This window comes from Achromobacter ruhlandii, from assembly GCF_002082135.1.
In the GTDB taxonomy this organism is placed as follows: Bacteria; Pseudomonadota; Gammaproteobacteria; order Burkholderiales; family Burkholderiaceae_B; genus Achromobacter; species Achromobacter ruhlandii.
Genome location: NZ_CP017433.1, coordinates 5,957,614 through 6,059,745, shown reverse-complemented (window position 1 = coordinate 6,059,745; position 102,132 = coordinate 5,957,614). Strand labels below are relative to the sequence as shown.

Sequence of the window (102,132 nt, the reverse complement as noted above, 5' to 3'; positions counted from 1 at the left end):
AAGGCGCCGGCCGCGGCCGCGCCCAGATGGAACGGCGCGCCGTGCAGCATCACCGCCAGCGTCGACCAGAAGGCGCTGAAACCCAGCGACAGCAGGCCCTGCGCGGTGGCGGCGCGGCGCAGTTCGCCGTGCTGGCGCCACAGCCGCGGCAGCGAGCGCAGCAGTTCGGCATAGGGCAGCGTGGTGGTGGGCGTGAACGCCGGCAGGCCGCGCCACAGCGCCGCGCCCAGCGCCAGGATCGATACCGCCGCCACCAGGAACATCGCGCGCCAGCCGAACTGTTCGGCCACCACGCCGCTGATGACGCGCGATAGCAGGATGCCCAGCAGCAATCCGGTCATCACGGTGCCGACGATGCGGCCGCGGTGCGCGGGGGGCGCCAGGGTGGCGGCGGCCGGGACGATGTCCTGCGCCAGGGTGGCTGCCAGCCCAATGGCGAAACTGGCTGCCAGCAGCACGCCGATGGCGGGCGCCATGGCCGCCAGCAGCAGCGCCGCGCTGAGGGCGCCGGCCTTGATCAGGACAATGCGCTTGCGATCGTAGCGGTCGCCCAGCGGAGCGAGCGTCAATATGCCGAACGCATAACCGAGTTGGGTCAGCGTGGGAATCCAGCCGAGCGCGCCGGGGGTGGCGCCCAGGTCCGCGCCCAGGATGCCGAGCATGGGCTGGTTGTAGTAGAGCGACGCGACCGCCAGGCCGGCGCCGATGGCCAGCAGCAGTACCAGTCCGGCGGACAGGTCGGTGGATGGTGGCGCGGGGTGCGCCCGGGTATCAGGGGACATGATGGGAATCCGTTCAGGGGAAGGCACCATGAGGTGCGTACGGCGCAGATTCTGAGCGTGTGGCGGGGCCTTGGGTAGCCGTCCGCCGGGTAGATCCGTTATACGATAGGCGTATGACCATTCCCGCCCTGGCTGCCGCGACCGGCACCGACCGCATGCTGTTGATCGAGACCTTCGTGCGCATCGTGGAGGCCGGCAGCCTGTCGGCCGCCGCGGCGCAGCTGGGCGGCACGCAGCCTACCGTCAGCCGCCGCCTGCAGTTGCTGGAACGGACGCTGGGCGTGCGGCTGCTGCAGCGCTCGACCCATGCCATCCGGCTGACCGAGGACGGCCGGCGTTGTTACGAGCGCGCCAAGGAACTGCTGGCCAGCTGGCAATCGCTTGAGAACGACGTGCGCGGCGCCGGCGAGGAACTGGCGGGCACGTTGCGCGTGGTCGCGCCCCACGCTTTCGGCCAGAACCAGTTCATGGACGCGTTGGCGCAATACCTGCGCCAGTATCCGCGCATGCGGGTCGAATGGCTGCTGCACGACCGCGTGCCGGATTTCATCGCCGAGAACATCGATTGCGCCATCAAGGTCGGGCCGGTGCAGGATCCTTCGGTGGTGGCGGTCAAGCTGGGCGAAGTGCCGCGCAGCGTGATGGCGGCGCCGTCGCTGCTGGCCGGCGGACCGGTTCCCGAGCACCCGTCGGAACTGGCGCGCCTGCCCTGGCTGGCGCTGCGCACGTTCTACCGCGACGAGGTCAGCCTGACGCACGTGGACAGCGGCGAAGTGGCGTGTTTCGAGATCCAGCCGCGCCTGTCCACCGATGGCCTGTATGCCCTGCGCAAGGCCGCCCTGCTGGGCCTGGGGGCGGGCATTGCGTCGGCCTGGGCGCTGCGCGACGAACTGGCCAGCGGCCAACTGGTGCAACTGGCGCCGGCATGGCGCGCCGCGCCCCTGCCCGTGTACCTGGTCTATGCGCCGTCGCGCTTACAGCCGGCGCGCCTGCGGCGTTTCATCGAGATCATGCGCGAGCACCTGCCGGTCGAATTGCGCGCCAGGCAGGACGCGGCCTGACGGCCGGTGCGGGCCATGCGCCGTCTTTCGCGGCCGGTTTGCGACAAGTGGCAAGGGCCGTTGCCAGAATGGCAGGTTCCTTGCATTTTGTGTGGAAAGTGGGCGCTAGGCATTGACCTGGGCATCGGACAGAATTTCTGTACCGAATCATCAGGGGAAAACAATGACGACGCTGCTCACCACCACAGACGTTGCGAAGATCGTGGCCGCACAGGGCCCGCGCAAGGTATTCGAGGACTTGCTGGATTATCTGCTGGCCGATTTCCTGCGCTGGCCGGAGTTCGACAAGAGCGCGCGCGTCGCCAATCATTCGGCGACCGGCGTGATCGAGCTGATGCCCACCGCCGACCATGATCTCTACAGCTTCAAGTACGTCAACGGCCACCCCGGCAATCCGGCGGCCGGCCTGAGCACCGTGATGGCCTTTGGCGCGCTGGCGCAGGTCAACACCGGCGAACCGCTGTTGATCAGCGAACTGACCCTGACCACCGCGCTGCGCACCGCCGCCACCTCGGCGCTGGCCGCGCGCGCCCTGGCCCGTCCGGGTTCGCGCAGCATGGGCTTGATCGGCAACGGCGCGCAGAGCGAATTCCAGGCGCTGGCGTTTCACCACATCCTGGGCATCGACACGCTGCACCTTTACGACGTCGATCCCGCCGCCAGCGACAAGCTGGCGCGCAATCTGGCCGACGTGCCGGGCCTGCGCCTGCGCCGCTTCGGCAGCGTCGCCGCCGCCGTCAAGGGCGTGGATATCGTGACCACGGTGACGGCCGACAAGGCCTACGCCACCATCCTCACCGCCGACATGGTCGAGCCGGGCATGCACATCAATGCCGTGGGCGGCGATTGTCCCGGCAAGACCGAACTGCATGCGGACGTGCTGCGGGCTGGCGCCGTGTTCGTGGAATACGAACCGCAGACGCGCATCGAGGGCGACCTGCAGCAGATGCCGGCCGACTTCGCGGTGACCGAGCTGTGGCGCGTGCTGACGGGCCAGAGCGCCGGCCGCCAGGACGGACGCGACATCACCGTGTTCGACTCGGTCGGCTTCGCGCTGGAGGATTTCTCGGCGCTGCGCTGGCTGCGCGACTGCGCCGTCAGGCACGGCATCGGCACGCGCGTCGAAGTGGCGCCGCGGCTGGCCGATCCGAAGAACCTGTTCGACCTGGTGCGGGGCCGCCAGGCCGCCGCGCAGGCCGCGGCCCGCGCCAGCCAGGCGTTGCTCAGGGATTGAGGCGCCCCGCCGCTATTCGGAGCCTGGCGGTTCGTGCGACACCGGCCGGCCCAGCAGGAAACCCTGGAAATGCGAGCAGCCTTCCTGGGTCAGCCGTTCAAGCTGGGCCGCGGTTTCGACGCCTTCGGCGGTGGTGGGGATGTCCAGGCTGCGGCCGATGCCGTTGATGGCGCGGATGATGGCCAGCGCTTCCCTGCTCGACTCCACGTCCTGGGTGAACGACTTGTCGATCTTGATCTTGTCGAACTCGAAGCTGCGCAGGTAGCCCAGCGATGAATAGCCGGTGCCGAAGTCGTCCAGCGCCACTTTCACGCCGAGCTGCTTGAGCCGGTTCAAGATATTCAGGTTGCTCTCGGAGTTGGCCAGCAACACCGATTCGGTGATCTCCAGTTCCAGCCGGCTGGCCGCCAGGCCGGAGGTGGCCAGCGCCGACTCGACCAGCGAGACCAGTGCGTTGTTGGTGAACTGCGTGGCCGACAGGTTCACCGCCACGGTTTCGTGCGCGTCCCAGGTCATGGCCTCGCGGCACGCTTCGTGCAGGGTGAAGGCGCCCAGTTCGTGGATCAGCCCGGTTTCCTCGGCGATCGGGATGAAGTCGTTGGGCATGATCAGCCCCTTGACCGGATGCCGCCAGCGCATCAGGGCCTCGCGGCCCACGGTGCGCACGTGGCTGGTGTCCTTGATGGGCTGGTAGTACAGCTGCAGCTGCTGCGACAGGATCGCCTGGCGCAGATCCATTTCCATTTCGTGGCGCTTGAGCGCGGCGGCTTCCATCTCGGGCTTGAAGAACGCCAGGCAGTTGCGGCCGTTGCGTTTGGCTTCGTACAGCGCCATGTCGGCGTAGCGCAGCAGATGGTCGGCGCCATCCTCCTGGGCGGTGGCGACGGCGATACCGATGCTGACGCTGACCGGCACGGTGTGGCCATCCACCTGGAACGGTTCGCGCATCGCGTCGATCAGGCGCTGCGCCATCTGGCGCAGGTCGTCGGTTTTCTCGATGCCGGGCAGCACCACCGCGAATTCGTCGCCGCCCAGGCGCGCCAGCGTGTCCTGTTCGCGCAGATTCCTGGCCAGGCGCCGCGACAGCTGGCGCAGCAGTTCATCGCCGCGCTGGTGGCCGAGCGTGTCGTTGACGCTCTTGAAGTTGTCCAGGTCCAGGCTCAGCACGGCGGCGCTACGTTCGCGGCCGTCGGGCGCCAGCGCCTTGAGCAGCCGTTCGCGGAACAGGCGGCGGTTGGGGATGCCGGTCAGGGTGTCGTGGTGCGCCATATAGCGCACCTGGGCCTGGGCCGCGTTCTCGTCGGTGATGTCGTCGGCGATCAGCAGCACGTAGCGCGAGCGCGGGTCGCTGCTATGGAACACCAGCGTGCGGCTGCGCAGCGTGCGCGGGCCGCGCTCGGTGACCACTTCCTCCTGCCCGGCCTCGCGCAGCGCGCCGTCCGAGCGCAGCGCGTCGTTGGTCAGGCGCTCGAAGAACTCGTGCACGCCGGGCGGCAGGCATTGCTGGATGGTCTGCCCCTGCATCCGCTCGCGGCGCGCGCCGAAGGCGGCTTCGGTCTGCCGGTTGGCCAGCAGGATGCGGCGCGACACGGCGTCCAGCACCAGGACGCACGAGGGAATGTGCGAAACCACCGCCTCCAGGAAGCTCGACAACGAGGTCAGTTCGCTGTTGTAGCGTTCGGCCAGTTCCTTGGCGTGCAGCAGCTGCAGTTCGCGTTCGCGGCGTTCGGTGCAGTCGCGCGTGATTTTGGCGTAGCCGATGAGCGCGCCGGCGTCGTCCTGGATGGCGTCGATCACCACATGCGCCCAGAACGGCGTGCCGTCCTTGCGGATGCGCCAGCCTTCGGCCTCGAAGCGGCCCTGCTCGCGGGCGGCCGCCAGACCGCGCGCGGGCAGGCCGGCGGCCTGGTCGGCGGGGCTGTAGAAGCAGGAAAAATGCCGCCCCACGACCTCTTCGCGGGTATAGCCCTTGGCGCGTTCGGCGCCGGCATTCCAGTTGGCGACGGTGCCGTCGGGGTTCAGCATGTAGATTGCGTAGTCAACCACACCTTGCACAAGGTGACGGTACATCACGTCGGAATTGTCGATGATCATGGGGGATTGGGGGGGCGTTGCGGGATGCGCGGCTTTACGTTTACGTCGTGCCGCCGCGATTATTTACCGCCGCCGCGCGAAAAGGCCGATCCTGGCGGATTAAGTCCAATCTTTGCGCGTTGTTGCGCGCTCAGGGCTTCAGGCGTTGCTTCAGGGCCTGTGTGATCATCGGGATGTCGAGGTCCTGGCCCGGATGTTTCTGGCAGAAGTCGTACAACACCGCGATGTAGGCGTTGCCGAGCAGTTTGGTGATGGCGCCCGCCGTGGTGGCGGCGATGGTGCCGCCCACGGCGCTGCCGGCGCCGGGAATGAACTTGAGCAGGCTCGATACCACCGAGCGCCCCACCAGCGTGGCGGCGGACGCGCCCAATGACGAGGTGACCAGCGTGCTGATGGCGGCGGTGTTCAGTTCCATGCCGAAGGTAATGCCGATCTTGGCGATCATGCCGACCTGGATCGGCACCAGGGCCACGGCGTCCGAGAACGGGATCGGCGCGGCGGCGGCCGACGCGGCCAGGCCGGCGGCCACGTTGACCTCTATTTCAGCCCGCTTTTTTTTACTTCCAGGGCCTTCAGGTTGCGGGTTGAGAGTGCGTTGGCATAGGCGCGCTGCTGGGATTCGGGTATGTACCGCGCGGTGGCTTCGATCAGGGCGTCCAGGCCCATCGGCGGCAGGTCCGCGCCCAGTTCCTCGATGTGCTCGGGCAGGGCGCGCACCGCCACCATCTGCCGCGCGCGCGGCAGCAGCGCGCGGGCCTGTTCCAGGAACGGGCTGTTCTTGCGAGCCTTGGTGAGCACGCCGATGACCGGGATGCCGGCGTCGGCCAGCAATGCGCTCAGTTCGACTTCGGCGTCCTCGACGCGGTGGCTGCTGTCCTGGATGCAGAGCCAGGCGACGTGCAGGTGCCGGTCCTGGTCTTCGGCGGCCGCGCGTTCGCGGATCAGGTCGGCCAGCTGCTGGCGCGAGCGCGCGTAGTCGCCCACTTCCAGGCCACGCGTGTCGATGATGGTGAGCGGGTGGCCGGGGCGCGAGAATTCCTGCGTGGTCTGCGTGACCGGCTTGCCGGCGCCGGTCCGGGCCAGGTCGCCGCGGAACACCGCGTTGATCAGCGTGCTCTTGCCCACGCCGGTCTTGCCGGCCACCAGGATGTTGACGCGGCCCGCGCCGCGCGTGGCGGTGCTGATCGCATCGGCGATCGCGTCCTGCAACTGGGGCGTGTCCTGGCGGGGCGGCGTCATGGCTGGCGGGAAGCGTGGAAATCGGGCATGGCTTGATTCTAGCGAGAAATCCCCGACGTGAAATGCCCGGTCTCAGCCATACAGGTGCGCCGCTTCGGGGAAGCGGCGCGCGCGCACGTCCGCCGCGTAGTCGCGGGCGGCGGCCTGGATGCGGTCGGACAGGGCGTCATAGCGTTTGACGAAGCGCGCGGTGCGATCGAACATGCCCAGCATGTCGTCCACCACCAGCACCTGCCCGTCGCAGCCGGCCGAGGCGCCGATGCCGATGGTGGGGCAACCGATGGCCTCTGTGATGGCCAGCGCCAGCGGTTCGACCACGCCCTCGATCACCACGGCGAAGGCGCCGGCTTCAGCCACCGCCGTGGCATCGGCGGCGATGCGGGCGTACTCGGCCTCGCCCCTGCCGCGCGCGCCGTAGCCGCCAAGGATGTTGACGGCCTGCGGCGTCAGGCCGATGTGCGCCATGACGGGAATGCCGCGCGCCGAAAGATAGGCGATGGCGGGCGCCATGGCCTGGCCGCCCTCCAGCTTGACGGCGCTGGCGCCGGTTTCCTTGAGGACGCGGGCGGCCGAGCGGAAAGCCTGTTCCGGGCTTTCCTCATAGCTGCCGAAGGGCATGTCGACCACCACCAGCGCCTGGCGCGCGCCGCGCGCGACGGCGGCGCCGTGCGCGATCATCATGTCCAGCGTGACGGGCACGGTGGACGGCAGCCCATAGATGGTCTGCGCCAGGCTGTCGCCCACCAGCAGCGCGTCGCAGTGGGGATCGAGCAATTCGGCCATGCGCGCGGTGTAGGCGGTGAGCATGACCAGCGGCTCGGCGCGCTTGCGGGCGCGAAAGGCCGGGACGGTCATGCGGCGCGGCGCGGCGGCCGCGGAATTCAGGGTGGCGGTGGTGGACATGCGGGGCTCCTGGGATGCGGTGCGTCGGGCCCGTGGGCGGGCGCGGCGCGCGGCACAGGTATATCACGGCGTGGCCTCGGGCGTAGTCAGCAGGGCCGCGCGCATGTCTTCGAGAAAGGCCGCGGCGATGTCGTCGAGCTGGCCGCGGCGCTTGGCCACCATGCTGATCTCGACGTCGTAGTGGTAGGTGTCGGCATCCAGCGCGTGCAACAGGCCGGCCGCCACGTAGGGCGCTGCATAGTGTTCGGGCAGGTATCCCAGGTGCGCGCCCGACAGGATCAGGATCAGCGCGGCCTCCATGTTGTCGGCCTCGGAGGTGATGTGGCGCGGCCGGCCGGCGAACGAGGACTCCGGCAAGGGATAGGTGCGCCAGGTCCAGTCGGCGTCGGCCAGGTCCTGCTCGGTGACGCGGCCGGCGCGCGCCGCCAGCGGATGGGTGGCGCCACAGTAAGCGATCTGGCGTTCCTGGAACAGCGTGGTGTAGTCCAGCATCGGCACCCGGTGCAGGAAGTAGCCGATGGCGACTTGCATCTCGTCCTTGAGGATCAGCTCTTCCAGCTCGCGCGGACTGCGGATCAGCACCGACAGGCGCACGGCCTCGTCGCGCCGGCGGAATTTCTGAATGGCCTGGCCGATGCGCGCGTTCTGCGCCATGGTGGCGTTGCCGATCAGGCCCAGCGTCAGGTTGCCGACCAGCTGCCGGTGCATGTTGCGCGCCTGCGCGCTGAAGTCGTCCAGCGAGGCCAGCGCGCGCCGCGCCAGCTTGTCGAAGCGCTGCCCCTTGGCGGTCAGGCGAAAGCCGCCGCGGCCGCGTTCGCACAGCGTGAAGCCCAGGCGGGTCTCGAGCGTGGCGAGCTGGCTGCTGATGGTGGACTGGCCCACGCCCAGCAGGGCCTGCGCGGCCGACACGCCGCCCGCGTCGACGATGGTGAGGAAGACGCGGATCAGGCGCAGGTCGAGGTCGGAAACGGTCGAGAGCATAGGGTAATCACGGACGAAACATTGATGGATATCGATGTGAATTTTCCGAACTAGGCATGGATGGAAAAAGTCCGGATTCCTATTATTCCACCGGTGTTGCCGATTCATCCCGGCGCCGGTGCCGCCGGCGGCCAAGGAGCGATCGGGGGTCCGGAAAACCGATTTTTCCAGATTCACTTCTACGTAGATAGTTGTTTGGCCGGCGGCGGTGATTCAGCGCGCGGATCGCGCGCGACGAGACAAGGGGAAGGACATGTTTGTCGACATCGGCGTGGTCGTGGCCTATCTGGCCGCGATGCTGCTACTGGGCTGGTACGGCATGCGGCGGGCCAGGACGCACGAGGATTTCCTGGTGGCGGGCCGCAATCTCGGACCGGCCTTCTACATGGGCACCATGGCGGCCACGGTGCTCGGCGGCGCCAGCACCGTCGGCACGGTGCGGCTGGGGTATGTGCATGGCATCTCCGGCTTCTGGCTGTGCGCCATGCTGGGCCTGGGCATCATCGTGCTGAACGTGTTCCTGGCCCGGCCGCTGCTGAAGCTGCGCATCTTCACCGTGACGCAGATCCTGGAGTTCCGCTACAGCGCGCGCACCCGGCATGTCAGCGCGCTGGTGATGATGGCCTACGCGCTGATGCTGGCCGCGACCTCGGTGATCGCGACCGGCACGGTGATGCAGGTGCTGTTCGACATGCCCTTCTGGCTGGCGATCCTGGTGGGCGGCGGCGTGGTGGTGGTCTATTCGGCGGTGGGCGGCATGTGGTCGCTGACCCTGACCGACATCGTGCAGTTCCTGATCAAGACCGTCGGCCTGATGGCCGTGCTGCTGCCGATCTGCCTGTCGCGGGTCGGCGGCTGGGACCAACTGGTGGCGAAACTGCCGGCGGCCAGCTTCGCGCCGACCGCGATCGGCTGGCCCACCATCGTGACGTATTTCCTGATCTATTTCTTCGGCATCCTGATCGGCCAGGACATCTGGCAACGCGTCTTTACCGCCCGCAGCGAGCGGGTGGCGAGGCTGGCGGGGGCGGCGGCGGGGCTGTATTGCATCGTCTATGGCCTGGTGGGCGCGCTGATCGGCATGACGGCGAGGGTCTTGCTGCCCGACCTGGATAACGTCAACAACGCTTTCGCCGCCATCGTGCAGGCCGAGTTGCCCGCCGGCATCCGCGGCCTGGTGATCGCGGCGGCGCTGGCGGCCATGATGTCCACGGCCAGCGCGGCGATGCTGGCGTCTTCCACCGTGTTGGCCGAGGACCTGCTGCCGGCCTTGCGCGGCGGCCGCGGCTTCACCCATGTGCGCAGCCATCGCCTGATGACGCTGCTGGTCGGCCTGGCCACGCTCGGCATCGCGCTGGTGGTCGATGACGTGCTGGACGCGCTTACCTGCGCCTACAACCTGCTGGTCGGCGGCATGCTGGTGCCGATCCTGGGCGCCATCTGGTGGCGCCGTGGAACGACCACGGGCGCTATCGCCAGCATGCTGCTGGGCTGCGCCACGGCGATCGGCTTCATGATCCGCGACGGCCTGGCCGCCAACACGCCGATCTACGCCAGCCTGGCCGTCAGCGCCGTCAGTTTCATCATCGTCAGCCTGATGGGACAGGCGGCGGCGCCGGTTCACGGCGATTCATCTTCCAGGAGCACCCCATGAGTTTCACCCCCGAGAAGCTGGCCGCGTTGCGCGCCCGGTTCGGCGGCGCCAACGAAGCCGTCATCCACGATCCGCACTTTCGCGCGGTGGCGGCCAACGTCATCGACGACAGCGGCACGCGCAGCGCGCCCTATGCCGGGATGCCGACACTGCTGGACGCGCCGGCCCGGCAGGTCGACTGGAGCCGGCCGGATTTCGGCGACCTGCAGGTGGCGCTGCTGGGCGTGCCGATGGATCTGGGGGCCAGCAATCGCAGCGGCTGTCGCTTCGGGCCGCGCGCGCTGCGCGCCATCGAGCGGGTCGGGCCGTACAACCACGCGCTCAAATGCACGCCGGTGCGCGAGCTGCGCGTGGCCGACATCGGCGACGTGCCGATGCGCAGCCGCTACAGCCTGGAACAGTCGCACGAGGACATCCACGCGGCCTACGAGAAGATCGTGGCGGCCGGCGTCACGCCGCTGTCGGTCGGCGGCGACCATTCCGTGACGCTGCCGATCCTGCGCGCGCTGGGGGCGCGGCAGCCGGTGGCGCTGGTGCATTTCGACGCGCATTGCGACACCGGCGGTCCGTTCGACGGCAGCCGCTTCCATCATGGCGGGCCGTTCCGGCAGGCGGTGCTGGAAGGCGTGCTCGACCCGACCCGCACGATCCAGATCGGCATCCGCGGCTCGGCCGAGTACCTGTGGGAGTTCTCGTACGAATCCGGCATGACCGTGATCCATGCCGAGGACATTCCGCGCCTGGGGGTGGACGCCATCATTGCCCAGGCGCGGGCCGTGGTCGGCGACGCGCCCGTGTATGTGTCGTTCGACATCGATTGCCTGGATCCGGCTTTCGCGCCCGGCACCGGCACCCCCGAGGTCGGCGGCGTGACGGTGCGCGAGGCCCAGGCCATGCTGCGCGGATTGGCGGGCCTGGACATCGTCGGCGGCGACCTGGTGGAGGTGGCGCCGTCCTACGATGCCACCGCCAACACGGCGCACGCGGGCGCGCAGATCCTGTTCGAGATCCTGAGCCTGATGCGCCTGCGCGGCGCGCGCTGATGCGCCGGCGTCAGGGCGCCGTGGCGCCCTCGCCCGCCACTTGCAGCAAGGTGTAGCGCCGGCTCGAGTACAGCGGCGTGACCTGTCCGCGCCAGGTCGCCAGCAAGGTGGTCGCCTCGCGCCTGCGCACGGCGAGGAATACCCGCTGGCCCGGGGCGGGCAGCACCGCGGTCAGGGCTTGCGGACCGTCCACCAGGTCGGCCGTGTCGCGCGAATAGTACCGGGCGGAGAACGGGCGGCTGCCGACGAAATAAAGCCGATCGCCGCTTTGCATGGCGGCTTCGGCGCGCTGCACCAGTTGCTTTTCCGTCTTGTAGTGCGTCGGCAGCAGCCAGGCCAGCAGGGCCAGGACCAGCGCGGCGGCGGGCGCCAGCGTCATGCCCGCCAGCATCAGGCGTCCCTGGCGCGCGTCACGCCATTGCGCCACCCGCATGCCGAGCGCCAGCGCAACGGGCGGCAGCGCCGGCAGCACATAGGTCCACAGGATGTTGCCCGACAGCGTGAAGAACGCCGGCGTGGCCAGTGCCCACGTCAGCAGATAGGTCTGGTCGGGGTCGCGCGCCGCCGCGGCCACGCGGCGTCCCAGCGGCGCGTCGCGCCGGGGCCACAGCAACAGGCCGAGCCAGGCGGCGCCCCACGGCATGGTCGCGAGCAGCCAGTCCAGCCAGATGCTGCCGTAGGGGCGCTCGTGGGCCGAGCCGTAGCGGTCGCCCTCCCATCCTGGATCGACGAAGCGCAGGATGTGTTCGCCGAGGATGAAGTAGCGCAGGAATCCCGGCGTCTTCAGCTCGGCCGCGATGTACCAGGGCAAGGTCAACGCCAGCGTCAGGACGATGCCAGCCGTCCACGGCAATGCGCTCAACTGCGCGCGCGCGTTGCGGTGCCACAGCATCCAGGGCACGATCGCGCCGCTGGTCAGCACCAGCGCCAGCGGCCCTTTGGCGAGCAGGCCGATGGCCAGCCCGGCGAAGAAGCCGTAGCGCCAGAGTGGCCGCGGATCGCGCGGCGCCAGCAGGAACGACACCATCGACAGCGTGATGCCCAGGGCCAGGAAGGCGTCGGTCAGCACCGCGCCGGCGCTGGCGTACGGCAGCAGCATGGTGGCGAACAGCAGCGTGGCCCAGCGCGCGGCCTGTTCGCCGCGCAACTGCCGCGCGCAGCGGTGGACCAGCGCCAGCACCCCCAGCATCGCCAGCCAGGACGGCAGGCGCACCGCCAGTTCGGACAGGCCGAACAGGCGGATGGACAGCGCCTGGGCCCAGAAGGCCAGCGGCGGCTTGCCCCAGAACGGTTCGCCGGGTTCGAACCAGGGCGTGATCCAGTCGCCGGTCGTCGCCATCAGGCGGGCGATCTCGGCGTAGCGCGGCTCGGACGTGTCCGCGAACGGCATTGCCGCCATGGCCAGCAGCCGCAGCGCCAGGATGCCGATCAGGCCCAGCAGCAGGCCCTTAGTAGTTAACCGCATGCGGACCCTTTGCGGCTTCGGCTAGCGGCATGGCCATCGTGGCGCTGCCTTGTACGTCGCGCACCAGGTAGACCGGGCGCTGCTTGGTTTCCATATAAGTCTTGCCCATGTACTCGCCCAACAACCCGATGGTGATCAGCTGGATGCCGCTCAGGAACGTGATCATGGCCATCAGCGAGGGATAACCCTGGACGTCGTGGCCGTAGATCAGTGTCTTGAAGATGATGATGATACCGAACAAGGCGCCCAGCAGCGCGGCCGTCATGCCCGCGATCGTGGCCCAGCGCAGCGGGGCCGTGGAGAACGACGTGATGCCCTCCAGCGCGAGCCGCAGCAGCGCAAAGACGTTCCACTTGGTGGCGCCGGCGGCGCGCGGCGCGCGGTCGTAGTCGATGACGCGCGTGGGCATGCCGATCCAGGCATACAAGCCCTTCATGTAGCGGCAGCGTTCAGGCAGCCGCAGCAGCGCGTCGACCGCGCGCCGGCTCATCAGGCGGAAATCGCCGGTGTCCGCCGGGATCGCGGCCCGGCTCAGGCGGCTGAGCAGGCGGTAGTAGGCATAGGCAGAGGCGCGCTTGAACCAGTTTTCGCCGGCGCGGCTGCGGCGCCGCATGCAGACCACGTCGGCGCCTTCGCGCCAGGCCCGCACCATGTCCGGGATCAACTCCGGCGGATCCTGCAGGTCGGCATCCAGCAGGATCACGGCGGCGCCCGAGGCATGCTTCAGGCCGGCCGTCATGGCGGCTTCCTTGCCGAAGTTGCGGCTCAGCCGCACCAGTTTCAATCCGGCTTCGCGCGCCATCAGGCCCGCCAGGTATTCGGCGCTGCCGTCCTGGCTGCCGTCGTCGACGAACACGATCTCCCACGGCTCGCCAAGCGCGTCCAGGACCTGCCGCAGCCGCGCGTGACACAACGGCAGCACTTCGCGTTCGTTCAGGAAAGGGATGATGATGGAGATTTGCACCGGGCGCGGCTGGGCGCGCGGCGGGGTCGGGATATCGAGATAGGGACGCATGGTCTGGGTACTTTTCAGTCGATCGGGCGGGCCGCGCCGGCCGTGCGGCGCCGACGTGCCACCACTCTATTGAGCCGCCCTCGACAGCGCGCTGACGGTCACATTACATTTGCGCAAGCTCGGGCCCGCCACGGCGATCATCCGGCCGCCGGCCGCTCCTGGCGCCGCGCCTCGCTCTCGGCCAGCTCCACCTCTTCGGCATCCTTGCGGTGCATCAGCCGGTACAGCGCCGGCAGCACCAACAGCGTCAGGATGGTCGAGGAAATGATGCCGCCGATGACCACCGTGGCCAGCGGCCGCTGCACCTCGGCGCCGGTGCCGGTGGCGATTGCCATGGGCACGAAGCCGAGCGAGGCCACCAGCGCGGTCATCAGTACCGGCCGCAGCCGCGTCAGGGCGCCCTCGCGCACCGCCTGGTCGAGCGGCTTGCCGGATTCGCGCAGCGAGCTGATGAACGACAGCAGCACCAGGCCGTTCAGCACCGCCACGCCGCACAGCGCGATGAAGCCCACCGCCGCGGTAATCGACAGCGGAATCCCGCGCAGCCACAGCGAGATGACGCCGCCGGTCAGCGCGAAGGGAATGCCGGTGAATACGATCAGGCCGTCCTTGATGTTGCCGAACATCGCGAACAGCAGCCCGAACACCAGCAGCAGCGCCGCAGGCACGACGATCCGCAGGCGCTGCGCCGCCGATTGCAGCTGCTCGAAGGTGCCGCCCCAGGCGGTCCAGTAGCCGGCGGGCACCTTGATCTTCTCGGCCAGCGCCGCCTCGGCGTCGGCCACGAACGAGCCCAGGTCGCGGCCGCGCACGTTGGCGCTGACCACGATGCGGCGCTTGCCGTCTTCGCGCGAGATCTGGTTGGGGCCGGGCGCCAGGTCGAAGGTGGCTACTTCCGACAGCGGGATGTAGGCGGTCTGGGTCTGTCCTTCGCTCCGGGGCAGCGCGATGGGCAGCTTGCGCAGCGCCGGGATGCTCTCGCGCACGGTCTCTGGCAGGCGCACCACGATGTCGAAGCGGCGGTCGCCCTGGAAGAAGGTGCCGGCCTCGCGGCCGCCGATGGCGATGCCCAGCGTGTCCTGCACGTCGGCCAGATTCAGGCCGTAGCGGGCGGCGCGGGCGCGGTCGATGTTGACCGTCAGCACCGGCAGGCCGGTGGTCTGCTCGATCTTGACTTCGGAGGCGCCGGGAATCGCCTGCAACACCTGGGCGACCTCGGCCGCGGAGCGGTTCAGCACCTCGTTATCGTCGCCGAATATCTTCACCGCCACGTCGCTGCGCACGCCGGAGATAAGCTCGTTGAAGCGCAGCTGGATCGGTTGCGAGAACTCGTAGTTGTTGCCCGGAATCCGCGCGGCCTCTTCCTGGATCGCCTGCAACAGCTCGGCCTGGGTCTTGCGCGGGGCGGGCCACTGATCGCGGGGCTTGAGCATGATGTAGCCGTCGGAGATGTTGGGCGGCATCGGGTCGGAGGCGATCTCGGCGGTGCCGGTGCGGGCGAACACGCGTTCGATCTCGGGGAATTTCTGCTTCAGCCGGGTCTCCAGCTGCTTCTGCATTTCCAGCGACTGGCTCAGGCTGGTGCCGGGAATGCGCAGCGCCTGAATGGCGATGTCGCCCTCGTTCAGATTGGGGATGAACTCGCTGCCCATGCGCGCGGCGATCACGCCGCACACCGCCACGAACAGGGTGGCCGCGGCCAGCACCAGCGGCGTGCGGCGCAGGGCCAGGTCCAGCAGCGGCGCGTAGCGGCGCCTGGCCCACAGCATCAGGCGGTTTTCCTTTTCCGAGACCTTCTTGCCGATGAACAGCGCCACCGCCGCCGGCACGAAGGTGACCGACAGGATCATCGCGCCCAGCAGCGCCAGCACCACGGTCAGGGCCATGGGATGGAACATGCGCCCCTCGACCCCGCTGAGCGCGAAGATCGGCAGGTACACCACCATGATGATCAGCTGGCCGAACAGCAATGGCCGGCGCGCCTCGCGCGCGGCGGCGAAGACCTCGTGGAAACGCTCGCTGCGTGTCAGGGGCCGGCCCTGCTGTTCCTGCGCGTGGCTCAGGCGCCGCACGCAGTTCTCCACGATCACGACGGCGCCGTCGACGATGATGCCGAAGTCCAGCGCGCCCAGGCTCATCAGGTTGGCGCTGACCTTGTAGGTGACCATGCCGGTGAAGGTGAACAGCATCGACAGCGGGATCACCATGGCGGTGATCAGCGCGGCGCGGATGTTGCCCAGGAACAGGAACAGGATCACGATCACCAGGGTCGCGCCTTCCAGCAGGTTCTTCTTGACCGTGGCGATGGCCTTGTCGATCAGGTTGCTGCGGTCGTACACGGTGACGGCCTGGATCCCGGCCGGCAGGGTCTTGTTGATGGCGTCGATGCGCGCCGACACCGCCCGCGACACCGCGCGGCTGTTCTCGCCGATCAGCATGAAGACGGTGCCCAGCACCACTTCCTGGCCGTTGTCGGTGGCCGCGCCGGTGCGCAGCTCGCGGCCGATGCCGACCTCGGCCACGTCGCGGATGCGGATGGCCTGGCCGTCCACGGCGGTCAGCACCACGTCGCGGATGTCGTCGATCGAGCGCACCTGGCCCGGCGCGCGGATCAGGTACTGCTCGCCCTTGCGCTCGATGTAGCCGGCGCCGACGTTGGCGTTGTTGCGGTCCAGCGCCGTCATGATGTCGGTCAGCGACAGGCCGTAGGAGGCCAGCCGCTCGGTGTCGGGCGCCACCTGATATTCCTTGGCGAAGCCGCCGATTGAGTTGATCTCGGTGACGCCGGTGATGTTGCGCAGCTGCGGCTTGATGACCCAATCCTGGATCTCGCGCAGGTCGGTCGGCGTGTAGGGCGTGCCGTCTTCCTTCTTGGCGCCCGGCTCGGCCTCCACCGTCCACAGGTAGATCTCGCCCAGGCCGGTGGAGATCGGCCCCATGGTCGGCGTGATGCCTTCCGGCAGGCTCTCCTTGGCTTCCTGCAGCCGCTGGTTGACCAGCTGGCGGGCGAAATAGATGTCGGTGCCGTCCTGGAAGATCACCGTCACTTGCGACAGGCCGTAGCGTGACAGCGAGCGGGTCTGCTGCAACCCGGGCAGGCCGGCCATGACGGTTTCGATCGGATAGGTGATGCGCTGCTCGGTCTCCAGCGGCGAATAGCCCGGCGCGCCGACGTTGATCTGCACCTGCACGTTGGTGATGTCCGGCACGGCGTCGATGGCCAGCCGGGTGTAGTTGTAGACCCCGATGGCGGCGACGCCCAGGGTGACGAAGATGACGAGCCAGCGCTGCTCGATGGCGAAGCGGATGAGGCGTTCGAACATGTCTGCGTGCTCCGGCTCAGTGCGCGTGGCTGGCGCTGGCCTTGCCCTGCTCGGCCTTGAGCACGAAGGCGTTGCGGGCGACGTAGCGGGTGCCGGCGGCCAGGCCCGACAGCACTTCGACCTGCTCGCCCGAGGCGCGGCCCAGCTTGACCGGCCGCGCCAGGAAGCCGTCCGGCACTTCCACGTACACCACCGATTCGTTCTCGACGGTCTGGACCGCGTCGGCCGCCACCGCCACCGCGGCGTCGGCGCTGCTGGTGACGACGTTTACCGAGACGAACAGGCCCGGGCGCCAGGCCATGTCGGGGTTGTCGAGGGTGACGCGGGCCGTGGCGGTGCGGGTCTGCTGGCCCAGCAGCGAGCCGATGTACGACACCTCGCCCCTGGCGCGGCCCGAGAACGCCGCGGAGTCGACGCTGGCGGCCTCGCCCACGCGCACGTCCTGCAGGTCCTTGGGCGCGATCACGAACTCCGCCCAGACGGTGCGCAGGTCCGATAGCGTGAAGATGCTGGCGGTGTCGGCCAGCGCCTCGCCCAGGGCGATGTGTTTCTCGACCACCACGCCATCGAACGGCGCGCGGATCTCCAGCCGGCTCAGGTCATTGGACTGCGGCGGCGCGCCAATGGCCGCCAGCTTCTGCGCGGCGTTCTGCACCGCGATCTGGGCTTCCTGCAGCGCGGTGCGCGCCTGCTGGTAGTCCTGCTCGGCCGAGACTTTCTCGCGCCACAGCTTGAGTTCGCGCTGGTGGGTGGCGGCGGCCAGGTCGCGGCGCTTGCTGGCGGCCAGCCATTCGCTGCGCAGCTCCGACAGCGCGGTGCTGGACAGCGCCGCGAGCAGGTCGCCCTTTTTCACTTGCTGGCCCAGGTCCGCCGATACCTCCTGCACCACGCCGGCCAGTCGCGGCACCACGTGCGCGGTGCGGTCGGCGTTGAACTTGATCTCGCCCGGGAAACGCGACGCGGTTTCCAGTTTGGCGGGGCCGGCCGTTTCGATCCCGAGGCCGGCGGCCTGGATCTGCTCGGCGCTCAGCGTGATCTTGTCTTCATTGTGATCGGCGGCCGCTTCGGCGTCGCCGGCCTTGGCCTGCGGCGCGGCGTCGGCGGCCGGGTGACGGTGTCCGTCGCCGGCGGCGTCGGCCTGGGCCGGGCGTGGCAGGGCCAGCGCCAGCAGGCAGGCGGCGGACAGGGCGGCGGCCAGCGCCGGTCGGGAAAAGGCGGAAAGCGCGGTGTGCATGGTCATGGGAGGAATAAGGTCAACGTCCGAGAATGCGATCGATGTCCGCCGCCGCCTGATAGGCGCTGGCCAGGACGTTCAGGTAAGCGATGTTTCCTTGGGACAGCGTGCGCTGCGCGTCCAACACTTCCAGGAAACTGACCTTGCCGGCCTCGAAGCCCTTGCGGGCGCTCTCGTAGGCCTCGTTGGCGCCGGGCAGCACGGTGCTGCGGTACTCGCGCACCGAATTGGCGGCCAGGTCGAATCGCGACACGGATTGCAGCAGGTCGGCGGTCAGGCGCGACTCCAGCTCGCGGTACAGGTCCTGCGCCTTGTATGACTGCATCGTGGCCGAATAGACGTTGCCCTGGTTGCGGTCGAACAGCGGCAGGGGGATCGATACGCCGAACTGCGCCTTGTTGCGGCCCTGTTCGTTGTCGCGCGCGACGCCGGCGCTGAGCGTGATGTCGGGATAGCGCTTGCTTTTCTCGACCTCCAGCTGGGCCCGTCCCAGTTCGACCGAGAGGCGGCCCGCCTCCATGCGCGGCGAGGCGGCCAGCGCGGCGCGCAGGTCGTCGATGGCGTCGCGCCGTGGCAGGGCCTGAAGGTCCGCGCTGACCCGCGCGAAATCCGCTTCCGGCGCGCCCCACAACTGCCCCAGCTTGCGCCGCGCCGCGTCCAGCGCGGAGTCGGCGGCGCGGGCTTCGATGCGCGAGTTGGCCAGTTCGACGCGGGCCTTGCTGCTTTCCAGCGGCGGCGCCTTGCCGGCCGCCACGCGCCGTTCAGCCAGGCGCAGGGCGTTCTGGGCAATCTCGACCGTGCCCTGCGCCACCCGTACCGTTTCCTGCGCCACCGCTACGTCGAAGAAGGCGGCGATGACGGCGGCGCGCAGGTCGGCGCGCGCGCTGGACAGATCGCGCCGGGCGATGTCGCGCGCCAGGCCGGCGGCCGTGATGCGCGCGCCGCGCTTGCCGCCCAGCTCGACCGGCATGCTCAGGGCGGTGGTGGTGGTGCGGGTGCTGCGGCGGTTGTCGTCGATGCCGACTTCGAGGCTGGGGTTGGGGATGACGCCGGCCTGCGTGACCTGGCCTTCGCTGGCCGCGGCCTCGTTGCGCGCGGCCGCCAATAGCGGGCTGCGTTCATAAGCGGCGGCCAGCGCCTGCTCCAGTGTCAGGGCGGGCGCGACTTGGGAGGCCGGCGCGGCCGCCCCGGGGCCCGCCTGGCTCCAGGCGGGCGAGAGGAAGACGGCGGCCGCCACGAGGAGCGGTATCGGGGATAAACGCATGAGGTCAACCAAGGGAGGGCGCCACGGACTCGGGCTGAGACAGGCATTGGTGGGCACTCTATCCAACGGGCCTCGTCAGATCCTCGACAGAAAAATGACATTTCCGTAAGGTTCGCGCGCCTTACGAATTCGTAATCGGCGTGTTGGCGAATTGACGTGGTCGTGTCCGTAGAGTGTCTTCACCGCTTAACAAAAAGCGTGCAGGCGCGGCGTCCTGGCCGCCCCGGCAAGTCACCGAAACTGGGAGATATCCTCATGAAGCAACGCATCGTCGCCACCCTTGCCCTGTGCGGCGCCCTGGCCGTGCCGGCCCTGGCCAGCGCCAACAGCACCTGGCACCCGACCAACACCGAGATCGGCTACAGCATCGCGCCGGACCATGCGGCCATGGGCAAGACCGGCGAGCAGGTCGCCAGCGAACTGGCCGCCGCCAAGGCCGACAGGCGCCAGTGGTTTTTCACCTACTACAACCTGGGCAAGCCGGGCTGGGCCAAGCAGGGCACGTCGCGCACCCGCGCCGACGCGCTGGCGGAAGTCGAGGCGATGACGCCGGCCGAACGCGCCCGGCTGGACGCGATCTATACCCCGGGTTGAACGCGCCCCGTCGTTTCCGCGCCGTTCGCGGCCAGCGCGCCGCGGGCGGCAACCGGTGCGGCCCGGCCGCCGTCGCCGTCCCGCGCCCTGGCGCGTGGACGGCGGCTGTCGTATTCCGACGCCGCGAACGTAGAATAGGGTGGCACTGCGTCGCGGTTCGTCCCTTTCTCCATCCGGGGCCTCATGAAAATACTGGTCATTGAAGACGAAAAGAAACTCGCCGAATACCTGCGCCGCGCGCTCACCGAGCACAGCTACGTGGTCGATGTGGCGATGGACGGCGTCAGCGGCCTGCACCTGGCGCGCGAAAGCCAGTACGACCTGATTCTGCTGGATGTGATGCTGCCGGGCATGGACGGTTTTTCGGTGCTGCACGAACTGCGCAAGACCGACCGCGTGCCGGTGCTGATGCTGACCGCGCGCGACAAGCTGGAAGACCGCGTCAAGGGGCTGCGCGATGGCGCCGACGATTACCTGGCCAAGCCTTTCGCCTTGTCCGAACTGCTGGCGCGGGTGCTGGCGCTGGGTCGTCGCAGTGGCCACAACGTGGCCGAGGCCGGCGGCCAGAATGTGCTGCGCATCGGCGACCTGGAACTCGACCTGCTGCGCCGGCGCGCCTATCGCGCCGGCACCCGGCTGGACCTGACCGCCAAGGAATTCACCCTGCTGGCGCTGCTGATGCGCAAGCAGGGCGAGGTGCTGTCGCGCCTGGAGCTGGCCGAGCAGGTCTGGGACATCAACTTCAACAGCAATACCAATGTGGTCGAGGTGGCGGTGCGGCGCCTGCGCGGCAAGGTCGACGACCCGTTCGAAAAGAAGCTGCTGCACACCGTGCGCGGCATGGGCTACGTGCTGGAAACGCGGGACGATTGATGCCGGCGCCGCGTCCCCGGTCATTGCGCCGCTGGCTCACGCGCTGGCTGGCGATCCTGACGTTCGCCGGCCTGGGCCTGGTGTGCGTGGCGGTCTATTGGGCCACCAATCGCAATCTGTCGATCCGGCAGGAAGCGCTGCTGGCGCAGAAGATGGAAGTGATCAAGCACCTGGTCGAGGAGAACGCGGCCAAGGGCGATTCGGCCTCGCTGCGGCATAAGCTCGATGACTTCTTCTACGGCCGGCCCGATTTTTCGCTGGCGCTGGAGATCGATGGCAGAAGGGTGGTTTATGGCCTGCCCGATGACAACGACGCCGGTCACGACAGACGCATCAATTTCACGCTGCCGGTGCCGGGCTCGCCCGGGGGCTCCATGAATGCGGAACTGGTGCTGGATATCACTTCCGACCTGCACCTGCGGGCCGCGCTGGCCTGGACCCTGTTCGCCTGCGCGCTGGCCGGCGCCATCGTGGTGTCGGCGCTCGGCACGCGGCTGGTGCGGCGCGCCATGGCGCCCGTCGACGAACTGGGCCGTCAGGCCGCGCGGCTGTCGCCCGACCGCATCGGCGAGCGGCTCGACGAAAGCCACCAGGCCGAGGAGATCCGGCCGCTGGTGCACCAGTTCAATGCGGTGCTGCAGCGGGTGGAGCGCGCCTATGTGCAAATGGAAGGTTTCAACGCCGACGTGGCGCACGAGCTGCGCACGCCGCTGGCGACGCTGATCGGCGAGACCGAACTGGCGTTGAGCGGCCGGCGTTCGGAGCAGGAGCTGCGCGAAATCCTGGGATCGAACCTGGAGGAACTGCAGCGGATGTCCGGCATCGTCAACGACATGTTGTTCCTGTCGCAGGCAGACCGCGGCGCGCAAGCGCGCGGCGCCTGGATCCCGAGCCTGGCGCAGGTGTTGTCGGAGGTGGCGGACTACCATGAAGCGGAAGCCATGGACGCGGGCCTGTCGTTCGCGGTCTCGGGCGAGGCGGCGGCGCAGGCCGATCGCCCGTTGCTGCAGCGGGCGGTCTCCAACCTGGTGTCCAATGCCGTGCGCTACGCGCACCGGGGCAGTCGCGTCGATCTGCTGGTCGACCGGGGCGAGGCGGGCATCCGCGTCGCCGTGCGCAACCAGGGCGATCCCATCGGCCAGGAGCATCTGCCGCGGCTGTTCTACCGCTTCTACCGCATGGACGCGGCGCGGCCCTTCGATGCCAATCACCATGGGCTGGGACTGGCCATCGTCGCCGCCATCGCCCGCATGCACGGCGGCAGGCCGTTCGCGTGCTCGGAGGGCGGCGTCGTCACCATCGGCTTCTGGATTGCCGACCGCCACATTACAGAAAACTAATCTTCCTGTGCGGCTTCTGTTGGCATGCCTTGCCTAGACTGCTTCTGTACGCCGGCCGCGCCCCTGTGAGGGTGCGCGGGTCCGAGCGCGATGGAGCTTTTATGCAGCGATGGAAGCGGGCGGCATGTGCCGCCATGGTGACGGCGGGCCTGGCCGCGGCCTGGCCCGCATCGGCGGCCCGGCCGGCGCCTGGCCTGGACGGCGCCGCGGCGTTGGACTGGCAATGCGACGTGCCGGCCGAGGCGCGGCGCGAGTTCGCCGCGCGGCGCGCGCAGGGCGCAACGACGCGCGAGGAAGTGCGCGCCGACGTCGAGGTCTGGCGCGCATCCGGCATGGCGCAGCTGTCGCGCGCGCGTCCCTTGCCCGACGTCTTCAGCGAGCGCTATCGGCAACACTACGCGACGTATCTGCGGATGCGCGGCGGACCGGAATTCGAGGCCGCGCTTTGCAGGGAGTTGCAGGATGCGCGCTGAACCGGCGCCGCCGGCGGCGCGGCCATGCCGCACAGCATGGCCTGCCTGGGGTAGCGTGGTTACTCGCTATACGTCTTGGTGCTGTAGAGGCTGATCGGCAGCAGGTTCAGCACCGGCAGGCCGGACACCGGATCCTTGGCCTGCTTGTCGATGTAGGCCTGCAGCACGTCGGCATCCAGCACGCCGATGTCCTGGCGCCGCGCCGCCGGCACGTTGGCAAGGGTCTTGTAGCCATCGCCGCCGGTGGCGTTGAAGCTCAGCACGAACAGCTTGTAGGTGCGGTTCAGGTCCAGAGGCAGCCAGTTGCCGCTGGCGCTGTCCAGCACTTCGATGTTCGACACCCGGCTGCCCTGGGCCAGGGCGGCATTCACGTCCCAGCGCAGTCCGCCCGCGTACGGGTAAGGGCCGGTGGAGCCGCCCGGGCCGTAGACCGCCTGCATGCCGTCTTCCAGCATGCCCTTGACTTCGGCGCCGGTGATATCCAGGCGCCAGAGCATGTTGCCGAACGGCACGACCTCGATCACGTTGGCCGCCGTCACATTACCCAGCAGCGGCACGCGCACGCCGCCACCGCTTTGCAGGGAAATGTCGGCGCCGCCGTAGTTGGCATTGGCCACTTCCAGGTAGGCCTGGGCCACCAGCTGCTGGATGTCGCCGCCGTGCAGGCTGACGTTGCCCAGCGTGTTGCAGGCGACACTGGAACGGCCGTAGTCGCGCGAACCGGGGCCGCCGGGCACGCGCCGCGAGCACAGCTCCTGCGGCACCGTGGCCACCAGGCTGGCGCTGAACGCGTCAACCTTGGCCTTGAAAGGCTGCAGCACGGCGGTGGCTTGCGGGTCCGGCGCCTGCACCCGCAGGAAGCCGCTGGCGGCCACGTCCGCCAGGATGGCGGCCTGGTCGGCCGCGGCGGGCGTCGCGCCGCCGATCTTGAAGGCATCGCCCACCAGCACGTGCGGCGTGCCGGCGCAGGCCGTGACATCGCCGTTGGCGTCGAAGCTGACCTTCAGTTCGCCGACCACCTGCGAGTATTCCCAGGCCTGCACCAGACAGACGCGTTTGCCGTCCTTGTTGCGCAGTTCGGTGGGGTATGGGCCGGCGGGCGAGCCGACGCCATAGGTCGACAGGGCGGCCGGTCCCAGCAGGGTGTGCGAATCTCCACCCACCACCACGTCCACGCCGCTCAGGTTGGGGATGATCTGCTTGTCGTACTCGTAGCCGATGTGGCTCATCACCACGATCTTGTTCACGCCCTGCGCGCGCAGGGCATCGATCTGTTGCTGCGCGGCGGCGGTTTCGTCGGAGAACAGCGTGCCGGGGTCGGGGCTGGACGACTGCTGCGTCTTGTTGGCGATGGTCAGGCCGACCACGCCGATCGGCTGGTCGTCGCGCCGCAGCACGATGGAAGGCTTGACCATGCCGGGCGCGCGCGCCGGGTTCAGCGCCGAGTTGGCGCCGAACGTCACGTTGGCGCTGAGCACGGGCGTCTGGCAGGTGCCGGCATGCAATAGTTCGATGAAGCGTTTCAGGCCGCTGTCGCCCTTGTCGAATTCATGGTTGCCCAGCGTCATGGCGTCGAAGCAGACCGTGTTCATCAGGGCCGCGTCGGCCTCGCCCGGCTCGCCGGCGCGATTGAAGTACAGCGTGCCGGTGGTGGCGTCGCCAGCGTGCAGCTTGAGCACGTTGGGCGCCTGCGCCGCCAGCGCCTGGAACGCGGCGGTCACGCGCGGGAAGCCGCCGATGTCGTCATTGACCGCGACGCGCGAACCCGCGGCGTTCAGCAGCTTCAGGTCTTTCTTCTTGCTGTCCAGGTTGGAATGATGATCGTTGATGTGCAGGATCGTCAGTTCCATCGGCCGGCTGGCGACCGGCGCCGGCTCGGGCGGCGGACTGGCCGGCGTCTCGTCGTCGTCGCCGCCGCCGCAACCGGCCAGCAGGGCCACCAGGCTCAATGCGGCCGCGCCGGCCGTCCTCTTCCACGTGATCATTCGCGCGCATCCCTCTGTCTTCGGAGGGCGCATGGTCGCGGGCCGAGATTACGCGAAGATGAATGACGGGCCTGTCATATTTGGCGCGGCGGCTGTCGCCGACTTGTCATGAAAGAAAGCGGGCCCGGCGCATGCGCGCCGGGCCCGCGGAAACCTCAGCCGGGCGTCAGTAATGGATCACGGTGCGGATCGACTTGCCTTCATGCATCAGGTCGAAGGCTTCGTTGATGCGTTCCAGCGGCAGCGTGTGGGTGACGAACGGATCCAGGTCGATCTTGCCGCTCATGGCATCCTCGACCATGCCCGGCAGCTGGGTGCGGCCCTTGACGCCGCCGAAGGCCGAGCCGCGCCAGACGCGGCCGGTGACCAGCTGGAACGGGCGCGTGCTGATTTCCTGGCCGGCGCCGGCCACGCCGATGATGATGCTCTCGCCCCAGCCCTTATGGCAGCATTCGAGCGCGGCGCGCATCACGTGCACGTTGCCGATGCACTCGAACGAGAAGTCCACGCCGCCGTCGGTGAGCTCGACGATCACTTCCTGGATCGGCTTGTCGTGGTCCTTGGGGTTGATGCAGTCGGTGGCGCCCATGGCGCTGGCCAGCACGAACTTGTTCGGGTTGGTGTCGACCGCGATGATGCGGCCGGCCTTGGCCTGCACCGCGCCCTGGATCACCGCCAGGCCGATGCCGCCCAGGCCGAACACGGCCACGGTGTCGCCTTCCTTGACCTTGGCGGTGTTGTGCACCGCGCCCAGCCCGGTGGTGACGCCGCAGCCCAGCAGGCAGACCTTTTCGTGCGGCGCGGCCGGGTTGATCTTGGCCAGCGAGATCTCGTTGACCACGGTGTACTCGCTGAAGGTGGAGCAGCCCATGTAGTGGTAGAGCGGCTTGCCTTCATAGCTGAAGCGCGAGGTGCCGTCGGGCATCACGCCCTTGCCCTGGGTGGCGCGCACCTTCTGGCACAGGTTGGTCTTGCCCGACAGGCAGAACTTGCACTCGCGGCACTCGGCCGTATACAGGGGAATGACGTGGTCGCCCGGCTTGAGCGAGGTCACGCCTTCGCCGACCTCGACCACCACGCCGGCGCCTTCGTGGCCCAGCACGGCGGGGAACAGGCCTTCGGGGTCGTCGCCGCTCAGGGTGAAGGCGTCGGTATGACAGACGCCGGTGTGGGTGATCTGCACCAGCACTTCGCCGCGTTGCGGCGGGGCGACGTCGATTTCAACGATTTCCAGCGGCTTGCCAGGGCCGAATGCGACGGCTGCGCGTGATTTCATGAGGGGCTCCAGAAGGTCGGATGGGTTATTTGAGATAAGAGCGGACGATGCGCATGACCTGGTCGATCTCCGCTTCGGGTTCGAGCGCCGCGCCGGGTCGTGCGCCCTGGGCGGATTGCAGGAAGGTCTCGCGCAGGTGGCTTTCGAGCACTTCGGCCATCAGCCCCGTGGCCGCGCCGCGCAGGGCCGCCAGCTGCTGCAGCAGCGCGCCGCATTCCGTGCCTTCGTTGACGGCGCGCTCGAGCGCCAGGGCCTGGCCCTGGATGCGGCGCAGGCGCGTGGTGACGCGCTTTTTTTCTGCGGGGGAATGGGGCACGGCGGCCTCCGGATGGATACAGGGGGGGAGTATAAGCCGGCTGACCGGGTGCGTCCAGCGCGGGCGGCCTGTCTGTACATGTCCAGCCGACCCTTATAATCGGCATTCGTCCCACGGCACGACACAGGATACCCCTTGGCTTCTCCCCCGCCCCGTTTGCCGGCCCAGCCCTCGGCCCTGCCGGCGCCGCTGTACGCACAGCTCAAGCAGATGATCGCCCAGCAGATCCGCAGCGGCGCCTGGCCGGCGCACTACCGCGTGCCTTCGGAAAGCGAGCTGGTGCAGGAGCTGGGCTACTCGCGCATGACGGTCAATCGCGCGCTGCGCGAACTGACGGCCGAAGGCCTGCTGGTGCGCATGCAGGGCGTGGGCACGTTCGTGGCCCAGCCCAAGACCCGCTCGGCGCTGTTCGCGGTCAACAACATCGCCGACGAGATCAGCGCGCGCGGGCATCGCCACCACGCGCGCGTGGTGCGGCTGGCCGAGGAACCCGCCGGCGGCGAGCAGGCCGCCGCGCTCGACATCCGCGAGGGCCAGCCGGTGTTTCATTCGCTCATCGTGCACTACGAGGACGACGTGCCGATCCAGCTCGAAGACCGCTACGTCAATGTGCGCCTGGCGCCAGACTATCTGAAGCAGGACTTCACCCAGCACACGCCCTATGAGTACCTGACGCGCGTGGCGCCGCTGACCGAGGGCGAGCACGTAGTCGAGGCCATCGTCGCCAAGCCGCGCGAGTGCCAACTGTTGCAGATCGAGCGCAGCGAACCCTGCCTGCTGATCCGCCGGCGCACCTGGTCGGGCGAACGCGCCGTCACCCTGGCGCGCCTGATCCATCCCGGTTCGCGCCATCGTCTTGAAGGAAAATTCTCCACATGATCCCGTTCGATGTGCGCCTGTACCGGGCACAGGATTACCCGCGCATGCCCTGGCGCAATGGCGGCGGCACCACCCAGGAAGTGGCCTGCAACGATGGCGGCGACAGCGCCGCGTTCGAATGGCGCCTGTCCATCGCCGACGTGGCCCAGGATGGCGGGTTCTCGTCGTTCAATGGCCTGCAGCGCATCATCACGGTGCTCGAAGGCGCCGGCATCGCCTTGACCGTCGACGGCCAGGCGCAGGCGCCGCTGCGGCCGCGCCAGGCCTACGCGTTTTCCGGCGATGCGCGGGTCGACTGCCGCCTGCTGGACGGCGCCATCCGCGACTTCAATCTGATCTACTCGCCGCGTCACTACCGCGCCCGGCTGCAGTGGATCGGCGGCGTGCGCGAGTGGGCGTTCCATAGCGCCGCCAGCACGGTGTTGCTGCTGAACGCGGGGCAGGCGCTGACCGTCCGGCGCGACGGCCGCGCCTTGCCCGAACCGGCGCGCTACGATTGCCTGCATATCGAACAGCAGGCCGCGGCGCGCGAGGACGGCCGCGATGATCTGGCGGAGTACCGGCTGGCGTCGGCGTCGATGCTGGACGCCTGCCTGATCGAACTGCAGCGGCGCCACGGTTGAACGGCCTCAGCCACTGATCGGTCTTTTTTGTACGGGAAATCCCTGACCGCAAAACGACTCCGTCGGACTTGTATATACAAGCATAGGCATCCTATGATTCGGCATCCGCCGCGTTTCACCGCGCGCCGCCCTCGAACACGGAGACTGCCTTGGAAAAATCGAACCGATACCGCGACGTCGAGATCCGCGCCCCGCGCGGCAACCAGCTGACGGCCAAGAGCTGGCTGACCGAAGCGCCGCTGCGGATGCTGATGAACAACCTCGACCCGGACGTGGCCGAGAATCCCAGGGAGCTGGTGGTGTACGGCGGCATTGGCCGCGCCGCGCGCGACTGGGACTGCTACGACCGGATCGTCGAGACGCTCAAGCGCCTGGAGGACGACGAAACCCTGCTGGTACAGTCGGGCAAGCCGGTGGGCGTATTCAAGACCCACGCCAACGCGCCGCGCGTGCTGATCGCCAATTCCAACCTGGTGCCGCACTGGGCCACCTGGGAACACTTCAACGAGCTGGACGCCAAGGGCCTGGCGATGTATGGCCAGATGACCGCCGGCAGCTGGATCTACATCGGCAGTCAGGGCATCGTGCAAGGCACCTACGAGACCTTCGTGGAGGCCGGCCGCCAGCACTACGGCGGCGACCTGGCCGGCCGCTGGGTGCTGACCGCCGGCCTGGGCGGCATGGGCGGCGCGCAGCCGCTGGCCGCGACGCTGGCCGGCGCCTGCTCGCTGAACATCGAGTGCCAGCAGGCCAGCATCGACTTTCGCCTGCGCACCCGCTACGTCGACGAGCAGGCCCGCGACCTGGACGACGCGCTGGCGCGCATCGCTCGCTACACGGCGGAAGGCCGCGCGGTATCGATCGCGCTGTGCGGCAACGCCGCCGAGGTGCTGCCCGAGCTGGTGCGCCGTGGCGTGCGTCCGGACATGGTGACCGACCAGACCAGCGCCCACGATCCGCTCAACGGCTATCTGCCCGCCGGTTGGACCTGGTCCGAGTACCGCGAGCGCGCCCAGCGCGAGCCCGCGGCGGTGGTCAAGGCGGCCAAGCAGTCGATGGCCGTGCACGTCAAGGCCATGCTCGACTTCCAGAAGCAGGGCGTCCCGACCTTCGACTATGGCAACAACATCCGGCAGATGGCCAAGGACGAAGGCGTGGCGAACGCCTTCGATTTCCCGGGCTTCGTGCCCGCCTACATCCGGCCGCTGTTCTGCCGCGGCGTCGGTCCGTTCCGCTGGGCCGCGCTGTCGGGCGACCCGCAGGACATCTACAAGACCGACGCCAAGGTCAAGGAACTGATTCCCGACAATGCCCACCTGCATCGCTGGCTCGACATGGCGCGCGAACGCATCCGCTTCCAGGGCCTGCCGGCGCGCATCTGCTGGGTCGGCCTGGGCCAGCGCGCCAGGCTGGGCCTGGCGTTCAACGAGATGGTGCGCAGCGGCGAACTGTCGGCGCCCGTGGTGATCGGCCGCGACCACCTGGACTCCGGTTCGGTGGCCAGCCCCAACCGCGAGACCGAGGCCATGCGCGATGGCACCGACGCGGTGTCCGATTGGCCGCTGCTCAACGCCCTGCTGAACACCGCGGGCGGCGCCACCTGGGTCTCGCTGCATCACGGCGGCGGCGTGGGCATGGGCTTCTCGCAGCACGCCGGCATGGTGATCGTGTGCGATGGCACCGACGCGGCGGCCGAGCGCATCGCCCGCGTGCTGACCAACGATCCGGGCACCGGCGTGATGCGCCATGCCGATGCCGGCTACGACATCGCCATCGACTGCGCCCGCGAACAGGGCCTGGACCTGCCCATGATCAACGCCACCCGCTGAGCCGGCGGCACGCTGTGGAACAACCAGGGCGCCGCCGGACGGTGTCCACGAGGAGACCTCGCATGCAGCAGGACCGCGCGGCGCAAAAAGTGGCGTTGATCGAACGACGCTCCATCGACTACATCCCGGAGAGCGAGCGCCACGGCCGGCTCTACAGCCAGTTCACGCTCTGGCTCGGCGCCAACCTGCAGATCACCGCCATTGTCACGGGCGCGCTGGCGGTGGTGCTGGGCGGCGATGTGTTCTGGTCGCTGATCGGCCTGTTCATCGGCCAAGTGTTCGGCGGCGCCGTGATGGCCCTGCACGCGGCGCAGGGGCCCAGGCTGGGCCTGCCGCAGATGATCTCCAGCCGGGTGCAGTTCGGCGTCTACGGCGCGGCGATTCCCATCGTACTGGTGTGCCTGATGTACCTGGGCTTCACCGCCACGGGCACGGTGCTGTCGGGCCAGGCCATCGGCCAGCTGCTCGGGGTCAGCGACAGCGCGGGCATCCTGCTGTTCGCCGCCGTCATCGTGCTGGTGACCGTGTTCGGCTACCGCATGATCCACATCATCGGCCGCGTGGCCAGCGTGCTGGGGCTGGTCGCCTTCGTTTACCTGTTCAGCCGCGTGGTCGCGCTGGGCGACCTCAGCCAGTTGCTGCGGATCCGCCATTTCAGCTGGACCGCGTTCCTGCTGGCGGTATCGCTGGCGGCCTCCTGGCAGATCGCCTACGGCCCCTACGTGGCCGACTATTCGCGCTACCTGCCCAGCCGCACGTCGCCGCTCAGGACCTTCCTGGCGGTCGGCGCGGGCTCGGTGCTGGGCGCGCAGATCGCCATGACCCTGGGCGTGCTGGCTGCGGCCATGGCGGCCGGACAGTTCGCCGGCCGCGAGGTGGCCTACATCGTCGGCCTGGGCGGCGCGGGCGCCACGGCGGCGCTGCTGTACTTCAGCATCGCGTTCGGCAAGGTCACCATCTCGACGCTGAATTCGTATGGCAGCTTCATGTGCATCGCCACCATCATCAGCGGCTTTCGCGGCCATGTGGACATCTCGCGGCGCCAGCGGCTGGTGTTCGTGCTGCTGATCGTGGGCGCGGCCACCTGTGTGGCGCTGGCGGGGCAGCATTCGTTCCTGAACGCCTTCAAGTCGTTCATCCTGTTCCTGCTGGCCTTCTTCACGCCCTGGAGCGCCGTCAACCTGGTCGACTACTACTTCATCAACCGCGAACGCTACGACGCGGCCGCGCTGTCGGACCCCGATGGCCGCTACGGCCGCTGGAACTGGCCCGGCATCCTGGTCTACGTGACGGGCGTGCTGGTGCAGATGCCCTTCATCTCGACCAAGCTCTACACCGGTCCGATGGTCGCGCACCTGGGCGGCGTGGATATTTCCTGGATCATCGGGCTGGTGGTGCCCGGCATCCTCTACTTCATCCTCGCCCGCCGCGCCGGGCAACCCGCGCTCCTGCCGGCGCGGCGCGGCCACGATATCGCATGACACCGAAGCCTCATCCTGGAGAACAAGAAATGGATCTGCACCTCAAGCCCGGCCACCTGACGCTGGCGCAATTGCGCCAGGTGTACCAGCAGCCCGGCCGCCTGACGCTGGACCCTGCCGCCCATGGCCCGATCGACGCCAGCGTCGCCTGCGTGGACCGCATCATCGCCGAAGGCCGCACGGCCTACGGCATCAATACCGGCTTCGGCCTGCTGGCCTCCACCAAGATCGCCCGCGAAGACCTGCAGGCGCTGCAAAGCTCGCTGGTGCTGTCGCACGCGGCCGGCGTGGGCGAAGCGCTGGACGACGCCATGGTGCGCCTGATCATGGTGCTCAAGATCAACAGCCTGGCGCGCGGCCGCTCGGGTATCCGCCGCAAGGTCATCGACAGCCTGATCGCGCTGGTCAACGCCGGCGTCTATCCGCATATCCCGCTGAAGGGGTCGGTGGGCGCTTCCGGCGACCTGGCGCCGCTGGCGCACATGTCGCTGCTGTTGCTGGGCGAAAGCCGCGCCCGCTGCGACGGCGAGTGGCTGCCGGCCAAGGCGGCGCTGGCCCGCGCCGGACTGGAGCCGCTGACGCTGGCGGCCAAGGAAGGCCTGGCGCTGCTGAACGGCACCCAGGTGTCCACCGCCTACGCCTTGCGCGGACTGTTCGAGGCCGAGGACCTGCTGGCCGCCGGCCTGGTTTGTGGCAGCCTCAGTGTGGAAGCCATGCTCGGCTCGCGCGTGCCGTTCGACGCCCGCATCCACGAGGCCCGCGGCCAGCCGGGGCAGATCGACGTGGCCGCCGTGTACCGCGACCTGCTGACCGAAGACAGCGAGGTCGGCCACTCGCATGCCGACTGCGACAAGGTGCAGGACCCCTACTCGCTGCGCTGCCAGCCGCAGGTGATGGGCGCCTGCCTGACGCAGATCCGCCACGTGGCGCAGGTGCTGCAGATCGAGGCCAACGCTGTCTCCGACAATCCGCTGGTGTTCGCGGAACAGGGCGACGTGCTGTCGGGCGGCAACTTCCATGCCGAGCCGGTGGCGCTGGTGGCCGACAACCTGGCCCTGGCGCTGGCCGAGATCGGCGCGCTGTCCGAACGCCGCATTTCGCTGATGATGGACAAGCACATGTCGCAGTTGCCGCCGTTCCTGGTGAGCAATGGCGGCGTGAACTCCGGCTTCATGATCGCGCAGGTGACCGCGGCCGCTCTGGCCAGCGACAACAAGGCGCTGGCCCACCCGGCCAGCGTCGACAGCCTGCCGACCTCGGCCAACCAGGAGGACCACGTGTCGATGGCGCCCAACGCCGGCAAGCGTCTCTGGCCCATGGCCGATAACGTGCGCGACATCCTGGCGATCGAGTGGCTGGGCGCTTGCCAGGGCCTGGACTTCCGCGCGGGCCTGAAAACCTCGCCGAAGCTGGAGCGCGCGCGCGGCCTGCTGCGCGAGAAGGTCGCGCACTACGAGAAGGACCGCTTCTTCGCGCCCGACATCGAGGCCGCCAGCCAGCTTATCGCCGGCCGGCAACTGAACGCACTGATGCCGGCGGGCCTGCTGCCCAGCCTGTGACGCTTCCGGGCGGCCGGCGCGCGCCGAGCGGGGCGTCGGCTCCCTGACGCTGGCCGTCCACGGGCGGCCGGCCGCCGCTCGGCCAGAAAACGATACGGAGACAAGGATGGAAACTCAGGAGCGGGATCTCAGGCGAGGCCTGTCGGCGCGGCACATCCGCTTCATGGCCCTGGGGTCGGCCATAGGCACCGGCCTGTTCTATGGCTCGGCCAAGGCCATCCAGGAGGCGGGACCGTCGGTGCTGCTGGCCTATCTGATCGCCGGCGCGGCGGTCTACATGGTGATGCGCGCGCTGGGCGAAATGGCGGTGCGCACGCCTGTGTCCGGCTCCTTCGGCCAGTACGCAACCAGCTATCTGGGACCGGTTGCCGGTTTCGTCACCGGCTGGACCTACACTTTCGAGATGATCATCGTCTGCCTGGCCGACATCACCGCGTTCGGGCTGTACATGGGCTTCTGGTTTCCCGACGTGCCGCAGTGGATCTGGGTGCTGGCCATCGTGTTCTTCATCGGCGGGCTCAACCTGTGCGCCGTGAAGGTGTTCGGCGAAATGGAGTTCTGGCTGTCGCTGGTCAAGGTCGCGGCGATCATCGCGATGATCGCCGGCGGCCTGGGCATCATGCTGTTCGGCATCGGCCTGGGCGCGGACGGCGCGGCCACCGGCGTGCACAACCTGTGGCAGCACGGCGGCTTCATGCCCAATGGCCTGGGCGGCCTGGTGGCATCGCTGGCGGTGGTGGTGTTCGCGTTCGGCGGCATCGAGATCATCGGTATCACCGCGGGCGAGGCCAGGGACCCGGCGCGCGTGATTCCGCGCGCCATCAACGCGGTGCCCTTGCGCATCCTGCTGTTCTACGTCCTGACGCTGCTGGTGCTGATGTCGATCTTTCCGTGGAACCAGATCGGCAGCCAGGGCAGCCCGTTCGTGCAGATCTTCGATAGCCTGGGCATCGGCTCGGCGGCCCACATCCTGAACCTGGTGGTGATTTCGGCGGCGGTGTCGGCGATCAACAGCGACATTTTCGGCGCCGGCCGCATGCTCTACGGCATGGCGCGTCAAGGCCAGGCGCCGCAGGGCTTTGCGCGCGTGTCGCGCGGCGGCGTGCCCTGGATGACGGTGGTGGTGATGACGCTGTCGCTGCTGATGGGCGTGCTGCTGAACTACCTGATTCCCAAGGACGTGTTCGTGCTGATCGCCTCGATTGCCACGTTCGCCACGGTTTGGGTATGGTTGATGATCCTGCTGTCGCAGGTGGCCATGCGCCGCGCCATGCGGCGCGAGGAAGTGGCGGCGTTGAAGTTCCCGGTGCCGTGGTGGCCGGTGGCGCCGATCGCGGCCATCGTGTTCATGCTGTTCGTGCTGGGCGTGCTGGGCTATTTCCCCAAGACGCAGGCCGCCCTGGTCGTGGGCGCGGTGTGGCTCGCGCTGCTGTGCGTGGCTTATCGCCTGTGGGTGTGGCCGAAGGGCCCCGGCGGCGGCATCGGCTTGCCGGCCGCCGAGGGCGCGGATTGAGCCGCCGGCATGGCGGAGGACAGGAGTCTTGCGATGAAACAGGTATGGCGCAATTGCCAGGCGGCGACGATGGCCGGCGGGCGGTATGCGGTGATCGAGCGGGCCGCGCTGGTGACGCGCGGCGAGCGTATCGAATGGATCGGTCCGGAACAGGCGCTGCCCGGTGGCATCGATGCGCCCGAGCATGACCTGGGCGGCGCCTGGGTGACGCCGGGGCTGATCGACTGCCATACCCATCTGGTGTTCGGCGGCAATCGCAGCCAGGAGTTCGAGCAGCGCCTGCAGGGGGTGGACTACGCGGCGATCGCGGCCCAGGGCGGCGGCATCGCCAGCACGGTGCGCGCCACCCGCGAGGCCACCGAGCAGGCGCTGTATGCCAGCGCCCGATTGCGCGCGCTGCAGCTGCTGCGCGACGGTGTCACCACGCTGGAGATCAAGTCCGGCTATGGCCTGGACCTGCCCAACGAGCGCAAGATGCTGCGGGTGGCGCGCCAGCTGGGACAGACGCTGCCGCTGACCGTGCGCGCCACTTGCCTGGCGGCGCACGCGCTGCCGCCGGAATTCGCCGGCCGCGCCGATGACTACATCGACGAGGTCGCGCGCCGCATGCTGCCGGTGCTGGCGGCCGAGGGCCTGGTGGATGCGGTGGACGCGTTCTGCGAGCACCTGGCGTTCTCGCCCGCGCAGGTGGAACGGGTGTTCCAGGCCGCGGCCCAGCTGGGCCTGCCGGTCAAGCTGCACGCCGAGCAGCTGTCGTCGCTGCACGGCGCCAGCCTGGCCGCGCGTCATGGCGCGCTGTCCGCCGATCACCTGGAATACCTGACCGAAGCGGATGTGCGCGCCATGGCCGCGGCCGGCACGGTGGCGGTGCTGCTGCCGGGCGCGTTCTATGCCCTGCGCGAAACGCAAGTGCCGCCCGTCGACCTGCTGCGCCGCCATGGGGTGCCCATCGCGATCTCCAGCGACCTGAATCCGGGCACGTCGCCGGCCCTGTCGCTGCGGCTGATGCTGAGCATGGCGTGCACGCTGTTCCGGCTCACGCCCGAGGAGGCGCTGGCCGGCGCCACCGTTCATGCGGCGCGCGCGCTCGGCCTGCAGGCCAGCCATGGCGTGCTGGCTGCCGGCATGGTCGCGGATTTCGTGGCGTGGGAGATCTCGCACCCGGCCGAGCTGGCGTACTGGATCGGCGGCGAGCTGCCCAAGCGGGTCATCCGCCATGGCCAGCAGGTCTGCGCGACCACGCTGGCCTGAAGCGGGCGCACGGCCGCGCCGGCGACGCCGGCACGGCCGCAACGGCGTTTCAGGCCGACAGCGCCAGCCGCTCGCGCACCGGCAGGGTCCGCTGTTCGTGGTCGAGCACGCTGGCCGGCAGCCGGAAGATGCTGACCGAATGCTGCAGCCGCTGGGCCTGTGCTTCCAGCGACGCCGCGGCGGCTGCGGCCTGTTCGACCAGCGCCGCGTTCTGCTGCGTGACCTGGTCCATCTGGGTCACCGCGGTGTTGACCTGGTCGATGCCCGTGACCTGTTCGTGCGAGGCGGTGGCGATGTCTCCGACCAGCATGGTGAGCCGTTCGATGGCTGCCTGGATTTCCGCCATGGTGCGGCCGGCCGTCTCCACCTGCGCCGCGCCGGCCTGCACCGTCGCGCCCGAGGCGCCCAGCAGTTGCTTGATCTCCTTGGCGGCGCTGGCGCTGCGCTGCGCCAGCGAGCGCACTTCGCCCGCCACCACCGCGAAGCCCTTGCCTTGCTCACCGGCGCGCGCGGCTTCCACGGCGGCGTTCAGGGCCAGGATGTTGGTCTGGAAAGCGATGCCGTCGATCACGCCGACGATGTCCTCGATGCGCCCGGAGTCCTGCGCGATCTCGCGCATCGTGGCCACCGCGCTCTGCACCGCCGCGCCGCCGCGACGGGCGACGTCCGACGCTTCGGCGGCCATGGCATTGGCCTGGCGCGCGTTGTCGGCATTGCTGGTGACGGTGGACAACAGTTGCTCCATGCTCGCCGCGGTTTCCTCGAGCGACGCAGCCTGCTGTTCGGTGCGGCTGGACAGGTCCTGGTTGCCGGCCGCGATTTCGCTGGAACCGGTGTTGATTTCGGCCACGCCGTCGCGCACCGCGTGCACGGTGCGCACCAGGCTGGACTGCATCTCCTGCAGATAGGGAATGAGCTGGCCGACGCAGTTGCCGCCGAAGGGGGCGATGGGCGCGGTCAGGTCGCCGGCGGCGATGTGCTGGAAGTGCTGCTTGATATCGTTGAGCGGCTGCCGCACGAAGCGCACCACGTAGCGGTCGCCCAGGAACAGCAGCAGCAGGGTGATCCCCAGCAGGATGCCGATGCCGAGGTAGGCGCGCTGGCGCGCGGCGACCGCGCTGATGATCAACGTGTCCTCGCGCTCGCGGGCATAGGCTTCATACTTTTCCATGCTCTCGCCAAAGGCCCGGCTGGCCGCAATGATCGGACCGGCGGCGTGGGCGCGCGCCTTCTCGATGTCATCCGCCGCAAGGAATTTGCGTTGCATGGCTATGCCTTCGACAAGGCTGTCGAATCCACGCTGCAGCGGCTCCAGGATGTCGGCGGGGGTGTCGTCACGCGCCGTTGCCAGGAATGTGGCCTGGTGCTTGCGCGCCAGGTCCAGTGCCGCGTCGATGCCGCGGTTTTCCTCGGCGGCGGGGCCGGGCAGGCCGTCGCGCGCGTATTCCAGCTGGCGGGCCAGGCGCAGCCGCGCCCGCATGACCTGGTCGTTCACGCGGGAAAGTGATGAAACTTCGTTCAGGAGTTCATAGCTGTCGGCGAGCGCCTCGCCCGCGCCGCGCAGCCCATTTACGCTGATGGCCGACTGGCCTGCCAGCAGGACGCTGATGATGAGCAGGGTGCTCAGGATCATGCGGCGGATGGTGATGTCTTTCAGGAACTGTGTCATACGCGTCGTTCTGGGGTGTAGGAGACTGCTACACCCCGGACAACGGCCCCGCCCGATCGATATTTAGCCGGTGTTGCACATCTTACGTATATGTCTGGCGGTCCATGATTTATAACGCCACAAAGCGCAATAAATGCCGAAAATTCAGCGGGCGGCGGGCAATTCGGCTGGCTCGACCGCGCCGAAGCGCAGCCGCGCGAAACTGGCCAGGCTGGCCAGCGCGGCGCACAGCCCGCCCAGCCACAGCGCCATCACGGCGCCGTGGCTGCTGGACACGTTGAAGCAGGCCGCCACCAGGGCCGCGCCGCTGGCCTGGCCCAGCAGCCGCACGGTGCCGATCATGCCGCTGGCGCCGCCCGCGCGCGAAGGCGGCGCCGAGGTCATGATGGCGCGCAGGTTGGGCGACTGGAAAAAGCCGAAGCCGGCGCCGCACAGCGCCATGCGCCACGAGATATCCCAGGCCGATGGCGCCGCCGGCAGCAGGGCCAGCGAGGCCATGCCCAGGGCCAGCAGCGCCAGCCCCACGCCGCCCAGCATGCCCGCCGGATAGTGGTCCGACAGGCGCCCGGCGATGGGCGCCATGAACGCCACCACCACCGGCCAGGGCGTGATGAGAAAACCGGTATGCACCTGGGTGTAGCCAAGCCCCGTCTGGAACAGGAACGGCAGCGACACGAATGCCAGCGCCTGCGCCGCGAAGGCGCAGACCGCGGTGGCGGCGGACAGGGCGAACAGCGGGCGGCGCAGCAGGTCGACCGCCAGGATCGGCGCCGGGTGGCCGGCCTGGCGCCGCATCAGCAGCCACAGGCTGGCGGCCGCCAGGCCCCATTCCAGCGTGACGCGCTGCCACGGCGCGCTGTGCGCCAGTTCGTTCGAGCCCAGTACGAACAGCCCCAGTGTCAGCGCGCACAGCGCCGCCGCCAGGCCGTCGAAGCCGTGCGGCGCGCGCGTGGTCTGCGGCAGCCCGCGCAGGCCCAGCCCCACGGCCAGCAGGCCGATCGGCACGTTGATCAGGAACAGCCAGTGCCATGACCCCAGCAGCAGGATGGCGGATGCCGCGGTCGGCCCGGCGGCGAACGACAGGCCCACCACCATCGCGTTCAGGCCCATGCCGCGCCCCAGCACCGGCGCGGGATAGATGAAGCGCAGCAAGGCCGCGTTCACGCTCATGACGCCGGCCGCGCCCAGCCCCTGCAGGATGCGGGCCGCGACCAGCACCGGCAGCGACGGCGCCAGCCCACAGGCCAGCGAGGACAGCGTGAACACCACGATGCCGACCATGTAGACGCGGCGATGCCCGAGGATTTCGCCCAGCGCCGCGGCCGGCAGCAGGCCCGCGACCATCGCCAGCTGGTAGCCGCTGATGACCCAGATGGAGCCGGCGTCGCTAGCCCGCAGGTCGCGCGCGATGGTGGGCAGCGCGGTGTTGGCGATGGCGGTGTCCAGGCTGGCCATGCAGACGGCCAGCATCACGGCCAGCAACGCGCCCAGGCGTTCGGACGCAGGCAGGCCCTGGCCCGCGGGGTGGATGGTGTTGCGTGAGAAGGAGAACATGGGATGCCGCGGCAAGGCGCCGGGGCGCGGGAGGCCGCCGGCTGGGGGGGTGAGCGTTGATTCTAGTGCGACATGCCGATTCAACGCTTCGTCAGGCGCGGCCGTGCAGCCGGCGCGTGTCGGCGGCCGCGGCGCCTGATTATCAGATCGTCCGCGGATAATGCGACCGGGCGGTCACTTTCCCCTGCGTCGGGATAATCATCGAAGCATAATATCCTTGCCGGAAAGCTCTCGAGCATTTGAATGTCTGTTACTAATTGAAATTCTCTAGTGTGCTGAATTACAACAAATTATCCAACCTCGCCTTAATCGTGTTTTCATAGGGGAAATTCAGTTTATTGCCCTTGTTTTTTAATCCGATTGGTGAGAAGTGGTAAGTGCCAGGGGGTTTGGTTTAAACAGATTGTGCCGCGCCGGTTTATTGGCCTTACCATGATTCTTCACGCAGGTCTGACAGTGCAGCAGTATTTCGTGGGAGTGATTCATGAAACGCTTGTCCTTGTGCGCGACGACTCTGACTTTGACACTGGCGCTGGCCGGGGCGTGGCCGGGGGCCGCGCAGGCCCAGACCACGGCCAACATGACCGTGACGCTGACCATTACCGCGAACTGCACCATCGGCGCGAATAATCTGAATTTCGGCAGTCATGGGGTTCTCAGCACGGCGCTGACCAATACCACCACGGTCAATGTCACCTGCACCAACACCACGCCGTATACCGTGGGCCTGAGCGCCGGCACCGGCACCGGCTCCACCTTCGCCACTCGCTATATGCAGGGCACCACCACGGGTAACACGACGTCCGTCGTGTCTTATCAGCTGTACCAGCCCGCGCCCAACCAGACCGTGGTCTGGGGCGACACGGGCACCGCGGATCGGGTCGGCGGCACCGGCAACGGTTCGGCGCAGGCGTTGACGGTGAATGGCACCGTGCCCTCGCAGGCCACGCCCGCGCCCGATACCTATTCGTCCACCGTCACCGCCACGGTGTACTTCTAGTGGCCCGCGCGCTCCGCAGGCTGGCCGGCGCGATATTGACGGTGGCGATCAGCCTGGCGGCCCAGTCCGTCCAGGCCGCCACCCTGCAGATTTCCCCCGTGCTGGTGGACCTGGCGCCGCAACAGGGCGCCACCGGCATCCTGTTGCGCAACCCGGGCACGACGCCGATCTACGGCCAGGTGCGCGTCTATGCCTGGGATCAGGCGCAGGGCGACGATGTCCTGACGCCCACTCAGGAGATCCAGGCCAGTCCGCCGATCATCCAGGTGCCGCCCAATGGCGAACAGCTGGTGCGGCTGGTGCGGCTCGGCAAGGACCTGGCGCCGGTCGAGCAAAGCTACCGGCTGGTGATCGACGAGATCCCCGATCCCTCCACGCCGCTGGTCAATGGCGTGGTGCTGCGCATGCGCTATTCCGTGCCGGTGTTCGTGGCCGGCGCCACGCCGGAGCCCGCGCCGGCCTTGGCCTGGCACCTGTCGCGGCAGGGCAGGGAATGGGTCCTGCGGCTGGACAACAGCGGGACCCGCTATGCGCAGGTGGCGTCGATGCAATTGCTGTCCGGCGCCGACGCGCCGCTGGCGAAAGTGGACGGCCTGCTGGGATACGCCCTGGCCCGCCGCGAGCGGCAGTGGCGCTTTCCCGCCAAACACGACGCGGCCGGCCAGATCAGGATCCGGGCCCTGGTGAACGGCAGTCCCGTCACCATCACGCCGCGAGTCGACTGACTGATTGCGTCCCGCGCCGCCTGCGCGCGCGGGGTAAGAGAAGGCAGCCCATGGCAGTACGCGCGATCCGTGCTTGCGGGCGCTGCGCCTGCCGCCTCGCGCTCACACTGTCCGGCGCGACGGCGGCGGCGGCGGATTTGCCCATCCAACTGGTGTCGTTCGGCAATATCGCCGAGCGCGATGTCTATTTGGAGGTGAGTATCAACGGCGTCAACACCACGCAACTGCTGCGCTTTCGCGACGCGCAGGGCCGGCTGTCCGCCAGTCCCGGCGCGCTGGGTTCGGTCGGCGTGGATGTGGGCAAGCTGGGCGCGCCGCGCGACAGCCAGGTCCCGCTCGATGACATCGCCGGCCTGCGCTATACCTACAACGCCGCCATGCAGACGGTGAACCTGGTGGTGCCGGACGCGCTGCGCCGGCCGTTCGAGGTGGACACCCGCGGCTTGCCGCGGACACCGCGCGCGACCTCGGGCCGCGGGCTGATCCTGAACTACGAGGCCTATGCGCAGACCGATGCCTACAGCAAGGTGTCGATGTACACGGAGCAGCGCTATTTCGATCCGCATGGCACCTTGAACAACACCGGCACCGCCTACCTGGGGGGGCGCGCCGACCGCTACATCCGCTATGACACCTACTGGACCCATTCCGACCAGGACAGCCTGCGCACCCTGCGGATCGGCGACACCATCACCTCGTCGCTGAACTGGTCGCGCTCGGTGCGCGTGGCCGGCATCCAGTGGGGGCGCAACTTCGCGCTGCGCCCCGACCTGGTGACGTTTCCCGTGTCGTCGCTGAGCGCCTCGTCGGTGGTGCCCTCCTCCGTGTCGCTGTACGTCAACGGCGTGCAGCAGTATTCGGGCAACGTGCCCGCCGGCCCGTTCGTGGTCAACCAGATTCCGGGCATCACCGGCTCGGGCCAGGCCACGCTCGTCACGCGCGATGCGTTGGGGCGCAGCGTCAGCACCTCGGTGCCGCTCTACATTGATACACGCATGCTGGCGGCCGGCCTGTCCAGTTACTCCATCGAAGCGGGCGTGGCGCGGCGCCAGTTCAGCGTGCGCTCGTTCGACTACGACAAGCGCCCGGCCCTCACCGCGTCGGGGCGCTACGGCCTGGACGACGCGCTGACGCTGGAAGGGCATACGGAGATGAGCGCCGGCGTCTACAACGTCGGCGCCGGCGCGGTCGTCAGGCTGGGGCAGGCCGGCGTGATCAACGGCGCGCTGTCCGGCAGCGCTGGCCACGACAACGGCGGCCAGGTCAGTCTGGGCTACCAATACGTGGAGCCGGCCTTCAGCGTGGAATTGCAGACGGTGCGCGCCCTGGGGGACTACGGCGACCTGGGTTCGCGCGAGGATGTGCCGGTGCCGCGGCAGACGGACCGGGTCACCTTCTCGCTGCCGCTGACCCCGTCGCAGAGCGTCGCGCTGAGCTACATCGGCTTTCGCATGCCGCAGGTGCCGGCCGCCCGTATCGGGTCGGCCTCGTACACCGCCAACCTGCACAGCCGCGTGTCCATGAACGTCAGCGCGTACAACGATTTCGCGCAGACCAATTCGCACGGTGTCTATCTGGGCTTTTCCATTCTGCTGGGCGACAACACCCAGGTCAATGCCTCGGTCGGCCGGCAGGGTGAGCAGGGCATCTACAGCGTCGGCGCGCAGCGCAATGTGGACTACGGCGGCGGCTGGGGCTGGGGCGTCGAGAACGGGCGCAGCGGCGCCATGCAGTACAACCAGGGCAAGGTGCAGTTCCTGGGCCGCTATGGCCAGCTGACCGCGCTCGGCCAGGACTACGGCGGACGCAGCCAGGCCGCGGTGCAGGCGGTCGGCGCGCTGGTGTTGATGGACGGCGCCTTGACGCCATCGCGCCGCATCAACGACGGCTTCGCGCTGGTCAGCACCGACGGCACGCCGGATGTGGCGGTGCTGCACGAGAACCGCAAGCTGGGCCGGACCAACAGCGCCGGCCATCTGTTGGTGCCGGACCTGAATTCCTACCAGGCCAACCGCCTGTCGATCGATCCGGATGAGCTGCCGGTGGACATGAAGCTGGAGACGACCAAGGCCGTGGTGGTGCCGCAGGCGGGCTCCGGCGTGCTGGTCAAGTTCGAGCTGCAGCGCTATGCGGCGGCGTCGGTCATCCTGCACCTGCCGGACGGCGCCGTCCTGCCCGTGGGCGCGCGCGTGGCGCACGTCGAAAGCGGCAAGCAGTCGGTGGTGGGCTACGACGGCATCGCTTTCGTGGAGGACCTGCAGGCCGACAACCACCTGCGCGTCCAGGGCGGCGGGGTGTCGTGCGCGGTGGATTTCCCGTACCGGCACGACCCGGCGCGGCCGCTGCCCACGCTCGGGCCATTCATCTGCCAGCCGTTCAAGGAACCGGGCCAATGAAGTCGATCCTGTTGATCCTGTCGCTGCTGCTGGGCGCGGGCGCAGCCGCGGATGCCCGGGCCACCTCGTGTTCGCTGGGCGCCGCGACCACCGGCACGGTCAACTTCGGCGCCGTCAATCCGCTGCTCTCCGCCGATACCTTCGCCGACAGCAACAGCGTGGCGGTGACCTGCAATTTCACGGCGCTGGCGTTCGGCGCGCGGCTGTGCTTTTCGGCCGGCGTGGGCACCACCAGTCCCTCGACGGCCGCGCGCGCGCTGGGCGCGGGCAGCTATCGCATGAATTACAACCTGTACACCGACAGCGGCCATAGCCAGGTCTGGAGCAACGCGACCACCTCCGCCCCGACCTCCGTCCTGCTGGCCGGTCCGGTATTGACGACCGGTCCGGCGTCGACCTCGTTCTCCTACTACGCGAAGCTGCCGGGCGGGCAGACCACCGTTTCGACCATCGGCAATGCCAACACCCTGTACAGCGAGACCTACAGCACCACTGTCCGTGTCGACATCGCCTGGGGGTTGCTGTCGACCCTGCTGGTGAACTGCCCCATCGCGGCGCCCAGTCAGACCTTGTTCGTGCCGCTGACCGTGCAGGCCACGGTGCAGAAGAACTGCAGCGTCAATACCGCCAGCAATCTGACGTTTCCACCGCAGGGTCTGCTGAACCAGGCGGTGACCGGTAGCGGACAGATCACCGTGCGTTGCACCAACAACAATGCCTTCGCGGTGGCGATCAACGGCGGCACGGTGGCCAACAACGTGATGGCGCGCAAGATGAAGCACGCGACCGCCGCCGACACGGTCGGCTACCAGCTGTACCAGGATGCCAACTACGCGACCGTCTGGGGCGACGGGGTGACCGGCGGCACGACGTTCAATGGCACGGGCACTGGCGCCAACCAGGCGTTCACGGTCTATGGCCGGGTGCCCGCGCAGGCCACGCCTCGCCCCGGCAACTACAGCGACACCGTCCTGGTCACGATCACGTTTTGAGGTCCGCGCGCGGCTTGACCGGCCAGAACAGCGTGGCCGGCCGCTGCCAGATGCGGCGGCGCACGCCCAGCGCCAGCGCCTTGCGGTCGCCGCGGCGCAGGTTGCGCGATCGCAGCGCCACGTTGAAGGCCAGCGCGAAGCTCACGCCCACGTTGAGGATGCCGGTCAGCGCGGTGCCCGCCACGGCCATCCAGAACGCATGCGTATGCACCACCTCCCAGCCCAGCGCGCCGATGGCCGAGCCGATCTGGCCGGCGCTCAGGGTGACGTGGCGGACCTCGACGGGCGGGCCGAAGAAACTGACGATGGCCGGTCCCAGGCCCAGCATCAGGCCCAGCGAGACGTTGCCGGCGATGCCGGAGATATTGCGCTGCCAGAAGCCGGCCCAGCGCGCCGCGCCGCGCGCGCCCACCAGGTGGCGCAGGCGCCGGTCGTAGGCCATGACGTCGTGCACGCGGTGCAACGCGAACCAGTTGTCGGCCCAGCCCGCGATCAGGCTCGACAGCCACAGCAGCACGCCGGTGGCGGCGGCGTAGATCGGCGTCGGCCCCCAGGCGGAAAACGAATCCAGCGTCGCCTGCGCCTTCTGCGCGTCGATCAGGGGCCGCTGCAGCCAGTGCTGCGCCACCCATTGCACCACCCAGGCCAGGGGGAACACCACCGCCAGGTTGCCCAGGATAGCCGCCGCGTTCGAGCGGATCATGGACAGCGTGTCGTCCAGGAAGGCTTCGCGGCCCTCAGGGGTATTAGCCTCGTCCAGCCGGTGCGCCAGGGCCGGGCCGGTCATCGCCGGCTGCTTGGTGGCCAGGGTGAAGTGGGCGAAGTGGATCGCCAGGAAACCGCCGGCGTAGTTCAGCGAGGCCAGCAGCCCTTCGATGAACTTGTCCAGATGCAGCGAGACGATGAAGAATTTCAGGTAGACGGTCAGCACCATCACCAGTCCGCCGCCGGCCGAGGCCTTGAGCATCGAGAGATACTCGGCCGGATCGCGCGCGATGTAGTGTTCGCCGGTCTCGGCGGTGCGTTCCATCACGCGCCGCGCCAGCTGCGCGAACGACGAAGCCGCCAGGTGACGGATGCTGCTGCGCGCCTGGGTCGAGCGGATCAGCTCGGCAATCAGGTGCACGTACTTGTGGCGCTGGGTCGGGTCCACCCACACGCCCAGCAGCAGTTCGATGCGCGCCAGCCGCAGCTTCATGCGCTCGATCTGGAACACCACTTCGACCGACACGCCGTTCTGTTCCAGTTCGGCGTAGACGTGCTGCGAGGCGGCGCGGCAACTGTCGAGCAGCGCGCGGAACACGTTCAGGCGGCGCGCGAAGATCTCGCGCGGCGTGTCGGGCGGGCTGTCGCAGAGCTCGGCGGCGGCCGCCGCCAGGGCGAAGAACGGGCTTTCGCGCACCCGGCCCGGCAGGCGCGAGCGGATGTCCTGGCTCAGGCCGGTGGCGCGCACCTGGCTGGCCAACACCTGGATGCTGCTGGTGAGCGCCTCCACCAGATGCCGCGGCGGCGGTTCCGGGGCGTCCGGGTCGGCGCGCTCAATGCTGTCGCCGTGGCGCAGCAGGCGCCGCATGCGGGCGCGGGTGTCGTCGTCCAGGGCCTCGATCCAGCTGGCGTCGTGGTCGTTGCGGAAAATCAGCGAAAACAGCCCGAACATGTCGCTGCGGTTCGGCGGCGGCGGCAGCAGCCGCGCCTGGGCCCGCTCCCAGAACTCGCCCCAGAAGCCGGGGTGCGATGCCACGCCCGTATCGCATAGCAGCGACGTGGGATCGTTGTCGCGGACCAGCGAGCGCAGGGTGGCGGCCACCGGCGCCGCCAGCGCCGGATTGTTTTCCAGCACCTGCAGCACGTAGCGCAGCCGCGCATGTTGCGGATGGCGGCCGTCTTCGGCGGGGTCGCGCCCGGGGCGGTCGATCCAGCGGCACAGGTCGACCATCCACAGGTTGCGCTGCGCCAGCGGCGCCTGCGGATCGGCGCCGGCCAGGATCGTATCGAGCTGCGGCCCGCCATGCCGCGACGCGCGCCATTTACGCCAGAGGGAAGTCAGCATGATCGCACCTCGCGGGTCAGAGCGATTCGGGTTCGCGGCGCAGCGAGAAACCCTGCGCCTCGTTCATGGCCAGGTAGCTGACATTGCGCGACACCACCGGCGGCTTGTCGCCGTCATGCAGCGCCAGCAGCCCGTCCAGCACCATTTTGTCGGCCAGGGTCATGCGGTCGATCATGCGCAGGTACTGCATCCAGCTTTCCACCAGAAACACCTCGCGCCAAACGCCCTCGCGTTCCAGGTCGCGGAACAGCTGCCATTGCTGCGCGCCATTGCGCAGCCGCAGCAGGCGCAGCGGCCGCGCCGCGTCGATCAGGGCGGACAGTTTTTCCCTGGGGATCAGGTATTCCACCGCCACCAGCACCGCGCCGTGCTGGGTGTTGAAGCCGGCCGCCGACAACGCCGGTTCGGTGGTGTCGGCGCGCGCCAGCGATTGCGTGTTGACCTGTTCTGGCAGGCGCGAGCGGTACAGCAGCGCGACGGTGATGGCCAGCATCACGCCGGCGGCCGACAACGCCCCGGATACGCCCATGGTGCCCGCGAAGTGGCCCCACATGAACGAGCCGGCCGCCAGGCCGCCGAAGATCGCCGTCTGGTACAGCGCCAGCGAACGCGCCTTGACCCAGTCGGGCACCAGCATCTGCACCGTGGTGTTGTAGGTGGCCAGCACGCCGATCCAGCAGGCGCCGGACAACAGCAGGGCCGGAAACGCCAGCCACAGCGTGCTGGTCAGCCCCAGACCCAGCAGGCAGGCAGCCAGCAGCCCCGCCGCCACGCTCACCAGGCCGCTGGCGCCCCAGGCCGCCTGCAGCCGCCGCACCACCGCACTGCCCAGGATGGCGCCCACGCCCAGCGCGCCCAGCATGTAGCCATACAGCAGCGCGTCGCCCTGTTCATGGGCGTAGGCCAGCAGCGGCAGCAGCGCCCATAGCGCGCTGGCCGACAGGCCGAAGGCGAAGGCGCGCAGCATCACCACCCGCGTCACCGTGGAATGCTGGGTATAGCGCAGGGCCGCCACCACGCCTTCGAACAGCCGTTCCGGCGGCAGCCGCCGCGCCGGCACGTCGCGGCGCCAGCGCCAGATGGCCCAGATCAGGCTGCCGTAGCAGACGCAGTTCAGCAGGAACACGGTGGGCGCGCCGGCGGCGCCCAGCAGCAGGCCGCCGATGGCCGGCCCGACCGCGCGCGCCACGTTGTAGTTGACGCTGTTGAGCAGCACCGCGCTGCCGATATGCTCGCGCGGCACCTGTTCGCCCACCGCGGCCTGCCAGGCGGGCGTGACGATGGCGCTGCCGATGGCGATGCAGAACACCGAAATGATCAGCGTGATGGGATGCAGCAGGCCGATATAGGCCAGGATCGTGATGAAGATGCCGCCGGCCAGCTCCAGCAGCATGCCGACCAGCATGACCTTGCGGCGGTCGTAGTTGTCCGCCAGCACGCCGGTCAGGATCGACAGCGCCACCAGCGGAAAGGCCGCGGCCACCTGGATCATGGCGACCATCAGCGGGCTGCTCTGCTCGGTGGTGATGACCCAGGCCGCCGCCACCGACTGCGCCCAGGTGCCGAGATTGGCGAACAGGTTGGCGATCCAGATGATGCGGAACGCGGGGAAGGCGAAGGGCGATAGCGTGCTGACCCGCAGCACGGGCTGGGGCGGCGCGGCGGGGGTGCCCGGCGAGGTGGGGGGAAGATCGTTGTTGGCCGAGACGGGCTGGAGCATGGAGGCCTCTGTGATCACCCGGACAGGACGGGCGGGGGCCGTCCAATGGTACGCCTATTGCGCGGCGTCCGGATGAAGGCGAGGCGATGCGGCGACGCCGCGCGCCCGATGGGGCGCGCGGCTGGGATCAGGGCTTGGCGCGCGGCGCGGGCGGCGGATAGGCCTGGTTCAGGTACTCGACGATCAGCGGCACCTGCTCGGCCGGGATCGGCGCGCCGTAGGTGCCGATCATCTTCTTGACCTCGGCGTCCCAGAAGCCCGGCGGCATGGGCGGCTGCGACGAAATGTAGTCGACCGAGTGGCACATCAGGCACAGCGTGGCGCCCTGGGCGCCTGGACCGGCGCCGGGGCGCAGGGTGGCGGTTTCCGGTGGCAACTGGATGTCCAGGGCCAGCGCGGGGACGCAGGCGCCAGCGGCGGCCAGGGCCAGGGCGAGGCGGGCGAGTCGGATCATGGCGGTCTCCTCAGGCGGCGTCGACGCGCACGGTTTCGACCACGTTGCGCATGTAGCCAGCCGGGTTCCACAGCGGTTCCAGGGGCTGGGTATCGCCGGCCATGTTGGTGGCGCGCGCCTGCAGCTGATACGCGCCGGCCTGCGCCGGGGTGAATTCGGCGTGCCATTCACGGAACGAATAGCGGCCCAGGTCGCGGCCCAGCGTGGCGGCGCGCCAGGTCTTGCCGCCGTCGGCCGAGAACTGCACGTCGCGGATGCCGCGGCCGCCGTCGAAGGCGATGCCGCGCACCCGCACCCGCGCGCCCTTGGCGACGCGGGCGCCGTCGGCCAGGCTGGTGATGAAGCTGCGCACGTTGTAGCGGCCGATAGGACGCGTCTTTTCCGGCGCCTTGCCCGCCGGCGTACAGGCGCAGTCGTTGTCGGGGATGCGGTAGGCCTTCTGCATCCAGAAGCCATCGAATTCCTTGTCCAGCACCTTGATGTCGGCCAGGTGCTTGACCCAATAGGTGCCGTAATAGCCCGGCACCACCAGGCGCACCGGGTAGCCGTTGAGCATGGGCAGGTCGGCGCCGTTCATGGCGTACGCCAGCATGACCTCGCCGTCGAGCGCGTGGGCCGCGTCCAGCGCCTTGACGAATTCGGGCGTGCCTTGCAGCACCGGCCGGTCCAGGCCCTCGAACGTCACCTGGCGCGCGCCGGCCTGGATGCCGGCCTTTTCCAGCACGCGCTTGAGCGGAATGCCGAGCCAGCGGGCGTTGCCCATGGCGCCGTTGCCCAGCTGGCCGCCGCCCACGCGCGGTTCGAAGAAGCCGCGGCTGTTGCCGGAACACTGGGTCACCGCCACCAGTTCGACCGGCGCGCCGAATTGCTGTTTCAGGTCGGTCAGCGACAATTCCAGCGGCTTGCCCACCCGTCCGCCCACGCGCAACCGGTAGGCGGCGGGGTCGATGGCGGTGGGGATGTTGCCCAGGTGATAACGCACGAAGAAGGCGTCGTTGGGCGTGATCAGGTCTTCGTTGAAGACCGCGAACGGGGTTTCCAGTTGCGGCGGCCGCGAGGTCTGGCGGATCAGGGGACGTTTCTGCGGATAGGCGACCAGGTCGCGCTCGCCATTGGCGAAAGGCAGGGTGACGGTGGCCGGGGCGGCCAGGCTGGTCAGGGCATGGCCGGCCAGCGTGCCGGTCGCGCCCAGCGTACAGGCCTGGCGCAGGAAGCGTCGGCGCCCATCCGGATCGAATGCGCTCATGCTTGTCTCCTCTTGTTTTCTAGTACCCTCGCCTGCGGCGCGGTCGAATCAGGCTACGCCCGCCGGCCTGACAAATGCGTTAACAGTTGCATCGGCCGTTCCAATAACCGTGTTTTCCGCGCCTGGTGCGCACGACCCCTTCATGAAACTGACTTTCAACCGATCGGCCTTCGCCGCGCTGCTGGCCGTGACCGCCGTGGAAGCGCTGATCGCCACCCTGGGCAAGCCCTATCCGCTGCTGCGCGGCTTCGTGGGCGACGTGGTGGCGGTGGGCTGGGCCTATCTGGTGTATCGCAGCTTCATCCGCGCCGGCGTGCTGCCGCTGGCGCTGGCGGCGTTGTTGACCGGCTACGCGGTCGAGCTGGGCCAGTACCTGGCGCGCCACTACGGCTGGCGCCTGGAGCAGCCGGTGCTGCGCGTGATCCTGGGCAGCGTGCCAGACTGGTGGGACATGCTGGCCTACACGCTGGGGTTCCTGCTGGTGCTGCTGCTGGCCGGCGCGCGCCGGATGCGCGGTCCGGACCGCGCGCGCGGCAGCGGCGCTCGGGCCGCCGGGGGCGCGGCCAAGCCTTGAGCGAGGAATATGGCCGGGGGCGTGCCGGGTCGGGGGCGGGGCCGGATTGTGTGGCGCCTGGCTTGCGGCAACCTTCAACAAGCGGGCAGGCCGCGGCCACGCCGCCAGGCACGGGCCAGGGCAGGGACGTCTGACATCGCGCGGCCTCCGGGCAACCACTGCGAGCGGTCCCGAGGCCGGCGGCGCGCCCAGGCGGGCGTGGCAGGGGGAGCGCCCGGATGCGACGCCGGGCGGGCTTAGCCGGCCTGGCCGACCGCTGCGCTCTCGCCGCGCTGCGGGGCGGCTTTCGTCTGCGGGCGCAACCGTGCGTTGCGGAAGGGGGCCAGGCATTCGGCCCAGGACGACGGGAACAGGGGCGTGGCATGGCGAACGGCATCGCGGGCGGCGTAATGCGCCAGCAGCTGCTGGCCGATCGGGGCGTCTCCCAGGGGGTGGCGGGTCTTCATGGTATTTCCGGATTGCATTGAAAGTGTATTCATTGTACCAGGGTAAACCCTGAGGTCCAACCCGGGCAGGTTGCGCCAAGTCATTGAAATGATGGGGACCGTCCCCCTTGGTGTGCGCGGCAACGGGAATACCCTAGTCGAACAAAATAGTAGACGGTATACAATGTTCTGCATCGGTCGAGGTTTTCGGCCGGCCCCTCCCCCATAGACCTGGAGCGCGTCATGGCAGAACTGATGAACCGAGATGAATTCCGCACCGCGTTGGAAAACGCGATCAAGGGCAAGAGCGCCAACGCCTCGCCCTTTTCCATTGCCTGGGCCGAAGGCAAGCTCAGCCGTGAGCACCTGTCGCGCTGGGCCGAGAACCACTACCACTACGTCGGCCCGTTCGCCGACTACCTGGGCTATCTGTACGCCCGCACGCCCGACACCTATACCGAGGCCAAGGACTTCCTGCTGGCCAACATGTACGAAGAGGAAATCGGCGGCGACCGCCATACCGACCTGCTGATCCGTTTTGCCGAGGCCTGCGGCACCACCCGCGAGCGGGTCACCAACCCCGACAACATGTCGCCCACCACCCGGGCGCTGCAAAGCTGGTGCTACGCCGTGGCCATGCGCGAAGACCCCATCGTGGCCGTGGCCGGCCTGGTGGTGGGCCTGGAATCGCAGGTGCCGTCGATCTACCGCAAGCAGACCCCGACGCTGCGCGAGAAGTACGGCTTCACGGACGAAGAGGTCGAATTCTTCGACCTGCACATCGTGTCCGACGAAATCCATGGCGAACGCGGTTACCAGATCGTGCTGGAGCATGCCAACACGGTCGAGCTGCAGCAGCGCTGCCTGAAGATCTGCGAGATCGGCGCGCAGATGCGGCTGCTGTATACCACCGCGCTCTACACCGACTACGTGCAGCAGGAAATCGCGCTGCCGGAGCTGGGCCTGGCGGCCTGACACCCGCCGCCGGCGGCGTCGCGCGCACGTCGCGCGGGCGGCCGCGGCGGCCCATCGGATGACCGATACATGCCTACCGTCACATTCCACAAAGGCGGCCAGACCTACACCGGCGAGGTGCCGGACAACGCCAATCTGGTGGTGCGCGCCGGCATCCGGCAGTTTCCGTTCCCGCACCTGCGCTACGAGTGCGGCATGGGCAAGTGCGCCAAGTGCGCCTGCCGCGTGCTGGCAGGGGCCGAGCACCTGCCGCCGGTGAACTGGAAGGAAAAGAAACAGCTGGGCGAGCGCATCGAGTCCGGCTACCGGCTGGCCTGCCAGCTATGGCTGGGCCACGACATCGAGCTGGCGCAGGACGCCGAGGTGGCGCCAGCGCGCGAGCCCGCGGCAGCGGTCGGGCAGCCCTAGCGCCCGCGCCGCGTGTCACGGGACGTCACCGCGTCCCGGCCCCCAAACCCCGATGCAAAGGAACCGCGCATGACCCGCGACGCGAATGACGCCGTGTTCGTGATCCTGACCTCCAAGCCCGGTGTGTACCGCACCGAGGTGGACGCGCAGGCCGAGATCGTCGAAACCTACGACTACGCCTGCGACGGCAGGACGCGCGCCGTGTTCAGCATCGCCCGCCTGCTGGGGCCGGCGCGATTGCTCGTCACCGAGGAAACCCCGCCCTACATCGTCAACCGCGTGCCGTCCAAGTTCCTGGAATCGTTCGTCTCGCTCGAGGCCGCGCGCCGCGAGCTGGCGCACCTGAGCCGTTTCGGCAGCATGCAAACCACCTTGACGCGGCGTCCCGGCCCCGTCGCGGAGCATTGAGCAGCATATGGTCAAGATCACGTTTCTATCGAATGGCGGCAAAGTCGCCAGCGCGCCCGAGAACAGCAACCTGCTGCGGGTGTCGCTGAAGGAACAGGGCGGCATTCCGTTCAAGTGCGGCGGCGGCCTGTGCGGCACCTGCAAGTGCCGTATCGAACAGGGGCTGGAGCACACCGACGCCATCAAGCCCAAGGAACGCAAGCATCTGCGGCCCGAGGATTTCGAGGCCGGCTACCGCATGGCCTGCCAGACCTTCGTGCTGGGCGACGTGGCGGTGTCTTGGGTGGTGCGAGACGGCAAGGGCGTGGTGGTGGACGGCGCCAGCCAGCCGGCGCCGGCGGCGTCCTGATCGCGCGGCCGGGCGGCCGCGCTCAGGCGGCCGAGGAATGCGCCTGGCGCGTGTCGGTGTAGGCCTTGGCGGCGTTGTGCACGTGCTGGCTGGCCAACAGCGCGGCCAGGTCGCCGTTGCCGGCGATGACGGCATTCAGGATCTGCGAGTGCTCGTCCCAGTTCTGCTTGGCGCGGTGCATGTTGCTGGGCGCGAACAGCAGCGCGGTGCGATCGCGCAGCGAGCGCATCAGGTCGGTCAGCACCACGTTGCCGCCTATGGTGGCCAGCATCTCGTGGAATTGGGAATTCAGCGCCAGGAACTTGTCCAGCTGCTCGCTGCGCGCGGCTTCGGTGCCTTCGCGCAGGAACGCCTGCAGGCGTTCGACCGTCTTGTCGTCGCGCCGCTGCGCCGCCAGCTTGGCGTTCAGGCCCTCCAGCGTGGCGCGCACTTCCACCATGTCGTAGGCCACCGCGTCCGACAGCACCGACACCGAGGCGCCGCGGCGCGGCTCGATGGTGACCAGCCCTTCGGCCGCCAGCGCCCGCAGCGCTTCGCGCACCGGGATGCGCGACACGCCCATTTCCTCCGATAGCCGCCCTTCGACCAGGCGGTCGCCGGGGGTGAATTCGCCGCTGAGGATGCGCTCGCGCAGCTTGTCGCGGATGACCGCGAACAACTGCGGATGCTGCTCGCCGATCTTCAGCGGGGCAGATTGCTGCGTGTCTACGGCTTGCGAGCTGACGGGCGTGGTGGTCATGGCGAGCAGGTCTGGTGGAATGGATACAGTCTTCATTGTATTACCGGGCGGCGCGCCGGCGACGGGGGCAAGCGGTTTCAACCGGCCCACAGGGCCTTGGCGATCACGCCCAGCGCGCCCACGGCGCAGGCCCCCAGCAGCACGCCGCGCACCGCGCGCGGCGGCAGGCGGTGGCGCAGGCGTCCGGAAACGGCGAAGCCGGCCAGCAGGAACGGCGCCAGGCTGAGCGCCAGGCCGGCGTGGTAGCCGGTGTAGCGCCGCGCCCAGGCCAGCATCGCCAGCGAGAAGATCGAACCCAGGAACAGCACCATGCCCAGCGTGGCGCGCAGCCGTGGCGGGTCGGCGTGTTGCAGCACCAGGGCGATGGGCGGGGCGCCGACCGAGGTCATTGTGCCCATGATGCCGGAGGCCACCCCCGCGCCGGAAACCCGCCCCGGCGTGGCGACAAAGCGCAGGCCGGCCGCGCTGAGGGCGACCGCGGCGAGGATCATGGCCGCGAACAGCAGGCCCAGCGTCTGCGGCGCGAAGCGCGCCATGGCGTAGATGGCGATCAGGGTGCCGGCGGCGCGTCCGCCCAGGGCGTAGGCGACCGCGTGCCAGTCGATCGCGGCGCGCTCGCGCAGCGCCGTCAGCAGCGAGATGAAACCGCCCAGCGTCAGTAATGGGCCGGGGGCGAGCTGGGGGAAGCACAGCGCCGCCACCGGGGCTGCGAACATGGCGAAGCCGATGCCGCCCACGCCCTGCGCCAGCGCGGCGCCGAACACCACCGCGGCCATGGCGGCGTAATGCCAGAGATCGGGTAGGGAAGCCGTCATGCCGAATTCGTCTTTTTTGTATACGGTAGTCTATTGAAATATCGGCGATGCACCAAGCCAGGGCTTATGCCCCAAGTTAATGCACTGATTTTCCTCGAATATTCATGGAAATTTCAGAGTTATCGCTTTCCCTAGGCGCTGCATATTTCGGTTGGTATAGCCCCAAACGAAATATAGTATACCGAAGTGGCGACCCAACAGCCACGTCGACAAGGGGAATAGCGCATGCAATCGGACGTCGTGCTCAACGCCGCTCACTGGATGTACCTGATCAGCGTTGCCGCGATCATTCTGACGATGATCCTGCGGGCAAACGTGGTGGTGCCATCGGTGATCGGCACTTTCCTGGTGGTGCTGGCCATCACCGGCAACCCGATCAGCGCGCTGATCGGCATCTTCTCGGCCAGCTTCGTGGCCGCCAAAGAGCTTTTCAACATTTTCCTGGTCATCACCTTCATGACCGCCCTGCTCAACGCGCTCAAGACGCTGCAGGCGGACGTGCGCATGGTGCAGCCGTTCCGGCGGGTGATGCGCGGCGGCCATTCGTCGTTCCTCATCATTGCCCTCTGTACCTATGTGATCTCGCTGTTCTTCTGGCCGACGCCGGCGGTGCCGCTGGTGTCCGCGATCCTGCTGCCGGCGGCCATCGCGGCCGGGCTGCCGCCGCTGGCCGGGGCCATGGCGATCGCCATCGCCGGGCAGGGCATGGCGCTGTCGTCCGACTACGTGATCGGCGTGGCGCCCGGCATCAGCGCCAAGGCCGCCGGCGCGGCGGTCAGCGCCGCGGTGGTGGCGGACCGCGCGCTGGTGCTGTCGCTGATCACCGGCGCGGTGGCGTTGACCGTCGCCTACCTGCTGGTGCGCAAGCACATCGTGCCGGCCGACCCGGGCCTGTTGTCGGCCTGGCAGGCGCGCGCCCAGGACGGCAGCCTGGCCGAGATCGAGCACTCAGGATCGTTCGACAAGGCCGAACTCGCGCGCGGCACCATGGGTGCGAACCCGGCGCTGCCGCGCGGCCCGGGGCTGAACGACGAGGAACGGCGCCGGGTGCGCTGGTCGCGCGTGTTCGCGGTGGTGACGCCGCTGGCGTTCCTGGGCGTGATCGCGGTGATGGTGCTGCCGCGGCTGTTCCCGTCGCTGCCTGCGCTGCGCGGCGGCGATGCGGCGGCCCTGGTGGGCGGCGTGGCGTTCGTGGTGATGATGCTGGTGACGCTGGCGGCCGAGGGGCCGCGCAAGATGCTGGATGTTTGTCCCGAGCACGTTACCGACGGCTTCGTGTTCGCCTTCAAGGCGATGGGCTCGGTGCTGCCGATCGCCGGCTTCTTCTTCGTCGGCGCCAACGAGACGGCCGCGCAGATCCTGGGCATGCCGCAGGCCCAGGCCCCCGGGCTGTTGTTCGAAGTGATCTCGGCGGGCCAGCACCTGATCCCGGAGAACCACTTCCTGGTGGCCTTCGGCGTGCTGCTGGTGGGGATGATCACCGGCATCGACGGTTCGGGTTTCGCCGGCCTGCCGTTGACCGGCACGCTGTCGGGCGCGCTGGGGCCGGTTGTGGGGGTGGATCCGGCGACGCTGGCGGCGGTGGGCCAGATGGGCGCGGTGTGGACCGGGGGCGGCACCCTGATCGCCTGGTCGTCGCTGATCGCGGTGGCGGGGTTCGCGCGGGTCCACGTGCTGTCGCTGGTGCGGGCGCTGCTGCTGCCCGTATTGCTGGCGCTGTTCGTGTCCACGATCTGCGCCGTGCTGATCTGGCATTGACGCCGGTTCGGGTTTACGTGGATCGAACCATTTAGATTAAAGTATACAATGTTCAGAAATTACCTCAGACGGCCAATTTCCGGGCATTCCGGCCAGCCCGGCAAAGGAAGGACTTCCGTGGACGAGCTTTCGCAGCAGGAATTTCTGAATCACATCGGGGGCGAATGGGTTGCCTGCGCCTCGGGCGCGACAGTGCCGAACCTGAACCCGGCCGACAGCGCCGACGTGGTGGGACGGTTCCAGCAATCGGACGCGGCCGATGGCGCCCGCGCCGTGGCGGCGGCCGCCGCCGCCTTTCCCGCCTGGCGCGACACGCCGATCTCCAAGCGCGCCGCCATCCTGTTCCGCGCCGCCCAACTGCTGGAGGACCGCGCCGACAGCGTGGCGCGCGAACTGACCCGCGAGGAAGGCAAGAGCCTGGCGCTGGCGCGCGACGAAGTGCTGCGTTCGGCCCAGACCCTGCGCTTCTACGCGGTGGAAGGGCAGTCGTTCACCGGCGAGACCTTCGTCAACGACGATCCGGACATGGTGGTCTACAGCCAGCGCGAACCGCTGGGGGTGGTGACGGTGATCTCGCCGTGGAACTTCCCGATCTCGATTCCGGCGCGCAAGATCGCGCCCGCGCTGATCACTGGCAACACCGTGGTGTTCAAGCCGTCGTCGGACGCGCCGCTGTCCGGCTACCGGCTGGCGCAGGCGCTGGTCGAGGCGGGCCTGCCGCCGGGCGTGCTGAATTTCGTGACGGGACCGGCCTCGAAGGTGGGCCAGGCCATCACCACCGCGCCGGCAGTGCGCGCCATTTCCTTCACCGGCTCGACCGCCGCCGGCGAGCAGATCCACCGCGGCGCCGGCCTGACCACGCGCACGCAGATGGAGCTGGGCGGCAAGAACCCGCTGATCGTGCTGGCCGACGCCGACCTGGATCGCGCGGTCGATCTGGCCGTCAAGGGCGGGTTCTCGCTCAGCGGCCAGGCCTGCACCGGCACCAGCCGGCTGCTGGTCGACCGCAAGGTGCTGCCGGCGTTCACCGACAAGCTGCTGGCGCGCATGCGCAAGCTGACCATCGGCAATGGCCTGGAGGGCAACTTCGACCTGGGTCCGCTGGCCACGCGCAAACAACTCGACACGGTGCTGAGCTACATCGCGCTGGGCAAGCAGGAGGCCACCCACCTGATCGGCGGCGAGCGCCTGGACGGTCCCGGCTTCGAGCGCGGCTATTACGTGTCGCCGGCCCTGTTCACCGACGTGACGCAGCAGATGCGGATCGCGCGCGAGGAGATTTTCGGGCCGGTGCTGGCGCTGATCGCGGTGGATGGCTATGACGAAGCCATCGCCTGCGCCAACGACACCGAATATGGCCTGTCCGCCGCCATCGCCACCAGCGACGCGCGCTACGCCCATCGCTTCGCCCGCGACATCCAGGCCGGCACCGTCAAGATCAACCGCACCACCACGGGCAACCTCATCAACGCGCCGTTCGGCGGCCTGAAAAGTTCCAGCACCTCGACCTTCCGCGAATCGGGCCGGGTCGGGCTGGAGTTCTACACGCAGATCAAGACCGTCTACCGCGCAGGCTGACGGCCCTACCTGGAGTCAAGCAACATGAAGCAGATCTATCGCCTGGAACTCGAAGAAGCGCGTCTCATGGTGCGCGCCGCCATCGCCCGCTCGGAGCAGATCGGCGTGCTGGAATCGGTGTGCATCGTCGATGACGGCGGCTATCCGATCGCGCTGGAGCGCATGGACGGCGCCCGCATCACCGGCCCGCAGATCGCCTGGAACAAGGCCTTCACCGCCGCCGGCCACAAGCGCTCGACGCACCTGTTCACCACCCCGCCCAACGGGCCGGCGCTGCCCGGCAACGAAGCCTTCGGCATCCAATGGAGCTTCGAAGGCAAGTTCGCCGCGTTCGTGGGCGGCTTTCCCATCGTGGTCAACGACGAGGTCGTCGGCGGCGTGGGCCTGAGCGGCGGCAACGGCGAGCAGGACACCCAGGCCGGCCTGGCCGCGCTGGGGGCGCTGGCCGAACTGCTGGAGCCGCGCGGCCTAAAGGTGCTGGTGCAGGCGGACATCAAGAAATAGGCGCCGAACCCCCATGGCATATCGTGTTCATCTGCTGGAGACCGGCCAGACCTTCGAGGCCGAGGCGGGCGAATCCGTGCTGGCGGCGGCCGAGCGCGCCTCGGTGCGGCTGCCGCACGAGTGCACCTTTGGCGGCTGCGGCACCTGCCGCATCAAAGTGGCCGAAGGCGCCGTCGACTACGAGGAATTCCCGATGGCGCTGACGCCGGAGGAGGCGGCCCAGGGTTACGCCCTGGCCTGCCAGGCGCGGCCGCGTGGCGACCTGAGCATCAGCGTCGCCAACAGCCGGCAGTTCGCCGCGCCGCGCCGGCTGGGCGCCACCGTGCACCGCATCGCCGCGCTCTGCGACGACGTCATCCACCTGACGCTGGCGCTGCCGCCGGACACGCCGCTGGACTACGCGCCGGGCCAGTACATGAACGTGGTGTTGCCCGACGGAGCCACCCGCAGCTTTTCGATGGCCTCGGCGCCGGCCGGCAATCTGGTGGATTTCCACGTGCGCCGCATTCCGGGCGGCCGCTACACCGACCAGTGGCTGGGGCAGGCGCGGCCGGGCGCGGCGCTCGAGATCGAGGCGCCGCTGGGCGTGTTCAGCTATCACGAGGAAGATTGGCGGCCGATGATCATGATGGCCACGGGCACCGGCATCGCGCCGATCAAGGCGATCCTGGAGTCGCTGCTGGACAACGACGACTGCCCGCCCGTGACGCTCTACTGGGGCATGCGGACCGAGGCCGACCTGTATCTGCGCGACCAGATCGCGGGCTGGGCCGAGCGCCTGTACGAATTCAACTTCGTGCCGGTGCTGTCGCGCGCCGGCGCCGATTGGCGGGGGCGGCGCGGCCACGTGCAGCAGGCGGTGCTGGCGGACCACGGCGACCTGTCCGAACACGCTTTCTATCTGTGCGGCGCGCCGGCGATGGTCAGCGAGGCCACCGCGCTGCTGGCCAGGCGCGGCGCCAGCCTGGATCACGTCTACGCCGACAGCTTCACCTTCCAGCACGCGCCAGCCGCGGCCGCGATGCCCTAACGGCGCCCGCGGGCCGCGGCGTGAGCTCGCCTAGCGGAACACCAGCACCGGCAGCTTGGTGCGCGCCAGCACGCGCTGGGTCTCGCTGCCGAGCAGGAAGCCGGTCATGCCGTGGCGGCCGTGCGACCCCATCACAATCAGGTCGCAGCCGCGTTTCTGCGCCGTATCGACGATGGCCTCGTGCGGATGGTCGTTGACGGCGACGGCGGTTTCGCACGGCACCAGGGCTTGGCGCGCCTCGGTTTCCAGCCCGTCGAGATAGGCGGTGGCGTTCTTGCGGGCCTGGTCGGTGTGCTGGGCCTGATGCGCGCCCAGCATCTCAGCCTGGTAGACCGTCAGATGATCTTCCGGGATGGCGCGCAACAGGGTGATGGAGGCGTTCATTTCCTTGGCGAAAACGAGCGCCTTCTTGAACGCCGACTCGGACAGCAGGGAGCCGTCCACGGCGATGAGCAGATGCCTGTACATGTTGCGTCTCCTTTGGGAAAAAGGAACGTCCAGCAAGGGCGAATTCAGTATAGGCCCGTGTCTGGGCCCGCATAACCTCATACCGAGTAAGTATTTTCCCGGCCCGCCCGGCGATGACAGAATCGCCCCATTCCTGCTTCGTGCCATCCCGTCTTCGTCATCTCCTGGAACCCGTCCAATGCGCCTTCTCGCTCTTGCTGGCAGCCCGTCCGCGCGGTCGCGCTCGTCTGCCTTGCTGCGCCATGCCTACGAGCGCCTGCAGACTCTGGGACGCGTGGTTGATGCGATGGGCTTGCTCGACATTCCGGCACAGGATCTGGTTCAGGGCCATTACGCCGGCGAGGCGGCCGTGGCGTTGCGCGCCCGCGTGTCGCAGGCCGGCGCCGTACTCATTTCGACCCCGGTCTACAAAGCTTCGTTCGCTGGCGGCCTGAAAGCCGTGCTGGACCTACTGGATGAGAAGGCGTTAGCGGGCAAGGTGGTGCTCCCCATCGCCACCGGCGGCAGCCCGGCGCACCTGTTGGCGTTGGAATATGGGCTCAAGCCGGTGCTATCGGCGTTGGGCGCGCGGCATATCCTGGCCGGGGTCTATGCCACCGACAAACAGGTGCGGCTGGGCGACGGGGGAGAGGTTTTCATCGACGCGGACGTGCGTGCGCGGCTGGACGAATCCATCGAGCGGGTGGCGGAGCTGACGGAGCCGCAGCCCGGCCAGATCGCCGCGGCGTTCAACCTGGGCAAGCTCGCCCTGGCCGGCGGCTTCGGTATCTGAATTCATCCGCGATTTTTTCAGGAGCAGGACCATGAGCATTCAATCCATCAACGCCCGCAACCAGTTCCGCGGCAAGATCAAGGAAATCATCCTGGGCCCGGTGGTCTCGGAGGTCGACGTGGACACGCCCGCCGGCATCGTCACGTCCGTCATCACGACCCGTTCGGTCAAGGAACTGGACCTGCAGGTCGGCACCGAGGTGCTGGCCTTCGTCAAGGCCACGGAAGTCTCGGTCGCCAAGCTGTAGGCATGCGCTGCCGGAATCGGCGCCTTTCCGGCGCCGGTTTCGGTACATGTCGCCGGCCACGCCAAGGGCCCGGTGTGTCGTTCGGAACGTGGAATAACATCACGCCGCAACCCATTGGCGCCAAATGTTTTTTTACGATTGTTGCAGGTGTGGCGGCGCGAGCGTTGTAGCGGTGCCGCAACCTGCCTGCCGCGCGGCCCGGTCGGCCGGGGTTTACGGTTTTTTGACAGTTGGCTATGCCAAAATGGCGAGCACTGGGATCGGCGCCCGATCCCCTTTTGTCGGACCTGGAAATTGAATCCCTTGCATTTTGTCCGCTGCGCCATTTTCGGCGCAGGGATGGCGCTCAGCGCCGCCGCGGCGTCGGCCCCGATCTTCGTCCTGAACTCCCTGGACGCCAACGTCAGCATCGTCGATCCCGCCACGTACACGGAACTGCGGCGCGTTCCCACGGGCAAGGAACCGCACCACCTGTATCTCACGCCTGACAAGAAGTCGCTGATGGTCGCCAACGCCACCGGCGACTCGATCACGCTGATGGATCCCAAGACCGGCGAGGTGCAGCGCACCCTGACCGGCATCGTCGATCCCTACCAGTTGCAGTTCTCGCCGGACATGAAGTGGTTCGTCACGGCCGCCAATCGCCTGGACCACATCGACATCTACGCCTGGAAGCCGCTGGAAAAGGGCTTTGACCTGACGCTGGTCAAGCGCATCCCGGCCGGCAAGACGCCCAGCCACATCATGATCGACGCCAAGAGCACCACGGCGTACGTCACGCTGCAGGACAGCGACCAGCTCATCGCCATCGACCTGGCCACGCAGACGCCCAAATGGACCGTCTCGGTCGGCAAGACCCCGGCCGACGTGTTCCTCACGCCCGACCAGAAAACGCTGCTGGTGGCGCTGACCGGCGATTCCTACGTCGAGGCCTATGACGTCAGCAAGGGCCCGGCCAAGCTGATCTCGCGCATCAAGACCGCCGCCGGCGCGCACGCCTTCCGCGCCCAGGGCGACCAGCGCCACCTGTTCGTCAGCAACCGCACCGCCAACTCCATCAGCCGCATCGACCTGCAGACGCTGGCCGTGGTCGACACCTTCCCGGTGCCGGGCGGTCCCGATTGCATGGACGTGCTGGCCGACGGCAAGACCCTGCTGGTCACGTCGCGCTGGGCCCGCAAGCTCACCGTGGTGGACCTGGAGCAGAAGAAGGTCGTCAAGCAGGTCAACGTCGGCAAGTCGCCGCACGGCGTCTGGACGCTGAACCATGCGGCGACCCGCTAAACGGCAACTGGCCGCCGCCGTCTGCCTGGCGCTGGCGGCGCAGGCCGCCACGGCGGCCCCCGCGTCCTGTGACAAGCCGGTCTACCTGACCTTCGACACCGGCCACATGGGCGTGGCGCCGCTGATCGCCGACGTGCTGGCGCGCCACCACGTCAAGGTCACGTTCTTCCTGGCCAACGAGCGCACGCTGACCGACGGCAGCAGCCTGGACGACCACTGGGCGCCGTGGTGGAAGGCGCGCGCGGCCGAGGGCCACGTGTTCGGCTCGCACACCTACGACCACGTCTACTGGCAGGGCGACCTGCCGGACGGCAAGTTCCGCGTCAAGCCCAGCGCCGGCCCCGACACGGGCAAGCGCGAGACCTGGACCGCCGAGCAGTACTGCGCCGAGATCAAGCGCTCCGCCACCCGCTTCACGCAGATGACCGGCAAGCAGATGCTGCCGCTGTACCGCGCGCCGGGCGGCAAGACCTCGCCGGCCCTGCTGCGCGCCGCCAAGGCCTGCGGCTTCGAGCACGTGGGCTGGGCGCCGGCCGGTTTCCTGGGCGACGAACTGCCCAGCGACAAGTACCCCAATGCCAAGCTGCTGGACCAGGCGCTGCGCACCATCAAGCCCGGCGACATCCTGCTGGCGCACCTGGGCATCTGGTCGCGCCAGGACCCCTGGGCGCCCGCCGTGCTGGAGCCGCTGATTGAAGGCCTGCAGCGCAAGGGCTATTGTTTTGCTACCTTGGATACGCATCCGGCTTACCGCGACTGGATCGCCACGCATCACTGATCATGGATACGCTTAGTCAATGGTTCGGGAACTGCCAGCAATGGCTGTTCGAAACCCTGGTGCAGCCGGCGCTGTTCCACCTGGGCCTGAGCAATTTCATCGAGGACGGCTACGACGCCACCATGTGGCTGCTGGTCGGCCTGCTGCAGGTGGCCGTGCTGCTGCTGGTGTTCGGCCCGCTGCAGCGCCTGCGCCCGGTCGAGCCGGTCACCGACCGCCGCCAGATCGGCATCGACGTGCTCTACACGCTGATCCATCGCCTGGGCGTGTTCCGCCTGGCGTTGTTCTTCACCATCGACCCGTTCTGGGACAGCATCTTCGGGCAGCTGCACATCTGGGGCTTCGCGCCGTTCCAGCTCGACCAGTACTGGCCCGGCGTGACCGACCAGGCCTGGGTCAGCCTGATCATCTACCTGCTGCTGTTCGACCTGGTGGACTACCTGTACCACCGCGCCCAGCACCGTTTCGCCTGGCTCTGGGCGCTGCACGCGGTGCACCACAGCCAGCGCCAGATGACCATGTGGAGCGACGACCGCAACCACCTGCTGGACGACATGCTGCGCGACGTCGTGGTGGTGTTCGTGTCGCAGCTGGTGGGCGTGCCGCCCGCGCAGTTCGTGGCGATCGTGGCCATCACCCAGCTGGCGCAGAGCTTCTCGCACGCCAACCTGCGCATGCACTTCGGCGCCATCGGCGAACGCCTGCTGGTCAGCCCGCGTTTCCACCGCCATCACCATTCCATCGCCTATGACGCGTCGACGCCGGGGCCGGCCGGCGGCTACAACTTTGCCGCGCTGTTCCCGGTCTGGGACGTGTTGTTCCGCTCGGCGCGCTTCGGCGTCGGCTACGGCCCCACCGGCATCCATGACCAGCAGCCGGAACTGGGCGGCCGCGACTACGGCCAGGGCTTCTGGTCGCAACAGTGGCTGGGCCTCAAGCGCATGGTCGGCCGCGACCGCGAACCGGCCGTGACGGCGCCGCCGTCGCGCCCGCCGGGCGCGGCCGAAGGCGCGTGACGCGCCGCGTTGCGCCGTCGCCCAAAAAAAACCGGGCCTCAAGGCCCGGTTTTCATGTCCGCTCACCTGCGACCTGGACGCCGCTCATCGCAAGAATAGCCGCCCGCCCGCCGGGCCGCCCCAAGGGCGGGCAGCCCCCTTGGGGGGCAGCTAGCGTGCGAAGCGCGCGCGGCGTGGGGGCCTGTTCCTTCCGCCCGCCGGGCCGCCCCAAGGGCGGGCAGCCCCCTTGGGGGGCAGCTAGCGTGCGAAGCGCGCGCGGCGTGGGGGCCTGTTCCTTCCGCCCGCCGGGCCGCCCCAAGGGCGGGCAGCCCCCTCGGGGGGCAGCTAGCGTGCGAAGCGCGCGCGGCGTGGGGGCGTTCACCCCTCATGGGTGGTTTCGCGCTTGATCTCGTCGTGGCGCCGTTCCATTTCCTGGCGCAGCTCGCGGCGCAGGCGGGCGGCCTCGAAGCGCTGTGTTTCCTCGAGGTTGCGCGGCGCCAGCGGCGGCACGGCGGTGGGCGCGCCGTTGTCATCCACCGCCACCATCGTGAAGTAACAGCTATTGGTGTGGCGCACCAGCTTCCTGCGTATGTCCTCGGTGACCACCTTGATGCCGATTTCCATCGAGGTGCGGCCGGTGTAGTTCACCGCCGCCAGGAAGGTCACCAGCTCGCCGACGTGGATCGGTTCGCGGAACACGACCTGGTCGACCGACAGGGTCACCACGTACTGGCCGGCGTAGCGGCTGGCACAGGCGTAGGCGACCTGGTCCAGGTACTTGAGGATGGTTCCGCCGTGTACATTGCCTGAGAAGTTCGCCATATCGGGCGTCATCAGGATGGTCATCGACAGTTGGTGGCTAAAGGCTTCGTCCATGGCGGGCGTTCTACTCGGCGACAAAACGCCTATGGTAGTGGCGAAACCCTGTCATGGCGCCGTCGGCGGCGGGTTTGTCAGGGTTTCTTCGCGGGGCCGGGGACGGGAGCGCCGGGCGGCGGCGTGGCGGGCGTTGCGACGGGCGCCGTCGCGGCCCCGGCCCGGGGTTCCGCCTCGGGCGCGGATTCCGGTTCGGCCTCCGGTTCGTCGCGCACGGCCGGCGGTGGCGTCCACAGCCCGTCCAGCAGGGCCGGACCCGGGGCATAGACCCGCAGCAGCACGTATACCGGGCCGCTGGCCGCCACCGGCAGCCAGTTGGCCTGCGCGTCGGGCTCGGGGGCGGCGTGGCTGATCAGCAGGTCGAGCGAGCCGTCGGCGTTGTACTGCAGCGGATCGCGTTCGCCCAGCGCGTAGCGGTCGATGGGATTGGCCACCGGCAGGCCTTGCGCGTCGTAGGCGGCCAGCGACCACCGCGCGCCGGCTGGCGGCAACTGGCCGCTGTCGAAGTGCAGCGTATAGCGATGGGCGCCATCCAGCGGCCGGCCCTGGCTGTCGGCGGCCAGCAGCAGCGCCGACAGGTCCTCGGGCAGCCCCGCGCCCGGCTGGGCCTGGGCCGACAGCGCGCGCCGCAGGTAGGCGTTGCCGTAGACGCCGACGCTGGCCGTCTCGCGCTGCCAGCCGTTGACGCTGGCCAGGCTGACGCCGGCGGCCGCCAGCATGCGTTCGCGCGCTTCGCGCAGGCCGCGCCGCAGGCCCTGCTTGACCGGGTGGTCGAGCTTGTCGAAGTCGAACGGCCGGCCGGGGATCAGCCCGACCCGGCGCAGCTTGGCCAGCACGGGCTGGTCGGTGGCATGCGCCGGATTGCGGCGCAGCAGTTCGGCGGCATAGGTGAAGAAGGCGTCGGTCGGCATCGACTCGACCTGCTCGCGCACCGGCGTCTTCAGGTCCAGCGACGGATCGGCCTTGATGCGCTGCGACTGCGGCGGCAGGTTCCACTGCGCCAGCGGCGTCAGAGTGAAGCCATCCTGCAGCGCGTGGACCGCGGGATAGTCAGCCGGGCCGTCGGCCTGGACCAGTGATCGGGCCCAGACATACGCCGTGGGCGCGTCGATGCGCGGCATGCCCGAAGGCAGGGTGCCGGACCAGCCCGGCGGCACGATCGCGGTATTGCCGCGGGCGGTGCCCGTGCTGCGCTTGCCAAGCGTGGCGAAGGCCTCGTTCCACAGATCCAGCAGCGTCAGGGTATACGGGCGTCCCTGGCTGTCCGGCACCGACAGCACCACCGGCCCGGCGCTCAGGTCGATCCAGGCGGTGCTGCGCAGCATGTCAGGGTTGCCCCAGGGCGTGGCCGCGCCCGGCCGGGGCAGGGCGCGGGTGTGCAGGAAGGTGTTGGCGGGCGCGCCCAGGCCGCCCTGCGACGGATGCGTGAACTGGCGCCGGGTCAGGTCCAGGGTGAGCAGCGGGTAGAAATACAGATAGCCTTCCATTGCCGCCTCGCGGGCGGATTCGGTGGCCGCCGCCGCCGGGGTCGGCGCCGGCGCGGCGACGGCTGGCGCGGGCGACAGGCCGTGCGCGGCCAGCGACAGGGACAGGACCAGGGGGGCAAAACGGCGCATCGGCGCTCCAACGGACAGGCAGGAAGGGCGTAAAAGCGGGCCGGAACCCGCCGCGAGCAATGGTAGCAGTCTCGCGATCATCCAAAATCCGCGAAAAAGCCCGATCCTGGCGGTAAATCGTTCTCATTGCCCGATTTTGTGTTCAGGGGACGCAAGGCATGGCAACTCGCTCGCGCTGCGCCTATACTTGCTTGCATATCCTTGGAATTCGTAGGGCTTTTCCCCCGGACCGGCCCGCGCTTTCCTCCTATTCACCCGGAGAGGAGTGCTTCATGGTCAACATGAACCGCCGCCAGTTCTTCAAGGTGACCGGTACCACGCTGGCTGGCTCGAGCCTGGCATTGCTGGGGGTAGCCCCTGGCACGGCCATGGCCGAGGTGCGCCAGTACAAGCTTGCGCGCATGACGGAAACGCGCAACACCTGTCCCTACTGTTCGGTCGCCTGTGGTCTGCTGATGTATGGCCTGGGCGATGGCGCCAAGAATGCCCGCGCCAGCATCATGCACATCGAGGGCGACCCCGACCACCCCGTCAACCGCGGCACGCTCTGTCCCAAGGGCGCGGCCCTGATCGACTTCATCCACAGCCCCAACCGCCTGAAGTACCCGGAATACCGGGCGCCCGGTTCGGACAAGTGGGAACGGATCTCCTGGGACGACGCGCTCACGCGCATCACCAAGCTCATGAAGGCCGACCGTGACGCCAACTTCGTCGAAAAGACCGACGACGGCAAGACGGTCAACCGCTGGCTGACCACCGGCATGCTGGCCGCCTCGGCAAGCAGCAACGAGGTCGGCTACATCACGCACAAGACCGTGCGTAGCATGGGGATGCTGGCGTTCGACAACCAAGCCCGTGTCTGACATGGCCCGACGGTGGCAGGTCTTGCCCCGACGTTTGGCCGTGGAGCGATGACGAACCATTGGGTCGACATCAAGAACGCGGACGTAGTACTGATCATGGGCGGCAATGCCGCCGAGGCCCACCCCTGCGGGTTCAAATGGGTCACGGAAGCGAAAGCCCATAACAAGGCGAAGCTGATCGTCGTGGATCCGCGCTTCACGCGCTCGGCATCCGTGGCGGACTTCTACGCGCCCATACGCACCGGCACCGACATCATCTTCCTGGGTGGCGTCATCAAGTACCTGTTGGATCACGACAAGATCCAGCACGAGTACGTGCGCAACTACACCGACTTTTCCTACATCGTGCGCGAGGACTTCGCGTTCGACGCGGGCCTGTACTCCGGCTACAACGCCGAGAAGCGGACCTACGACAAGGCCAGTTGGGACTACGAGCGCGGCGACGACGGCTACGTCAAGACCGACCCGACGCTGGCGCATCCGCGTTCGGTCTACCAACTGCTCAAGAAGCACTACTCGCGCTATACCGAAGAGATGGTCGAACGCGTCTGCGGCACGCCGCGCGACAAGTTCCTGAAGGTCTGCGAGATGCTGGCGTCCACCGCCACCACCGACCGGGCCGCCACCATCCTGTACGCGCTGGGCTGGACGCAGCACTCGATCGGTTCGCAGATCATCCGCACCGGCGCCATGGTGCAACTGCTGCTGGGCAATATCGGCATCGCCGGCGGCGGCATGAATGCGCTGCGCGGGCACTCGAACATCCAGGGCCTGACCGACCTGGGCCTGATGTCGAACCTGCTGCCCGGCTACATGACACTGCCCAACGAGCCCGAGCAGGACTACGACAAGTACATCGCCGCGCGCGCGCTCAAGCCGCTGCGGCCGAACCAGCTCAGCTACTGGCAGAACTACGGCAAGTTCCACGTGAGCCTGATGAAGGCCTGGTGGGGCAAGGCCGCGACCGCCGAGAACAACTGGGCGTTCGACTACCTGCCCAAGCTCGACAAGCTCTACGACATGCTGCAGGTCTACGAGCTGATGAACCAGGGCAAGATGAACGGCTACCTGGCGCAGGGCTTCAACCCGCTGGCGGCCGCGCCCAACAAGGCCAAGCTGAACGCGGGTTTCGCCAAGCTCAAGTTCCTGGTCATCATGGACCCGCTGGTCACCGAGACCTCGGAATTCTGGCGCAACGCCGGCGAGGCCAACGACGTCGATCCCAAGCAGATCCAGACCGAGGTGTTCCGCCTGCCCACCACCTGTTTCGCCGAGGAAGACGGCGCGCTGGTGAACTCCGGGCGCTGGCTGCAATGGCACTGGAAGGGCGCCGAGCCGCCGGGCGAGGCCAAGAGCGACATCGAGATCATGTCGCTGATCTTCACGCGCCTGCGCAAGATGTACCAGGAAGAGGGCGGCAAGTACCCCGACCCCATCGTCAACCTGTCCTGGCCGTATTCCAACCCGCAGAGCCCGACCGCGGAAGAGCTGGCCAAGGAATACTCGGGCAAGGCGCTGGTGGACCTGGTCGACCCCAAGGACCCGACCAAGGTCACGCGCAAGGGCGGCGAACAACTGGCCGGCTTTGCCTAGCTGCGCGACGACGGTTCCACCGCCAGCGGCTGCTGGATCTTCGCCGGCGCCTGGGGGCCCGGCGGCAACCTGATGGCGCGCCGCGACAACAGCGACCCGACCGGCATCGGCCAGACCCTGAACTGGGCCTGGGCCTGGCCGGCCAACCGCCGCATCCTGTACAACCGCGCCTCCTGCGACGTCGCGGGCAAGCCGTTCAACCCGCGCCGCAGCCTGATCTCGTGGAACGGCAAGGCCTGGGTCGGCGCCGACATCCCCGACTTCAAGGGCGATGAAAACCCCGACGGCGGCATGGGCCCGTTCATCATGAACCCCGAGGGCGTGGCGCGCTTCTTCGCGCGCGCCGGCATGGCCGAAGGGCCGTTCCCGGAACACTACGAGCCGTTCGAGACGCCGCTGGGCTACAACCCGCTGTATCCGAAGGCCAAGGGCGTCACCAGCAACCCGGCGGCGCGCGTGTTCAAGGACGACCTGGCGGCGATGGGCACGGTGGACAAGTTCCCCTACGTGGCCACCACCTACCGCCTCACCGAGCACTTCCACTACTGGACCAAGAACGTCCGCATCAACGCGATCCTGCAACCCGAGCAGTTCGTCGAGATCAGCGAGGTCATGGCCAAGGAACTGGGCATCGCCAACGGCTCGCGCGTGAAGGTGTCGTCCAACCGCGGCTACATCAAGGCGGTGGCGCTGGTCACCAAGCGCCTGCGCCCGCTGACCATCGAGGGCAAGACGGTCTACCACGTCGGCATCCCGATCCACTGGGGCTTTGTCGGCATTGCCAAACCGGGCTTCCTGACCAACACCCTGACCCCGTTCGTGGGCGACGGCAATTCGCAGACACCGGAATTCAAGTCGTTCCTGGTGCAGGTCGAGAAGATCTAGGAGAGCGCTCATGTCTATGCAATCCCTCGACATCAAACGGCGCTCGGCCACCACCACGCCGCCGCCGGGCGTGCGCGAACCCATCACCGGGTCCGTGGCCAAGCTGATCGACGTCTCCAAGTGCATCGGCTGCAAGGCCTGCCAGAGCGCGTGCATGGAGTGGAACGACCTGCGCGACGAGATCGGCACCAACGTCGGCGTCTACGACAACCCGGCCGACCTGACCGAGCATTCCTGGACCGTCATGCGCTTCTCGGAATACGAGAACCCGCAGGGCGACCTGGAGTGGCTGATCCGCAAGGACGGCTGCATGCACTGCGAAGATCCGGGCTGCCTGAAGGCCTGTCCGTCGCCGGGCGCCATCATCCAGTACAACAACGGCATCGTCGACTTCCACGAAGAGAACTGCATCGGTTGCGGCTACTGCATCACCGGCTGCCCGTTCAACGTGCCGCGCATCAGCAAGAAGGACCACAAGGCGTACAAGTGCACCCTGTGTTCCGACCGCGTGGCCGTCGGCCAGGAGCCGGCCTGCGTCAAGGCTTGCCCCACCGGCGCCATCGTGTTCGGCACCAAGGACGACATGAAGCAGCACGCGGCCGAACGCATCGAGGACCTGAAATCGCGCGGTTTCGAGCAGGCCGGCCTGTATGACCCGCAGGGCGTGGGCGGCACCCACGTGATGTACGTGCTGCATCATGCCGACCAGCCCGGGCTGTACCACGGGCTGCCGAAGGACCCGCAGATCAGCCCGATGGTCTCGCTGTGGAAGGGCATCGCCAAGCCGCTGGGCGTGGCCGCCATGGCGCTGACGGCGCTGGCCGGCTTCTTCCACTACGCCCGCGTCGGCCGTAACGAGGTCGACGAGGAAGACGAACGTCGCGCCGAACAGGAGATCCGCCATGAGTGACGACCGCCATCACCGCCGGATCAAGCGCTATTCCCCCGGCGAGCGCACCAACCACTGGATCATCGCCCTCACGTTCATCCTGTTGGCGCTGTCCGGGCTGGCGCTGTTCCATCCCTCGATGTTCTGGCTCACCAACCTGTTCGGCGGCGGTCCCTGGACCCGCATCCTGCATCCGTTCATCGGGCTGGTGATGTTCTTCTGCTTCGTGGTGTTCGCCGGCCACATGTGGCGCCACAACCTGATGACCAAGGCCGACCGCCAGTGGCTCAGCCAGCTCAACGACGTGGTCGAGAACCGCGAGGACAAGCTGCCCGAGGTCGGCAAGTACAACGCCGGCCAGAAGCTGCTGTTCTATGTGCTGATCCTGTGCATGCTGGGGCTGTTCGTCAGCGGCATCGTGATCTGGCGCGAGTTCTTCGCCTTCTATTTCCCGATCTGGGTGGTGCGCGCCGCCTCGGTGCTGCATGCCGTTTGTGCATTGGTGCTGATTTGCGCGATCATTGTGCATATTTATGCGGCGATCTGGGTCAAGGGCTCGCTCACGGCGATGCTGCGCGGCTACGTGACCGCGGGCTGGGCATGGAAGCACCACCGCGCCTGGTTCCGGGAACAAATCGGCAAGCAGTCCACGACGAAGTAAGCGGGCCCCGCGCGGCGGGCGCCACCTGGCGGTGGCGGCGCCGCCGGGTGGATCCCGCCCGATCCCACCGCACGGCTGCCTCCCCCTGTCGGGGCGGCAGCCGTGTTTGTTTATCTGGAGACGCAATTGCAGCGAATTCTTCCGCGCGGCGAGATCGAAGCGCTCGATCACAACACCATTCCCCGCATCCAGCTGCCGGCGCGCGATTCGGTTTTCGCGACGCGCGCGGCGCGCCTGCGGCAACTGGCCGTGGATAGCCCGGTGGCCGACTATCTGCTGCTGATGGCGCGGCTGGTCGACGCCCAGCACCATGCCCTGCGCGGCTGCAACGCGCCGCCGGCCTCGGAAGACCGCATCGCCCTGGCGCAGGCCCATGGCATGCCGCCGCTGCAGGCGGTGGGCTGGCCGCGCGACTCGCTGTGGCGCGACATCCTGCGCCAACTGGTCGACGAGGTCGCTGGCGGCCAGGACGTGCCGGCCGAGGCCCTGGAGGTCTGCGCGGCGTTGCGCCGCGCGCTCGACGAAGACACCGAATCGCTCGAAGACCTGGCCGAGGCGGTGCTGTCGGAACAGCATCGCGGCGTTGACGGCGCCGCCGCGCCGTTCGTCATGGCCGCCCTGCAGGTGTACTGGACCGACCTGGCCAGCCGCTTCGACGAAAAGCAATTGCCGGTGGCCTCGCCGTTCGGCGTCTGCCCGGTGTGCGCCAGCCTGCCGGTGGCCAGCGTGGTGCGCGTGGGCGGGCAGTTCGAGGGCTACCGCTATCTGTGCTGCAGCCTGTGCGCGACCCAGTGGCACATGGTGCGGGTCAAGTGTTCGCATTGCGAGGATGTCGAGTCCGTGGCCTACCAGGCCATCGAGGGCCGCGCGCCCGCCATCAAGGCCGAGACCTGCGACCGCTGCCATACCTACCGCAAGATCTTCTACCAGGACAAGGACCTGCACGTGGAACCGGTGGCCGACGATCTCGCCAGCCTGATGCTGGACGTGCTGGTGGGCGAGGCCGGCTATTCGCGCGCCAGCGGCAATCCGCTGCTGTGGCACGGCGCCGAGGAGGAATAGCCATGACCGGGCTCGCCGCCGCCGCCGACATCCCCGCGCTCGACCGGCTGCTGAACGCGCCGGCGCTGGCCGCGGCGCTGGACACGCATGGTCGCACGCAGGTGGTGGCGGCCCTGCGCCGGCACCTGGACGCCCTGCGCCAGCGCGCCCTGGCCGGCGAGCTGCCGCGCGCGGACCTGGCGGAAGCCGCCGTGGCCGCCGCCGTCGACAGCGCCCTGGCGCGCGCCGCCGCCCCGCGTCTGCGCGCCGTCTACAACCTGACCGGCACCGTGTTGCACACCAACCTGGGCCGCGCGCTGCTGCCCGACGAGGCGGTGGCCTCGGTGCTGCGCGCGCTGACCACGCCGGCCAACCTGGAATTCGACCTGGACAGCGGCGGCCGAGGCGACCGCGACGACCTGATCGACGACCTGCTGTGCGAACTGACCGGGGCCGAGGCCGCCACGGTGGTCAACAACAACGCGGCCGCCGTGCTGCTGATGCTGAACGCGCTGGCCGACCGCCGCGAGGTGGTGGTGTCGCGCGGCGAGCTGGTCGAGATCGGCGGCGCCTTCCGCATCCCGGACATCATGAAGCGCGCCGGCGCCAAGCTGATCGAGGTCGGCACCACCAACCGCACCCACGCCGCCGACTACGAGAACGCCATCGGCCCGCGCACCGCGATGCTGATGAAGGTGCATTGCAGCAACTACGCCGTCACCGGCTTCACCAAGAGCGTCGGCGTGGCCGAGGTGGCGGCGCTGGCGCATGCGCGCGGCCTGCCGGCCACGGTGGACCTGGGCAGCGGCACGCTGGTGGACCTGACCCAGTTCGGCCTGCCGCGCGAGGACACGGTGCGCGAGACCATTGCCGCCGGCGCCGATCTGGTCACCTTCAGCGGCGACAAATTGCTGGGCGGCCCCCAGGCCGGCCTGCTGGTCGGGCGCGCCGACCTGATCCGCAAGATCAAGAAGAACCCGCTCAAGCGCGCCCTGCGCGTGGGCAAGCTGACGCTGGCCGCGCTCGAACCGGTATTGCAGCTGTACCGCGCGCCGGAATTCCTGGCGCAGCGCCTGACCACGCTGCGCCTGCTGACGCGGCCGCAGCGCGAGATCCAGCCGCTGGCCGAGCGCCTGCGCGGCGTGCTGGCGCACGCGGCGGGTGCCGACTACGAGGTCGAGGCGGTGCCGATGTTCAGCCAGATCGGCAGCGGCGCATTGCCGGTGGACCAGTTGCCCAGTTACGGGCTGGCGGTGCGCTATCGCGGCAAGGGCCGTCCCGGCCGCCATCTGGACCGCCTGGAGACGCGCTTGCGCAACCTGCCGGTGCCGGTGATCGGCCGTATCGCCGATGATGCGCTGTGGCTCGATCTGCGCTGCCTGGAGGCGCGCGACGAGGCCGCCTTCACCGCACAACTCGCCGAAAGACTCGCTGAACCCTCCGCCGCGCCATCGGCGCCGCAAACCGTGGAGCCGCGCGCATGATCGTCGGCACCGCCGGCCATATCGACCATGGCAAGACCACGCTGGTGCGGGCGCTGACGGGGGTCGACACCGACCGCCTCAAGGAAGAGAAGGCGCGCGGCATTTCAATCGAACTGGGCTACGCCTACACGCCCCTGCCCAACGGTGACGTGCTGGGCTTCATCGACGTGCCGGGCCACGAGAAGCTGGTGCACACCATGGCGGCGGGCGCCAGCGGCATCGACTTCGGCCTGCTGGTGGTGGCGGCCGATGACGGCGTCATGCCGCAGACCCGCGAACACCTGGCGATCCTGTCGCTGCTGGGCGTGGCGCGCGGCGCGGTGGCCTTGACCAAGGCCGACCGCGCCGACCCGGCCCGGCTGGCGGCGGTGCGCGGCGAGATCGCGGCGCTGGCGGCCGACACCTTCCTGCGGGATGCGCCCGTGTTCGAAGTGTGCGCGGCGCGCGTCGGCGACGATGGCGTGGCGCGCCTCAAACAGCATCTGGATGAGACGGCGCAGGCGCTGGGCGCGCGCGACGGCGCGGGCCTGTTCCGGCTGGCGGTGGACCGCGTCTTCACGCTGGCCGGCCACGGCACCGTGGTCACCGGTACCGCGCACGGCGGCCGCGCCCGCGTCGGCGACGACGACGCCGACCTGCGCCTGATGCCGGCGGGCACGCGGGTGCGGGTGCGCGGCATTCACGCGCAGAACCAGCCGCGCGAGACCGGCGCGGCTGGCCAGCGCTGCGCGCTGAACCTGGCGGGCATCGACAAGAGCGCCATCACACGCGGCGACTGGATTGCCGATGCGCGCTGCTTTCTGCCGTCGCGCCACGTCGATGTGGCCTTGACGCTGCTGCCCTCGGCCGACGCGCCGCTGCGGGCCTGGACGCCGCTGCACGTGCACATCGGCGCGGCGCGCCACGTGGCGCATGTGGTGCCGCTGTCGGCCGATGCCTTGGCGCCGGGCCAGTCGGGTTGGGTGCAACTGGTATTCGACGAATTGGTGTGCGCGATGCCCGGCGACCGCTACATCGTGCGCAATGCGCAGGCCACGCGCACGGTCGGCGGCGGCCGCGTGCTCGATCCGAACGCGCCGGACCGCAAGCGCCGCGCGCCGGCGCGGATGCAATGGCTGCAAGGCGTGGCGGAGATGCTGGACGGCGGCGGGCTGCAACCGCTGCTGGCGCAGGCCGTGCTTGGGCTGGACGAGACGGCGCTGCAACGCCTGGCAGGCCGGCCGGTGCGCGAGCTGGCGGCGCCCGATGGCGCGATCTGGATCGAGCCGCGCGCGCCGCAGGGCGCGCGCACGCTGATCCTGGCCACGCACTGGGAAGCGCTGCGGGCGCGGGTGGAGCAGGCGCTGGGGACCTTTCACCAGGGCGCGCCGGACGAACCCGGGCCGGACGGCTCGCGCTTGCGCCGCATGGCGCTGCCGGCGGCGCCGGAGGCATTGTGGCAGGGGCTGCTGGACGATCTGCAGCAGCAGGGCCGGGTGTTGCGCAACGGGCCGTGGCTGCATCTGCCCGGCCACACCGCGTCGCTGGCCGAGGCCGAGGCGCAACTGGCGCAACGCCTGTTGCCGCTGCTGGCCGCGGGCGCCTACGACCCTCCCTGGGTGCGCGATCTGGCGCGCGCGCAGGGCGAGCCCGAGGAGCGCGTGCGGCAGGTGCTGCGCAAGCTGCTGCGGCGTGGCGAGGTGGCGCAGGTGGTGAAGGATCTGTTCTATCACCGCGAGCGGGTTGCGGAGCTGGCGGCGCTGGCGGTCGCGCTTGCCGGCAAACCCGAAGGGTTGAACGCGGCGGCCTTCCGGGATGCCACCGGCCTGGGGCGCAAACGCGCGATCCAGATCCTGGAATTCTTCGATCGGACGGGGCTGACACGGCGGCTGCGTGACACGCACGTGCTGCGCACGGACAGCGCGTACCTGGGGGCCGGGCAGGCGGTATCATAGGCGGGTTTTCGAGGAAGGCATCCGTGTCCGGTGGCACGGCCGGGCTTCAAACCCGGTTGGGGGCGTCAGACGTTCCCAGGTAGGTTCGACTCCTGCTGCCTTCCGCCACGTCTCTCCGGCGGCGTCTCTTGCCGCCCATGCATGGTTCGGATGGGTCCTGCATTGCAGGTCCGGGCCGCCTCGGCCCTGGAATCCGGCGTAGCTTACCGATCCGCCCGCGCCGCTTCGTTGTTCCGAAATCTCCTTTCCGGCCCCAACGGCAACCCCTGTGGTTCAAGACGCGAGGATTCCATGACCTACGCATCCACGGACCATGAACCACGTCGACCCCCGCGCGCCACAGATCAGCGTCATCGTCCCGGTCTACAACTGTGAGCGGTATCTTTCGGAGCAACTGGACGCGCTGCTGGGCGACGCGGCGATGAACCTGGAGGTGATCGCCGTCGACGACGGTTCCCGCGACCGCGGCATGGCGATCCTGCGGGCCCGTGGCGCCCGGGATGCGCGCCTTCGCATTCTCCAGCAGGCCCACCGCGGGCTGGGCGCCGCAAGAAACACCGGCCTGCACGCCGCGCGGGGCGCCTGGATCGCCTTCGCCGACGCCGACGACCTGCTGCCCGCCTCGGGTCTCGCGCGCTGGCACGCGCAGGCGGTTGCGCAGGATCTGGACGTGCTGATCGGGAATGCCTATCGATTCACGCAGACGCCCGCCGCGCCGGGGGCCGCCATCCTGGCAAGGCAGCCCGCCGACCGGATCCTGGCCGGACGGGACTGGATCGCGCATTGCGTCGAGGCCGGCGAATGGCCGCACTATGTCTGCCTGCAAATGATCCGGCGCGAACTCATCGCCAGACATCGCCTGGTGTTCGATCCCTCGCTGTTCCACGAGGACATTCTCTGGACCACCGCCCTTGCCCTCGTGGCACGGCGAATCGGTTTCGCGCGGGAACCGGTGTACGGTTATCGCCGCAATCCGGACTCGATCACGCTCTCGCCTTCACCCGAGGTGCGGCTGCGGCGCGGCGCGAGCTACGTCCGCATCATCGAGGCGTTGCTGGCGCTGTCGCGGCGCCAAGAGTTCGGGCGGAGGGTTGGCTGCGCGATCACCCGCCATGTCCTGCACGAACTCCAGTGCTTCGTGGATCTGCTGCGCAAGGATATTGACGATCCCTTTGCGCGTGCCCGGTTGGCGCGCGCCATGCTTGAACTGCGCGCCTGGCCGCGCCTGGCCCGCCATGCCCGCGGCGTGACCGGCCTGCGCCGCGTGCTCAAGGCGCACTGGCGCCTGTGGCGGATGGCGCGAGCCGACAGGGCAGTAGCGGCGGACGTTCGCGCCGGCCGGTAGGCGCGCTCGCCGCGCCGATCCATGCGTTGGCCCTAAGTTTGCGATGCAGCGCCGCGCCGCTGATCAAGCGCGCAACATCCGCGTGACGACGCTGCTGACGTTCTCGGCTTTCCAGTCCAGCGCGCCCAGGTGCCAGTGGCGGATGCTGCCGCCGCGATCGACGAGGTAGTTGGCGGGCAGGCCGACGGCGTCCCATTTCTTGGAAGCGGTGCTGTTGCGATCGTGCAGCACGGCGCCGGCGACGGGCCATTTGGCCAGGAAGGTGGTGATCTTGCCGAGGGCTTCGCCGACGTTGACAGCGACCAGGCGCAGGCCTTCCTCGCGGTGGCGCCTGGCCATGGCGGACATCAGGGGGATTTCGTCGCGGCAGGGGTCGCACCATGTCGCCCAGAAGCTGACGATGACGACATTGCCGCGCCAATTGGCGAGTTTCTGTTCGCGGCCGGAGAGGTCGGGCAGGGCCAGGGGCGGGGTGGCGGCGGTCCAGGGCGCCCAGTCGGGGCCGGTGGCGAGCTTGAGGGCGCTGTCGCTGGCGGCGCCCGCCCAGGCAGGCAGGGCCGCCAGCGACAGGGCGGATTGCAGCAGTTGACGGCGGCTGAGCATGGCGTGGCCCGCTCAGGTGGACAGCGGGCGCGCGGTCAGGGTGTAGCGGAAGCTGTCGGGGTCGAGGCTGTCCAGGCGGCCGTCGGCGGTTTCGCCGTTGGGGTACATCAGGAAGGGCACCGGGCCGTGGGCGGTGCCGGGCAGGGCGACGTCGTGGCCGTGGTTGTAGGCGACCCAGTTCATTTCCCAGGCGCCGAACAGCATGACGCGGGCGCTGCGCACGCGGGCATCGGTGGCCGGCAGGTCGCCGGGCGGCTCTTCCAGCATGACCTTGCGCACGTCCGCCGGGTCGACCGGGATCCAGCCGTAGCCGTCGGCGTAGAACTCGGCGCGGCAGTGCTGTGCTTTCGTCACGTCGCCGGCCTTGCCCAGGCTCTTGAAGCCGAGCTGCGAGTCGGCCACGCGCAGGCCGTAGGCGTCGCGTGCCGGGATGCCGGAAGCGCGCGCCAGGGCCACGAACAGCGCGTTGATATCTGCGCATTTGCCGTTCAGGTCGTTGGCGGTGAGCATGTAGCGCACGTCGCCGGTGCCGCAGCCGCGGGTGGAGGCGGTGCGGCAGGTGTTGTCGACCACCCAGTCATAGATCGCCCGGGCCCGCGCCAGCGTGCCGTGGTGACCCTGGGTGATGCGGTCGGCGGTGGTCTTGACGATGCCGTCGGTGGGCAGCAGCGCGGTCGGCTTGAGGAATTCGCGCAGCGTGGCGGCGCTTTCGCGCGGCGCGCCCGGGGGCGGCTGGGTCAGGTCGACGCGGCGGTTGCGGGTCTGGAAGCGGCTGGTCACCGTGACCTCGCGCGGCGCCTGGGCGTCGGGCCATTGCACGGCGAGCATGCGCACGTCGTAGCCGGGGGCCTGCACCAGCTGCGCGGCCCCGCCGCCGCTGACCAGCCAGGCGCTTTGCGCGCCGCGCTGGTAACCGGTGTCGGTGGCATAGGGCAGCGGAATCCAGAGGCGCGGGTGGGCGCCGGGATCGCGGACCTGGATGTGGGTGGTCAGTTCGAAGCCGCGCCAGTCGGCGCTGAGGGGCGCCTGTTCGGCGCGGGCGGCCAGGGGCAAGGCGGCCTGGGCGGCGCACAGCGCGCCCGAGAAACGGAGAAAGTGTCGGCGATCCATGAAGCCCTCACGCACGGTGAAGTTTGGCTGTCGGTGCGCCCGGTGGCGGGCGGCCGTCCGTTGCTGCCCGATCATCATAGGGCCATTCGGGGGCGCGATGCTATCCTTTTCCCATCACCTATGGAGAGACTGACATGACCCAGGATGCAGCGTCCGCGGCGGTGCCGCGCTTGACTTCGCTGTCGCACGGCGGCGGCTGTGGCTGCAAGATCGCGCCCGGCGTGCTGTCGCAATTGCTGGCCCGCTTCGGGCCGGCCGCCAGCTACCCCAACCTGCTGGTGGGCACCGAGACAGCCGACGATGCGGCGGTCTACCGGCTCAACGACGAGCAGGCCCTGATCGCGACCACCGACTTCTTCATGCCGATTGTCGACGATCCCTACGACTTCGGCCGCATCGCCGCGACCAACGCGCTGTCGGACGTGTACGCCATGGGCGGCACGCCGATCATGGCGCTGGCGATCGTCGGCATGCCCATCAACGTGCTGCCGCACGATGTCATCGCCGAGATCCTGCGCGGCGGCGAATCGGTGTGCAAGGACGCGGGCATTCCGGTGGCCGGCGGCCACAGCATCGACTCGGTCGAGCCGATCTACGGCCTGGCGGCGATGGGGCTGGTGCATCCGGACCGTATCAAGCGCAATGCCGACGCGCGCGCCGGCGACGTGCTGGTGCTGGGCAAGGGGCTGGGCGTGGGCATCCTGTCGGCGGCGCTCAAGAAGAACCGGCTGGACGCCGATGGCTACCGCGTGATGATCGACAACACCACCCGCCTGAATCGTCCGGGCGCGGCATTGGCCGCGATGGACGGCGTCCATGCCATCACCGACGTCACCGGCTTCGGCCTGCTCGGCCACGCGCTGGAAATGGCGCGCGGCGCGGGGCTGACCGCCGTGCTGCGGCGCGACACGCTGCCGTGGCTGCCGGGCGTGCAGGCCTTCGCCGCCGAGGGCGTGATCACCGGCGCGTCGGGCCGCAACTGGGCCTCGTATGGCGAGTCCGTGCGGCTGGGCGCGGGCGTGAGCGATGTCGAGCGGGCCCTGTTGACCGACCCGCAGACCTCGGGCGGCCTGCTGGTGGCCTGCGCGCCGGAAGCGGCGCAAGCGGTGCTGGCGCTGTTCCGCGAGCAGGGATTCGCGGATGCCGCGGTGGTCGGCGAGATGGCCGCCGGCGAGCCGCTGGTGCGCGTCGACTAGTCCGCGCCATGGGCGGCGCGGCGCGCCGGGCGGCCCAAGCCTGCGCGGTGGCGGACAGCCTTACGGCCGGTCCGGCCGCGCTGACGTCTGGTTCTGCACCTGGTAGTTGATCTGCCATTGCAGCAGCGGACCGTATGCTCCGAGCCGCGCCTGCTCGGCCGCCTGCGCGGGCGAAGCGGCCCGCTCCGGCGCCAGGGCCAGGCCGGTGGCGCCAGCCCATGGCTGGATGCGGCCGGGGCGATCGCGCTGATAGGCGCCGTCGCGCGTGATCACCAATCGCGGGTTGTTGAACCCGAAGCACCATTGCGGATCGGGCCGCGCGGCCAGCAGGTCGCAGCCGCTGCGGAAATAGGGGGTGTCGGGCAGGCTCAGGTGGTACAGCGTGGGCAGGATGTCCTTGTGGCTGCCCGGCCGCGACGGGTCATACGTCGATTGCCCGCGGTAGCCGGGCGGCACATACAGGTAGAAGGGCACCGCGCGCGCCAGCGCGATGTCGCTGTCGGCGGCATAGTCCACGCCCAGGATGTTGTGGTCGCCGGTCACCGCGACGATGGTGCGGGCGCCCTGGGCCGAGGCTTTCAGGCCGGTCAGGAAGCGCCCCAGCTGGTCGTTCGCATAGCGCAGCGTGTCGAAGGCTTCGTCCAGGCCGGACCAGCTGTCATAGTAGGGCAGCCGTTCGATATCGCTCAGGTCCAGGCCGCCGCGCTGGCCCCCTTCGGGCACCAGGAACGGCGGATGATGGGTGGTGGACAGAGCGACGACGAACAGCGGTTCGCCGTCGCGGTCGGCCCGCGCCAGGCGCTCGGCGATGTAGCGGAACATGTATTCGTCGGGCACGCCCCATGCGCCCGGCTGCGCCTCGGGGTAGCGCTGCCTCAGCGTCAGCTGGTCGGCGAATTCCTGCGCGCCCAGGTGCGTGGCGAAGCGGCCCAGATTGCGCCAGGTGGCCGCGCCCGAGGTGACGAAGACCACCCGGTAGCCGCGCGCCAGGAACGGCGTGAAGGCATTGCTGGCGAAGGTGGCGCTGGCCGCCGACGACTGGCTGGTGGCCAGCACCGGGCTGCGCACCAGCAGCCGGCTGAGCGAATCGATGGTGCCATTGCCTTCCGACAGGAATCGATCGAAGCGCCAGTCCTGCTGCCAGTGCGGCCGCAGCGCGCCCAGCAGGTCGCGGCCTGGACGGTCGTACATGTTCATGTGGTAACCCATGCTTTCCATCACTTGCAGCACCACGTGCGGCGGGCGGGCGCGGGCCTGCGGGTTGGCGCCGGTGCTGGCCATGAAAGGCTGCAGCCCGTGGCCAGGTCGTCCCAGGAAGCGCTGGTAGAGCTGTTCGCCCTCTTCGGCGGTGACCGGTTTGAAGCGCTTGTCGTTGTCGCGCTCGGACAGGGCCCAGAAGAACGCCGATATGCCGTTGGGCGCGATGTCGTTGAGCAGGCGCAGCGAGGAAATGCCGGTGTCGTCCCTGTTGAGCGGGAAGGGTCCGAGCGAACCCCGGCAGGCCAGCACGGTGATGGCGATGATCAGCGACAGCCTCAGCGCGCTGGGCGCCAGCGCCCGGCGCGCCAGGCGCGTGCGCAGGATGAGGGCGCTCCAGCGCCGCGCCAGCCAGTAGGTGGCGCCCAGCACCGCCGCCAGCAGCGCCAGCGTCCGCAGCACCGGATAGCCGTGCCACAGCGTCACCAGGATGGCATGGGTATCGTCGTCCATCAGGCCGAACACGAAGATGTCGATCGAGCGCGAGAACGTGGCGAAGTAGCACACGCTGATCACGGTGCTGGCGGTGAACAGCATGGCCAGCACGGCGGCCAGCCAGGGCAGGGCGCGCAGCCACAGGGCGTACGCCGCTGGCCGCGCGGCCAGCAGCAGCGCGGCCAGCAACGGCACCGAGAACGCGATCGCCGCGACCTTGATGTCGAATAGCAGGCCGATCACCAGGGTGCGGTTGATGTCCTGCGGCAAGGCCGCGTAGGCGCCCGGCGGCGCGTACGCCGCCAGCAGGTAGGCGCGGCCCAGGCCTTGCGCGATTACCGACACAAGCCAGGGCGCCAGCAGGATGAGGAAGGAACGCTGGAAATTGAGAAACCAGTCTTGCCAGGCGTCGGCGGAACGGAAAAGCTTCATCTGCACCATGAATGGATAGCGTCGGTGCGCGTCGGACCAGGGCGGACGGCGCACGAATCAAGCGCGGGAAGCCGGGTCCGGACCCATGACTTGTCATGCAGGCGCAATCTACAGCAGGGCGCGGCCGAATCTGTGAAGGTTTGTATAGTTCTTGTAGCGCGGCGCTCCGGACTGACCAGTGTCGGTCGGTCCGAAAACCTCGGCACACCCGTGGGGCGTGGCGTTTATCGGCCCGAATCCGCCGTCAGCAGTTGTGCCGTGGTCGCGGCCTGCCGTACCAGCCAGCGCGTCACGATCTCGGCGTCAGGCGTGCTGCGGCGCGCGTTGCGCACCAGCCAGTAGGCATGCTCGGTGGCATCGGCCGGCTGGCCGTCGACCGCGGCCAGGCGCCGGTCTGCCAGCATCGGCGCGATCAGCGCCAGCCGCCCGAGCGCGATGCCATGGCCGGCCAGCGCCGCATGCACGATCTGGTCGTACTGGTTGAAGCGCAACATGCCCTTGGGCCGCACCCGGCCCAGGCCGCGCGCGTTGAGCCATTCCGACCATTGCAGCCAGGGCCGGGTGGGGTCGTCGAATTCCAGCAGCACGTGGCGCTGCAATTCGCGCGCATCCAGGGCGCGCGCCCGCAGCGACGGGTGGGCCACCGGCACCACCGACTCCCCGAACAGCCAGACGGCGCCGTCCGGCACCGTGTCGCGCAGACTGTAGCGGATGGCGATGTCGACGCTTTCACGGTCGATGTCGATGACCCGGTTATCGGCCGCCACCCGCACGTCGATCTGCGGATGGGCGGCCTGGAAGTCGCCCAGGCGCGGCAGCAGCCACAGCGAGGCCACCCCGATGGTGGTGGTGACGGTGACCGGCGTGCGGCGTTCGGGCGCGCGCAATTGCTCGGTCAGGTCGCCCAGCTGACCCAGCCAGGCGTCGGCCATGCGGAACAGCTGCGCGCCTTCGGACGTGAACGAGACGCTGCGAAAGCCGCGCACCAGCAGCGGCACGCCCAGGTGGGCCTCCAGCGCCCGGATCTGCCGGCTGACGGCCGACTGCGTCACGTGCAGGTCCTGCGCCGCCAGCGTGATGCTCATGCGGCGGCCCACGGCGACGAAGCCTCGGACCAGGTCGAGCGGGGGAAGTTTGGCCAGGGGATATGACATTCTTGAAACTCATGCGTATGCGGCGGAAATGTCGCTTGTGCAATATAACGCCTGCGGCGTCCAATATGCCTCAGACGACGGGTGACGCGGTGCCAAGGCGCCGATGCCCGGCAGGCTGGCCGCCAAGGCGGCGGGGGATGCGCCATGATCCGACTATGTTGCACTGCGGGAATGTCATTCCGTTTGGCGCGGGGTTCGACTATGCTGCTCAGGCGCGCATCGGGCCTGCGGATCGAGTGCCAGGCCGGCACGGTGTGGCTGTCCGCCTACCGCCGCCCGGACGACAGCGTGCTGCAAGCCGGCGAGTCCATCATCGTGGACAGCGATCGCGACGTCGTTCTCAGCGGCCTGCCGGATGCGCAGGTCGCCCTGGTTTCCCAGGTTTCCCAGCCGTTGGAGCTTTTGTCATGAATGCGCCCCTGCCCGCCACGCCCCGCCTCGAGATGTGGTTCGATTTCGCCAGTCCCTACAGCTACCTGGCGATCGAACGCATCGGCGACCTGGCGGCGCGGGCCGAGGTGCGGGTCGACCTGCGGCCATTCCTGCTGGGCCCGATCTTCCAGGCCCAGGGCTGGAATGACACGCCGTTCCGCCTGTTCCCCGGCAAGGGCGCCTACATGATGCGCGACATCGCGCGCCTGGCCGAAAAGTATGGCGTGCCCTATAACCGGCCGCGCCTGTTTCCGCGCATGAGCGTGCTGCCGGCCCGCATTGCGCTGCTGGGCCAGGACGAGCCCTGGGGCCGTGACTTCTGCCTGGCCGTGTTCCGCGCCAATTTCCAGCATGACCAGGACATCCAGGCCGAGGATGTGGTGCATGCGCTGCTGACCGACCTGTCGCTCGACGCCGACGCGCTGATCGCGCGCGGCAAGTCCGAGGCCGCCAAGGAGGCGCTGCGGCGCCGGGTCGACGAAGCCCGCCACCTGGGGCTGTTCGGCGCCCCGACCTTCCTGGTGGACGGAGAGATGTTCTGGGGCAACGACCGCCTGGAAGACGCGCTCGAATGGACCCGCCGCGCGCCCGTCAGCGCCTGGGCCGCCGCGGCGGGTTGATGCCCGTGGCCGCGCCCGTCCTTTTCGTCGTTGCCGCCGGCGTGGCCGGCGACGCAAGGCAACCGTAGAGTTTTTCCGCCAACGCTTTTCCCGCAATGAAAAACACCAGCAGTCCGCTACGCGGCGCACCCATGCCGGGTGGCCGTTCGTTCACGCAATTCCGCGCCGCGCGCATCCGCCGCGTCTCGTTCCAGTGGCAGCAACAGGCCGGTGGCGCCGAACCGCCCGGCAAGGACGGCGCGCCGCGTCGCGCCTGACGTGGCGGGTTCGCGCAGCGGGACGTGGCCTCAACCGCGCGTGACCGGGGCCACGCCGGCCCATTCCTCGTCCGAATACAGCCGCGAGCGCAGCAGGAAGCGCTTGCCCTCGGCGCTGTCCAGCGAGAACGCGCCGCCGCGTCCAGGCACGGCGTCGATGATGAGCTGAGTGTGCTCCCAGTAGGCGAACTGGTCTTCGCCCATGTAGAACGGGCAGCCTTCCAGTTCGCCCAGCAGCACGTCCGAGCCGCCCACCATGAATTCACCCTGCGCGTAGCACATGGGCGAACTGCCGTCGCAGCAGCCGCCCGACTGGTGGAACATCAGCGGGCCGTGCTTGGCGCGCAAGGTTTCGATCAGCGCGCGCGCCGCGTCGGTGGCGACCACGCGCGGAGTGGGTCCTGGCATGATGCAACTCCCGCGACGCCACGCCGGCGCGGCGCTGCCGACCCGGCATGGGTCGATCCGCGACGCACCGGCGGGCATCGCCCGTGGGTCAGAAGAAACCCAGTTTCTTGGGCGAGTAGCTCACCAGCAGGTTCTTGGTCTGCTGGTAGTGGTTGAGCATCATCTTGTGGTTCTCGCGGCCGATCCCGGACTGCTTGTAGCCGCCGAACGCGGCGTGCGCCGGATAGGCGTGGTAGCAGTTGGTCCAGACCCGCCCGGCCTTGATGGCGCGGCCCATGCGATAGCACGTGTTGGCGTCGCGCGACCAGACCCCCGCGCCCAGGCCGTAGAGCGTGTCGTTGGCCAGCGCCAGCGCGTCGTCGGCGTCCTTGAACGTGGTCACCGCCACCACCGGCCCGAAGATCTCTTCCTGGAACACGCGCATCTTGTTGTGGCCCTTGAAGACGGTGGGCTGCACGTAGTAGCCGCCTTCGAGCGCGCCCGGCAACTGCGCGCGCGCGCCGCCGGCCAGCACCGCCGCGCCCTCCTGCTTGCCGATGTCGAGGTACGACAGGATCTTCTCCAACTGCTCGGTGGAGGCCTGCGCGCCCAGCATGGTGTCGCCATCGAGCGGGTTGCCCTGCTTGATCTCGGCCACGCGCTTGAGCGCGCGCTCCATGAACCTGTCGTAGAGCGATTCCTGGATCAGCGCACGGCTGGGGCAAGTGCAGACTTCGCCCTGGTTCAGCGCGAACATGACGAAGCCTTCGATGGCCTTGTCGAGGAAGTCGTCGTCCTGCGCCGCCACGTCGGCAAAGAAGATGTTGGGCGACTTGCCGCCCAGCTCCAGCGTCACGGGGATGATGTTCTGCGACGCGTACTGCATGATCAGGCGGCCCGTGGTGGTCTCGCCGGTGAAGGCGATCTTGGCGATGCGCTTGCTGGAGGCCAGCGGTTTGCCCGCTTCCAGGCCGAAGCCGGTGACCACGTTGACCACGCCCGGGGGCAGCAGGTCGCCGATCAGTTCCATCAGCAGCAGGATGCCCAGCGGCGTCTGCTCGGCCGGCTTGAGCACCACGCAGTTGCCCGCCGCCAGCGCCGGCGCCAGCTTCCACGCGGCCATCAGGATGGGGAAGTTCCACGGGATGATCTGGCCGACCACGCCCAGCGGCTCGTTGAAGTGGTAGGCGACGGTGTCGTGGTCGATCTCGGACAGCCCGCCTTCCTGGCTGCGGATGCACGAGGCGAAGTAGCGGAAGTGGTCGATCGCCAGCGGGATGTCGGCGGCGCGGGCCTCGCGGATCGGCTTGCCGTTGTCCCAGGTCTCGGCGGTGGCCAGGCGTTCCAGGTTGGCCTCCATCACGTCGGCGATACGCATCAGGATCTGCGCGCGCTCGGCGGCCGGGGTCGCACCCCATTTGGGCGCGGCGCGATGCGCCGCATCCAGCGCCAGCTCGATGTCGCGCTCTTTCGAGCGGGCGTTGCGGGTCAGCACCTGGCCGGTGACCGGCGTGACGTTGTCGAAGTATTCGCCGTCGGCGGGCGCCTGCCATTTGCCGTCGATGAAGTTGTCATACTGCGTCCTGAGGTCCAGGCGCGTGCCATAGGATTCGGGGGTGACGCGGGTCGCGATGTCCATGCTTGTCTCCGTATAGTCGGTGTAACGGCAGTCGGGTGCCTGCTTCGTATCAAGCAAACCGCGTGCCATGTCGGGGGACGCGGCTGGACAAGCGCGCATGCCGCGTGCGAAAGTAGATTGCCACGCGCCGGCAGGGGCGTGGGCGGCGTTTCGCCGCTACCGGGTGTCGCGTTTCGCGACACTGTCGCGGAACAGGTGTCGCAGAACACCGTCCAAGGAGACATGCATGGCCACTCAATCCGGTCGGCACCCGCTGACGCAAGCGCGCCAGCTGTTCAACCAGCAGGGCATGGTGCCCGGCGGCCTGGTCGCCGAACCCATCCTGCGATCCTGGCGCCGCTGCGCCGACCTGGGTTTCGACATGCGCGGCAAGCGCCGCGCCGAGCCCATGACCGCCGCCGAACTGCGCGAGGCACGCCAGCGCAACGAGGCCTTGCGGCGGCTGTCCGAACCCGCCATGTCGCTGCTGCGCCGCGAAGGCGGCAGTGACGGCCTGGTGATCCTGTCGGACGCCCAGGGCCTGGTGCTGGACAGCGACGGCGACATCGATTTCGCGCAACGCGCCTCGCGCGTCGCGCTGATGCCCGGGGCGGCCTGGGACGAGGCCGCCGCGGGCACCAACGCCATCGGCACGGCGCTGGTGGAAGGCCGTTCACTGGTGGTGCACGGCGCCGAACACTATTTCGAACCCAACCGCATCCTGACCTGCGCCGCGGTGCCGATCACCGACAGCGAAGGGCGCATGCTGGGCGTGCTAGATCTTTCCAGCCCCGCGCGCGAGGTGCGCCCCGACGTGCTGGCGCTGGTGCGGGCCGCCGTCGACCTGATCGAGCACCGGCTGTTCGACAGCGCGCACGAACCCTGCGCGGTGCTGCGCCTGCATGCCGACCGTTCCGCGCTGGGCACGCCGGGCGAGGCCCTGCTGGCCTTCGAGGGCGACCTGCTGGTGGGCGCCAACCGCCGCGCCATGCAGGTGCTGGGCCTGGCGTCCACGGCGCTGGGCGTCTATCGCTACGCGGACCTGTTCGAGGGCGTCATGGAACAGGCGCCCGACGCGGCCGGGCGGGTGCATGCGCGCGGCGGCGCGGTCTACCACGCGCGCCTGCGCCTGCCCCGGTCGCGGCCGCCGGTCGCCCCGCAACCGGCGCTGCGCCTGCCGGCCACGCCCGCGCTGCCGGCGCCCCAGACCCAGCGCGATGCCGCCAGCTTCGACGCGGCCACGCTGGGCGCGCTGGCGCGCGCGGTGCATCTGTCGGACGCGGGCGTATCGATTCTGCTGCAGGGCGAGACCGGCGCGGGCAAGGAGGTCTTCGCGCGCCAGCTGCATGCGCGCAGCCGGCGCGCGGCCGGCCCGTTCGTGGCGGTCAATTGCGCCGCGCTGCCCGAAAGCCTGATCGAATCCGAACTGTTCGGCTATGAAGACGGCGCCTTCACCGGCGCGCGCCGCCAGGGCAGCAAGGGCCTGCTGCGGCAGGCGCATGGGGGCGTGCTGTTCCTGGACGAGATCGGCGACATGCCGCTGGCGCTGCAGGCGCGCCTGTTGCGGGTGCTGCAATCGCGCGAGGTGTCGCCGCTGGGCGCGGCGCGGCCGGTGGCGGTGGACTTCGCGCTGGTGTGCGCGACCCATCGCGCGCTGGCGCATGATGGCCCGGACGCGCCGGTGCGCCCCGATCTGTACTTCCGTATCGCCGAATACACCGTGACGCTCGCGCCGCTGCGCGCCCGCCCCGACCTACGCGAATTACTGCGCACGCTATGGGCCGCGCAGGGCAGCGGGCCGGCGCTGCCGGGCGGCATCGAGGACGCGCTGGCGCAATACGCCTGGCCCGGCAACTATCGCCAGATGGCGGCGGTGCTGCGGACGCTGCACGTGCTGGCGGGCGCGTCCGGCAGGGTCGATGAAGAAATGCTGCCGGCGGACATCCGCGGCATGCCGGCGGCGCAGGCGTCCTCCGGCGCGCCCAGCCTGCAGGCCATGGCTGACGAGGCGATCCGCGCGGCGCTGACCGCGCACGCCGGCAACGTCAGCGCCGCGGCGCGCGCCCTGGGCGTGCATCGCAGCACTTTGTACCGACGCGCGGCGGCGCTGGGGCTGGCACGGCCGGGTTGAATCGACGCGCATGCAAGAACACGCATGCAACAACACGCATGCATGAGCATGCATGAACATGCAAGGACGCCGTGGCGCGCCGCGCCCCGTGCCGTGCATGGCGCGGGACCGGCGGCGGTTCAGCCGACCACGCGGGCCAGTTCGGCGCCCGGGTCCTGGGCGCGCATGAAGGCCTCGCCCACCAGGAAGGCGTCGACCTTGTGCGCTCGCATCAGCTTCACGTCTTCCGGCTTGAGGATGCCGCTTTCCGTCACCACGCGCTTGCCGGCGGGAATGCGCGGCAGCAGGTCCAGCGTGTTCTGCAGGCTGGTCTCGAAGGTGCGCAGGTTGCGGTTGTTGATGCCCAGCAGCGGCGTCTTCAGCGTGAGCGCGATGTCCAGTTCCTGGGCGTCGTGCACTTCCACCAGCACGTCCATGCCCAGTTCCATGGCCAGCGTTTCCATCTCGCGCAGCTGCGTGGGCGTGAGCGCGGCGACGATCAGCAGCACGCAGTCGGCGCCCATCGCGCGGGCGGCGATGATCTGGTAGGGATCGATCACGAAGTCCTTGCGCAGCACCGGCAGCGAGCAGGCGGCGCGCGCCTGGCGCAGGTGGTCGTGCGAGCCCTGGAAGAACTGCACGTCGGTCAGCACCGACAGGCAGGCGGCGCCATGCACGGCATAGGAGGCCGCGATTTCAGCGGGCTGAAAGGTCTCGCGCAGCACGCCCTTGGACGGCGACGCTTTCTTGATTTCGGCGATGACGCCGGCCTTGCCCTGCGAGATCTTGTCTTCGATGGCCTGGGCAAAGCCGCGCACGTCCTGGCGCGCCTGCGCTTCGCGCAGGACTTCGGCTTCGCTCCGCATCTGGCGCGCGGCGGCGACTTCCTCGGCCTTGACGGCGAGGATCTTCGCGAGAATATCGTTCATTTCTGGAATTTCCGGGTATATGCGCAGAAATCTTCCAGCTTGGCTCGCGCCGCGCCGGTGGAAATCAGTTCAAATGCTAGCGCTAACGCTGCGGGAATGGAATCGGCTTTGTTGCCTGCGTAAATGGCGAGACCCGCATTCAGCGCGACGATGTCGCGGGCGGTGCCCTCGACATTGTCCAGCGCCTCTATGACAAGCTCGCGCGACTGTTCGCGATTGGACACCTTGATGCTGCGATTGGACATCATGGATAGCCCGTAGTCCTCGGGGTGGATTTCGTACTCGCTGACCTTGCCGTCCTTGAGCTCGCCCACCATGGTGGCGCCGCCCAGCGAAGCCTCGTCCATGCCGTCCTTGCCGTGCACCACCAGCACGTGGCGCGAGCCCAGGCGTTCCAGCACGCGTACCTGGATGCCCACCAGGTCGGGGTGGAACACGCCCATCAGCTGGTTGGCGGCGCCGGCCGGGTTGGTCAGCGGGCCGAGGATGTTGAAGATGGTGCGCACCGCCAGTTCCTTGCGGACCGCGGCCACGTTCTTCATGGCGCCGTGATGGGCGGGCGCGAACATGAAGCCGATGCCGGTGGCCTGGATGCACTCGGCCACCTGCTCGGGCGTCAGCACCAGGTTGGCGCCCAGCGCTTCCAGCACGTCGGCGCTGCCGCTCGACGAGGACGCGCTGCGGTTGCCGTGCTTGGCGATCGGCACGCCGGCCGCCGCCGCCACGAACATGGCGGTGGTGGAGATGTTGAAGGTGTGGCTGCCGTCGCCGCCGGTGCCGCACATGTCGAGCAGGTCTTCGGGGTTGGGCGTGACCACCGGCGTGGCGAACTCGCGCATGACCTGCGCGGCCGCGGTGATTTCACCCACCGTTTCCTTTTTCACGCGCAGACCCATCAGCAGGGCGCTTGCGATCTGCGGCGACATCTCGCCGCGCATCAGCATGCGCATCAGATGCAGCATTTCGTCGTGGAAAATTTCGCGGTGTTCGATACAGCGCGTCAGCGCTTCGGAGGGGGAGATCGTCACGGTGCGTCCTTCTTAGGCGAGGTTCAGGAAATTGCGCAGCAGGGCGTGGCCGTGTTCGCTGAGCACGGATTCGGGGTGGAACTGTACTCCGTACAGGGGCAGCGTCTTGTGGCGCACGCCCATGATGTCGCCGTCCGGCGCCGTGGCGGTCACGGCCAGGCACTCGGGCAGCGTCGCCGGGTCGATGGTCAGCGAGTTGTAGCGGATGACAGTGTACGGCGTCGGCAGGTCGGTGAAGATGTCCGTCCCGGTATGCGAGATGCGCACGGTCTTGCCGTGCATGATCTGCTGGGCGCGGACGATGTTGCCGCCGTAGGCGGCGCCGATGGCCTGGTGGCCCAGGCATACGCCCAGGATCGGCTTCTTGCCGGCGAAGGCCTGGATGACGGGCACCGAGATGCCGGCCTCGGCCGGCGAGCACGGGCCGGGCGACACGCAGATGCGGTCGGGGTTGAGCGCGGCGATCTCTTCCAGGGTGATCTGGTCGTTGCGCGCCACGCGCACGTCCTCGCCCAGTTCACCGAAGTACTGGACCAGGTTGTAGGTAAACGAGTCGTAGTTGTCGATCATCAACAGCATTTTTTTCTCCAGGCGGGCCGATTCGCGGCCCGGGGCGGTCATTGGGGCGGCGGGCGTCTCAGATGGGCTCGTCCAGGCCGTGCTGGACCTGCTCGGCAGCGCGCAGCACGGCGCGGGCCTTGGCCTCGGTCTCGGCCCATTCGGCTTCGGGGTTGGAGTCGGCCACGATGCCGGCGGCGGCCTGCACGTACAGCGTGCCGTCCTTGATGACGCCGGTGCGGATGGCGATGGCCACGTCCATTTCGCCGCCGTAGCTGAGGTAGCCGGCCGCGCCGCCGTATATGCCGCGGCGCACGGGCTCGAGCTCGTCGATGATCTTCATGGCCTCGACCTTGGGCGCGCCGGTCAGGGTGCCGGCCGGGAACGAGGCGCGCAGCACATCCATGCTGCTCATGCCGGGATTCAGGTTGCCGGTGACGTTGGACACCAGGTGCATCACGTGCGAATAGCGCTCGATCACCATGGTGTCGCTGACCTTGACCGACCCCACCTCGGCGACGCGGCCGACGTCGTTGCGGGCCAGGTCGATCAGCATCACGTGCTCGGCCACTTCCTTGGGGTCGGCCTTGAGCTCGGCGGCCAGGGCGGCGTCTTCCTCGGGCGTGGCGCCGCGCTTGCGGGTGCCGGCCAGCGGGCGGATGGTGACCTGCGACTTGGGCGCGCCGTCCACCACCACGCGCTCCTGGCGCACCAGGATCTCGGGCGACGCGCCCACCACCTGGAAATCACCGAAGTTCCAGAAGTACATGTAGGGGGAGGGATTGAGCGACCGCAGGGCGCGGTAGAGGGAGAGGGGGGAGTCGCGGAACGGCTTGGCGATGACCTGGCCGATCTGCACCTGCATCAGGTCGCCGGCGGCGATGTGTTCCTTGGCGCGGTGCACGGCCGCCAGGTAGTCTTCTTTCTTGAAGTCGCGCCGCTCTTCGGTCTGCATGCTGGCGTGGCTGTAGGGAATTTCCACCGGGCGTCGCAGGCGCGCGCGCAGGTCGTGCAGGCGCTGCTGGGCGCGGCTGTAGCTTTCGGGCTGGCCCGGATCGGCGTAGACCATCAGGTAGATGCGGCCGGCCAGGTTGTCGACAATGACCAGTTCGTCCACGTGCATCAGCATCAGGTCGGGCGTGCCGCCTTCCATGCCGGCCGGGAACGGCTTCACGGCGGGGCCCAGGCAGGGTTCGATGTGGCGCACGGTGTCGTAGCCGAAGTAGCCGGCCAGGCCGCCGCAGAAGCGCGGCATGCCGGGGCGCAGGGCCACCTTGAAGCGGGCCTGGTACTGCTCGATGAAGGCCAGCGGGTCGCCATCGTGGGTCTCGACCACCTTGCCGTCGTGCAGCACTTCGGTGCGGGTGCCGCTGGCGCGGATCACGGTACGGGCCGGCAGGCCGATGAACGAGTAGCGGCCGAAGCGCTCGCCGCCCACCACCGACTCCATCAGGCAGGTCATGCGGCCGGCCTGCGGGCCGGCGTGGGCCAGCTTCAGGTAGATGCCCAGCGGGGTGTCCAGGTCGGCGTAGGTCTCGGCCACCAGCGGGATGCGGTTGTAGCCTTGGGCGGCGAGGGCTTTGAATTCGATTTCGGTCATGTCGGTCTCGGGGCGATGGGTATCTGCTGGGGACCGGGCACACAACAAAAAGCCCGGTCCAGGTTACTGGTTCCGGGCTTGGCTCTGTGTTCTACACAGTATCGGCGCTGGGAGGCGGGGACGCGTCCAGGGCCGGGAAGGGAATCATCGCCACCCGGAAGACAAACGCCACCAGCGCCACGAGGCGCCGAGCATTTGGTTCTGGATGGAAACGTTCATCAGGTGATAGCGGTTCGATGTTCAAGTGTGCCGTCAAGGGCGCGGACCCCGGCTTCAGGCCTGGGCTTTCGCGGCGTTCTGGTTCTGATTCCAGAGCTCCACCCACTGGGCGGCGTTGACGAGCGTGTCCACTATACCATCGACATCGAGCTCGCGCACGTCACGGCCTTCGTTGTAGCCATACGGCACCACCAGCACCTGGGTGCCGGCGCTGCGGCCGGCCTGGGCGTCGTTGATGGAATCGCCGATGGTGACGGCCTCGGCCACCGTCACGCCCAGCAGTTCGCAGGCGTGCAGCACCTGGTCGGGGTCGGGCTTGCGGCGGGCGCAGGTGTCGCCGCACACCACTGCGTCGAAGAACCCGGCCAGGCCGGTGCGTTGCAGCAGCGGCAGGGTGAATTCGGTGGGCTTGTTGGTGACCACGGCCAGCTTCAGGCCCTGGTCGCGCATGTGCTTGAGCCCTTCCATGACGCCCGGGTAGACCTGGGCGCGTTCGCCGTTGACCAGGTGGTAGTGGCGGTAGAAGGCCTCGCGCGCCCGGGCGAAGTCCTCGGGCGACGGATCGGCGGCGTCCAGGCTGCCGGCCAGGCTGCGGCGCACCAGGTTGTCCACCCCCTTGCCGACGAAGGTGGCCACGACATCCTCGCGCAGCGCGATCATGCCGAGTTCCACGCGCATGGCGTTGGCCGCGAAGGCCAGGTCGGGGATGGAGTCGAGCAGGGTGCCGTCCAGGTCCAGCAGCGCGGCGCGGAAGGGAGTCATGGCGGGTATTCCTCAGACGGCGGTGGTTTCGCCGATGGCGATCTGCTCGCGCATGGACTTGATGATGCCGGGGTAGTCGGGCTTGCCGAAGATGGCCGAGCCGGCCACGAAGGTGTCGGCGCCGGCGCGGCGGATTTCGGCGATGTTGTCGATCTTCACGCCGCCGTCCACCTGCAGCACGATTTCGTGGCCGCCGGCCTGGGTCCAGGCGTCGATGCGGGCGCGGGCCTCGCGCAGCTTGGTCAGCGCGCCGGGGATGAAGCTCTGGCCGCCGAAGCCGGGGTTGACCGACATGATCAGCACCAGGTCGACCTTGTCCATGACGTGGTCCAGGTACGACAGGGGCGTGGCGGGGTTGAACACCAGGCCGGCCTTACAGCCGTTCTCGCGGATCAGCGACAGGGTGCGGTCGACGTGGCGGCTGGCTTCCGGGTGGAAGCTGATGTAGTTGGCGCCGGCCTTGGCGAACATCGGCACCAGGGCGTCCACCGGCTCGACCATGAGGTGCACGTCGATCGGCACGGAAACATGGGGACGGATCGCCGCGCAGACCATCGGGCCGATGGTCAGGTTGGGCACGTAGTGGTTGTCCATCACATCGAAATGGATCCAGTCGGCGCCGGCGGCGACCACGTCACGCACTTCCTCGCCCAGGCGGGCGAAGTCGGCGGACAGGATGCTGGGGGTGATGCGGGTGGTGGTAGACATGGTGTTCGGGGTGGGTGAAGGCATAATGTGCCATTATTGCAGCTTGCTCGTGCCACACAGGAAAGGACTGTGAAACCCTACGACCTGAGCGTCTCTGTCACTCCGCGCTTCGTGCCTGAACAGTCCGATCCCGGCGAGCAGCAATTCGTGTTCGCCTATACCGTGCGCATCACCAATACCGGGGAACACCCGGCCCAGGTGATCAGCCGCCACTGGATTATCACCGATGGCAACCAGCGCGTGCAGGAAGTGCGCGGGCTGGGCGTCGTGGGCCAGCAGCCCCTGCTGGCGCCCGGCGAGACCTTCGAATACACCAGCGGCTGCCCCTTGCCCACGCCGGTCGGCACGATGCGCGGCACCTACCATTGCGTCGGCGAGAACGGCATTCCGTTCGAAGTGCCGATTCCCGAATTCGTCCTGGCCATGCCGCGCACCCTGCATTGACGCGGGGCGCGGCCATACGTTGTACGGTTTTCCATCTGCTCATGAAGCGCATTCTTAGCCTGTCCGTGCTGTCGGTCCTGCTGGCGGCATGTACCACCCCCTCGGAGATCCCGCCCGAATCCGGCGAACCCGGCGCTGGCGCGCGCCCCACGGCCGTCGATGGCCCGCTGGTGGTGCCGGCGCTGTCGGCCCTGCCCGATACGCCGCCCCGCGCGCTGGCCGGCAAGTACAAGGCCGGCACCTGGGCCGAGATGCCGGGCTGGACCAATGACGATCTGGCCCAGATCTGGCCCCTGTTCCTGCGCAACTGCAAGGGGCTGATGCGCCCGACCAGCGGCAACCTGGCCGCGCCGGCGCGCGCCACCCCGCGCGCCTGGCAGCCGGTGTGCGCCGCAGCGGCCGATCCGTCGCGGGCGCCGGCCGCCAACGACCCCGAGGGCGTGCGCCGCTTCCTGCAGACCTACCTGCAACCCTGGCGCCTGAACGCCGCCGACGGCAAGCCGGCCACCAATACCGTCACCGGCTATTACGAGCCGCTGGTGCGCGGTTCGCGCCGCCAGGGCGGCAACTATCAATGGCCCCTGTACGCGGTGCCGGCCGACCTGCTGACCATCGACCTGGGGTCGGTCTATCCGGAACTGGCTGGCAAGCGCGTGCGCGGCAAGCTCGACGGCAAGCGCGTGGTGCCCTATGACACCCGCGCGGCCATCGAGTCGACCGGCCGCCGCCCGCCGGTGGTGGTGTGGGTCGACGACCCGGTCGACAACTTCTTCCTGCAGGTGCAGGGCTCGGGCCGCGTGCTGCTGACCGACGGCCCCGACAGCGGCAAGACCATCCGCGTGGCCTACGCCGACCATAACGGCCAGCCCTACGTGTCCATCGGCCGCTGGCTGGCGGACCGCGGCGAGCTGTCGGCCGACCAGGCCTCGATGCAAAACATCCGCGCGTGGGCGCAGCGCAATCCCAAGCGCGTGCCCGAGATGCTCAACGCCAACCCGGCGGTGGTGTTCTTCCGCGAAGAGCCGGTGATCGATCCCGAACTCGGCCCCAAGGGCGCCTATGGCGTCAACCTGGCGCCGAAACGCGCGATCGCGGTGGACGCCGGCTTCGTGCCGCTGGGCACGCCGGTGTTCCTGGCCACCACCTTCCCGGCCTCCGACCGGCCGTTGCAGCGCCTGGTGTTCGCGCAGGACACCGGCACCGCCATCCGCGGCGCGGCGCGCGCCGACTTCTACTGGGGCTACGGCGACGAGGCCGGCCAGCAGGCCGGGCGCATGAAGCAGCGCGGCCAGATGTGGCTGCTGTGGCCGAAACAGGCCGGGGAGCCGAGCGCAAGATGACACACCAGATCGTGGTTTGCGGGGCCGGCATCGTCGGCCTGTCCTCGGCCCTGGCGCTGGCCCGCCGCGGCCAGCGCGTGGCCCTGCTGGCGCCGCGCATGAGCGTGCCGCCGGCCGATCCCAACCATTACCACGCGCGCGTCTACGCCATTTCGCCCGCCAGCCAGCGTTTCCTGGCCGAGCTGGGCGTGTGGGACGCGTTGCCGTCGGCCCGCCTGACGCCGGTGCAGGCCATGGAGATCCATGGCGACGCCGATGGCCTGGTGCACCTGAACGCCTGGCAGGCGGCCTTGCCGCAACTGGCCTGGATCGTCGAATCCGGCGAGATCGAGCGGGTGCTGATCCAGGCCGTGCGCATGTTCGGCATCCCCTGGCTGGAAGACCGCTGCACCGGCTACCAGGCTGGCACGGTGGAAACCGAGAGCGGCGCCCGCATCCAGGCCGAATTGTTCGTCGGCGCCGATGGCGCCGCTTCGCCACTGCGCACCGCCGCCGGCCTCAAGCACGACGCCGTGTCCTACCACGACACCGGGCTGGTGGTGAACCTGGACGCCGAGCGCGCCCACCAGGGCACCGCCTTCCAGTGGTTCCGCGACGACGGCGTGCTGGCGCTGCTGCCGCTGCCGGACACCGCCGACGGCCCGCAGGTGTCGATGGTCTGGTCGATGCGCGACGCGCAGGCCCGGGAATTGCTGGCCCTGCCGGCCGAGGAGCAGGCCGCGCGGCTCGAATCGATGTTGGAACACGCGGCGCAGGGCCGTCTGGGCCGCCTGAAGGTGCGCAGCACGCTGCACGGTTTCCCGCTGACGCTGGAGCGCGCCCAGATGGTGGCGCCCGGCATCGCGCTGGCCGGCGACGCGGCGCATCGCCTGCACCCGCTGGCCGGGCAGGGCCTGAACCTGGGCCTGGGCGACGTCGAGGCGCTGGCCCGCACCGTGGCCGGACGCGAACCCTACCGCCAGGCCGGCGACCTGCGCGTGCTGCACCGCTACCAGCGCGCCCGCGCCGAGCCGGTGCTGGCGTTGCGGCTGGCCACCGACGGCCTGCACAAGCTGTTCGGCTCGCGCGCCACGCCGCTGGTGTGGCTGCGCAATGCCGGCATGCACTGGGTCGAGCGCGCGCCGCTGGTCAAGCGGCGCCTGATCGCCGGCGCATCGACGAATTAGGGACCGGTCCCGGGGGGCGGAACCCGCCGGCGGCGGGCGTGTCTGATTCCCGGAAGGCCGGCCCGGGCCGGGCGCCGGATCGGTTACGCTTTCGGCCATCGAAGGCGAGACGTCACAAATACAGGAGTCCCCATGAATTTCCGTTTTTCCGCCGTGCTGGCGGCCTGCTTCATGGCCGCCGGGCTGGGCCTGTCGGCCGGCGCCCAGGCGCAGGCCAGCGGCGACAAGTCCGTCTCCACCAATTCGGTCGGCAAGGCGGACAAGGGCGGCAAGAGCTATTCCACCACCCAGGTGGCGCCGGCGGACCCCGTGGCGGACGCGGTCAAGGAACGTTTCAAGCAGCGCTTCACCGGCATGGACGTGACCGCCGTGCGCCGCACGCCCTACGGCCTGTTCGAGGTGCAGCTGGGCATGGACCTGCTGTACACCGATGAAAAGGTGACCTGGGTCATGGAAGGGCCGTTGATCGACGCCATGACGCGCCGCGACGTCACCCGCGAGGCGCAGGAAAAGCTCGGCTCCATCCCGTTCGACCAGCTGCCGCTGGACCTGGCCATCAAGCAGGTCAAGGGCGACGGCTCGCGCAAGGTCGCCATTTTCGAGGACCCCAACTGCGGCTACTGCAAGCAGTTGCGCAAGACGCTCGAAGACGTGGACAACCTCACCGTCTACACCTTCCTGTACCCGATCCTGTCGCCGGACTCGAACACCAAGGTGCGCGATGTCTGGTGCGCGCCGGACCCGGGCAAGGCCTGGGACGACTGGATGCTGCGCGGCCAGAAGCCGGCCACCGCCAACTGCAGCGTGCCCGAGGACAAGCTGCTGGCGCTGGGCAAGCAACTGATGGTGCGCGGCACCCCCACCTTGTTCTTTGCCGACGGCACGCGCATCAGCGGCGCGCTGCCGCTGGACCAGCTCAAGGCACGACTGAACTGACCGGCGCGGGTCGCGTCGGCCGGGCGGCTGGCGCGGCAAGCGCCACGCCACCCGGAGACAGACTTGAAAATCGCAATACTCGACGATTACCACGACGTTGCCAAACGCTACGCGGACTGGGGTTCCCTGGGCGGCGACGCCGACGTGCGGATCTTCAACAACTTCATCCCCGACGACCAGGTCGAGGCCACGCTCGAACCGTTCGACGTGATCGTGGCCATGCGCGAGCGCACGCCGTTCCCGGCCGACCGCATCCGCGCGCTGCCCAACCTGCGCCTGCTGGTCACCACCGGCATGCGCAACAACGCCATCGACATGCCGGCCTGCGCCGCGCAGGGCATCGTGGTCAGCGGCGCGCCCGGCAGCGCCGACGCCAACACCGCCACCGCCGAACTGGCGTGGGCCCACATCCTGGCCCTGTTCAAGCACCTGCCCGCCGAGGACGCCGCCATGCGCCGCGGCATGTGGCAGACCGGCATGCCCGAGCCGCTGGCCGGCAAGCGCCTGGGCGTGCTGGGGCTGGGCAAGCTGGGCGCGGCGGTGGCCAAGGTGGGCCTCGCGTTTGGCATGGACGTGGTGGCCTGGAGCCCCAACCTGACCGACGAGCGCGCCGCCGAGGCGGGCGTCACGCGGGTGGACAAGCACGAACTGTTCGCCACCTCCGACGTGGTCAGCCTGCACCTGATCCTGTCCGACCGCAGCCGCCACATCGTCGACGCCGCGGCGCTGGCCGCGATGAAGCCGACGGCCTACCTGGTGAACACCTCGCGCGCCGGGCTGGTGGACCAGGAAGCCCTGATGGACGCGCTGGTGAAGTTCCGCATCGCCGGCGCCGGCCTGGACGTGTATCCGGAAGAGCCGCTATCGCCCACCGACAGCGTGCGCGACCTGGACAACGTCATCCTGACGCCGCACCTGGGCTACGTCAGCCGCGAGAACTTCGAGGCCTTCTACCGCAACGCGCTGGAGGCCGTGAAGGCCTGGCGCGCCGGCCAGCCGGTGCGGGTGTTGAACGGCTGAGCCGCCAGGGGAAAGGCGACCCCCACGCCGCGCCTTCGGCTTGCTGCCCCCCGAGGGGGCGCCTTTCATCTTGAGGCGGCTCGGCGATGAAAGGGCCCCCACGCCGCGCCTTCGGCTTGCTGCCCCCCGAGGGGGCGTTTTCATCTTGAGGCGGCTCGGCGATGAAAAGGCCCCGGCGCTTCGTCCCACGCGGGTCGGAAGATCGGGGCCTTTTGCTGTCCGCGCCGGGCGCGGACGGGGGTGTTCAATTGCGGGTGAACACCACTTTCTTTTCGACGATGCCAGCCGCGTCGGGCGTGGCGGGCGTATCGCCACAGGCTTCGTCCGCCTCATCCGACGGATCGATCGCGTCGAAGGCGGTGTCGCCGTTGGCGTCCGGCACGCCGGTCGGCTTGAGGCCGACGAAGTCGAACAGGTCGCGGTCCATCAGGTGCGACGGCACCACGCGCGACAGCGCGTTGAAGACGTTCCACGAGCGGCCCGGGTGCTGCTTGTCCCATTCCTTGATCATGCGGCCGACTTCCTTGCGCTTCAGGTTTTCCTGGGAGCCGCACAGGTTGCACGGAATGATCGGGAACTGCTTGAGTTCGGCGTAGGCGATCAGGTCGGTTTCCGGCACGTAGGCGAGCGGGCGGATGACGGTGTGGCGGCCATCGTCGGACACCAGCTTGGGCGGCATGCCCTTGGCCTTGCCGCCGTAGAACAGGTTCAGGAAGAACGTGCCCAGGATGTCGTCGCGGTGGTGGCCGAGCGCGATCTTGGTGGCGCCCAGTTCCGAGGCCACGCGGTACAGGATGCCGCGGCGCAGGCGCGAACAGAGCGAGCACATCGTCTTGCCCTCTTCGAGCACGCGCGTGACGATGGAATAGGTATCCTGCGTCTCGATGTGGAACGGCACGCCCAGTTCGGTCAGGTAGCGCGGCAGGATGTCGGCCGGAAAGCCGGGCTGCTTCTGGTCCAGGTTGACCGCGATCAGTTCGAACCGGAACGGCGCGCGCTTTTGCAGCTGGAGCAGGATGTCCAGCATGGCGTAGGAGTCCTTGCCGCCCGACAGGCACACCATGACGCGGTCGCCCGCCTCGATCATGTTGTAGTCGGAGAGGGCGCGAGTGGTCTCGCGCGCCAGGCGCTTGGTGAGCTTGTTGCCTTCGTGGCGGGCCTTCTTGTCGTCGGGGCCGGCCACGGAGACGGCGCGGGTCGGCGCCGCCGCGTCGGGAGAGGCCGCCACGGCGCGGATGTCGGGGGAGGCGATATCGTTCATGGTCAACGCGAGATCTGGATTTCCACGCCCACCGCCGCACAGTCGGAGAAGGCCATGGGCTTGCTGATGCGCAGGCGCAGCGAGCGGATTTCATGGAAGTCGGCCAACAGGCGCGCGGCGACTTGTTCCACCAGGGTTTCGATCAGGTTCACGTGCGCCTGGGTGCATTCCTCGACGATGGCCTCGCGCAGGCGGCGATAGTCCAGCACGCTGTGGATATCGTGGTCGTCGACCGAGCGCTGGATGTCGACGTCGAACTCGGCGTCGACGTGCAGCGGCTGGGTGGCGCGGCGTTCGTGTTCGAGGATGCCGATGCGGGCGTCGAGCGCGAGCCCGGATAGGATGATGCGGCGAGTGGGCATGATGAAAACCTGGGTGGAATCCCGGAATTGTAAGGCGGCGCCGAACCGGGCCGGCGCGCTGGCTACAATTCGGCCATGGCCGGACGCCCGCGTGGGGGCGGCGACGGCAAACAAGGGATGAAATGCAACAGATGCACGATGCGGTCATTGTAGGCGGCGGCCCGGCCGGCGCCTCCTGCGCCCTCTGGCTGGCCCGGCTGGGCCTGGCGCCGTTGCTGGTCGAGGCCAGCGGCCGCCTGGGCGGGCTGGCCGTGGACAACCCCTTCGCCGACGACTGGATCGCGGTGCTGCCCGGCATGACCGGCCAGCAGGTGGCCGCCAATATCGATACCAGCGTGCGCGCCGCCGGCGTTCCGCTGCGTCTGGACACCCGGGTGACGGCGGTGCGGCCCTGCAAGGGCGGCATCGAGGCGACCCTTGCCGACGCCAAGGGGGACGTATCGCTGGCGCGCGGCCGCACCCTGGTGATCGCCTCGGGCGTGCGCGCCAAGGGCTTTCCGGAACATCCGCCGGGTTCTCAGTGGCCGGGGGTGCTGATCGGGCCGGGTTCGCCGATCGTGGCGCAGGATTACTCCGGCTTGTCGGTGGCGGTGCTGGGGGGCGGCGACAACGCCTTCGAGAACTACGTGTATGTGCGCAACCGTGGCGCCCGCGCCGTGCACCTGTACGCCCGCAGCGTGCGGGCCCAGCAGCAGTGGGTGCTGCGCGCCGGCAAGGAAGGCGTGCGCATCGGTCCGTACCAGGTCGATCCGGCCACCCGCAGCGTCGACGGCCAGCGCTACGACCTGATCCTGGTGTTCTACGGCTTGGAGCCGCAGGCCGCGTTCGCCGACGGCCTGCAACTGGCGCGCGACGAGCGTGGCTACATCCGCACCGATTTCGCCACCGCCGAGACCAGCGTGCCGGACATCTACGCCATCGGCGAGGTGGCCCACCGCATGCATCCCTGCGTGGTCACGTCGATGGCGGACGGCGTGGTGGCCGCCAAGGCGATCCAGCGGCGCTGGGAACGCGCCGGGGAATAATGCCGGGGCCGTTGTGCGGCGCCGCTGACATCACGCCGGTCGACGCCGCCATCGCCTCGCCGAATGTCCGACCCTGCAGGCGGCCGTAGCCGGCATCGGCCGACGCGCCCTGGCCTCAGCGCGCCAGCAGGAACCCCAACACCGCGTCGCGGAATTCATCCGGCCGCTCGATGTTGGGCAAGTGCACCGCCTCCAGCAGCAGCCACTGCGCGCCCGGCACGGTCGCGGCGATCTGTTCGCCGTGGCTGGCGGCCGTGACGGTGTCGTCGCGGCCCGCGATCACCAGCGTCGGCCGCGGAATCAGCGCGATGGTGCGGCGCAGGTCCGTGTCGCGCACCGCCGCGAACGCGCCCGCCAGGCCTTGCGGATCGGTGTTCAGCAGCATGTCGCGGAAGGTGTCGATGACCGGCCCGCCGGCGCGCAGCATCGCGGCCGGGAACCAGTTCGCCAGGAACGTCTCGGCGGCCTGTGTCATGTCCGGCGCCCGCAGCGTGGTGGCGATGCGTTCATCCCACTGCGGCGCGGGGCCGAGATAGGGCGAGGTGTTGGCCAGGATCAACCGGTCGATGCGGTCCGGCGCATGCACGCCCAGCCATTGGCCGATGATGCCACCCAGCGACAGGCCGAGGAAGTGGGCGCGCGTCACGCCCAGCGCGTCGAACAGTTCGAGCACGTCGCGGCCGAGTCGGTCCAGCGAGTAGGGGCCTGCCGGCACGCTGGAAGCGCCGTGGCCGCGGGTGTCGAAGCGCAGTACGCGGAAATGCCGCGCCAGCGCCGGC

The 102,132-nt window shown here is 68.9% G+C and carries 91 protein-coding genes, 1 tRNA gene and 1 pseudogene (1 of these 93 only partly in view); 52 read left to right on the top strand and 41 right to left on the bottom strand.

The window, feature by feature from the left end; all coding sequences use genetic code 11:
• Nucleotides 1-782, bottom strand: a 782-nt coding sequence (locus tag AruCF_RS30095; RefSeq protein ID WP_254431160.1) for an MFS transporter, incomplete at its 3' end; no start/stop codon positions are given.
• 113 nt (nucleotides 783-895) lie between these two features.
• Between AruCF_RS30095 and AruCF_RS27465 the strand changes: the two genes are divergently transcribed.
• Nucleotides 896-1,843, top strand: a complete 948-nt coding sequence (locus AruCF_RS27465) for a LysR family transcriptional regulator (protein ID WP_049070695.1) — start codon at nucleotides 896-898, stop codon at nucleotides 1,841-1,843.
• A gap of 163 nt (nucleotides 1,844-2,006) precedes the next feature.
• On the top strand, nucleotides 2,007-3,077 hold the full coding sequence (gene ocd, locus AruCF_RS27460; protein WP_049070697.1) for an ornithine cyclodeaminase: 1,071 nt from the start codon (nucleotides 2,007-2,009) through the stop codon (nucleotides 3,075-3,077).
• Between the two features lie 12 nt (nucleotides 3,078-3,089).
• Here ocd and AruCF_RS27455 read toward each other — a convergent pair whose 3' ends face one another.
• The 5 genes from AruCF_RS27455 to AruCF_RS27440 form a co-directional block, all read right to left on the bottom strand.
• Nucleotides 3,090-5,171, bottom strand: a complete 2,082-nt coding sequence (locus AruCF_RS27455; RefSeq protein WP_083037020.1) for a sensor domain-containing protein — start codon at nucleotides 5,169-5,171, stop codon at nucleotides 3,090-3,092.
• A 130-nt stretch (nucleotides 5,172-5,301) separates the two neighbouring features.
• Nucleotides 5,302-5,700, bottom strand: coding sequence for a YcjF family protein (locus tag AruCF_RS30090; protein WP_254431159.1), 399 nt, complete (start codon nucleotides 5,698-5,700; stop codon nucleotides 5,302-5,304).
• An 8-nt stretch (nucleotides 5,701-5,708) separates the two neighbouring features.
• The gene (locus tag AruCF_RS30085; RefSeq protein ID WP_254431158.1) at nucleotides 5,709-6,410 is read right to left on the bottom strand and encodes a GTPase family protein; all 702 of its coding nucleotides are present in this window, start codon (nucleotides 6,408-6,410) and stop codon (nucleotides 5,709-5,711) included.
• 72 nt (nucleotides 6,411-6,482) lie between these two features.
• Complete coding sequence (gene panB / locus AruCF_RS27445) at nucleotides 6,483-7,313, bottom strand: 3-methyl-2-oxobutanoate hydroxymethyltransferase (RefSeq protein ID WP_049070699.1); 831 nt, start codon at nucleotides 7,311-7,313, stop codon at nucleotides 6,483-6,485.
• Between the two features lie 63 nt (nucleotides 7,314-7,376).
• Entirely contained in the window at nucleotides 7,377-8,294 is a 918-nt protein-coding gene (locus AruCF_RS27440) for a LysR family transcriptional regulator (RefSeq protein ID WP_049070700.1), read from the bottom strand.
• 253 nt (nucleotides 8,295-8,547) lie between these two features.
• Between AruCF_RS27440 and AruCF_RS27435 the strand changes: the two genes are divergently transcribed.
• Together AruCF_RS27435 and speB are read left to right on the top strand one after the other, a co-directional pair.
• On the top strand, nucleotides 8,548-9,948 hold the full coding sequence (locus AruCF_RS27435; protein ID WP_049070702.1) for a sodium:solute symporter family protein: 1,401 nt from the start codon (nucleotides 8,548-8,550) through the stop codon (nucleotides 9,946-9,948).
• Nucleotides 9,945-10,991 carry an agmatinase gene (speB, locus tag AruCF_RS27430; protein ID WP_049070704.1) on the top strand — a complete coding sequence of 349 codons (1,047 nt, stop codon included), beginning with the start codon at nucleotides 9,945-9,947 and terminating at the stop codon, nucleotides 10,989-10,991. The genes AruCF_RS27435 and speB overlap by 4 nt, the downstream gene beginning before the upstream one ends.
• 10 nt (nucleotides 10,992-11,001) lie before the next feature.
• Here speB and AruCF_RS27425 read toward each other — a convergent pair whose 3' ends face one another.
• The 5 genes from AruCF_RS27425 to AruCF_RS27405 all read right to left on the bottom strand — a co-directional run bounded on the left by AruCF_RS27425 (nucleotide 11,002) and on the right by AruCF_RS27405 (nucleotide 19,292).
• A complete protein-coding gene (locus AruCF_RS27425; RefSeq protein WP_049070706.1) occupies nucleotides 11,002-12,456 on the bottom strand; it encodes an ArnT family glycosyltransferase in 1,455 nt (484 codons plus the stop codon).
• Nucleotides 12,440-13,471: a glycosyltransferase family 2 protein gene (locus AruCF_RS27420; RefSeq protein WP_049070708.1), complete on the bottom strand. Its 1,032-nt coding sequence runs from the start codon at nucleotides 13,469-13,471 to the stop codon at nucleotides 12,440-12,442. Before AruCF_RS27420 ends, AruCF_RS27425 begins: the two co-directional genes overlap by 17 nt.
• A 137-nt stretch (nucleotides 13,472-13,608) precedes the next feature.
• Nucleotides 13,609-16,794 (bottom strand): CusA/CzcA family heavy metal efflux RND transporter, encoded by a 3,186-nt coding sequence (locus AruCF_RS27415; RefSeq protein WP_049070709.1) that lies wholly within the window; start codon nucleotides 16,792-16,794, stop codon nucleotides 13,609-13,611.
• A gap of 16 nt (nucleotides 16,795-16,810) precedes the next feature.
• Nucleotides 16,811-18,034, bottom strand: coding sequence for an efflux RND transporter periplasmic adaptor subunit (locus tag AruCF_RS27410; RefSeq protein ID WP_049070710.1), 1,224 nt, complete (start codon nucleotides 18,032-18,034; stop codon nucleotides 16,811-16,813).
• Nucleotides 18,035-18,047: 13 nt separating this feature from the next.
• Nucleotides 18,048-19,292, bottom strand: coding sequence for a TolC family protein (locus AruCF_RS27405; protein WP_049070711.1), 1,245 nt, complete (start codon nucleotides 19,290-19,292; stop codon nucleotides 18,048-18,050).
• A 255-nt stretch (nucleotides 19,293-19,547) separates the two neighbouring features.
• Between AruCF_RS27405 and AruCF_RS27400 the strand changes: the two genes are divergently transcribed.
• From AruCF_RS27400 to AruCF_RS27385, 4 genes are all read left to right on the top strand, one after another.
• Nucleotides 19,548-19,886, top strand: coding sequence for a DUF4148 domain-containing protein (locus AruCF_RS27400; RefSeq protein ID WP_049070714.1), 339 nt, complete (start codon nucleotides 19,548-19,550; stop codon nucleotides 19,884-19,886).
• 183 nt (nucleotides 19,887-20,069) lie between these two features.
• On the top strand, nucleotides 20,070-20,759 hold the full coding sequence (locus AruCF_RS27395; protein ID WP_020925543.1) for a heavy metal response regulator transcription factor: 690 nt from the start codon (nucleotides 20,070-20,072) through the stop codon (nucleotides 20,757-20,759).
• On the top strand, nucleotides 20,759-22,099 hold the full coding sequence (locus tag AruCF_RS27390) for a heavy metal sensor histidine kinase (RefSeq protein ID WP_049070716.1): 1,341 nt from the start codon (nucleotides 20,759-20,761) through the stop codon (nucleotides 22,097-22,099). The genes AruCF_RS27395 and AruCF_RS27390 overlap by 1 nt, the downstream gene beginning before the upstream one ends.
• A 101-nt stretch (nucleotides 22,100-22,200) precedes the next feature.
• Nucleotides 22,201-22,572, top strand: coding sequence for a hypothetical protein (locus tag AruCF_RS27385; protein WP_235432725.1), 372 nt, complete (start codon nucleotides 22,201-22,203; stop codon nucleotides 22,570-22,572).
• A gap of 59 nt (nucleotides 22,573-22,631) precedes the next feature.
• Here AruCF_RS27385 and AruCF_RS27380 read toward each other — a convergent pair whose 3' ends face one another.
• From AruCF_RS27380 to AruCF_RS27370, 3 genes are all read right to left on the bottom strand, one after another.
• On the bottom strand, nucleotides 22,632-24,557 hold the full coding sequence (locus tag AruCF_RS27380) for a bifunctional metallophosphatase/5'-nucleotidase (protein ID WP_049070718.1): 1,926 nt from the start codon (nucleotides 24,555-24,557) through the stop codon (nucleotides 22,632-22,634).
• A gap of 166 nt (nucleotides 24,558-24,723) precedes the next feature.
• On the bottom strand, nucleotides 24,724-25,833 hold the full coding sequence (locus AruCF_RS27375) for an S-(hydroxymethyl)glutathione dehydrogenase/class III alcohol dehydrogenase (RefSeq protein WP_049070720.1): 1,110 nt from the start codon (nucleotides 25,831-25,833) through the stop codon (nucleotides 24,724-24,726).
• 25 nt (nucleotides 25,834-25,858) lie between these two features.
• Complete coding sequence (locus AruCF_RS27370) at nucleotides 25,859-26,149, bottom strand: metal/formaldehyde-sensitive transcriptional repressor (protein WP_049070722.1); 291 nt, start codon at nucleotides 26,147-26,149, stop codon at nucleotides 25,859-25,861.
• Between the two features lie 135 nt (nucleotides 26,150-26,284).
• On the opposite strand from AruCF_RS27370, the gene hutC reads away from it, so the two are divergent.
• From hutC to hutI, 7 genes are all read left to right on the top strand, one after another.
• Nucleotides 26,285-27,028, top strand: a complete 744-nt coding sequence (hutC, locus tag AruCF_RS27365) for a histidine utilization transcriptional repressor HutC (protein ID WP_049070723.1) — start codon at nucleotides 26,285-26,287, stop codon at nucleotides 27,026-27,028.
• Nucleotides 27,025-27,651, top strand: a complete 627-nt coding sequence (locus tag AruCF_RS27360) for a HutD/Ves family protein (RefSeq protein WP_049070725.1) — start codon at nucleotides 27,025-27,027, stop codon at nucleotides 27,649-27,651. The genes hutC and AruCF_RS27360 overlap by 4 nt, the downstream gene beginning before the upstream one ends.
• Before the next feature lie 149 nt (nucleotides 27,652-27,800).
• A complete protein-coding gene (gene hutU, locus AruCF_RS27355) occupies nucleotides 27,801-29,480 on the top strand; it encodes a urocanate hydratase (RefSeq protein ID WP_049070727.1) in 1,680 nt (559 codons plus the stop codon).
• A 62-nt stretch (nucleotides 29,481-29,542) separates the two neighbouring features.
• Nucleotides 29,543-30,961, top strand: coding sequence for a purine-cytosine permease family protein (locus AruCF_RS27350; RefSeq protein WP_049070729.1), 1,419 nt, complete (start codon nucleotides 29,543-29,545; stop codon nucleotides 30,959-30,961).
• A 29-nt stretch (nucleotides 30,962-30,990) separates the two neighbouring features.
• Nucleotides 30,991-32,520, top strand: a complete 1,530-nt coding sequence (gene hutH / locus AruCF_RS27345) for a histidine ammonia-lyase (protein WP_049070730.1) — start codon at nucleotides 30,991-30,993, stop codon at nucleotides 32,518-32,520.
• A gap of 106 nt (nucleotides 32,521-32,626) precedes the next feature.
• Entirely contained in the window at nucleotides 32,627-34,033 is a 1,407-nt protein-coding gene (locus AruCF_RS27340; RefSeq protein WP_049070732.1) for an amino acid permease, read from the top strand.
• Nucleotides 34,034-34,066: 33 nt separating this feature from the next.
• Nucleotides 34,067-35,284 carry an imidazolonepropionase gene (gene hutI, locus AruCF_RS27335; protein ID WP_049070734.1) on the top strand — a complete coding sequence of 406 codons (1,218 nt, stop codon included), beginning with the start codon at nucleotides 34,067-34,069 and terminating at the stop codon, nucleotides 35,282-35,284.
• A 49-nt stretch (nucleotides 35,285-35,333) separates the two neighbouring features.
• Here the strand turns inward: hutI and AruCF_RS27330 are convergent, their stop codons facing one another.
• Together AruCF_RS27330 and AruCF_RS27325 are read right to left on the bottom strand one after the other, a co-directional pair.
• On the bottom strand, nucleotides 35,334-36,953 hold the full coding sequence (locus tag AruCF_RS27330; protein WP_049070736.1) for a methyl-accepting chemotaxis protein: 1,620 nt from the start codon (nucleotides 36,951-36,953) through the stop codon (nucleotides 35,334-35,336).
• Nucleotides 36,954-37,097: 144 nt separating this feature from the next.
• Nucleotides 37,098-38,507 (bottom strand): MFS transporter, encoded by a 1,410-nt coding sequence (locus tag AruCF_RS27325; protein WP_049070737.1) that lies wholly within the window; start codon nucleotides 38,505-38,507, stop codon nucleotides 37,098-37,100.
• A gap of 484 nt (nucleotides 38,508-38,991) precedes the next feature.
• On the opposite strand from AruCF_RS27325, the gene AruCF_RS27320 reads away from it, so the two are divergent.
• The 4 genes from AruCF_RS27320 to AruCF_RS27305 are packed head-to-tail and all read left to right on the top strand — an operon-like array spanning nucleotide 38,992 to nucleotide 43,620.
• A complete protein-coding gene (locus tag AruCF_RS27320) occupies nucleotides 38,992-39,507 on the top strand; it encodes a Csu type fimbrial protein (protein WP_053085986.1) in 516 nt (171 codons plus the stop codon).
• Nucleotides 39,507-40,232, top strand: a complete 726-nt coding sequence (locus tag AruCF_RS27315; RefSeq protein WP_200904294.1) for a fimbrial biogenesis chaperone — start codon at nucleotides 39,507-39,509, stop codon at nucleotides 40,230-40,232. The genes AruCF_RS27320 and AruCF_RS27315 overlap by 1 nt, the downstream gene beginning before the upstream one ends.
• Before the next feature lie 50 nt (nucleotides 40,233-40,282).
• A complete protein-coding gene (locus AruCF_RS27310; RefSeq protein WP_080977302.1) occupies nucleotides 40,283-42,628 on the top strand; it encodes a fimbria/pilus outer membrane usher protein in 2,346 nt (781 codons plus the stop codon).
• Nucleotides 42,625-43,620 (top strand): Csu type fimbrial protein, encoded by a 996-nt coding sequence (locus tag AruCF_RS27305; protein ID WP_049070741.1) that lies wholly within the window; start codon nucleotides 42,625-42,627, stop codon nucleotides 43,618-43,620. The genes AruCF_RS27310 and AruCF_RS27305 overlap by 4 nt, the downstream gene beginning before the upstream one ends.
• Here AruCF_RS27305 and AruCF_RS27300 read toward each other — a convergent pair.
• From AruCF_RS27300 to sorA, 4 genes are all read right to left on the bottom strand, one after another.
• Entirely contained in the window at nucleotides 43,610-45,670 is a 2,061-nt protein-coding gene (locus AruCF_RS27300; protein ID WP_049070743.1) for a site-specific recombinase, read from the bottom strand. The two genes, AruCF_RS27305 and AruCF_RS27300, sit on opposite strands and share 11 nt — an antisense overlap.
• 16 nt (nucleotides 45,671-45,686) lie before the next feature.
• Complete coding sequence (locus tag AruCF_RS27295) at nucleotides 45,687-47,390, bottom strand: MFS transporter (protein ID WP_049077384.1); 1,704 nt, start codon at nucleotides 47,388-47,390, stop codon at nucleotides 45,687-45,689.
• Nucleotides 47,391-47,517: 127 nt separating this feature from the next.
• A complete protein-coding gene (gene sorB, locus AruCF_RS27290; RefSeq protein WP_049070744.1) occupies nucleotides 47,518-47,844 on the bottom strand; it encodes a SorB family sulfite dehydrogenase c-type cytochrome subunit in 327 nt (108 codons plus the stop codon).
• Between the two features lie 10 nt (nucleotides 47,845-47,854).
• Nucleotides 47,855-49,090: a SorA family sulfite dehydrogenase catalytic subunit gene (gene sorA / locus AruCF_RS27285; RefSeq protein ID WP_049070745.1), complete on the bottom strand. Its 1,236-nt coding sequence runs from the start codon at nucleotides 49,088-49,090 to the stop codon at nucleotides 47,855-47,857.
• A 142-nt stretch (nucleotides 49,091-49,232) separates the two neighbouring features.
• Between sorA and AruCF_RS27280 the strand changes: the two genes are divergently transcribed.
• Entirely contained in the window at nucleotides 49,233-49,664 is a 432-nt protein-coding gene (locus AruCF_RS27280; protein ID WP_049070747.1) for a DUF2809 domain-containing protein, read from the top strand.
• 236 nt (nucleotides 49,665-49,900) lie between these two features.
• Here the strand turns inward: AruCF_RS27280 and AruCF_RS27275 are convergent, their stop codons facing one another.
• A complete protein-coding gene (locus AruCF_RS27275) occupies nucleotides 49,901-50,110 on the bottom strand; it encodes a hypothetical protein (RefSeq protein WP_049070749.1) in 210 nt (69 codons plus the stop codon).
• Between the two features lie 222 nt (nucleotides 50,111-50,332).
• Here AruCF_RS27275 and AruCF_RS27270 point away from each other — a divergent pair, with 222 nt between their 5' ends.
• From AruCF_RS27270 to AruCF_RS27255, 4 genes are all read left to right on the top strand, one after another.
• Nucleotides 50,333-51,064, top strand: coding sequence for an iron-containing redox enzyme family protein (locus AruCF_RS27270; protein ID WP_006387284.1), 732 nt, complete (start codon nucleotides 50,333-50,335; stop codon nucleotides 51,062-51,064).
• A 69-nt stretch (nucleotides 51,065-51,133) separates the two neighbouring features.
• Nucleotides 51,134-51,472: a 2Fe-2S iron-sulfur cluster-binding protein gene (locus AruCF_RS27265; protein WP_049070750.1), complete on the top strand. Its 339-nt coding sequence runs from the start codon at nucleotides 51,134-51,136 to the stop codon at nucleotides 51,470-51,472.
• Nucleotides 51,473-51,541: 69 nt separating this feature from the next.
• Entirely contained in the window at nucleotides 51,542-51,880 is a 339-nt protein-coding gene (locus AruCF_RS27260) for a ferredoxin (protein ID WP_080977303.1), read from the top strand.
• 7 nt (nucleotides 51,881-51,887) lie between these two features.
• On the top strand, nucleotides 51,888-52,229 hold the full coding sequence (locus AruCF_RS27255; protein WP_049070752.1) for a 2Fe-2S iron-sulfur cluster-binding protein: 342 nt from the start codon (nucleotides 51,888-51,890) through the stop codon (nucleotides 52,227-52,229).
• 22 nt (nucleotides 52,230-52,251) lie between these two features.
• Here AruCF_RS27255 and AruCF_RS27250 read toward each other — a convergent pair whose 3' ends face one another.
• Together AruCF_RS27250 and AruCF_RS27245 are read right to left on the bottom strand one after the other, a co-directional pair.
• Entirely contained in the window at nucleotides 52,252-52,968 is a 717-nt protein-coding gene (locus AruCF_RS27250; protein WP_049070754.1) for a GntR family transcriptional regulator, read from the bottom strand.
• Nucleotides 52,969-53,045: 77 nt separating this feature from the next.
• The gene (locus tag AruCF_RS27245; RefSeq protein ID WP_049070756.1) at nucleotides 53,046-53,783 is read right to left on the bottom strand and encodes a sulfite exporter TauE/SafE family protein; all 738 of its coding nucleotides are present in this window, start codon (nucleotides 53,781-53,783) and stop codon (nucleotides 53,046-53,048) included.
• Nucleotides 53,784-54,008: 225 nt separating this feature from the next.
• On the opposite strand from AruCF_RS27245, the gene AruCF_RS27240 reads away from it, so the two are divergent.
• The 4 genes from AruCF_RS27240 to AruCF_RS27225 all read left to right on the top strand — a co-directional run bounded on the left by AruCF_RS27240 (nucleotide 54,009) and on the right by AruCF_RS27225 (nucleotide 58,653).
• Complete coding sequence (locus tag AruCF_RS27240) at nucleotides 54,009-55,541, top strand: hypothetical protein (RefSeq protein WP_049070757.1); 1,533 nt, start codon at nucleotides 54,009-54,011, stop codon at nucleotides 55,539-55,541.
• Between the two features lie 117 nt (nucleotides 55,542-55,658).
• The gene (locus tag AruCF_RS27235) at nucleotides 55,659-57,119 is read left to right on the top strand and encodes an aldehyde dehydrogenase family protein (RefSeq protein WP_049070760.1); all 1,461 of its coding nucleotides are present in this window, start codon (nucleotides 55,659-55,661) and stop codon (nucleotides 57,117-57,119) included.
• A 24-nt stretch (nucleotides 57,120-57,143) separates the two neighbouring features.
• A complete protein-coding gene (locus AruCF_RS27230) occupies nucleotides 57,144-57,623 on the top strand; it encodes a GlcG/HbpS family heme-binding protein (protein WP_049070762.1) in 480 nt (159 codons plus the stop codon).
• A 13-nt stretch (nucleotides 57,624-57,636) separates the two neighbouring features.
• Entirely contained in the window at nucleotides 57,637-58,653 is a 1,017-nt protein-coding gene (locus AruCF_RS27225; RefSeq protein ID WP_049070763.1) for a 2Fe-2S iron-sulfur cluster-binding protein, read from the top strand.
• 30 nt (nucleotides 58,654-58,683) lie between these two features.
• Here the strand turns inward: AruCF_RS27225 and AruCF_RS27220 are convergent, their stop codons facing one another.
• Nucleotides 58,684-59,121, bottom strand: coding sequence for a universal stress protein (locus AruCF_RS27220; protein ID WP_049070765.1), 438 nt, complete (start codon nucleotides 59,119-59,121; stop codon nucleotides 58,684-58,686).
• Nucleotides 59,122-59,299: 178 nt separating this feature from the next.
• On the opposite strand from AruCF_RS27220, the gene ssuE reads away from it, so the two are divergent.
• The 5 genes from ssuE (at nucleotide 59,300) to AruCF_RS27195 (ending at nucleotide 63,218) form a co-directional block, all read left to right on the top strand.
• Complete coding sequence (ssuE, locus tag AruCF_RS27215; protein ID WP_049070766.1) at nucleotides 59,300-59,893, top strand: NADPH-dependent FMN reductase; 594 nt, start codon at nucleotides 59,300-59,302, stop codon at nucleotides 59,891-59,893.
• Nucleotides 59,894-59,924: 31 nt separating this feature from the next.
• Nucleotides 59,925-60,140: a TOBE domain-containing protein gene (locus tag AruCF_RS27210; protein ID WP_006227327.1), complete on the top strand. Its 216-nt coding sequence runs from the start codon at nucleotides 59,925-59,927 to the stop codon at nucleotides 60,138-60,140.
• Between the two features lie 339 nt (nucleotides 60,141-60,479).
• Entirely contained in the window at nucleotides 60,480-61,424 is a 945-nt protein-coding gene (locus tag AruCF_RS27205) for a YVTN family beta-propeller repeat protein (protein ID WP_049070767.1), read from the top strand.
• Complete coding sequence (locus tag AruCF_RS27200; protein ID WP_049070768.1) at nucleotides 61,408-62,202, top strand: polysaccharide deacetylase family protein; 795 nt, start codon at nucleotides 61,408-61,410, stop codon at nucleotides 62,200-62,202. The genes AruCF_RS27205 and AruCF_RS27200 overlap by 17 nt, the downstream gene beginning before the upstream one ends.
• A 2-nt stretch (nucleotides 62,203-62,204) precedes the next feature.
• A complete protein-coding gene (locus tag AruCF_RS27195; RefSeq protein WP_049070769.1) occupies nucleotides 62,205-63,218 on the top strand; it encodes a sterol desaturase family protein in 1,014 nt (337 codons plus the stop codon).
• A gap of 357 nt (nucleotides 63,219-63,575) precedes the next feature.
• Here AruCF_RS27195 and AruCF_RS27190 read toward each other — a convergent pair whose 3' ends face one another.
• A complete protein-coding gene (locus tag AruCF_RS27190; protein ID WP_006387319.1) occupies nucleotides 63,576-64,073 on the bottom strand; it encodes an acyl-CoA thioesterase in 498 nt (165 codons plus the stop codon).
• A 77-nt stretch (nucleotides 64,074-64,150) separates the two neighbouring features.
• A complete protein-coding gene (locus AruCF_RS27185) occupies nucleotides 64,151-65,689 on the bottom strand; it encodes a DUF1254 domain-containing protein (protein ID WP_049070771.1) in 1,539 nt (512 codons plus the stop codon).
• A gap of 272 nt (nucleotides 65,690-65,961) precedes the next feature.
• Between AruCF_RS27185 and fdnG the strand changes: the two are divergent.
• From fdnG to AruCF_RS27140, 8 genes and pseudogenes are all read left to right on the top strand, one after another.
• Nucleotides 65,962-69,030, top strand: a pseudogene (gene fdnG, locus AruCF_RS27175) (formate dehydrogenase-N subunit alpha).
• A 10-nt stretch (nucleotides 69,031-69,040) separates the two neighbouring features.
• Nucleotides 69,041-69,940 carry a formate dehydrogenase subunit beta gene (gene fdxH, locus AruCF_RS27170; RefSeq protein WP_049070777.1) on the top strand — a complete coding sequence of 300 codons (900 nt, stop codon included), beginning with the start codon at nucleotides 69,041-69,043 and terminating at the stop codon, nucleotides 69,938-69,940.
• Entirely contained in the window at nucleotides 69,933-70,580 is a 648-nt protein-coding gene (locus tag AruCF_RS27165) for a formate dehydrogenase subunit gamma (RefSeq protein WP_049070779.1), read from the top strand. The genes fdxH and AruCF_RS27165 overlap by 8 nt, the downstream gene beginning before the upstream one ends.
• A 126-nt stretch (nucleotides 70,581-70,706) precedes the next feature.
• A complete protein-coding gene (gene fdhE / locus AruCF_RS27160; protein ID WP_049070781.1) occupies nucleotides 70,707-71,642 on the top strand; it encodes a formate dehydrogenase accessory protein FdhE in 936 nt (311 codons plus the stop codon).
• Nucleotides 71,643-71,644: 2 nt separating this feature from the next.
• A complete protein-coding gene (gene selA / locus AruCF_RS27155) occupies nucleotides 71,645-73,105 on the top strand; it encodes an L-seryl-tRNA(Sec) selenium transferase (protein ID WP_049070782.1) in 1,461 nt (486 codons plus the stop codon).
• Nucleotides 73,102-75,039: a selenocysteine-specific translation elongation factor gene (gene selB, locus AruCF_RS27150; RefSeq protein ID WP_049070785.1), complete on the top strand. Its 1,938-nt coding sequence runs from the start codon at nucleotides 73,102-73,104 to the stop codon at nucleotides 75,037-75,039. Before selA ends, selB begins: the two co-directional genes overlap by 4 nt.
• A 12-nt stretch (nucleotides 75,040-75,051) precedes the next feature.
• A tRNA-Sec gene (locus AruCF_RS27145) sits at nucleotides 75,052-75,147 on the top strand.
• A 205-nt stretch (nucleotides 75,148-75,352) separates the two neighbouring features.
• Nucleotides 75,353-76,384, top strand: a complete 1,032-nt coding sequence (locus AruCF_RS27140) for a glycosyltransferase (RefSeq protein ID WP_049070786.1) — start codon at nucleotides 75,353-75,355, stop codon at nucleotides 76,382-76,384.
• Between the two features lie 63 nt (nucleotides 76,385-76,447).
• On the opposite strand, the gene AruCF_RS27135 is transcribed toward AruCF_RS27140, so the two are convergent.
• Nucleotides 76,448-76,987 carry a TlpA disulfide reductase family protein gene (locus tag AruCF_RS27135; protein ID WP_049070788.1) on the bottom strand — a complete coding sequence of 180 codons (540 nt, stop codon included), beginning with the start codon at nucleotides 76,985-76,987 and terminating at the stop codon, nucleotides 76,448-76,450.
• Nucleotides 76,988-76,999: 12 nt separating this feature from the next.
• Complete coding sequence (locus AruCF_RS27130; protein WP_049077387.1) at nucleotides 77,000-78,097, bottom strand: transglutaminase-like domain-containing protein; 1,098 nt, start codon at nucleotides 78,095-78,097, stop codon at nucleotides 77,000-77,002.
• 134 nt (nucleotides 78,098-78,231) lie between these two features.
• Between AruCF_RS27130 and selD the strand changes: the two genes are divergently transcribed.
• A complete protein-coding gene (selD, locus tag AruCF_RS27125) occupies nucleotides 78,232-79,293 on the top strand; it encodes a selenide, water dikinase SelD (RefSeq protein WP_049070791.1) in 1,062 nt (353 codons plus the stop codon).
• A 60-nt stretch (nucleotides 79,294-79,353) separates the two neighbouring features.
• Here the strand turns inward: selD and AruCF_RS27120 are convergent, their stop codons facing one another.
• A complete protein-coding gene (locus AruCF_RS27120) occupies nucleotides 79,354-81,426 on the bottom strand; it encodes an LTA synthase family protein (RefSeq protein ID WP_235432727.1) in 2,073 nt (690 codons plus the stop codon).
• A 215-nt stretch (nucleotides 81,427-81,641) separates the two neighbouring features.
• Entirely contained in the window at nucleotides 81,642-82,571 is a 930-nt protein-coding gene (locus AruCF_RS27115; protein WP_049070793.1) for a LysR substrate-binding domain-containing protein, read from the bottom strand.
• Nucleotides 82,572-82,772: 201 nt separating this feature from the next.
• Here AruCF_RS27115 and AruCF_RS27110 point away from each other — a divergent pair, with 201 nt between their 5' ends.
• From AruCF_RS27110 to AruCF_RS29605, 3 genes are all read left to right on the top strand, one after another.
• On the top strand, nucleotides 82,773-82,982 hold the full coding sequence (locus AruCF_RS27110; RefSeq protein WP_231891697.1) for a DUF2917 domain-containing protein: 210 nt from the start codon (nucleotides 82,773-82,775) through the stop codon (nucleotides 82,980-82,982).
• Nucleotides 82,979-83,623 (top strand): 2-hydroxychromene-2-carboxylate isomerase, encoded by a 645-nt coding sequence (locus AruCF_RS27105; protein ID WP_049070796.1) that lies wholly within the window; start codon nucleotides 82,979-82,981, stop codon nucleotides 83,621-83,623. Before AruCF_RS27110 ends, AruCF_RS27105 begins: the two co-directional genes overlap by 4 nt.
• Nucleotides 83,624-83,718: 95 nt before the next feature.
• On the top strand, nucleotides 83,719-83,880 hold the full coding sequence (locus tag AruCF_RS29605; protein ID WP_167385901.1) for a hypothetical protein: 162 nt from the start codon (nucleotides 83,719-83,721) through the stop codon (nucleotides 83,878-83,880).
• A gap of 30 nt (nucleotides 83,881-83,910) precedes the next feature.
• On the opposite strand, the gene AruCF_RS27100 is transcribed toward AruCF_RS29605, so the two are convergent.
• Nucleotides 83,911-84,288, bottom strand: coding sequence for a DUF779 domain-containing protein (locus AruCF_RS27100; RefSeq protein ID WP_049070798.1), 378 nt, complete (start codon nucleotides 84,286-84,288; stop codon nucleotides 83,911-83,913).
• Nucleotides 84,289-84,376: 88 nt separating this feature from the next.
• On the bottom strand, nucleotides 84,377-85,906 hold the full coding sequence (gene adh, locus AruCF_RS27095; protein WP_006384406.1) for an aldehyde dehydrogenase: 1,530 nt from the start codon (nucleotides 85,904-85,906) through the stop codon (nucleotides 84,377-84,379).
• A gap of 226 nt (nucleotides 85,907-86,132) precedes the next feature.
• On the opposite strand from adh, the gene AruCF_RS27090 reads away from it, so the two are divergent.
• Entirely contained in the window at nucleotides 86,133-88,016 is a 1,884-nt protein-coding gene (locus AruCF_RS27090; protein WP_049070799.1) for a sigma-54-dependent Fis family transcriptional regulator, read from the top strand.
• A gap of 119 nt (nucleotides 88,017-88,135) precedes the next feature.
• On the opposite strand, the gene trpC is transcribed toward AruCF_RS27090, so the two are convergent.
• The 6 genes from trpC to rpe all read right to left on the bottom strand — a co-directional run bounded on the left by trpC (nucleotide 88,136) and on the right by rpe (nucleotide 93,823).
• Entirely contained in the window at nucleotides 88,136-88,924 is a 789-nt protein-coding gene (gene trpC, locus AruCF_RS27085) for an indole-3-glycerol phosphate synthase TrpC (RefSeq protein ID WP_054419334.1), read from the bottom strand.
• Complete coding sequence (trpD, locus tag AruCF_RS27080; RefSeq protein ID WP_049070803.1) at nucleotides 88,921-89,952, bottom strand: anthranilate phosphoribosyltransferase; 1,032 nt, start codon at nucleotides 89,950-89,952, stop codon at nucleotides 88,921-88,923. The genes trpC and trpD overlap by 4 nt, the downstream gene beginning before the upstream one ends.
• Nucleotides 89,953-89,964: 12 nt before the next feature.
• Nucleotides 89,965-90,531: an aminodeoxychorismate/anthranilate synthase component II gene (locus tag AruCF_RS27075; protein WP_049077392.1), complete on the bottom strand. Its 567-nt coding sequence runs from the start codon at nucleotides 90,529-90,531 to the stop codon at nucleotides 89,965-89,967.
• Nucleotides 90,532-90,589: 58 nt separating this feature from the next.
• Nucleotides 90,590-92,110 carry an anthranilate synthase component I gene (trpE, locus tag AruCF_RS27070; RefSeq protein ID WP_024067527.1) on the bottom strand — a complete coding sequence of 507 codons (1,521 nt, stop codon included), beginning with the start codon at nucleotides 92,108-92,110 and terminating at the stop codon, nucleotides 90,590-90,592.
• A 273-nt stretch (nucleotides 92,111-92,383) separates the two neighbouring features.
• Nucleotides 92,384-93,091, bottom strand: coding sequence for a phosphoglycolate phosphatase (locus AruCF_RS27065; RefSeq protein WP_026385137.1), 708 nt, complete (start codon nucleotides 93,089-93,091; stop codon nucleotides 92,384-92,386).
• A 12-nt stretch (nucleotides 93,092-93,103) separates the two neighbouring features.
• A complete protein-coding gene (gene rpe / locus AruCF_RS27060) occupies nucleotides 93,104-93,823 on the bottom strand; it encodes a ribulose-phosphate 3-epimerase (RefSeq protein ID WP_049070804.1) in 720 nt (239 codons plus the stop codon).
• Between the two features lie 45 nt (nucleotides 93,824-93,868).
• Between rpe and apaG the strand changes: the two genes are divergently transcribed.
• From apaG to AruCF_RS27035, 5 genes are all read left to right on the top strand, one after another.
• The gene (gene apaG / locus AruCF_RS27055) at nucleotides 93,869-94,243 is read left to right on the top strand and encodes a Co2+/Mg2+ efflux facilitator ApaG/CorD (RefSeq protein WP_049070807.1); all 375 of its coding nucleotides are present in this window, start codon (nucleotides 93,869-93,871) and stop codon (nucleotides 94,241-94,243) included.
• Nucleotides 94,244-94,284: 41 nt separating this feature from the next.
• Entirely contained in the window at nucleotides 94,285-95,583 is a 1,299-nt protein-coding gene (gene mltA / locus AruCF_RS27050) for a murein transglycosylase A (RefSeq protein ID WP_049070809.1), read from the top strand.
• Nucleotides 95,580-96,749 (top strand): UbiH/UbiF family hydroxylase, encoded by a 1,170-nt coding sequence (locus AruCF_RS27045; RefSeq protein WP_049070811.1) that lies wholly within the window; start codon nucleotides 95,580-95,582, stop codon nucleotides 96,747-96,749. The genes mltA and AruCF_RS27045 overlap by 4 nt, the downstream gene beginning before the upstream one ends.
• Before the next feature lie 132 nt (nucleotides 96,750-96,881).
• Complete coding sequence (locus AruCF_RS27040; RefSeq protein WP_049070812.1) at nucleotides 96,882-97,685, top strand: DsbC family protein; 804 nt, start codon at nucleotides 96,882-96,884, stop codon at nucleotides 97,683-97,685.
• Nucleotides 97,686-97,748: 63 nt separating this feature from the next.
• Nucleotides 97,749-98,705: a D-2-hydroxyacid dehydrogenase family protein gene (locus tag AruCF_RS27035; RefSeq protein ID WP_049070813.1), complete on the top strand. Its 957-nt coding sequence runs from the start codon at nucleotides 97,749-97,751 to the stop codon at nucleotides 98,703-98,705.
• A gap of 244 nt (nucleotides 98,706-98,949) precedes the next feature.
• Here AruCF_RS27035 and ttcA read toward each other — a convergent pair whose 3' ends face one another.
• Both ttcA and folB read right to left on the bottom strand, forming a co-directional pair.
• Entirely contained in the window at nucleotides 98,950-99,966 is a 1,017-nt protein-coding gene (ttcA, locus tag AruCF_RS27030; RefSeq protein ID WP_235432728.1) for a tRNA 2-thiocytidine(32) synthetase TtcA, read from the bottom strand.
• 2 nt (nucleotides 99,967-99,968) lie between these two features.
• Nucleotides 99,969-100,328 carry a dihydroneopterin aldolase gene (gene folB / locus AruCF_RS27025; RefSeq protein WP_006392515.1) on the bottom strand — a complete coding sequence of 120 codons (360 nt, stop codon included), beginning with the start codon at nucleotides 100,326-100,328 and terminating at the stop codon, nucleotides 99,969-99,971.
• Nucleotides 100,329-100,450: 122 nt separating this feature from the next.
• On the opposite strand from folB, the gene AruCF_RS27020 reads away from it, so the two are divergent.
• On the top strand, nucleotides 100,451-101,353 hold the full coding sequence (locus AruCF_RS27020) for an NAD(P)/FAD-dependent oxidoreductase (RefSeq protein WP_157130065.1): 903 nt from the start codon (nucleotides 100,451-100,453) through the stop codon (nucleotides 101,351-101,353).
• Nucleotides 101,354-101,468: 115 nt separating this feature from the next.
• Here AruCF_RS27020 and pcaD read toward each other — a convergent pair whose 3' ends face one another.
• On the bottom strand, nucleotides 101,469-102,132 hold the 3' portion of the coding sequence (gene pcaD, locus AruCF_RS27015) for a 3-oxoadipate enol-lactonase (protein ID WP_049077398.1). Its footprint extends 137 nt past the window's final position; 664 of the gene's 801 nt are visible here — the last part of the coding sequence; its start codon lies beyond the right edge, outside the window; its stop codon occupies nucleotides 101,469-101,471.

Bases quoted from the DNA above. Each gene is read 5' to 3' on its own strand.
- AruCF_RS27465 (WP_049070695.1), top strand. From the start codon at position 896: ATGACCATTCCCGCCCTGGCTGCCGCGACCGGCACCGACCGCATGCTG.
- ocd (WP_049070697.1), top strand. From the start codon at position 2,007: ATGACGACGCTGCTCACCACCACAGACGTTGCGAAGATCGTGGCCGCA.
- AruCF_RS27455 (WP_083037020.1), bottom strand. From the start codon at position 5,171: ATGATCATCGACAATTCCGACGTGATGTACCGTCACCTTGTGCAAGGT.
- AruCF_RS30085 (WP_254431158.1), bottom strand. From the start codon at position 6,410: ATGACGCCGCCCCGCCAGGACACGCCCCAGTTGCAGGACGCGATCGCC.
- panB (WP_049070699.1), bottom strand. From the start codon at position 7,313: ATGTCCACCACCGCCACCCTGAATTCCGCGGCCGCCGCGCCGCGCCGC.
- AruCF_RS27440 (WP_049070700.1), bottom strand. From the start codon at position 8,294: ATGCTCTCGACCGTTTCCGACCTCGACCTGCGCCTGATCCGCGTCTTC.
- AruCF_RS27435 (WP_049070702.1), top strand. From the start codon at position 8,548: ATGTTTGTCGACATCGGCGTGGTCGTGGCCTATCTGGCCGCGATGCTG.
- speB (WP_049070704.1), top strand. From the start codon at position 9,945: ATGAGTTTCACCCCCGAGAAGCTGGCCGCGTTGCGCGCCCGGTTCGGC.
- AruCF_RS27425 (WP_049070706.1), bottom strand. From the start codon at position 12,456: ATGCGGTTAACTACTAAGGGCCTGCTGCTGGGCCTGATCGGCATCCTG.
- AruCF_RS27420 (WP_049070708.1), bottom strand. From the start codon at position 13,471: ATGCGTCCCTATCTCGATATCCCGACCCCGCCGCGCGCCCAGCCGCGC.
- AruCF_RS27415 (WP_049070709.1), bottom strand. From the start codon at position 16,794: ATGTTCGAACGCCTCATCCGCTTCGCCATCGAGCAGCGCTGGCTCGTC.
- AruCF_RS27410 (WP_049070710.1), bottom strand. From the start codon at position 18,034: ATGACCATGCACACCGCGCTTTCCGCCTTTTCCCGACCGGCGCTGGCC.
- AruCF_RS27405 (WP_049070711.1), bottom strand. From the start codon at position 19,292: ATGCGTTTATCCCCGATACCGCTCCTCGTGGCGGCCGCCGTCTTCCTC.
- AruCF_RS27400 (WP_049070714.1), top strand. From the start codon at position 19,548: ATGAAGCAACGCATCGTCGCCACCCTTGCCCTGTGCGGCGCCCTGGCC.
- AruCF_RS27395 (WP_020925543.1), top strand. From the start codon at position 20,070: ATGAAAATACTGGTCATTGAAGACGAAAAGAAACTCGCCGAATACCTG.
- AruCF_RS27390 (WP_049070716.1), top strand. From the start codon at position 20,759: ATGCCGGCGCCGCGTCCCCGGTCATTGCGCCGCTGGCTCACGCGCTGG.
- AruCF_RS27385 (WP_235432725.1), top strand. From the start codon at position 22,201: ATGCAGCGATGGAAGCGGGCGGCATGTGCCGCCATGGTGACGGCGGGC.
- AruCF_RS27380 (WP_049070718.1), bottom strand. From the start codon at position 24,557: ATGATCACGTGGAAGAGGACGGCCGGCGCGGCCGCATTGAGCCTGGTG.
- AruCF_RS27375 (WP_049070720.1), bottom strand. From the start codon at position 25,833: ATGAAATCACGCGCAGCCGTCGCATTCGGCCCTGGCAAGCCGCTGGAA.
- AruCF_RS27360 (WP_049070725.1), top strand. From the start codon at position 27,025: ATGATCCCGTTCGATGTGCGCCTGTACCGGGCACAGGATTACCCGCGC.
- AruCF_RS27350 (WP_049070729.1), top strand. From the start codon at position 29,543: ATGCAGCAGGACCGCGCGGCGCAAAAAGTGGCGTTGATCGAACGACGC.
- hutH (WP_049070730.1), top strand. From the start codon at position 30,991: ATGGATCTGCACCTCAAGCCCGGCCACCTGACGCTGGCGCAATTGCGC.
- AruCF_RS27340 (WP_049070732.1), top strand. From the start codon at position 32,627: ATGGAAACTCAGGAGCGGGATCTCAGGCGAGGCCTGTCGGCGCGGCAC.
- hutI (WP_049070734.1), top strand. From the start codon at position 34,067: ATGAAACAGGTATGGCGCAATTGCCAGGCGGCGACGATGGCCGGCGGG.
- AruCF_RS27330 (WP_049070736.1), bottom strand. From the start codon at position 36,953: ATGACACAGTTCCTGAAAGACATCACCATCCGCCGCATGATCCTGAGC.
- AruCF_RS27325 (WP_049070737.1), bottom strand. From the start codon at position 38,507: ATGTTCTCCTTCTCACGCAACACCATCCACCCCGCGGGCCAGGGCCTG.
- AruCF_RS27320 (WP_053085986.1), top strand. From the start codon at position 38,992: ATGAAACGCTTGTCCTTGTGCGCGACGACTCTGACTTTGACACTGGCG.
- AruCF_RS27310 (WP_080977302.1), top strand. From the start codon at position 40,283: ATGGCAGTACGCGCGATCCGTGCTTGCGGGCGCTGCGCCTGCCGCCTC.
- AruCF_RS27305 (WP_049070741.1), top strand. From the start codon at position 42,625: ATGAAGTCGATCCTGTTGATCCTGTCGCTGCTGCTGGGCGCGGGCGCA.
- AruCF_RS27300 (WP_049070743.1), bottom strand. From the start codon at position 45,670: ATGCTGACTTCCCTCTGGCGTAAATGGCGCGCGTCGCGGCATGGCGGG.
- AruCF_RS27295 (WP_049077384.1), bottom strand. From the start codon at position 47,390: ATGCTCCAGCCCGTCTCGGCCAACAACGATCTTCCCCCCACCTCGCCG.
- sorB (WP_049070744.1), bottom strand. From the start codon at position 47,844: ATGATCCGACTCGCCCGCCTCGCCCTGGCCCTGGCCGCCGCTGGCGCC.
- sorA (WP_049070745.1), bottom strand. From the start codon at position 49,090: ATGAGCGCATTCGATCCGGATGGGCGCCGACGCTTCCTGCGCCAGGCC.
- AruCF_RS27280 (WP_049070747.1), top strand. From the start codon at position 49,233: ATGAAACTGACTTTCAACCGATCGGCCTTCGCCGCGCTGCTGGCCGTG.
- AruCF_RS27275 (WP_049070749.1), bottom strand. From the start codon at position 50,110: ATGAAGACCCGCCACCCCCTGGGAGACGCCCCGATCGGCCAGCAGCTG.
- AruCF_RS27270 (WP_006387284.1), top strand. From the start codon at position 50,333: ATGGCAGAACTGATGAACCGAGATGAATTCCGCACCGCGTTGGAAAAC.
- AruCF_RS27265 (WP_049070750.1), top strand. From the start codon at position 51,134: ATGCCTACCGTCACATTCCACAAAGGCGGCCAGACCTACACCGGCGAG.
- AruCF_RS27260 (WP_080977303.1), top strand. From the start codon at position 51,542: ATGACCCGCGACGCGAATGACGCCGTGTTCGTGATCCTGACCTCCAAG.
- AruCF_RS27255 (WP_049070752.1), top strand. From the start codon at position 51,888: ATGGTCAAGATCACGTTTCTATCGAATGGCGGCAAAGTCGCCAGCGCG.
- AruCF_RS27250 (WP_049070754.1), bottom strand. From the start codon at position 52,968: ATGACCACCACGCCCGTCAGCTCGCAAGCCGTAGACACGCAGCAATCT.
- AruCF_RS27245 (WP_049070756.1), bottom strand. From the start codon at position 53,783: ATGACGGCTTCCCTACCCGATCTCTGGCATTACGCCGCCATGGCCGCG.
- AruCF_RS27240 (WP_049070757.1), top strand. From the start codon at position 54,009: ATGCAATCGGACGTCGTGCTCAACGCCGCTCACTGGATGTACCTGATC.
- AruCF_RS27230 (WP_049070762.1), top strand. From the start codon at position 57,144: ATGAAGCAGATCTATCGCCTGGAACTCGAAGAAGCGCGTCTCATGGTG.
- AruCF_RS27225 (WP_049070763.1), top strand. From the start codon at position 57,637: ATGGCATATCGTGTTCATCTGCTGGAGACCGGCCAGACCTTCGAGGCC.
- AruCF_RS27220 (WP_049070765.1), bottom strand. From the start codon at position 59,121: ATGTACAGGCATCTGCTCATCGCCGTGGACGGCTCCCTGCTGTCCGAG.
- ssuE (WP_049070766.1), top strand. From the start codon at position 59,300: ATGCGCCTTCTCGCTCTTGCTGGCAGCCCGTCCGCGCGGTCGCGCTCG.
- AruCF_RS27210 (WP_006227327.1), top strand. From the start codon at position 59,925: ATGAGCATTCAATCCATCAACGCCCGCAACCAGTTCCGCGGCAAGATC.
- AruCF_RS27205 (WP_049070767.1), top strand. From the start codon at position 60,480: ATGGCGCTCAGCGCCGCCGCGGCGTCGGCCCCGATCTTCGTCCTGAAC.
- AruCF_RS27200 (WP_049070768.1), top strand. From the start codon at position 61,408: ATGCGGCGACCCGCTAAACGGCAACTGGCCGCCGCCGTCTGCCTGGCG.
- AruCF_RS27195 (WP_049070769.1), top strand. From the start codon at position 62,205: ATGGATACGCTTAGTCAATGGTTCGGGAACTGCCAGCAATGGCTGTTC.
- AruCF_RS27190 (WP_006387319.1), bottom strand. From the start codon at position 64,073: ATGGACGAAGCCTTTAGCCACCAACTGTCGATGACCATCCTGATGACG.
- AruCF_RS27185 (WP_049070771.1), bottom strand. From the start codon at position 65,689: ATGCGCCGTTTTGCCCCCCTGGTCCTGTCCCTGTCGCTGGCCGCGCAC.
- fdxH (WP_049070777.1), top strand. From the start codon at position 69,041: ATGTCTATGCAATCCCTCGACATCAAACGGCGCTCGGCCACCACCACG.
- AruCF_RS27165 (WP_049070779.1), top strand. From the start codon at position 69,933: ATGAGTGACGACCGCCATCACCGCCGGATCAAGCGCTATTCCCCCGGC.
- selA (WP_049070782.1), top strand. From the start codon at position 71,645: ATGACCGGGCTCGCCGCCGCCGCCGACATCCCCGCGCTCGACCGGCTG.
- selB (WP_049070785.1), top strand. From the start codon at position 73,102: ATGATCGTCGGCACCGCCGGCCATATCGACCATGGCAAGACCACGCTG.
- AruCF_RS27140 (WP_049070786.1), top strand. From the start codon at position 75,353: ATGAACCACGTCGACCCCCGCGCGCCACAGATCAGCGTCATCGTCCCG.
- AruCF_RS27135 (WP_049070788.1), bottom strand. From the start codon at position 76,987: ATGCTCAGCCGCCGTCAACTGCTGCAATCCGCCCTGTCGCTGGCGGCC.
- AruCF_RS27130 (WP_049077387.1), bottom strand. From the start codon at position 78,097: ATGGATCGCCGACACTTTCTCCGTTTCTCGGGCGCGCTGTGCGCCGCC.
- selD (WP_049070791.1), top strand. From the start codon at position 78,232: ATGACCCAGGATGCAGCGTCCGCGGCGGTGCCGCGCTTGACTTCGCTG.
- AruCF_RS27120 (WP_235432727.1), bottom strand. From the start codon at position 81,426: ATGGTGCAGATGAAGCTTTTCCGTTCCGCCGACGCCTGGCAAGACTGG.
- AruCF_RS27115 (WP_049070793.1), bottom strand. From the start codon at position 82,571: ATGTCATATCCCCTGGCCAAACTTCCCCCGCTCGACCTGGTCCGAGGC.
- AruCF_RS27110 (WP_231891697.1), top strand. From the start codon at position 82,773: ATGCTGCTCAGGCGCGCATCGGGCCTGCGGATCGAGTGCCAGGCCGGC.
- AruCF_RS27105 (WP_049070796.1), top strand. From the start codon at position 82,979: ATGAATGCGCCCCTGCCCGCCACGCCCCGCCTCGAGATGTGGTTCGAT.
- AruCF_RS29605 (WP_167385901.1), top strand. From the start codon at position 83,719: ATGAAAAACACCAGCAGTCCGCTACGCGGCGCACCCATGCCGGGTGGC.
- AruCF_RS27100 (WP_049070798.1), bottom strand. From the start codon at position 84,288: ATGCCAGGACCCACTCCGCGCGTGGTCGCCACCGACGCGGCGCGCGCG.
- adh (WP_006384406.1), bottom strand. From the start codon at position 85,906: ATGGACATCGCGACCCGCGTCACCCCCGAATCCTATGGCACGCGCCTG.
- AruCF_RS27090 (WP_049070799.1), top strand. From the start codon at position 86,133: ATGGCCACTCAATCCGGTCGGCACCCGCTGACGCAAGCGCGCCAGCTG.
- trpC (WP_054419334.1), bottom strand. From the start codon at position 88,924: ATGAACGATATTCTCGCGAAGATCCTCGCCGTCAAGGCCGAGGAAGTC.
- AruCF_RS27075 (WP_049077392.1), bottom strand. From the start codon at position 90,531: ATGCTGTTGATGATCGACAACTACGACTCGTTTACCTACAACCTGGTC.
- trpE (WP_024067527.1), bottom strand. From the start codon at position 92,110: ATGACCGAAATCGAATTCAAAGCCCTCGCCGCCCAAGGCTACAACCGC.
- AruCF_RS27065 (WP_026385137.1), bottom strand. From the start codon at position 93,091: ATGACTCCCTTCCGCGCCGCGCTGCTGGACCTGGACGGCACCCTGCTC.
- rpe (WP_049070804.1), bottom strand. From the start codon at position 93,823: ATGCCTTCACCCACCCCGAACACCATGTCTACCACCACCCGCATCACC.
- mltA (WP_049070809.1), top strand. From the start codon at position 94,285: ATGAAGCGCATTCTTAGCCTGTCCGTGCTGTCGGTCCTGCTGGCGGCA.
- AruCF_RS27045 (WP_049070811.1), top strand. From the start codon at position 95,580: ATGACACACCAGATCGTGGTTTGCGGGGCCGGCATCGTCGGCCTGTCC.
- AruCF_RS27040 (WP_049070812.1), top strand. From the start codon at position 96,882: ATGAATTTCCGTTTTTCCGCCGTGCTGGCGGCCTGCTTCATGGCCGCC.
- ttcA (WP_235432728.1), bottom strand. From the start codon at position 99,966: ATGAACGATATCGCCTCCCCCGACATCCGCGCCGTGGCGGCCTCTCCC.
- folB (WP_006392515.1), bottom strand. From the start codon at position 100,328: ATGCCCACTCGCCGCATCATCCTATCCGGGCTCGCGCTCGACGCCCGC.
- AruCF_RS27020 (WP_157130065.1), top strand. From the start codon at position 100,451: ATGCAACAGATGCACGATGCGGTCATTGTAGGCGGCGGCCCGGCCGGC.